The 115343-nt window shown below is 37.2% G+C and carries 121 protein-coding genes and 1 pseudogene (1 of these 122 running past the window's edge); 33 read left to right on the forward strand and 89 right to left on the reverse strand.

Annotated elements, in window-relative coordinates; all coding sequences use genetic code 11:
• Positions 1–1805: Ig-like domain-containing protein (locus tag QM857_RS00005; protein ID WP_414274630.1), on the reverse strand; the 1805-nt coding region annotated here is incomplete at its 3' end.
• Positions 1806–2329: 524 nt separating this feature from the next.
• Here QM857_RS00005 and QM857_RS00010 point away from each other — a divergent pair.
• The 12 genes from QM857_RS00010 (at position 2330) to QM857_RS00065 (ending at position 14720) form a co-directional block, all read left to right on the forward strand.
• Positions 2330–3022: a YjjG family noncanonical pyrimidine nucleotidase gene (locus tag QM857_RS00010; RefSeq protein WP_414274631.1), complete on the forward strand. Its 693-nt coding sequence runs from the start codon at positions 2330–2332 to the stop codon at positions 3020–3022.
• 64 nt (positions 3023–3086) lie between these two features.
• Positions 3087–3842 carry a DUF4336 domain-containing protein gene (locus QM857_RS00015; protein ID WP_414274632.1) on the forward strand — a complete coding sequence of 252 codons (756 nt, stop codon included), beginning with the start codon at positions 3087–3089 and terminating at the stop codon, positions 3840–3842.
• 11 nt (positions 3843–3853) lie between these two features.
• A complete protein-coding gene (locus tag QM857_RS00020; protein WP_414274633.1) occupies positions 3854–4507 on the forward strand; it encodes a uracil-DNA glycosylase in 654 nt (217 codons plus the stop codon).
• A gap of 9 nt (positions 4508–4516) precedes the next feature.
• Positions 4517–4981, forward strand: a complete 465-nt coding sequence (locus QM857_RS00025) for an NUDIX hydrolase (RefSeq protein ID WP_414274634.1) — start codon at positions 4517–4519, stop codon at positions 4979–4981.
• Between the two features lie 12 nt (positions 4982–4993).
• A complete protein-coding gene (locus QM857_RS00030; RefSeq protein WP_414274635.1) occupies positions 4994–6262 on the forward strand; it encodes a dihydroorotase in 1269 nt (422 codons plus the stop codon).
• Between the two features lie 42 nt (positions 6263–6304).
• Entirely contained in the window at positions 6305–7645 is a 1341-nt protein-coding gene (locus tag QM857_RS00035; protein WP_414274636.1) for an MATE family efflux transporter, read from the forward strand.
• Between the two features lie 182 nt (positions 7646–7827).
• Positions 7828–8796, forward strand: coding sequence for a thiamine pyrophosphate-dependent dehydrogenase E1 component subunit alpha (locus QM857_RS00040; RefSeq protein ID WP_414257507.1), 969 nt, complete (start codon positions 7828–7830; stop codon positions 8794–8796).
• 16 nt (positions 8797–8812) lie between these two features.
• Complete coding sequence (locus QM857_RS00045; protein ID WP_414259078.1) at positions 8813–9805, forward strand: alpha-ketoacid dehydrogenase subunit beta; 993 nt, start codon at positions 8813–8815, stop codon at positions 9803–9805.
• Between the two features lie 329 nt (positions 9806–10134).
• On the forward strand, positions 10135–11178 hold the full coding sequence (locus QM857_RS00050) for a dihydrolipoamide acetyltransferase (RefSeq protein ID WP_006148534.1): 1044 nt from the start codon (positions 10135–10137) through the stop codon (positions 11176–11178).
• A gap of 39 nt (positions 11179–11217) precedes the next feature.
• A complete protein-coding gene (gene lpdA / locus QM857_RS00055) occupies positions 11218–12921 on the forward strand; it encodes a dihydrolipoyl dehydrogenase (RefSeq protein ID WP_414274637.1) in 1704 nt (567 codons plus the stop codon).
• Positions 12922–12979: 58 nt separating this feature from the next.
• Positions 12980–13969, forward strand: a complete 990-nt coding sequence (locus QM857_RS00060; RefSeq protein ID WP_223140956.1) for a lipoate--protein ligase — start codon at positions 12980–12982, stop codon at positions 13967–13969.
• A 109-nt stretch (positions 13970–14078) separates the two neighbouring features.
• On the forward strand, positions 14079–14720 hold the full coding sequence (locus tag QM857_RS00065) for a hypothetical protein (RefSeq protein WP_414274638.1): 642 nt from the start codon (positions 14079–14081) through the stop codon (positions 14718–14720).
• Positions 14721–14805: 85 nt separating this feature from the next.
• On the opposite strand, the gene xerS is transcribed toward QM857_RS00065, so the two are convergent.
• Positions 14806–15876 carry a tyrosine recombinase XerS gene (xerS, locus tag QM857_RS00070; protein ID WP_414274639.1) on the reverse strand — a complete coding sequence of 357 codons (1071 nt, stop codon included), beginning with the start codon at positions 15874–15876 and terminating at the stop codon, positions 14806–14808.
• 644 nt (positions 15877–16520) lie between these two features.
• On the opposite strand from xerS, the gene QM857_RS00075 reads away from it, so the two are divergent.
• Entirely contained in the window at positions 16521–17534 is a 1014-nt protein-coding gene (locus tag QM857_RS00075) for a hypothetical protein (RefSeq protein WP_414274640.1), read from the forward strand.
• Between the two features lie 843 nt (positions 17535–18377).
• Here QM857_RS00075 and QM857_RS00080 read toward each other — a convergent pair.
• From QM857_RS00080 to QM857_RS00115, 8 genes are all read right to left on the reverse strand, one after another.
• Positions 18378–19121 (reverse strand): CPBP family intramembrane glutamic endopeptidase, encoded by a 744-nt coding sequence (locus QM857_RS00080; protein ID WP_414274641.1) that lies wholly within the window; start codon positions 19119–19121, stop codon positions 18378–18380.
• Between the two features lie 61 nt (positions 19122–19182).
• Positions 19183–20733 carry a chloride channel protein gene (locus QM857_RS00085; protein WP_414274642.1) on the reverse strand — a complete coding sequence of 517 codons (1551 nt, stop codon included), beginning with the start codon at positions 20731–20733 and terminating at the stop codon, positions 19183–19185.
• A 15-nt stretch (positions 20734–20748) separates the two neighbouring features.
• Positions 20749–21528 (reverse strand): ribonuclease HII, encoded by a 780-nt coding sequence (locus tag QM857_RS00090; RefSeq protein ID WP_414272307.1) that lies wholly within the window; start codon positions 21526–21528, stop codon positions 20749–20751.
• Positions 21515–22366, reverse strand: coding sequence for a ribosome biogenesis GTPase YlqF (ylqF, locus tag QM857_RS00095; RefSeq protein WP_414272308.1), 852 nt, complete (start codon positions 22364–22366; stop codon positions 21515–21517). The genes QM857_RS00090 and ylqF overlap by 14 nt, the downstream gene beginning before the upstream one ends.
• Positions 22367–22514: 148 nt before the next feature.
• Positions 22515–23489 carry a phosphate acetyltransferase gene (gene pta / locus QM857_RS00100; RefSeq protein WP_178895014.1) on the reverse strand — a complete coding sequence of 325 codons (975 nt, stop codon included), beginning with the start codon at positions 23487–23489 and terminating at the stop codon, positions 22515–22517.
• 15 nt (positions 23490–23504) lie between these two features.
• Positions 23505–24404 (reverse strand): RluA family pseudouridine synthase, encoded by a 900-nt coding sequence (locus tag QM857_RS00105; protein ID WP_414272309.1) that lies wholly within the window; start codon positions 24402–24404, stop codon positions 23505–23507.
• Entirely contained in the window at positions 24401–25219 is an 819-nt protein-coding gene (locus tag QM857_RS00110; protein WP_223333075.1) for an NAD kinase, read from the reverse strand. The genes QM857_RS00105 and QM857_RS00110 overlap by 4 nt, the downstream gene beginning before the upstream one ends.
• Positions 25203–25874 carry a GTP pyrophosphokinase gene (locus QM857_RS00115; RefSeq protein WP_414274643.1) on the reverse strand — a complete coding sequence of 224 codons (672 nt, stop codon included), beginning with the start codon at positions 25872–25874 and terminating at the stop codon, positions 25203–25205. Before QM857_RS00115 ends, QM857_RS00110 begins: the two co-directional genes overlap by 17 nt.
• Positions 25875–26007: 133 nt before the next feature.
• Here QM857_RS00115 and QM857_RS00120 point away from each other — a divergent pair, with 133 nt between their 5' ends.
• The 7 genes from QM857_RS00120 (at position 26008) to QM857_RS00150 (ending at position 30788) form a co-directional block, all read left to right on the forward strand.
• Positions 26008–26577, forward strand: coding sequence for a CYTH domain-containing protein (locus QM857_RS00120; RefSeq protein WP_414274644.1), 570 nt, complete (start codon positions 26008–26010; stop codon positions 26575–26577).
• Between the two features lie 123 nt (positions 26578–26700).
• A complete protein-coding gene (locus tag QM857_RS00125) occupies positions 26701–27651 on the forward strand; it encodes a ribose-phosphate diphosphokinase (RefSeq protein WP_016465844.1) in 951 nt (316 codons plus the stop codon).
• Between the two features lie 15 nt (positions 27652–27666).
• Positions 27667–28782 carry a cysteine desulfurase family protein gene (locus tag QM857_RS00130; RefSeq protein ID WP_414274645.1) on the forward strand — a complete coding sequence of 372 codons (1116 nt, stop codon included), beginning with the start codon at positions 27667–27669 and terminating at the stop codon, positions 28780–28782.
• Positions 28783–28786: 4 nt separating this feature from the next.
• Positions 28787–29134, forward strand: a complete 348-nt coding sequence (locus tag QM857_RS00135; protein WP_016465846.1) for a DUF1831 domain-containing protein — start codon at positions 28787–28789, stop codon at positions 29132–29134.
• A gap of 9 nt (positions 29135–29143) precedes the next feature.
• A complete protein-coding gene (locus QM857_RS00140; RefSeq protein WP_414259096.1) occupies positions 29144–29359 on the forward strand; it encodes a DUF4649 family protein in 216 nt (71 codons plus the stop codon).
• Positions 29360–29441: 82 nt separating this feature from the next.
• Entirely contained in the window at positions 29442–30083 is a 642-nt protein-coding gene (locus QM857_RS00145) for a redox-sensing transcriptional repressor Rex (RefSeq protein ID WP_178895019.1), read from the forward strand.
• A gap of 15 nt (positions 30084–30098) precedes the next feature.
• Positions 30099–30788 carry a gamma-glutamyl-gamma-aminobutyrate hydrolase family protein gene (locus QM857_RS00150; protein ID WP_178895020.1) on the forward strand — a complete coding sequence of 230 codons (690 nt, stop codon included), beginning with the start codon at positions 30099–30101 and terminating at the stop codon, positions 30786–30788.
• A 24-nt stretch (positions 30789–30812) separates the two neighbouring features.
• Here the strand turns inward: QM857_RS00150 and radC are convergent, their stop codons facing one another.
• On the reverse strand, positions 30813–31493 hold the full coding sequence (radC, locus tag QM857_RS00155) for a RadC family protein (protein WP_414259097.1): 681 nt from the start codon (positions 31491–31493) through the stop codon (positions 30813–30815).
• Between the two features lie 64 nt (positions 31494–31557).
• Complete coding sequence (locus QM857_RS00160; RefSeq protein WP_414274646.1) at positions 31558–32838, reverse strand: O-acetylhomoserine aminocarboxypropyltransferase/cysteine synthase family protein; 1281 nt, start codon at positions 32836–32838, stop codon at positions 31558–31560.
• 191 nt (positions 32839–33029) lie between these two features.
• Between QM857_RS00160 and QM857_RS00165 the strand changes: the two genes are divergently transcribed.
• Positions 33030–33725 (forward strand): VIT family protein, encoded by a 696-nt coding sequence (locus tag QM857_RS00165; protein ID WP_414274647.1) that lies wholly within the window; start codon positions 33030–33032, stop codon positions 33723–33725.
• Positions 33726–33768: 43 nt separating this feature from the next.
• Here QM857_RS00165 and QM857_RS00170 read toward each other — a convergent pair whose 3' ends face one another.
• The 5 genes from QM857_RS00170 to QM857_RS00190 all read right to left on the reverse strand — a co-directional run bounded on the left by QM857_RS00170 (position 33769) and on the right by QM857_RS00190 (position 39758).
• Positions 33769–35760, reverse strand: coding sequence for an ABC transporter permease (locus tag QM857_RS00170; RefSeq protein WP_235084125.1), 1992 nt, complete (start codon positions 35758–35760; stop codon positions 33769–33771).
• Between the two features lies 1 nt (position 35761).
• Positions 35762–36520: an ABC transporter ATP-binding protein gene (locus QM857_RS00175; protein ID WP_006152604.1), complete on the reverse strand. Its 759-nt coding sequence runs from the start codon at positions 36518–36520 to the stop codon at positions 35762–35764.
• A 340-nt stretch (positions 36521–36860) separates the two neighbouring features.
• The gene (locus QM857_RS00180) at positions 36861–37133 is read right to left on the reverse strand and encodes a PspC domain-containing protein (RefSeq protein WP_414274648.1); all 273 of its coding nucleotides are present in this window, start codon (positions 37131–37133) and stop codon (positions 36861–36863) included.
• A gap of 59 nt (positions 37134–37192) precedes the next feature.
• Entirely contained in the window at positions 37193–37642 is a 450-nt protein-coding gene (locus QM857_RS00185) for a SprT family protein (protein ID WP_414274649.1), read from the reverse strand.
• Entirely contained in the window at positions 37629–39758 is a 2130-nt protein-coding gene (locus QM857_RS00190; protein WP_414274650.1) for a Tex family protein, read from the reverse strand. Before QM857_RS00190 ends, QM857_RS00185 begins: the two co-directional genes overlap by 14 nt.
• A 155-nt stretch (positions 39759–39913) precedes the next feature.
• Between QM857_RS00190 and QM857_RS00195 the strand changes: the two genes are divergently transcribed.
• Genes QM857_RS00195 through QM857_RS00205 form a run of 3 tightly spaced genes read left to right on the forward strand, consistent with a single transcriptional unit; the run spans position 39914 to position 41763 of the window.
• Positions 39914–40045: an SPJ_0845 family protein gene (locus QM857_RS00195; RefSeq protein WP_000268695.1), complete on the forward strand. Its 132-nt coding sequence runs from the start codon at positions 39914–39916 to the stop codon at positions 40043–40045.
• Positions 40046–40951 (forward strand): permease, encoded by a 906-nt coding sequence (locus tag QM857_RS00200; protein WP_414274651.1) that lies wholly within the window; start codon positions 40046–40048, stop codon positions 40949–40951.
• Positions 40948–41763, forward strand: coding sequence for a TIGR03943 family putative permease subunit (locus tag QM857_RS00205; protein ID WP_414274652.1), 816 nt, complete (start codon positions 40948–40950; stop codon positions 41761–41763). Before QM857_RS00200 ends, QM857_RS00205 begins: the two co-directional genes overlap by 4 nt.
• Before the next feature lie 18 nt (positions 41764–41781).
• Here QM857_RS00205 and QM857_RS00210 read toward each other — a convergent pair whose 3' ends face one another.
• The 26 genes from QM857_RS00210 to QM857_RS00335 all read right to left on the reverse strand — a co-directional run bounded on the left by QM857_RS00210 (position 41782) and on the right by QM857_RS00335 (position 66522).
• Positions 41782–42393 carry a tetratricopeptide repeat protein gene (locus tag QM857_RS00210; RefSeq protein WP_214261932.1) on the reverse strand — a complete coding sequence of 204 codons (612 nt, stop codon included), beginning with the start codon at positions 42391–42393 and terminating at the stop codon, positions 41782–41784.
• Positions 42394–42410: 17 nt separating this feature from the next.
• Positions 42411–43463, reverse strand: coding sequence for a hypothetical protein (locus tag QM857_RS00215; protein ID WP_414274653.1), 1053 nt, complete (start codon positions 43461–43463; stop codon positions 42411–42413).
• Positions 43464–43471: 8 nt separating this feature from the next.
• On the reverse strand, positions 43472–44248 hold the full coding sequence (locus tag QM857_RS00220; protein WP_371499706.1) for a DNA polymerase beta superfamily protein: 777 nt from the start codon (positions 44246–44248) through the stop codon (positions 43472–43474).
• Positions 44249–44267: 19 nt separating this feature from the next.
• Positions 44268–47618 (reverse strand): DEAD/DEAH box helicase family protein, encoded by a 3351-nt coding sequence (locus QM857_RS00225; protein WP_414274654.1) that lies wholly within the window; start codon positions 47616–47618, stop codon positions 44268–44270.
• A 7-nt stretch (positions 47619–47625) separates the two neighbouring features.
• Positions 47626–48225 carry a restriction endonuclease subunit S gene (locus tag QM857_RS00230; RefSeq protein ID WP_414274655.1) on the reverse strand — a complete coding sequence of 200 codons (600 nt, stop codon included), beginning with the start codon at positions 48223–48225 and terminating at the stop codon, positions 47626–47628.
• 22 nt (positions 48226–48247) lie between these two features.
• Positions 48248–49213 carry a site-specific tyrosine recombinase/integron integrase gene (gene xerA / locus QM857_RS00235; protein ID WP_414274656.1) on the reverse strand — a complete coding sequence of 322 codons (966 nt, stop codon included), beginning with the start codon at positions 49211–49213 and terminating at the stop codon, positions 48248–48250.
• Between the two features lie 114 nt (positions 49214–49327).
• Entirely contained in the window at positions 49328–49741 is a 414-nt protein-coding gene (locus QM857_RS00240) for a type II toxin-antitoxin system death-on-curing family toxin (protein ID WP_371499370.1), read from the reverse strand.
• Positions 49738–49974, reverse strand: coding sequence for an AbrB family transcriptional regulator (locus QM857_RS00245; protein ID WP_371499368.1), 237 nt, complete (start codon positions 49972–49974; stop codon positions 49738–49740). Before QM857_RS00245 ends, QM857_RS00240 begins: the two co-directional genes overlap by 4 nt.
• 59 nt (positions 49975–50033) lie before the next feature.
• Positions 50034–51206, reverse strand: coding sequence for a restriction endonuclease subunit S (locus QM857_RS00250; protein WP_414274657.1), 1173 nt, complete (start codon positions 51204–51206; stop codon positions 50034–50036).
• Entirely contained in the window at positions 51203–51766 is a 564-nt protein-coding gene (locus QM857_RS00255; protein ID WP_414274658.1) for a restriction endonuclease subunit S, read from the reverse strand. The genes QM857_RS00250 and QM857_RS00255 overlap by 4 nt, the downstream gene beginning before the upstream one ends.
• 12 nt (positions 51767–51778) lie before the next feature.
• Positions 51779–53236, reverse strand: coding sequence for a type I restriction-modification system subunit M (locus QM857_RS00260; RefSeq protein ID WP_371499364.1), 1458 nt, complete (start codon positions 53234–53236; stop codon positions 51779–51781).
• A gap of 140 nt (positions 53237–53376) precedes the next feature.
• A complete protein-coding gene (gene aguB / locus QM857_RS00265; protein ID WP_414274659.1) occupies positions 53377–54252 on the reverse strand; it encodes an N-carbamoylputrescine amidase in 876 nt (291 codons plus the stop codon).
• A 9-nt stretch (positions 54253–54261) separates the two neighbouring features.
• Complete coding sequence (gene aguA, locus QM857_RS00270; protein ID WP_414274660.1) at positions 54262–55347, reverse strand: agmatine deiminase; 1086 nt, start codon at positions 55345–55347, stop codon at positions 54262–54264.
• A complete protein-coding gene (gene nspC / locus QM857_RS00275) occupies positions 55344–56471 on the reverse strand; it encodes a carboxynorspermidine decarboxylase (RefSeq protein WP_414274661.1) in 1128 nt (375 codons plus the stop codon). Before nspC ends, aguA begins: the two co-directional genes overlap by 4 nt.
• On the reverse strand, positions 56471–57730 hold the full coding sequence (locus tag QM857_RS00280) for a saccharopine dehydrogenase family protein (protein ID WP_414274662.1): 1260 nt from the start codon (positions 57728–57730) through the stop codon (positions 56471–56473). The genes nspC and QM857_RS00280 overlap by 1 nt, the downstream gene beginning before the upstream one ends.
• Positions 57727–58587, reverse strand: a complete 861-nt coding sequence (gene speE / locus QM857_RS00285) for a polyamine aminopropyltransferase (RefSeq protein WP_414274663.1) — start codon at positions 58585–58587, stop codon at positions 57727–57729. Before speE ends, QM857_RS00280 begins: the two co-directional genes overlap by 4 nt.
• Positions 58588–60042, reverse strand: a complete 1455-nt coding sequence (locus tag QM857_RS00290) for an aminotransferase class I/II-fold pyridoxal phosphate-dependent enzyme (RefSeq protein WP_414274664.1) — start codon at positions 60040–60042, stop codon at positions 58588–58590.
• 595 nt (positions 60043–60637) lie between these two features.
• Entirely contained in the window at positions 60638–61654 is a 1017-nt protein-coding gene (locus QM857_RS00295; protein WP_414274665.1) for a hypothetical protein, read from the reverse strand.
• A complete protein-coding gene (locus QM857_RS00300; RefSeq protein ID WP_414274666.1) occupies positions 61647–62114 on the reverse strand; it encodes a hypothetical protein in 468 nt (155 codons plus the stop codon). The genes QM857_RS00295 and QM857_RS00300 overlap by 8 nt, the downstream gene beginning before the upstream one ends.
• A 43-nt stretch (positions 62115–62157) precedes the next feature.
• Entirely contained in the window at positions 62158–62952 is a 795-nt protein-coding gene (locus QM857_RS00305) for a DUF4261 domain-containing protein (RefSeq protein ID WP_414274667.1), read from the reverse strand.
• A gap of 48 nt (positions 62953–63000) precedes the next feature.
• Entirely contained in the window at positions 63001–63498 is a 498-nt protein-coding gene (locus tag QM857_RS00310; RefSeq protein ID WP_414274668.1) for a hypothetical protein, read from the reverse strand.
• A 10-nt stretch (positions 63499–63508) separates the two neighbouring features.
• On the reverse strand, positions 63509–64063 hold the full coding sequence (locus QM857_RS00315; RefSeq protein WP_414274669.1) for a hypothetical protein: 555 nt from the start codon (positions 64061–64063) through the stop codon (positions 63509–63511).
• Between the two features lie 17 nt (positions 64064–64080).
• On the reverse strand, positions 64081–64563 hold the full coding sequence (locus QM857_RS00320; RefSeq protein ID WP_414274670.1) for a hypothetical protein: 483 nt from the start codon (positions 64561–64563) through the stop codon (positions 64081–64083).
• 18 nt (positions 64564–64581) lie between these two features.
• Complete coding sequence (locus tag QM857_RS00325; protein WP_414274671.1) at positions 64582–65433, reverse strand: CbrC family protein; 852 nt, start codon at positions 65431–65433, stop codon at positions 64582–64584.
• Positions 65434–65563: 130 nt separating this feature from the next.
• Entirely contained in the window at positions 65564–66022 is a 459-nt protein-coding gene (locus QM857_RS00330; protein WP_414274672.1) for a hypothetical protein, read from the reverse strand.
• Entirely contained in the window at positions 66016–66522 is a 507-nt protein-coding gene (locus QM857_RS00335; RefSeq protein ID WP_414274673.1) for a YfbM family protein, read from the reverse strand. The genes QM857_RS00330 and QM857_RS00335 overlap by 7 nt, the downstream gene beginning before the upstream one ends.
• A gap of 118 nt (positions 66523–66640) precedes the next feature.
• Between QM857_RS00335 and QM857_RS00340 the strand changes: the two genes are divergently transcribed.
• Positions 66641–67660, forward strand: coding sequence for a hypothetical protein (locus QM857_RS00340; RefSeq protein ID WP_414274674.1), 1020 nt, complete (start codon positions 66641–66643; stop codon positions 67658–67660).
• Positions 67661–67693: 33 nt separating this feature from the next.
• Here the strand turns inward: QM857_RS00340 and QM857_RS00345 are convergent, their stop codons facing one another.
• The 11 genes from QM857_RS00345 to QM857_RS00395 form a co-directional block, all read right to left on the reverse strand.
• Positions 67694–68500, reverse strand: a complete 807-nt coding sequence (locus QM857_RS00345) for a hypothetical protein (protein ID WP_414274675.1) — start codon at positions 68498–68500, stop codon at positions 67694–67696.
• A gap of 9 nt (positions 68501–68509) precedes the next feature.
• Positions 68510–68821 (reverse strand): hypothetical protein, encoded by a 312-nt coding sequence (locus tag QM857_RS00350; protein WP_414274676.1) that lies wholly within the window; start codon positions 68819–68821, stop codon positions 68510–68512.
• A gap of 4 nt (positions 68822–68825) precedes the next feature.
• Positions 68826–69008: a hypothetical protein gene (locus QM857_RS00355; protein ID WP_414274677.1), complete on the reverse strand. Its 183-nt coding sequence runs from the start codon at positions 69006–69008 to the stop codon at positions 68826–68828.
• 14 nt (positions 69009–69022) lie between these two features.
• Positions 69023–69907, reverse strand: coding sequence for a DUF4300 family protein (locus QM857_RS00360; protein ID WP_263393616.1), 885 nt, complete (start codon positions 69905–69907; stop codon positions 69023–69025).
• Positions 69908–70083: 176 nt separating this feature from the next.
• Positions 70084–70605, reverse strand: coding sequence for an RDD family protein (locus tag QM857_RS00365; RefSeq protein ID WP_414274678.1), 522 nt, complete (start codon positions 70603–70605; stop codon positions 70084–70086).
• A 41-nt stretch (positions 70606–70646) separates the two neighbouring features.
• On the reverse strand, positions 70647–71528 hold the full coding sequence (locus tag QM857_RS00370) for a diacylglycerol/lipid kinase family protein (RefSeq protein WP_414274679.1): 882 nt from the start codon (positions 71526–71528) through the stop codon (positions 70647–70649).
• A 45-nt stretch (positions 71529–71573) separates the two neighbouring features.
• Positions 71574–71960 (reverse strand): hypothetical protein, encoded by a 387-nt coding sequence (locus QM857_RS00375; protein WP_263393619.1) that lies wholly within the window; start codon positions 71958–71960, stop codon positions 71574–71576.
• A gap of 258 nt (positions 71961–72218) precedes the next feature.
• Positions 72219–72461, reverse strand: coding sequence for a phosphohydrolase (locus QM857_RS00380; protein ID WP_414257464.1), 243 nt, complete (start codon positions 72459–72461; stop codon positions 72219–72221).
• Positions 72462–72566: 105 nt separating this feature from the next.
• Positions 72567–73133, reverse strand: a complete 567-nt coding sequence (locus QM857_RS00385) for a hypothetical protein (RefSeq protein ID WP_414274680.1) — start codon at positions 73131–73133, stop codon at positions 72567–72569.
• Between the two features lie 100 nt (positions 73134–73233).
• Positions 73234–73488, reverse strand: a complete 255-nt coding sequence (locus QM857_RS00390; RefSeq protein WP_414274681.1) for a hypothetical protein — start codon at positions 73486–73488, stop codon at positions 73234–73236.
• Positions 73489–73614: 126 nt separating this feature from the next.
• Positions 73615–74115 carry a hypothetical protein gene (locus tag QM857_RS00395; protein WP_414274682.1) on the reverse strand — a complete coding sequence of 167 codons (501 nt, stop codon included), beginning with the start codon at positions 74113–74115 and terminating at the stop codon, positions 73615–73617.
• Positions 74116–74396: 281 nt separating this feature from the next.
• On the opposite strand from QM857_RS00395, the gene QM857_RS00400 reads away from it, so the two are divergent.
• From QM857_RS00400 to QM857_RS00410, 3 genes are read left to right on the forward strand one after another with little or no spacing between them, the layout of a single operon-like run.
• Positions 74397–75191 carry a MerR family transcriptional regulator gene (locus QM857_RS00400; RefSeq protein WP_414274683.1) on the forward strand — a complete coding sequence of 265 codons (795 nt, stop codon included), beginning with the start codon at positions 74397–74399 and terminating at the stop codon, positions 75189–75191.
• A gap of 2 nt (positions 75192–75193) precedes the next feature.
• Positions 75194–76009 (forward strand): ABC transporter ATP-binding protein, encoded by an 816-nt coding sequence (locus QM857_RS00405; RefSeq protein ID WP_414274684.1) that lies wholly within the window; start codon positions 75194–75196, stop codon positions 76007–76009.
• Positions 76006–76722 (forward strand): ABC transporter permease, encoded by a 717-nt coding sequence (locus QM857_RS00410; protein ID WP_414274685.1) that lies wholly within the window; start codon positions 76006–76008, stop codon positions 76720–76722. The genes QM857_RS00405 and QM857_RS00410 overlap by 4 nt, the downstream gene beginning before the upstream one ends.
• Before the next feature lie 227 nt (positions 76723–76949).
• Here the strand turns inward: QM857_RS00410 and QM857_RS00415 are convergent, their stop codons facing one another.
• The 10 genes from QM857_RS00415 to QM857_RS00460 form a co-directional block, all read right to left on the reverse strand.
• The gene (locus QM857_RS00415; RefSeq protein WP_414274686.1) at positions 76950–77774 is read right to left on the reverse strand and encodes an ADP-ribosylglycohydrolase family protein; all 825 of its coding nucleotides are present in this window, start codon (positions 77772–77774) and stop codon (positions 76950–76952) included.
• Between the two features lie 21 nt (positions 77775–77795).
• The gene (locus QM857_RS00420) at positions 77796–78581 is read right to left on the reverse strand and encodes an alpha/beta fold hydrolase (protein ID WP_414274687.1); all 786 of its coding nucleotides are present in this window, start codon (positions 78579–78581) and stop codon (positions 77796–77798) included.
• A gap of 232 nt (positions 78582–78813) precedes the next feature.
• Positions 78814–79305, reverse strand: coding sequence for a phosphoribosylanthranilate isomerase (locus tag QM857_RS00425; protein ID WP_414259141.1), 492 nt, complete (start codon positions 79303–79305; stop codon positions 78814–78816).
• An 88-nt stretch (positions 79306–79393) separates the two neighbouring features.
• Positions 79394–80146 (reverse strand): lysostaphin resistance A-like protein, encoded by a 753-nt coding sequence (locus QM857_RS00430; RefSeq protein WP_414274688.1) that lies wholly within the window; start codon positions 80144–80146, stop codon positions 79394–79396.
• A gap of 362 nt (positions 80147–80508) precedes the next feature.
• Positions 80509–80823, reverse strand: a complete 315-nt coding sequence (locus tag QM857_RS00435; protein WP_371585094.1) for a TfoX/Sxy family protein — start codon at positions 80821–80823, stop codon at positions 80509–80511.
• Between the two features lie 64 nt (positions 80824–80887).
• On the reverse strand, positions 80888–81316 hold the full coding sequence (locus QM857_RS00440; RefSeq protein ID WP_414274689.1) for a VOC family protein: 429 nt from the start codon (positions 81314–81316) through the stop codon (positions 80888–80890).
• Positions 81317–81342: 26 nt separating this feature from the next.
• Positions 81343–81960, reverse strand: coding sequence for a DNA alkylation repair protein (locus QM857_RS00445; protein ID WP_414274690.1), 618 nt, complete (start codon positions 81958–81960; stop codon positions 81343–81345).
• Positions 81961–81988: 28 nt separating this feature from the next.
• A complete protein-coding gene (locus QM857_RS00450; protein ID WP_414274691.1) occupies positions 81989–82759 on the reverse strand; it encodes a hypothetical protein in 771 nt (256 codons plus the stop codon).
• Between the two features lie 53 nt (positions 82760–82812).
• On the reverse strand, positions 82813–84096 hold the full coding sequence (locus tag QM857_RS00455; RefSeq protein ID WP_414274692.1) for a cellulose synthase: 1284 nt from the start codon (positions 84094–84096) through the stop codon (positions 82813–82815).
• Positions 84097–84171: 75 nt separating this feature from the next.
• Positions 84172–84516, reverse strand: coding sequence for a hypothetical protein (locus QM857_RS00460; RefSeq protein WP_414274693.1), 345 nt, complete (start codon positions 84514–84516; stop codon positions 84172–84174).
• Between the two features lie 184 nt (positions 84517–84700).
• Between QM857_RS00460 and QM857_RS00465 the strand changes: the two genes are divergently transcribed.
• Entirely contained in the window at positions 84701–85687 is a 987-nt protein-coding gene (locus tag QM857_RS00465) for an AbiH family protein (protein WP_414274694.1), read from the forward strand.
• 173 nt (positions 85688–85860) lie between these two features.
• On the opposite strand, the gene QM857_RS00470 is transcribed toward QM857_RS00465, so the two are convergent.
• From QM857_RS00470 to QM857_RS00530, 13 genes are all read right to left on the reverse strand, one after another.
• Positions 85861–86625 (reverse strand): ATP-grasp domain-containing protein, encoded by a 765-nt coding sequence (locus QM857_RS00470; RefSeq protein ID WP_414274695.1) that lies wholly within the window; start codon positions 86623–86625, stop codon positions 85861–85863.
• A gap of 62 nt (positions 86626–86687) precedes the next feature.
• On the reverse strand, positions 86688–86876 hold the full coding sequence (locus tag QM857_RS00475) for a hypothetical protein (RefSeq protein ID WP_000179769.1): 189 nt from the start codon (positions 86874–86876) through the stop codon (positions 86688–86690).
• A gap of 158 nt (positions 86877–87034) precedes the next feature.
• Positions 87035–87634: a hypothetical protein gene (locus tag QM857_RS00480; protein WP_414274696.1), complete on the reverse strand. Its 600-nt coding sequence runs from the start codon at positions 87632–87634 to the stop codon at positions 87035–87037.
• Positions 87635–88024: 390 nt separating this feature from the next.
• A complete protein-coding gene (gene rlmD / locus QM857_RS00485) occupies positions 88025–89383 on the reverse strand; it encodes a 23S rRNA (uracil(1939)-C(5))-methyltransferase RlmD (RefSeq protein ID WP_414274697.1) in 1359 nt (452 codons plus the stop codon).
• A 74-nt stretch (positions 89384–89457) separates the two neighbouring features.
• Positions 89458–90432: a DUF1002 domain-containing protein gene (locus QM857_RS00490; protein ID WP_414274698.1), complete on the reverse strand. Its 975-nt coding sequence runs from the start codon at positions 90430–90432 to the stop codon at positions 89458–89460.
• An 80-nt stretch (positions 90433–90512) separates the two neighbouring features.
• Positions 90513–91115, reverse strand: coding sequence for a lysozyme family protein (locus QM857_RS00495; RefSeq protein ID WP_414274699.1), 603 nt, complete (start codon positions 91113–91115; stop codon positions 90513–90515).
• Positions 91115–92089, reverse strand: a complete 975-nt coding sequence (locus QM857_RS00500) for a nucleoid-associated protein (protein WP_414274700.1) — start codon at positions 92087–92089, stop codon at positions 91115–91117. Before QM857_RS00500 ends, QM857_RS00495 begins: the two co-directional genes overlap by 1 nt.
• Before the next feature lie 6 nt (positions 92090–92095).
• Positions 92096–93352 (reverse strand): serine hydroxymethyltransferase, encoded by a 1257-nt coding sequence (gene glyA, locus QM857_RS00505; protein ID WP_414274701.1) that lies wholly within the window; start codon positions 93350–93352, stop codon positions 92096–92098.
• Entirely contained in the window at positions 93349–93795 is a 447-nt protein-coding gene (locus QM857_RS00510) for a GNAT family N-acetyltransferase (protein ID WP_414274702.1), read from the reverse strand. Before QM857_RS00510 ends, glyA begins: the two co-directional genes overlap by 4 nt.
• Position 93796: 1 nt before the next feature.
• Positions 93797–94399 carry an L-threonylcarbamoyladenylate synthase gene (locus QM857_RS00515; protein WP_414274703.1) on the reverse strand — a complete coding sequence of 201 codons (603 nt, stop codon included), beginning with the start codon at positions 94397–94399 and terminating at the stop codon, positions 93797–93799.
• Positions 94383–95219, reverse strand: coding sequence for a peptide chain release factor N(5)-glutamine methyltransferase (gene prmC / locus QM857_RS00520; RefSeq protein ID WP_414274704.1), 837 nt, complete (start codon positions 95217–95219; stop codon positions 94383–94385). Before prmC ends, QM857_RS00515 begins: the two co-directional genes overlap by 17 nt.
• Entirely contained in the window at positions 95219–96298 is a 1080-nt protein-coding gene (gene prfA, locus QM857_RS00525; protein WP_016465888.1) for a peptide chain release factor 1, read from the reverse strand. Before prfA ends, prmC begins: the two co-directional genes overlap by 1 nt.
• Entirely contained in the window at positions 96295–96885 is a 591-nt protein-coding gene (locus QM857_RS00530) for a thymidine kinase (protein WP_016465889.1), read from the reverse strand. The genes prfA and QM857_RS00530 overlap by 4 nt, the downstream gene beginning before the upstream one ends.
• A gap of 124 nt (positions 96886–97009) precedes the next feature.
• Between QM857_RS00530 and QM857_RS00535 the strand changes: the two genes are divergently transcribed.
• Positions 97010–97192, forward strand: coding sequence for a 4-oxalocrotonate tautomerase (locus QM857_RS00535; protein WP_049487149.1), 183 nt, complete (start codon positions 97010–97012; stop codon positions 97190–97192).
• Positions 97193–97306: 114 nt separating this feature from the next.
• Positions 97307–98680, forward strand: coding sequence for a tRNA uridine-5-carboxymethylaminomethyl(34) synthesis GTPase MnmE (gene mnmE / locus QM857_RS00540; protein WP_414274705.1), 1374 nt, complete (start codon positions 97307–97309; stop codon positions 98678–98680).
• Positions 98681–98965: 285 nt separating this feature from the next.
• Here mnmE and hemH read toward each other — a convergent pair whose 3' ends face one another.
• Complete coding sequence (gene hemH, locus QM857_RS00545; protein WP_414274706.1) at positions 98966–100060, reverse strand: ferrochelatase; 1095 nt, start codon at positions 100058–100060, stop codon at positions 98966–98968.
• Between the two features lie 154 nt (positions 100061–100214).
• On the opposite strand from hemH, the gene pepT reads away from it, so the two are divergent.
• On the forward strand, positions 100215–101438 hold the full coding sequence (pepT, locus tag QM857_RS00550) for a peptidase T (protein WP_414274707.1): 1224 nt from the start codon (positions 100215–100217) through the stop codon (positions 101436–101438).
• A 143-nt stretch (positions 101439–101581) separates the two neighbouring features.
• On the opposite strand, the pseudogene QM857_RS00555 reads toward pepT, so the two are convergent.
• The 10 genes and pseudogenes from QM857_RS00555 to QM857_RS00600 all read right to left on the reverse strand — a co-directional run.
• A pseudogene (locus QM857_RS00555) lies at positions 101582–104747 on the reverse strand (pneumococcal-type histidine triad protein); the annotation flags it as partial.
• A gap of 7 nt (positions 104748–104754) precedes the next feature.
• Positions 104755–105681, reverse strand: coding sequence for a metal ABC transporter solute-binding protein, Zn/Mn family (locus tag QM857_RS00560; protein ID WP_414274708.1), 927 nt, complete (start codon positions 105679–105681; stop codon positions 104755–104757).
• 191 nt (positions 105682–105872) lie between these two features.
• Positions 105873–106784, reverse strand: a complete 912-nt coding sequence (locus tag QM857_RS00565; RefSeq protein WP_414274709.1) for a bifunctional riboflavin kinase/FAD synthetase — start codon at positions 106782–106784, stop codon at positions 105873–105875.
• A gap of 55 nt (positions 106785–106839) precedes the next feature.
• A complete protein-coding gene (locus QM857_RS00570; RefSeq protein ID WP_414274710.1) occupies positions 106840–107775 on the reverse strand; it encodes a dihydroorotate dehydrogenase in 936 nt (311 codons plus the stop codon).
• A gap of 10 nt (positions 107776–107785) precedes the next feature.
• Positions 107786–108586, reverse strand: a complete 801-nt coding sequence (locus tag QM857_RS00575; RefSeq protein WP_049495207.1) for a dihydroorotate dehydrogenase electron transfer subunit — start codon at positions 108584–108586, stop codon at positions 107786–107788.
• Positions 108587–108834: 248 nt separating this feature from the next.
• Positions 108835–109524, reverse strand: coding sequence for a CTP--phosphocholine cytidylyltransferase (locus tag QM857_RS00580; RefSeq protein ID WP_049495205.1), 690 nt, complete (start codon positions 109522–109524; stop codon positions 108835–108837).
• A 12-nt stretch (positions 109525–109536) separates the two neighbouring features.
• Positions 109537–110415 carry a DMT family transporter gene (locus tag QM857_RS00585; RefSeq protein WP_414274711.1) on the reverse strand — a complete coding sequence of 293 codons (879 nt, stop codon included), beginning with the start codon at positions 110413–110415 and terminating at the stop codon, positions 109537–109539.
• Positions 110405–111280 carry a phosphotransferase gene (locus QM857_RS00590; RefSeq protein WP_414274712.1) on the reverse strand — a complete coding sequence of 292 codons (876 nt, stop codon included), beginning with the start codon at positions 111278–111280 and terminating at the stop codon, positions 110405–110407. Before QM857_RS00590 ends, QM857_RS00585 begins: the two co-directional genes overlap by 11 nt.
• Positions 111281–111286: 6 nt before the next feature.
• Positions 111287–112309, reverse strand: a complete 1023-nt coding sequence (locus tag QM857_RS00595) for a ribitol-5-phosphate dehydrogenase (protein WP_414274713.1) — start codon at positions 112307–112309, stop codon at positions 111287–111289.
• 4 nt (positions 112310–112313) lie between these two features.
• Positions 112314–113021, reverse strand: coding sequence for a 2-C-methyl-D-erythritol 4-phosphate cytidylyltransferase (locus QM857_RS00600; protein WP_036752755.1), 708 nt, complete (start codon positions 113019–113021; stop codon positions 112314–112316).
• 317 nt (positions 113022–113338) lie between these two features.
• On the opposite strand from QM857_RS00600, the gene QM857_RS00605 reads away from it, so the two are divergent.
• Complete coding sequence (locus tag QM857_RS00605) at positions 113339–113638, forward strand: YbaB/EbfC family nucleoid-associated protein (protein WP_414274714.1); 300 nt, start codon at positions 113339–113341, stop codon at positions 113636–113638.
• 40 nt (positions 113639–113678) lie between these two features.
• Here the strand turns inward: QM857_RS00605 and QM857_RS00610 are convergent, their stop codons facing one another.
• Positions 113679–115343 carry the 3' portion of a glycerophosphoryl diester phosphodiesterase membrane domain-containing protein gene (locus QM857_RS00610; RefSeq protein WP_414274715.1) on the reverse strand. Its footprint extends 99 nt past the window's final position, so the window shows 1665 of its 1764 coding nt (coding positions 100–1764); its start codon lies beyond the right edge, outside the window; the stop codon is at positions 113679–113681.

Genomic DNA, 115343 nt, shown 5'->3' on the forward strand with positions numbered 1-115343 from the left:
GTTGTAGTTGTTGTGCTTGAAGTAGTCTTAGGCTCTTCGGTTGTAGTTGTTGTGCTTGAAGTAGTCTTAGGCTCTTCAGTTGTAGTTGTTGTGCTTGAAGTAGTCTTAGGCTCTTCAGTTGTAGTTGTTGTGCTTGAAGTAGTCTTAGGCTCTTCGGTTGTAGTTGTTGTGCTTGAAGTAGTCTTAGGCTCTTCAGTTGTAGTTGTTGTGCTTGAAGTAGTCTTAGGCTCTTCAGTAGTTGTTGTAGTTGAAGTAGTTGTAGGCTCTTCAGTAGTTGTTGTAGTTGAAGTAGTTGTAGGCTCTTCAGTAGTTGTTGTAGTTGAAGTAGTTGAAGTAGTTGTAGGCTCTTCAGTTGTAGTAGTTGAAGTAGTTGTAGGCTCTTCAGTTGTAGTAGTTGAAGTAGTTGTAGGCTCTTCAGTTGTAGTTGTTGTAGTTGAAGTAGTTGTAGGCTCTTCAGTTGTTGTAGTAGTTGTAGTTGTAGTAGTAGTTGTAGTAGTAGTTGTTGTTGTTGTTGTTTCTTCTTTTGGATTTACGATTGTTTTAGTTGCTGAACGATCAGCTCCAAAATCGTCAACATTAACTTCTGTATCTGCTACTTTGATGACATAACCGGATGGTGCTTCTGTTTCTGTCAAGATATATTTATCTTTTAATAATGCATTAACAGTAATTTTACCATTTTCATCTGTTTCGTATTCACCGATCACTTGATTGTTGGCTTCACGTACTACTTTAAATTTAGCACCTTTAAGCGGTTGATTCTCATTATCAACTTTTTGGATATTGATTGAGTAAACATAACCAAGACCAGCACCACCAGCAATTTGAACTAAAGCAGCATTGGTTACTTCTTTAACAACAACACCTTTACCTTTTAATGTAGCGTCATTCTTCAATAATTCGCCATCAACGGGTTCATAATTTAAACGTACGTTATAAGAAATACGATATTGGTCTTCTTCTGTCATGTCCCCTAATTCGACAACAAAAGATTGTCCATCTTCACTAACTGTAATCTTGTGTTGGTCAGTTACATCAACACGGTCAGAGAATTGCCATTCTCCATCTACGAATGCAAATTTACCTTTGATAACTTTAATACTATCTTTTACATAGCTAGCATTTGTAAATTTCAAGTGGTCCTCAATCGTTACACCTTGAATATTCTCTTTTGTACGATTAACTGAAATAGTGTATTGGACCTCTCTTTTATCACCTTCATTAACCCAACTAGTCTTTGATAAAAGTTTTGGATCACCATCACCGATACCTTTAAATGTAACCTTACCAGCAGGTTTTGTTTCTTTGTTTATCGTAATTTCAACTGGGATTTCTCCTTGTTGAGGGTGTTTTTTGAAATCGACACGAGCATAGAAGAAGAAAGATCCTTCAGTATCTGAGTGTTTTTCAGCATAATCCGTATAAGTTAAAGTAATGGACTTGTTATCAGCACTTAGTTTTGCATTTGCAATCACCTCATTTGTATTGATATCCTTGATTTCAATATTATCAGAGTTAATGATTATAGCATCAGGCACCGTAATTATCGTTTGGTCTCCTGCCTTAACATCTTTTCCTAATTTAAAATCTGCATTAAGACGGAATGTAGCCCATTGCGCTAAATCCCAAGTTAGATCTCCACCTTCATTATTTGATACCTTAACATTTGTGATTGTATCTACAATTTTTCCAGATGCTGAAACTTCAGGGGTTTCAGCAAATGTCTTATTCAAACTAAATACAAAGACAGTTGTCAATAAGCAAATAATAAAAGAAAAGATTCCCAATTTCTTTTTGTTCTTCATTATTTTCCTTCCCTTTTGTAAGATTGGTATTCTTAAGATACAAAAAAATATTGCACTTTAAGTAATACTCCCTAAGTAAATTATTATATATAGGATGATTTTATAGACACCCTTATTGCTGTCCTCCTCCTAGTCTTTTACTAAAACTATCCTATAGGTGAATTATATCACATTATAATGTGTACATCAATAATATATATGTTGAATTTACTATAAATTAAAAAAATTACAAAAATTTAGAATTTATCTGTTTCTTAAGAATTAAAATAATATAAAAACGCTTACATTCTTTGTTTTATCAGATTTGAATTTTTAGTGTTTTATCTAAAAAAAACATTTGAACAATTAACAAAAATCTAAGAATTATCTATTTTTGAATACTAGAAATTTTATATTAAATTTTATTATTTATTATATTTTTAAATTAGTTATTGGAAAATCAATCGTGTTAGGATTTATTATTCTATTTGTTTGTGCTATACTTTGAAGTATATAAAGACTATCGAATACAGGACGATGAATAGATGACTTATAAATTTTTGCTTTTCGACCTCGACCATACCTTACTTGATTTTGATGCTGCTGAGGATGTTGCCTTATCGCAACTCCTAAATGAAGAAGGAGTAGAGGATATCCAAGCTTACAAAGATTATTATGTACCTATGAACAAAGCACTTTGGAAGGATTTGGAGCAGAAAAAAATCTCAAAGGTAGAGCTGGTTAATACTCGTTTTGAAAAATTGTTTGCTCACTTTGGCATTGAAAATGATGGTTCCTACTTAGCAGAGCGTTACCAGTTTTTCCTGTCTAAACAGGGACAGACTTTCCCAGGTGTGGAAGATTTATTAAAAAATTTGATACATCAGGGATATGAACTCTATGCTGCGACAAATGGAATTACCTTTATTCAGACAGGTCGTTTGGAACAATCTGGTATTTCACCATATTTCAAGGAAATTTTTATATCAGAACAGCTCCATACCCAAAAACCAGATGCAGCATTTTATGAGAAAATTGGAGCTCGAATTCCTAACTTTAATAAAAATCATGCCCTTATGATTGGTGATTCTTTGTCAGCTGATATTCAGGGTGGAAATAATGCTGGCATTGATACCATCTGGTACAATCCTCATCATCTGGAAAATAAGACGCTAGCAAAGCCGACTTATGAAGTTGATTCTTATCAGGCTCTGCTAGAAATCTTAGATAAACTGTAAAAAGTGGTTTAGATAGCCACTTTTTGCTATAATAGAGGCAGTAAAAACGAAGGAATAGTTAACGATGTTAAGGGCAGAACTTTCTCTTTATGAACCATTGTATACACTAAAGGAAGTTGATCAAAATATCTGGATAGTAGACGGTGATTTGATACAAATGGATATGAAGGTCTTCAAACTTCCTTTTCAGACACGTATGACGGTTGTTAAGTTAAATGACGGCAAACTCTGGATTCATTCTCCTATTGCGCCAAATGAGGAACTTTTTACCGAACTTGATGATTTAGGTAGTGTCGCTTACCTGATTTCACCAAATAAAATTCACTACTCCTATATTGCAGATTGGAAACAAAGATATCCTCATGCGCAAGCATTGTCTAGTCCAGGAGTAGAAGAGAGAGCGAAAAGTCAGAAAGTCAAGGTTGTATTTGATGCTCCCTTAACAGATAAGGCTCCTGACTTATGGTCTGATGAGATTGATCAACTCATTTTTAAGGGAAGTTCAGTCATTGAAGAGGTGGTGTTTTTTCATAAATCAACTAAAACACTAATTGTAACAGACCTCATAGAGAACTTTGAACCGGAAAAGATAGCTAGTCCAATCCGAAGAAGATTCTATCGTTTAGCTCGTGTAACATCCCCTGATGGTCAAACTCCTATCGATTATCGGATGACTTTTTTAGGAAGACAAAGGGAAGCAAGGGTTTCCTTTTCCCGTATGTTAAACTGGAAACCGGATAAAATCATACTTGCACATGGTTTATGCTTTTTTAAAAACGGTACGGATGAATTAAGACGTGCTTTTAGATGGATACTATAAAGGAGAGAAAGATGCAACACTCATCTTGGCATGCTTTGATTAAAGAGCAATTACCTGAGGGTTATTTGGGGAAAATCAATCACTTTATAGAGCAGGTTTATGCTCAAGGAACTGTATATCCTCCTAAAGAAAAGGTTTTTCAGGCACTTTTGACCACTCCTCTAGAAGAGGTAAAGGTGGTTATCCTTGGTCAAGATCCTTATCATGGACCAGGTCAGGCGCAGGGCTTGAGTTTTTCAGTTCCAGATTCTATTCCAGCACCTCCTTCTTTGCAAAATATTCTAAAAGAACTTGCTGATGATATTGGAGTTAAAGCATCCCATGATTTGACTTCTTGGGCGGAGCAAGGAGTTTTACTTCTCAATGCTTGCTTGACCGTTCCTGCTGGGAAGGCCAATGGTCATGCTGGTCAAATATGGGAACCTTTCACGGATGCAGTGATTAAGGTTGTCAATAATTTAGATAGACCAGTAGTTTTTGTTCTCTGGGGTGCTTATGCACGTAAGAAGAAGTCCTTGGTTACAAATCCTCATCATCTGATTATCGAATCTGCCCATCCAAGTCCTCTCTCCGTTTATAGAGGATTTTGGGGTTCTAAGCCTTTTTCTAAGGCCAATACATTCTTAAAAGAAAGTGGACAAGAGCCAATAGATTGGCTTAGATAAGGAGAAAATATGCCTCAGTTAGCTACGATTTGTTACATTGATAACGGAAAAGAACTGCTCATGCTTCATCGCAATAAAAAGCCAAATGACGTCCATGAAGGTAAATGGATTGGTGTTGGTGGAAAGATTGAGCGCGGAGAAACTCCACAAGAATGTGCAACTCGTGAGATTTTAGAAGAAACAGGATTAAAAGCAAAACCCGTTCTAAAGGGAGTTATCACCTTTCCAGAGTTTACACCAGACTTGGACTGGTACACCTACGTCTTCAAGGTGACAGAATTTGAAGGTGATTTGATTGATTGTAATGAAGGGACTTTAGAATGGGTTCCTTATGACGAGGTTTTAAGCAAACCAACCTGGGAAGGAGACCACACCTTCGTAGAGTGGCTTTTAGAAGATAAACCATTCTTTTCAGCCAAGTTTGTTTATGATGGTGATAAGTTATTGGATACCCAAGTGGATTTCTACGAATAAAGGAGAAAGCAGATGTTACTAATTAAAAATGGTCGTGTAATGGATCCTAAGTCTGGTTTGGATCGAGTGTGTGATGTTTTGGTTGAAGACGGTAAAATTGTTCAAATTGCTCCTGAAATCCAGGAAGAAGGCGCTCAAGTAATAGATGCTACTGGTCTTGTAGTTGCACCCGGTTTAGTGGATATCCATGTTCATTTCCGCGAACCTGGTCAAACTCATAAAGAAGACATTCATACAGGTGCACTGGCAGCAGCAGCTGGTGGTTTTACGACAGTTGTCATGATGGCTAATACCAATCCAACCATTTCAGATGTTGAGACTTTGCAGGAAGTTCTTCAGTCTACCGCTAAGGAAAAAATTAATGTTAAGTCTGTAGCAACGATTACCAAGAACTTTAATGGCCAAGACTTGACTGACTTTAAGGCGCTTTTAGAAGCAGGGGCAGTTGGTTTTTCTGATGATGGTATTCCTCTTGAAAGTAGTAAAGTAGTTAAAGAAGCTATGGAAGAGGCTAAAAAACTCAACACTTTTATCAGCTTGCACGAAGAAGATCCTGGTCTTAATGGTACGCTTGGTTTTAATGAAAATATTGCTAAAGAACACTTCCATATTTGCGGTGCTACAGGGGTTGCAGAGTATGCAATGATTGCACGTGATGTCATGATCGCCTATGCAACCAAGGCTCATGTTCATATTCAGCATTTATCTAAGGAAGAAAGTGTCAAGGTTGTGGAGTTTGCTCAAGGCTTAGGAGCCAACGTAACAGCAGAAGTAGCTCCACAGCATTTTTCGAAGACTGAAGCTCTTCTCTTGACTAAAGGAAGCAACGCAAAGATGAATCCACCTCTACGTCTGGAATCTGACCGTCGTGCAGTAATTGAAGGTTTAAAATCTGGAGTTATTTCTGTCATTGCTACAGACCACGCGCCTCACCATGCTGACGAGAAAAATGTTGAGGATATTACCAAAGCGCCATCAGGTATGACAGGTTTGGAAACTTCTTTGTCACTAGGTTTAACTTACTTAGTCGAAGCTGGTGAGCTGAGCTTGATGGAATTAGTAGAAAAAATGTCCTACAACCCAGCGAAACTTTATAACTTTGAAGCAGGTTATCTATCAGAAAACGGTCCGGCTGATATTACAATTTTTGATGATAAAGCGGATCGAATCGTAGACACGCATTTTGCTTCTAAAGCAGCGAATTCACCATTTATCGGCGAATCTTTGAAAGGGCTGGTCAAATACACCATCTGTAATGGACAGATTGTCTATAAGAACTAGGTGAAATCTGCTCTTTCGAATCATTAATTAGAGAGAGACGATATGTACCCAACCCATCATTTTAAAGACAAGTTCATTTTATTTCTTAAGATTTTCTTCCCTATTTTGGTTTATCAATTCGCAAATTATTCGGCTTCTTTTGTTGATACGACAATGACTGGCCAGTATAATACTATAGATTTGGCTGGGGTATCAATGGCGACAAGTCTATGGAATCCCTTTTTCACCTTTCTAACTGGTATTGTCTCAGCCTTGGTTCCTATAGTTGGACATCATTTGGGTCGAGGAAAGAAAAATGAAGTGGCTTCTGATTTTTATCAATTTCTTTATCTTTCGCTTGGCTTATCCATTTTTCTATTTGTTTTGGTTTTTCTGGTTGCTCCTCTAGTTCTTAATAATATGGGATTAGAAGCGGCGGTAGCAAATATAGCAGTTCGTTATCTATGGTTTTTAGCAATAGGGATTATTCCTCTCCTACTCTTTAGTGTTATTCGTTCGTTACTGGATGCGCTTGGGTTAACAAGGTTGTCCATGTATTTGATGCTTTTATTACTCCCTCTCAATAGTGGTTTTAACTATTTATTGATTTATGGTGCCTTTGGTTTTCCTGAGTTGGGGGGAGCTGGAGCGGGACTTGGGACCTCTATGGCTTATTGGGCCTTGTTGGGTATATCTATACTAGTCCTTCTTAAACAAGAAAAATTAAAAGAACTACATTTAGAAAACCGACTACCTTTAGACAGGAATAAAATAAAAGAAGCGATAAAACTGGGGTTACCTATTGGTGGAACTGTATTTGCAGAAGTTGCTATTTTTTCAGCTGTCGGCTTGATTATGGCGAAGTTTTCATCATTGATAATAGCTAGTCATCAGTCTGCCATGAACTTTTCATCCCTCATGTACGCTTTTCCTATGAGTATTTCAACAGCAATGGCTATTGTTGTTTCTTACGAAGTTGGTGCTAAACGTCTAGAGGATGCTAAGAAATACATAAAAATTGGACGACTATCAGCTATGGCATTCGCAATTTTAACACTTTCTTTTCTGTATGTTTTTAGAGAAAATGTTGCCAGTCTCTATGGTCATGATCCAGAGTTCGTTCAACTAACTGCTAGTTTTATGACCTATAGCTTATTTTTCCAGTTAGCTGATACATTTGCAGCACCATTACAAGGGATTTTAAGAGGCTACAAAGATACTGTCATACCTTTCTATCTCGGTCTTCTTGGATACTGGGGAGTTGCTATACCTCTTGGTGTTTTTCTAGATTATTCAACAAATCTCGACGCTTATTCATATTGGATAGGTCTTATCGTAAGTTTAGTTGTTAGTGGATTACTCTATCAGTGGCGTTTACAAGTTATTATGAAAAGATTCAAATAATTTGATGACAATATCCTTGAAAAATCACTTTGTGAAATAGTCATCTTACGTTAAGAAAAGTCTTGATTTCATTGACTTTTCTTTTTTTATATTGTGAAAAAATAGCAAGCATATTCTTTGACTCTCATTAACCTATAAGTTAGAATAGAACTATAAGAAATTAAACTTAGAAAGGCAAGATTATGTCAACTCTAGATAAAAATCTTCTGCTTGAAATGTTCCGAAAGATGGAAGAAATCCGTCGCATGGACTTGAAGATTGCTCAATTAGTAAAAAAAGGGAAAGTGCCAGGAATGACGCACTTTTCTGTTGGTGAGGAGGCTGCTAACGTTGGGGCTATGTTAGCTCTTAATGAAGATGACCTTATCACATCAAACCACCGTGGTCACGGTCAAGCCATTGCTAAAGGTATTGACCTCAATGGAATGATGGCTGAAATCCTTGGTAAATATACAGGGACTTGTAAAGGTAAAGGTGGATCAATGCACATCGCCGACCTAGATGCAGGTAACCTTGGTGCTAACGGTATTGTTGGTGGTGGTATGGGGATTGCAGTAGGGGCTGCCCTTACTCAACAAATGAAAAACACTGGCAAAATCGTTGTCTGCTTCTTTGGTGATGGAGCGACGAATGAAGGTGTATTCCACGAAGCTGTTAATATGGCTTCAATTTGGAATCTTCCAGTAATTTTCTACTGTATCAATAACGGTTATGGAATCTCTGCTGATATTAAGAAAATGACAAATGTCAAGCATATCCATGAGCGTAGTGCTGCTTACGGTATTCCTGGAATGTTTATCGAAGACGGTAACAATGTTATCGATGTCTACGAAGGATTTAAGAAAGCAGTTGACCATGTTCGTTCTGGTAAAGGTCCTGTCTTGATTGAAAGTGTAACTTACCGTTGGCTTGGTCACTCATCATCAGACCCTGGTAAATATCGTACACGTGAAGAAGTCGATGAGTGGAAAGAAAAAGATCCAATCGAAAACCTTCGCAAGTACCTTGTTGAAAATAATATTGCTAGTGCAGAAGAACTCGAAGAAATTCAGGCTCAAGTCAAGGAAGCAGTGGAAGCATCTGTTAAGTTTGCAGAAGAAAGTCCATTCCCTCCACTAGAATCAGCTTTTGAAGATATTTACGCAGACTAAGGAGAAGTAGAGAAATATGGAAACAAAATTAATGTCTTTCCGCGATACCATTATCCTTGCAATGTCTGAGGAAATGCGTCGTGACGAAAATGTACTCTTGATGGGTGAAGATGTCGGTGTCTTTGGTGGAGACTTTGGTACATCTGTAGGCATGCTTGAAGAATTTGGACCAGAACGTGTTCGAGACTGTCCGATTTCCGAAGCAGCTATTTCCGGAGCGGCTGCTGGTGCTGCTATGACTGGACTTCGTCCAATCGTCGACATGACTTTCATGGACTTTTCTGTTATTGCCATGGATAATATCGTCAACCAAGCAGCTAAAACTCGTTACATGTTTGGTGGTAAAGGTCAAGTACCAATTACAATCCGCTGTGCCGCTGGAAACGGAGTAGGTTCTGCAGCACAACACTCACAATCATTGGAATCATGGTTTACTCATATCCCAGGATTGAAGGTTGTAGCTCCAGGTACACCAGCTGATATGAAAGGACTTCTCAAGTCTTCTATCCGTGATAACAACCCTGTTATCATTCTTGAATACAAATCAGAATTTAACCAAAAAGGTGAAGTACCAGTAGATCCTGACTATACAATTCCGCTTGGTGTTGGTGAAATTAAACGCGAAGGAACTGATGTAACGGTAGTAACATACGGTAAAATGCTTCGTCGTGTCATGCAAGCAGCTGAAGAATTAGCTGAAGAAGGCATCTCAGTAGAAGTAGTAGACCCACGTACTTTGGTTCCACTTGACAAAGACATCATCATTAACTCAGTTAAGAAAACTGGAAAAGTAGTTCTTGTCAACGATGCCCACAAGACAAGTGGTTTTATCGGTGAAATTTCAGCTATTATCTCAGAATCAGAAGCATTCGATTATTTAGATGCACCTATTCGCCGTTGTGCAGGGGAGGATGTACCAATGCCTTATGCACAAAATCTTGAAAATGCAATGATTCCAACAGTTGAAAGCATCAAAGATTCAATCCGTAAAACTCACAACAAACAATAATACATAAAATAAATTATGTAAACAAATTAATCAGACGAGAAGCTTTGTATCTAATAGATGCAAAGTTCTCTACGTCCTTGATATCTTAGATTAGAGCACGGGCTAAAAGCTCGGAAAAAAGATAAATCTCCTTGACTTCATCGAAGTCTACGTTGATTTCCTATTTTTCGGTCGCTTTTAAACGCCCTTTGCATCATATAATTGAACTCGGGCTAAAGTCTGTGTGAAAAAGATAAACTTTCCTAGAAACTAAAGTTTCTTTGTCAAGTTTCCTATTTTCACTGAGACTTTTGACGCCCTTAGTATCTTATAATAGAATAGGAGAGGTCATGGCTGATGATAAGCTAAGAGCGACTCCTGCAGCTAGAAAATTAGCAGATGATTTAGGAATTAATCTCTACGATATTTCTGGCTCAGGCGCAAACGGTCGTGTCCACAAAGAAGACGTGGAAACATTTAAAGACACTAATGTGGTTCGCATTTCACCACTTGCAAAACGAATTGCCCTTGAACATAACATTGCATGGCAGGAAATCCAAGGAACTGGTCATCGTGGCAAGATTATGAAGAAGGATGTTTTAGCTTTCCTTCCGGAAAATATTGAAAACGATACGATTAAGTCACCTTCTCAGATTGAAAAAGTGGAAGAAGTTCCAGATAACGTAACTCCTTATGGGGAAATCGAACGTATTCCAATGACACCAATGCGTAAGGTTATTGCTCAACGTATGGTTGAGTCATACTTGACTGCACCAACCTTCACGCTTAACTATGATGTCGATATGTCTGAATTGCTTGCCCTTCGTAAGAAAGTCCTTGATCCAATCATGGAAGCAACTGGTAAGAAAATTACCGTTACAGACTTGCTTTCACTTGCGGTTGTTAAGACTCTTATGAAACACCCATACATCAATGCGTCATTAACTGAAGATGGTAAGACAATTATCACTCACAACTATGTCAACCTTGCGATGGCTGTAGGAATGGATAACGGTTTAATGACGCCAGTTGTTTATAATGCTGAAAAAATGAGCTTGTCTGAGTTGGTAGTTGCCTTCAAAGATGTTATCGGACGTACTTTGGATGGTAAACTAGCTCCTAGCGAATTGCAAAATTCAACCTTCACCATCAGTAACTTGGGAATGTTTGGTGTTCAATCATTCGGTCCAATCATTAACCAACCGAACTCAGCAATCCTTGGGGTTAGCTCAACAATTGAGAAACCTGTAGTAGTAAATGGTGAAATCGTGATTCGTCCAATTATGAGTCTTGGTTTAACAATTGACCACCGTGTCGTAGATGGTATGGCTGGTGCTAAGTTTATGAAAGACTTGAAAGCTTTAATTGAAAACCCAATCTCAATGTTGGTTTAGAGAATTTATTTTTAGAAATATAGATAAAGGAAGTAAGATATGGCCTTAGAAGTAATTATGCCAAAAGCCGGCGTGGATATGACAGAAGGACAAATCGTCCAATGGAATAAAAAAGTCGGAGAATTTGTAAAAGAAGGAGAAATCCTTTTGGAAATCATGACTGACAAAGTCAGCATGGAATTGGAAGCAGAAGAAGACGGTTACTTAATCGCTATCCTGAAAGGGGACGGCGAGACTGTTCCTGTTACTGAAGTTATCGGTTATCTTGGTGAAGAAGGGGAAAATATCCCAACAGCTGGAGCAACTGTACCAGAAGCTAGCCCAGCACCTGCAGCAAGTGCTTCGAACGAAGATGGTAAGAGCGATGATGCTTATGATATCGTTGTTATTGGTGGTGGGCCTGCTGGTTATGTTTCTGCCATTAAAGCAGCGCAATTAGGTGGTAAGGTTGCTCTTGTTGAGAAATCTGAACTTGGTGGAACTTGTTTGAACCGTGGATGTATCCCAACTAAGACTTACCTTCACAACGCCGAAATTATCGAAAATATCGGTCATGCAGCAAATCGTGGTATCGTAATTGAAAATCCTAATTTCACAGTTGATATGGACAAACTTTTAGAAACAAAATCTAAAGTTGTCAATACCCTTGTAGGTGGTGTTGCAGGACTTCTTCGTAGCTATGGAGTTGATGTTCATAAAGGTATCGGTACTATTACTAAAGATAAAAATGTCTTGGTAAATGGATCTGAATTGCTTGAAACTAAGAAGATCATCCTTGCTGGTGGTTCAAAAGTAAGCAAAATCAATGTTCCTGGAATGGAATCATCACTTGTTATGACTAGTGACGATATCCTTGAAATGAATGAAGTACCAGAAAGCCTTGTGATCATTGGTGGTGGAGTTGTCGGTATCGAACTCGGACAAGCCTTCATGACATTTGGTTCAAAAGTTACTGTTATCGAAATGATGGACCGCATTGTCCCTGCAATGGACGCAGAAGTATCTAAGAACCTCCGTTTGATTCTTGAGCGTAAAGGTATGACTATCTTGACAGGTACTAAACTGCAAGAAATCATTGAAGAAGATGGCAAACTCCGTATCAAGGTTGAAGGCAAAGACGATATCATCGCAAATAAAGCCCTTCTTTCAATCGGTCGTGTTCCAGATCTTGAAGGAATCGGAGAAGTTGAGTTTGAGTTAGACCGTGGTCGTATCAAGGTTAACGAGTACATGGAAACTTCTGTTCCTGGTATTTATGCACCAGGTGATATCAACGGTACTAAGATGTTGGCTCACGCTGCCTTCCGTATGGGTGAAGTAGCTGCTGAAAATGCCCTTAAAGGAAACCACGCTGTTGCCAAATTGAACTTGACTCCTGCAGCTATCTACACACTTCCAGAAGTAGCAGCAGTTGGTTTGACTGAAGAACAAGCTCGTGAGAAATATGATGTCCAAATCGGTAAATTCAACTTTGCTGCAAACGGACGTGCAATTGCGTCAGATGCTGCTCAAGGATTTGTTAAAGTCATTGCAGACAAGAAATATGGTGAAATCCTTGGTGTTCATATCATTGGTCCTGCTGCTGCAGAATTGATCAATGAAGCGTCAAGTATCATCGAAATGGAAATCACTGTTGAAGAAATGCTTAAGACAATCCACGGACACCCAACATACTCTGAAGTTATGTACGAAGCGTTTGCGGATGTTCTTGGAATGGCTATCCATTCACCTAAGAAAAAATAAAAATAGATAGACTAGACTGGAATTATTTTCCAGTTTCTATCGTATTAGAAGGTATCTTATGAAATACATTATCAATCATTCAAACGACACAGCCTTTAATATTGCTTTAGAGGAGTATGCTTTTAAGCATCTTCTTGATGAAGATCAAATCTTCCTTCTTTGGATCAACAAACCATCTATCATTGTAGGTCGTCACCAAAATACCATCGAAGAAATTAACCGTGACTATGTTCGTGAAAATGGAATTGAAGTAGTCCGTCGAATCAGTGGTGGTGGAGCTGTTTACCATGATTTGAACAACCTTAACTATACCATCATTTCAAAAGAAGATGAAAACAAGGCCTTTGACTTCAAGAGCTTCTCTACTCCAGTTATCAATACTTTGGCTGAACTTGGTGTTAAAGCTGAATTTACAGGCCGTAACGACTTAGAAATAGACGGTAAGAAATTCTGTGGAAATGCACAAGCCTATATCAATGGCCGTATCATGCACCATGGTTGTCTTCTCTTTGACGTGGATTTGTCAGTCCTAGCTAACGCACTTAAAGTGTCTAAAGATAAGTTTGAATCAAAAGGGGTTAAATCAGTCCGTGCTCGAGTAACTAATATTATCGATGAGTTGCCAGAAAAGATCACTGTTGAAGAATTCCGTGATTTACTCTTGGAATACATGAAAAAAGAATATCCTGAGATGACAGAATATATCTTCTCAGATGAAGAATTGGCAGAGATCAACCGTATCAAGGAAACCAAGTTCGGTACCTGGGATTGGAACTATGGGAAGTCCCCTGAATACAATGTCCGTCGTGGCACTAAATTCCCTAGCGGTAAGGTGGAAATCTTCGCGAATGTTATTGAATCAAAAATCCAAGACATCAAGATTTATGGAGATTTTTTCGGTATCGAAGATGTAGCAGCAGTAGAAGATGTCCTTCGTGGTGTCAAATACGAACGTGAAGATGTCCTCAAAGCCCTTCATACCATTAACTTAGGTCGTTACTTCGCAGGAATTACTGCAGAAGAAATTGCTGAAGCAGTTGTTGAATAAGATAAAAGATATCCATTTAACATGGATATCTTTTATCTTAGACTTGATATTCAAAAATAATGAGAGTAGAATAAAGAGGAAATCTGAACAAAAAAGGGGATCATATTCGATGATGAAAATTCCAGTGGAAAAACTTGGTCTATTTGAACAGTTAGATCGTATAGTAGTGGCTTTTTTTAGCAAGCAACAACCTTCAAGTCCATATGATTTGAATATCAGTATTACACAAGAACACCTTGACCAGAAAAAGCAAGAGCTAGAACCATTAGGCTATCAAGCTGTCCAACTACCATTAGGAATGGCTTTAGATAATGTCATCCAGCAACCTCATTATAAAAGCTTAATCATTGGTGGACTTGCTCCCGACGAAATTATAGTTAGCAAAGAAGAATTAATGCCTTTGAAAGATATTGTGGACAGTTTTTGTATTATGTACGCTGCAGCGAATAACAGACTGGAAAATAGTAAGGCTTATGAATTAATGAAAGATAAAACGGTTTATTTTATTGGTAAACTATTTACAGATTTCCCAAAAGACGGTGATGAAATTGCTTATTTAGGAATTGATCGAATAGCGAGCGATGGTACACCATATGAAGCTGTTAAATGCTTTCTAACGGAAGAGAGTGCAGAGAAATTCAATGATGAAAAAAGACCGGTCACCCCTGCAAACTTGGCCTATCTAAAATCATTTTGGGGAAAACCAGTTATTATTGAGCCACATCGTAATTATTGGATCGAATTTTTATAGAAAGAATTTAAGAGCGTAAGATTCGATAAAAAATACTACGCTCTTTTTCTAACACTAAAGTATTACATAATTTATATTATGTATTTTATAAACTATCCAAAGCATTTTTCTGTTCGTCATTAACGATATGCGTATACAAGTCGGTAACTTGTGTGCTAGCATGTCCTAGCTGGTGGCTGACCAAAACTTGTGATTTGGTTGCATCATAGAGACGGGTTGCAAGAGTGTGGCGCAGTTTGTGGGGGGTTACGCGGACTTTAAAGTCTTCTGAATACTTGGCAACCATTTTTTCTACGCTAGAAGCATCGATTCGGTTTGGAACACCTCGATACAAGGTTAAGAAGAGGGCTGTATCGGTCTTCTCTGTCTTATAACGTTTGTCTCGAATAGCGAGATATTGTTCTAAATAAGGTTTAGCAAAGGTAGCAACATTGACCGAGTCTCGTTTTCCACCTTTTCGAGTGACGTCAATCACCATCATTTTGAGATTGAGGTCTCGAAGATCCAGGTTTACTGCCTCAGAAAGTCGGACACCAGATGCAAGAAGAAGTGCGATAATGGCTAAATCTCGCTCCTTATTCTTGTTAAAGGACGATAAGGCTCGATTTGAGAGTGTTTGAGGGTATTCCTGGTCGATATAGTTAAGGAAACCTTCTGTTTCATCCCCTAAAAAGAGCTTTTGCTTGATATTTTCAGCTCGCGCAGCCAAGGTTTCTTTCTTTTTCTTGGTAGCAACCTTTTTCATGACATTGCGATAGAAATAAGGTTCACCTTGTTCATTTTCAACCTCCTCAGTCAAATACTTATAAAGACTAGAAAGTGCAGAAAGTGTACGGTTAATAGTTGTTTGAGATACACCATTTTTCGTCGTATTGGCATTGAGCAGAGGACGTTCACGTAAGTAAAGAATAAAAGATTCCATGTCTTTCTTGGTCATGTGCTCCAGAACGTCTAAGGGAATATCGGCCATGGTGTCAGCATCTGATATGCCAGATTCCAAGACCCAGGTGAAAAATCGATCGTATTCCTTTAAGTATTCGTACAAGGTCGTAAAACTGTATGGAACAGCCAGTTTCGATTGATAGTATTCTAGAACATACCAGGGCATGACTTGTTTGAGTTTATCGATACGTTCTAATAAGATCTCGCGTTTCATGTTTTTCTCCAAATCTTTCTATACTAGTAGTATAGCATAGCTATATATTTTTTTCAAGAAAATTATAGTTTTTCGGAAAGATGTTATAGAGGAGAGTTAGGAATGTTCAAATAACTTCTAAAGTAACCAAAAAATTTTTATAACCAAAAATTTTTTTAAGCCAATTATACTCAATTATGTACTTTATTTAAGTGAAAACTAAAAGTTTTTCAATTGTACATTCATACAAAAACACGACTCATGCATCATGGCCGTGTTATATTTGACTTAAACTAGTTAGCTAATCTCTTACTTAATTTAAATCAGACTTTTACTTTCTATTTTGGATTTCCCATAAGGTCTCCTAACTTCATATTGAATATAGGACTCCTGAATTACTTCGATAAAAAAGTTAACTACAGAAACAACGAAATTAAATTTGTTTTTTGCGTTAAAATGATGCGCACATTTAGAATAAAACAAGTATTAAACTTACTACAAGTTTAACATAGCGAAAAAGAGGTGTAAAGAATAAATACTCTAAAAAGCTTGTATACATTATTGATTCGTGCACAAGTATGTAAATATTGTAAAACAATTTCAAAATGTGGTAGACTAGATATGAATTTTGATGGACGATAATTAGGTCAGAGAAAAGGTTACAGATGGAAAAATTAGTTTTTATCGGAATGCTAGTCTTCTTGGCAATTGTGTTTATTGGAATATTGTTTTGGCTTCGTTTTAGAATGAAGAACACCTTTGAGAACGGTGTTCCAATGTACGATGCCCCAGCAAATAATCAGACTAGGACGAGTAAGCTAAGCGTAGGAGAGTATGCAGTGCACATAATTTTAATACTAATTAGCGCTGTAATTGCCTTTAAGGTCATGAGCATGTTCCGTCATGGGGCGGCGCCAATTGGTGCTGCTATTATCACGCCTTCTATAATGTCGCTTTTCAATGCACGAAGGAGAACCGGGAAATCTTGGATGGGTATCGTTGCAGTGCTTATGGTATTCGTGTTTTTGATGTTTGTATATATAATTATAGGTCTACCTGACAACGCACCTCCACTTAGAATTGACGGAACTGAAATTCATCTTACAGAGACTAAGATTTCGGATTTGATAGACAAGGGGTTTGACATTTATGTGTCAAATGGTAGACATGATTATCCTAATTATAACGAGCTTTTGACAACGGGGAGCTATACTAAATACCAAGGAACTGAGGTTAGTGTACCAAACGGCTTTAAGTCATATGACTCAGCAGTTACGCGATCTACCTATCTTCTTGTAAAGAAGAATGTAGTTCTCGGATGTATAGGTGTTTACGGAGATAAGAGAAAGAATACGGAGCTGGAGGACTGTGTAGTTACGCAGGTTTGCTTCGATTCTGAGTGCACAGCTGTTGCCAAAAAATATGGAATTTCATATAATATAGATGGTATAGATTTGCTAAAGAAGCTTGACGAAAACGAGTTCACGAAAGTATTTGGGAAAAAAATATGGCTGACTCCAAGCGAGCCAAGAGATGAATATTTGGCTCATTATGGCGTGCAGTGGGGCGCAGGTAACAATGAATTCTTTTGGAATCATTACTTTATGAATTTAGACCTTGATTCGAATAATGATATAGTTAATTTTAATTTTAGTTCTAATATTGCAGCAGAGCGATAGAAGAATTTGCAGGGATAATTAGGCAAAATGAAAAAGAAAAAAGTACTAAGTAAGACAAAGTATGCTATTTATCTTCTAGTGGTCCACCTTATATGCATACTTTTCACTATAAGCAAAATAGTGATACCTTCATGGGGGCACTGGTTAGAGACGACACGCTTTCTTTGGACAAGCTTTCCTACCTATGTATGCGTGTTAATAGCCATTTTCCCAATGGTATGCTTTTGGCCATATTTGATTAGTGCAGATTTTAAGCCGGGTACAGCAAAGACCTTGCTTGCGACTTTTGGTCTAATAGTAGGTAACGTGACTCTGATTTTGATATATACGACTGTTTTGCACAAGGTATTATAGGTATAAAAAAATCCCTTTATAGGGATTTTTTGATTGCTTCAAGTAGCTCGTCATATTCTTCAGTTGAGAATGGAGCAAATTGTACTGACTTATAATCTGAGATACTTTGAGATTAACTAGCACCACGAGTAAAAATCTATATCTTACTATCAATAAGACCTTAAATGAGTAGCAAAAAATATACAATTGAACCACTACTTCTTCTGCTGTTACTTGAGTAAAAAATGTGCAAATCAATTCCTTAAATCAGATGATGTTATGAACTAGAAAATATACAAAATAACACTTCAAAATAATGTACAAAATAAAAATAAAGTACACTCCTTAAAGAATGTACTTTATGCTTCTAATTCAGTTGTATCAATAGTTTAGCTCACGTTAAGTCAATTGTACATAAAATTTTAGTTTTGCTAGTAAAACCAAATCAAATTTGATTTGGTTTTGGATTTTTATATTTCATTTTATTAAAATGAAATTTTACTAATACAATCAGTTACGACTATACTCTTCTTTTTTATTCATTACCATATAGCACGAAACTAAGATGACGAAAATTTTTATCAAGTAAGTTTCGTATTGATTAGTATCTATGGTTAGTTGAGACAAGACATTAATAATTGAATGAGTCATTACACAAATCCAGAGATTGTTTGTTTTAATATAAAGTGCTGATAGTATGAAAGAATTTGTCAGTAATCCAATTAAAAACGGCGTCAATTGTAATATTGCCAGAGAACCATCTATGTAAAAGTACAACAGATGCCAAATAGCCCAACTAAAAAAGGTTAAAATTGTTGAGAGGAAATACGGCAATTTTTCTTGTAAAATTGGTTGAAAAACATATCGCCATCCAATCTCTTCTATTCCTCCAAATAAAATAAATTTGAAGAACATCAAAAAAGGGAGATACCAGCTAAATTCTAACATTTTCCCACCAAACAATATGAAAGAAAAATCAAATACAATTAGGAAGAAAGATAATAAATAGTGTTTATAACTAGTATGAATGTTAAAAAAATCTTTTAAAATCTTCTTAAAATGAATATGAAAATATCGATTAGCAACAATTATTCCCCAAAGAGCTGAAGAAATTCCACCTAGAATGATTCCTGAAATAGTTAATACATTAGACTGAACAGAGTAACGATTCAATAGAAAGAAAACTAGACAAACTGATACTAATTGGATAAATGTTCCTAGCAAATATACCAAAATTGCCTTATTATTTTTCATAGAGAAACCTTTCAAAATATATTATAACTTTTCGTAATAAAAATTATGTAAATCAACACTTCTATAAAAGCAAATCTTTCACTTTTCCAATTTCACTTTTTGGAATCACGAGATGAATCATATCACCTAGATACATCCTTGTAGATCCATTAACAGTCTTACTTTTACCGTTATGTACTTGGGTTGTGATAAGCACATTATGAGGTAAATTGAGTTCATGTACTTGTTTTCCAGCTATTTTGTCTGAAACAGGGATTTCTATCAGTGTAACTTCTCCATCATCAGTTGCTGATTCAGGTAACATTTTTTCTAGCATGGCTTCATATACGGGCGCTCCTTTGAGCAAATCCATAACAATATAAGCAACTAGGGTCACCATACCTAAAGGCATGAGATTACGGATATCACCAACCATTTCCGTCACAAGAATCATAGCTGTCAAAGGTGCTTTTGAGATAGCTCCAAAATAACCACTCATCCCAAGGATAACAAAGATAGGAAATTGCTGCTGGGTAACAAGGCCAAGATTGACACAAATAACACCGACCAGAGCACCAAGTAAAGATCCTAAAGCTAAAATTGGTAAGAAAATACCACCTGGCAGTCCACTTCCGTAACTGATCATGCTCCAGATAAAGCGAATGATAAAGTAAAGTAAGAGAATTTGAAAACTATAATCTTGTTCTGTTAAGGATAAGACAATCTGATTTCCCCCACCAAGTATTTGTGGTAGAAAGATTCCTACTGGAATAATCAGGAGAAAAGCAAAAATTGGATGATAAGCTTTATCAATGTGAACCTTTTGGCCAATCCAATCATAGACTTTTCCGACATTCAGAACGGCTTTTTCATAAAGGAAACCTGAGAGTCCAAGAAAAATCCCCATAACAAGATAAATCCAATATTGACTCAAACTCATGAGAGGGATGTCATCCGGCATATCCAAAACAGGTGTTAAGCCGAAGATGAGAAGAGAGACAAAGTTTGCTACCAGACTGGCTGCCAGGGTTGAAACCCAGAAAAATCTTGAAAAATGGTGATAAACTTCTTCTACTACAAATAATAACCCTGCAATCGGCGCATTAAAGGCAGCAGCAAGTCCAGCAGCAGCTCCACTCGCGATTAAAGAACGTTCTTCGACAGGGCTAGACTTGAGCCACTTAGCAATTCCTTTACCTCCAACAGCACCTAGTTGAATACTTGGACCTTCACGCCCGAGCATGAGTCCGCTCGCAATGGCCAAGATACCTAGAATGTATTTCTTCCATAGCACACTCCACCAATTGAGAGACATGAGACCTTTTAACTCCGCTTCAACTTGAGGAATACCAGAACCTTTAATATCTTTTTCTGAGCGTGTTAATTTGGCACTAAGCAAGCAAATTAGAATATAAAACAATAAAATGATCAATAGATTTCGAAGTAGATTTTCTTGGTCTAGATATAGTCCTTGAACGATATGAAAGCCTTTTTCAATCAAAAAACGAAATGATCCTACAATAAGGCCCACGACTAATCCAACAATAATACCTCGCCCTACTTGAGCTAAAATCGTACTGGACGCGAAGGCAAATTCTTTCTTGGAACTAAGTATTTCCGACTGTTCCTCCATAATTCTCTCCTTTAATTATCTTTTACTAGTTTCTGAAATGATCGTTTTAATCGGTTCAAAGCTTGTGCGATGAATCGGTGTAACACCATGCTTTTCTAAACCTTCTAAATGTTTAGCCGTTCCATAACCAGCGTTTTGAGAAAAATCATAACCTGGAAATTCCTGGTCATAGTTAGCCATAATCTTATCTCTGGTAACCTTAGCAATGATGGATGCTGCTGCAATGGATAGAGAATTCGCATCTCCTTTGATGATGGATGTCTGAGAAATCGGCAAATCCAACTTCATTGCATCAATCAAAAGGTGTTCTGGTTGAGGGTCAAGCTGAAAGATAGCTTCTTTCATGGCTAGTTTAGTTGCTTCATAGATATTGACCTGATCAATGACTTGATTGTCCATAATTCCAATACCAATTGCTAGTGCATTGTCCTTAACGGCCTGAAAAATCTCCTCGTGTTTTTTCTTAGGGATTTTTTTACTGTCATTTAAACCTTTAATCTTACAATTTTTAGGAAGAATGACTGCTGCAGCAACAACAGGACCAGCTAAAGGTCCACGTCCAACTTCATCAACACCTGCAATTAAACTAATACCTTGAGCGTAAAGCTCTTTTTCATATCGAAGCATAGCTTCTAAGCGAAGATTTTCATCGATTTCAGCTTGAATGGCTTTCTTACGCTTTTCAATTTCCTTTTGAACACCTGAACGAGAATCTTTTTCAAACTCCTTAAACAAGGGACTTTCAAGTTCTCTTATCTTCCCTAATTCTTCTTTTATTTCTTTAATCGTTGCCATCTAGATCTTCCAATGTATCTAAGGTATAGTTACCAAGTTTTCCATCACGAACTTCCTTGACGAAGAGATTGTAGAAGCGATCGTAATCATCACGGAAACCAAGGATACGTGTCATATCAATGATGATTTCAGGAGCTTCATCGTCCAGATTCATTTGTTTAAAACGTTCTTGAAGCTTTTCAGGGTAATGTGTTTTAAAGTAATTAAGACCAAAAATCGTCACTTCATCCATTGGAAGCAACTGATCTTTGATAGCTCCAGTTAATGCGAGTTTGAGTGCTACGGTTTCATCTTCAAATTTTGGCCATAGAATCCCTGGAGTATCCAAGATTTCCAAATCTTTATTTGTTTTGAGCCATTGTTGGCCTTTTGTCACACCAGGTTTATTACCAACTACAGCAATTTTCTTACCAGCCAAACGGTTCATCAGGGTTGATTTACCAGCGTTTGGAATCCCGATAATCATGGTACGCAAGGTCTCGATTTGAATCCCACGTTCCTTCTGACGAGCAATTTTATCTGCCATGAGTTTCTTAGCAGCGTCTGTTACGACTTTAACTGTAATTTGCTCTTTAGAATTGATTGCAAGTGTTTGAATTCCTTGGGATCCGAAGTACTGACGCCATTCTTTTGTCAATACTGGGTCTGCAAGATCTGCCTTGTTTAAAATCAGTAGTCTTGGCTTGTCTCCGATGATTTTAGTCAGCATCGGATTTTGACTAGACAAGGGCAAACGCGCATCTACTAAAACTGTTACAAAGTCAACAAATTTTAAATTTTCCTGGACCTGACGACGTGCCTTAGACATATGTCCAGGAAACCATTGAATAGTTGCCATTTTATTTCCTTTTCTTCATACAAACTTATTCTATAAAACAAAGATGATTACTGACTATTTTACCATATTTTGGCTATTTTTGCAGTTGAATGATATCTCAATAAAAGGGAAATCCCCCTTTACCAAGAGGAAAAGAGGGATAAAATTCTTATTGATGAACAGCTTGAGCTGCTGTGATTAGAGTTAGTTTATAAACATCGTCAGAGTTACATCCGCGAGAAAGGTCATTTACAGGTTTGTTAAGTCCTTGCAATACAGGTCCAACTGCAGCAAATCCGCCAAGACGCTCTGCCATCTTGTAACCAATGTTACCAGCTTCAATACCTGGGAAGATAAAGACATTAGCTTGTCCAGCTACATTACTTCCTGGTGCTTTAAGAGCTGCAGTTTCTGGAACGAAGGCAGCATCAAATTGCAATTCCCCATCAATTTCAAGGTCTGGACGAAGCTCATGAGCGATTTTTGTTGCTTCAACAACCTTATCAACACTTTCACCAAAACCTGAACCTTTAGTTGAATAGCTAAGCATAGCAATTTTAGGTTCGATACCAAACATCTTAGCTGTGATAGCTGAGTTAATCGCGATTTCAGCTAGAGCATCAGCATCTGGGTTGATGTTGATAGCACAGTCACCGAACAAGTAACGTTCAGTGCCACGAACCATAAGGAAGGCACCTGATGTACGGCTCACATTTGGACGAGTCTTGATGATTTGAAGTGCTGGACGAACTGTTGAAGCTGTAGAGTGAATAGCACCTGAAACCATACCATCAACCAAGCCCATATAGACTAACATAACACCGAAGTAGTTAACATCGTTGCTGAGCACTTCTCTCGCTTCTTCTTCAGTCATTTTTCCTTTACGACGTTCAACAAGTGAAGCAACCATATCTTCAAATTGTGGGTAATGTTCTGGATCGATGACTTCGTAACCTTCTGTAATTCCTTCGATTTCGAGATAGATTTTAATCTTGTCAGGGTTTCCTAGAAGAACTGGGATAACTTCTGTTTCTTTAACCAAACGCTTCGTTGCTTGTAGGATACGTGGTTCTTCACCTTCAGGTAGAACGATGCGAGCATTTTTACCAACTAGGTTGGCTTTCAAACTTTCAAAAACTTCCATGAGTTTTGACTCCTTTTAAGATAAATTATTATTTGATAACTGTGTAATAAGTATGTCGAAATCATCCGGCAGTGGGCACTCAAGCACTAACTGTTCTTCTAAGAAAGGATGATAAAACGATAAGTAATGGCAATGTAGAGCCTGGCGTTCTATGCCATGCTCTAAGCTTCCCCCATAAAGATCATCTCCGAGTAACGGAAAACCAATATGCGAGAAATGAACCCGAATCTGGTGGGTTCTCCCAGTATGGAGACGAATATCAACTAAGTGAATATTCCCGTAAGATGCCACGATTTGATAGGACGTATGGGCATATTTTCCACCCTTTGCTACTCGTCGAGTGATGATAGAATCTTCATCTCGGGCTATTGGAGCGATGATTTCTCCCTTTGGTTCCAGATGTCCATCTCCCTTGACTAGGGCGTAATAACGCTTTTCAATAGCCTTCTTTTGCAACTGTTTATCTAATCTGGCATGCGCATAGCCGTGTTTAGCAAAAAGCATCAATCCAGAGGTATCTCTATCAAGCCGAGTCACAATATGAACCTGCTGATTCTCATAGTTTTGTTTTACATAGTAGCCCTTAATAAAGTTGGCAATGGTATTAGAATGATTGACACTAGGGATTGAAGCGACTCCAAAGGGTTTGTTGATAATCAAGAAATGATCATCTTCAAATAGAATATCTAGAGGATAATCAATTGCTTCAAGTGTCTCGAATCCTTCCTCTGGCGGAATATCAATGACGACCTCATCTCCGATATCTAAGAGATAGGTTGCATTCTGCGGATGCCCGTTGACTCGAATATCACCACCTCGAAACTTAATCTTGGCAAGTAACCCTTTAGAAACTTCATGTTTTTTCAGAAAGGTTTTGATCTTGACATGTTCGTCAGCAATAAACTGAAACCTCATTCGTCCACCTCACCAATAAAGGCATCTTTAACACGATTCCAAAAACTGGTGTGGCTTGGTGTGGCTACAAAATGAATCTTGTGGTGATCAATCTGATACTCTATTTTCTCAATATTTCGGAAAGAATAGATACTATTATCGATTGAGATTGTGTGATAGTCATTTCGAGTCGGTATCAATTCAATCTTGTCTTTTTTAGGAACAATAATTGATGAACCGAGTGTTCGGTAGATTCGGTTGTTCAAACTGGCGATTTCAGCTAATTGAAGGGCTTCTATGGTAGGATGTAGTACTGCTCCACCAAGTGATTTATTATAAGCTGTACTTCCAGTCGGCGTTGAAACTGTTAGGCCGTCACCACGGAAACGTTCAAAGGGAACATGGTTAATAATGACATCAGCAACCATAGTTCGATCCGCTCGACGAATGCTAGCTTCGTTTAGTGCTCGGAAAGACTTAATTTCACCGTTTTCAAGAAAGATTTTAACACTTAGGAGTGGATAAGAAACTTGAGCTCCATTATCCAACTGTAAATTTGTAACCAATTGGTCCAACTCAAAATCACGATAATCCGTATAAAAACCTAAATGTCCCGTATGAACCCCAACAAAACGAACCTTATCCAGTTGGTTTTCATACTTATGAAAAGCAGATAACAACATGCCATCACCACCAATAGAGACGACGATATCTGGATTTTTATCGTTCAGAATAAAATTATTCTTTTTTAATCGTTCTTTTAACTCGAATAGAACTTTCTGACTCTGAGGCTTACGGTTGGCAATTAGGTCAATTCGTTTACCTGTATTCTTCATCGGTATCGTCACTGTTTCCTACCCCGTCATTTAACTTTCTGTGCAAAGGATCAAAGAGCGCTTGTGCTTCCTGGATATCAGCACGTATTTTACTCATTTCTTCGTCTAGCTGATGTGAAATTCTGGCTGTAATCTCAAGTCGTTCTTTGATTTCTTCTGGGAAATCTCCTTGATATTTATAATTGAGAGAATGCTCGATTGTAGCCCAAAAATTCATAGCCAAGGTACGAATTTGAATCTCAACGAGAATAGTTTTTGCACCGTAAATCGTATCAACCGTATACTCAATAATCACATGGTAAGAACGATAACCCGATGCCTTTCGATGAGTAATGTAATCACGTTCTTGAACAACTCTCATGTCCTGTCTTTTACGAAGGATAGAAACAACTTCATTTACGTCGTCTACAAATTGAACCATGACACGCAATCCTGCAATATCTTGCAAATCTTGTTCAAGCGTGTCATAGGTTATTCCACGACGTGCCATTTTTTCTTTGATGCTTTCAATCGGCTTTACGCGACCTGTGACAAACTCAATAGGAGAATGTTTATTTTGTTTTCGATATTGTTTTCGGATTCCTCGGAGTTTAATTTTCAATTCTCCGACAGCTTGAATGTAAGGATCTAAAAATTCTTCCCATTCTGTAATCATATAACTCTTACGTCCAATTCTCTATGCAGTTTAATTTATCTAGTTTTTGATTTTCTCCTGAAAATCATATACAATAAATACAATGCTTATTATACCATAAATCGCTTTCAAATATAAAGAAAAGGTTGTAAAAATGAAACATTTAGAAATTGAAATGAAAACACTTCTCAGTGAAGAAGAATATGACCGTTTGCTAGATCAGTTTTCAGAAGTCACTCCTATTACACAAAAAAATTACTACCTAGATACGCCTGATTTTTACCTTCGACAACATCAAATCGCTATGCGCATACGTACTTTTGAAAATAGTGCCGAATTAACCATTAAGATTCCTCAAAAAGTTGGAAATATGGAGTACAATCAAGCCCTCACTCTTGAGGAATCTAAAAATTGTCTTGACGAATGTAAACTTCCTCAGGGGATGATTCTAGAAGAACTAACTAGCCGTGGACTTTCAACTAGTTGCTGGGTGGTTTTAGGTTGCCTAATGACTGTTCGTTACGAAAAAGAGACGTCTATCGGACTGATGGCACTTGATCAAAGTAGCTACTTCGATGTTGTTGATTATGAACTAGAGTTGGAAGTCGAAAATGGAGACCAGGGAAGTCTTGATTTTCAGGAGTTTTTACAGGCAAATGATATCGAATATAAGAAAGCACCTTCAAAATTAGTTCGATTTATAGAAAATATGAAAAATAACTGAAATAATCAATTTTTTTTGATAAAATAGAAGAGATAAAAAATAATAGAATCTGTAATGGACTACAGTTGTTAATAAAATGTTTCCTTTTACTGATTCACATAGTTTATAGAGGACGGTTTATCAATGTCAGATACAAAGAATATGAAGCTTTTTTCACTTTCATCAAATCATGAAATTGCTCAAAAAATTGCGGATGCTGCAGGTGTTCCGCTTGGAAAATTATCATCACGTCAATTTTCAGATGGTGAAATCCAAGTTAACATCGAAGAAAGTGTTCGTGGCTATGATGTTTATATCATCCAGTCTACTTCTTATCCTGTTAGCAATCATTTGATGGAACTTTTAATCACTGTTGATGCCTGTGTTCGTGCTAGTGCAAATACAATCAATGTTGTCATGCCTTATTTTGGTTATGCTCGTCAAGACCGTATCGCTTCTTCTCGCGAACCTCTTACAGCTAAACTTGTTGCAAATATGTTGGTAAAAGCTGGGGTTAGTCGTGTATTGACACTGGACCTTCATGCTGTTCAGGTACAAGGTTTCTTTGATATCCCTGTAGACAACCTCTATACAATTCCGCTATTTGCAAAACATTACTGCGATAAAGGCTTGACTGGTTCAGATGTGGTTGTTGTCAGCCCTAAAAACTCAGGTGTAAAACGTGCTCGTAGCCTAGCTGAGTACCTTGATGCACCGATTGCTATCATCGACTATGCTCAAGATGATTCTGAACGTAGCCAAGGATACATTATCGGTGAGGTTGAAGGTAAGAAAGCAATCTTGATTGATGATATTCTAAATACAGGTCGTACTTTCTCTGAAGCTGCTAAAATCCTAGAACGCGATGGTGCAACTGAAATCTATGCAGTTTCAAGTCATGGACTTTTCGTTGACGGCGCTGCAGAATTGCTTGATGCAGCTAATATCAAAGAAATCTTGGTTACAGATTCTGTTGTAACAGAAAGTAAAAAACCTAAAAACGTACAATACATTACTGCAAGCGAATTAATTGGTGATGCCATGGTTCGTATTCATGAAAGAAAACCAGTTAGTCCACTATTTAAGTTTAAATAGAAATTAGGTGAGTTTTTGATATATTTAGATAATGCTGCTACGACTCCAATGTCACCTGCAGCTATCTCAGCGATGACTCAAGTCATGCAAGAAACATATGGGAACCCTTCTAGTATTCATAGTCATGGACGCCAAGCAGGTAAATTATTACGAGAAGCGCGTCAAGAGTTAGCGAGTTTACTAGGAACAAAGCCACAGCATGTTTTCTTCACCTCTGGTGGTACAGAAAGTAATAATACTGCAATTATCGGCTACTGCCTTCGCCACCAAGGGCGTGGGAAGCACATCATTACTACTGCTATTGAGCATCACGCAGTTCTTGAACCATTTGAATATTTGGTTGAAAATTTCGGGTTTGAAGTAACTGTTTTGAAGCCTGTAAATCAAGAAATCACAGCAGACCAAGTCAAAAATTCTCTTCGTGAAGATACCATTCTAGTTTCAACTATGTTTGCAAACAATGAAACAGGAACTCTATTACCGATTGCTGAAATTGGTGAGGTTTTAAAAAATCATCCAGCTTCTTATCATGTTGATGCAGTTCAGGCGATTGGTAAAGTAGAGATTGTTCCCGAAGAATTGGGAATTGATTTTCTTAGCGCTTCTGCACATAAATTCTATGGTCCCAAAGGCGTAGGTTTCCTATACGCTTCTTCTAAAGAATTTGATTCTTATCTACACGGTGGCGATCAAGAACAGAAAAAAAGAGCAGGAACAGAAAACCTTCCAGCAATTATCGGTATGGTTGCAGCACTTAAGGATGATCTTGAACATTTAGAAAGTAATTTTGAAAAAGTTCAAAAGTTACAAGAAACATTTCTAACTGAAATGGATGGATTAAACTACTATCTAAACCAAAGTAAAGAGCAACTTCCCTATGTCCTCAACATTGGTTTCCCAGGACAACGAAATGATCTGCTACTACTTCGCCTGGATCTAGAAGGCATTTCTATTTCAACAGGTTCAGCATGTACCGCTGGTATTGTTCAGGTTAGTCATGTTCTTCAGGCTTTTTATGGAGAAGACTCGCCTCGCTTACACGAGTCTGTTCGCGTCAGCATTTCACCTCAAAATACAGAACAAGAAATGATAACTCTTGCTAAAACTCTTAAAAATATCATCGGAGGATAACTCAATGGCATTCGAACAAACGATTAAACTAAAAAATTGTCGTTACGATTATACACTTAGCCCAACTGTAAAGAAATTTACGCTTAAAGATAATACGTTTTTTGAAACTAAAGTTGGTAACTATGAATTAACACGTCTTCTTGAAAAAGTTCCAAATAGTGGAGAAGGATTCCAACTTAAGATTATTATCAACAAAGACCTGACAGGTGCAAAAATCAACATCACTGATAAATTCGGTCTACGTTTAGTTGATATCTTCAAATCAGAAGAAACTCATATCCACCAAGAGAAATTCTACTTCTTGATGGATAGTCTTGTTGAGCGTGGCGTATTTACAAAAAGTGAAAGATAAAAGGTCGTTATGTTTCGATTAACTTACAAGGACTCCTATCAAGTAGAGCGTGTGCAAGAATATGAAGACTATGAAGCTCTTATGCTCTCTCTATCGGGTTGTGTAACCCTTCCTGATACTACTCTTATTACTTCATTAACACATGATGGGGTTGAAATCTATCAGGGGCTTCTAGGTAATCTCTACCGCTTTTTATGGACTTACCACGAAACTAAGATAAACTAAGATTTTTTCTTAGTTTTTTTTCGTTATTGTTGCAATTTTCACAAACTTTCTATAAAATAGTAAATAGAAAGGTTGTGATTTTGTGAAAGAAAAACAGTCTGCTATTCCTAAAGCAACAGCAAAGAGACTTTCTCTCTATTACCGTATTTTTAAAAGATTTAATGCCGAAAAAATTGAAAGAGCTAATTCCAAACAAATTGCAGAAGCGATTGGAATTGATTCTGCCACTGTTCGTCGTGACTTCTCTTACTTTGGCGAACTTGGACGTCGTGGATTTGGCTATGATGTCAAAAAGCTCATGAACTTTTTCGCTGATCTTTTAAATGATAATTCTATTACCAATGTTATGCTGGTAGGTATCGGAAATATGGGGCATGCCCTCCTACACTACCGCTTTCATGAGCGTAACAAGATGAAAATCATCATGGCTTTTGACCTAGATGATCATCCTGAGGTTGGTACCCAAACTCCTGATGGTGTTCCAATCTATGGAATCTCTCAAATAAAGGACAAAATTAAGGATAGTGATGTTAAAACTGCTATTCTTACTGTTCCTAGTATTAAATCTCAAGAAGTTGCAGAACTATTAGTCGACGCCGGTATCAAAGGTATTCTTAGTTTTTCTCCTGTTCACCTACATCTTCCTAAAGACGTAGTTGTTCAGTATGTCGATCTTACAAGCGAACTTCAAACCCTCCTCTATTTCATGCGTAAAGAGGATTAGAAAGTGTAAATATTTATGAATAAACCAGTTATTGGGATTACAGGAAATGAAACCCCGCATCCAGATGATGATCTTATGATGAGTTATGCTGCCAAAGGCTTTGTTGAAGGAGTTAAGGAAGCTGGAGGTATCCCCATTATCCTACCAATTGGTGATGAAGAAATGGCCGGTTACTACATTAGTTTAATTGATAAACTTATTCTAACTGGTGGACAAAACGTAGACCCTAAATACTATGGTGAGCCAAAAGTTATTGATAGTGACGATTACCACCTTCAACGTGATATTTTTGAGTTAGCACTCATTAAAGAAGCAATCAAGCAAAATAAGCCAATTTTTTCTGTCTGTCGTGGTACTCAACTTTTTAACGTAGCCATGGGCGGGTCTCTTTATCAAGATATTGAAGATCATTGGCAAGATACTTCCGCTGAATACACCACTCAGCGGCTTGTTACCGAACCAGATACTATTCTTCGAGAAATTTATGGAGAAATCTCTCATATAAATTCTTTCCACCATCAGAGCATCAAAGATTTAGCTCCTAATCTTCAGGTTGTAGCACATGATCCTAAAGATGGTATTATCGAGGCTGTAACAAGTACAGATGGTTTCCCTTATCTCGGTGTTCAATGGCATCCAGAATTTCTCTTTGAAAATCGCCCCAAAGATAAAACGCTTTTTGACTATGTTGTCAATGAATTGTAAAACCTGTATATGATGCAGGTTTTTTTATATCATATCCGTCTTCTCACGGTAACTAAAATAATCTGAATGCGAGACAATTAGATGGTCCAATAAGACCAATCCCATTATCTCGCAGGCTTCTTTAACAAGCTTGGTAACATGGTCGTCATTGGGGCTAGGAACTACTGCACCTGATGGATGATTGTGAACCAGAATCACAGATGTTGCCATGTGCTTTAGGGCATAGTGGAGAATTTCTCTCGGTTCAGCAATGCTTCTTGTGGCAGACCCTATAAAAATAGTCTGCTGGTGAATGATTTGATTTTGTGTATTCAGATAAAGCGCCACTAGGTGCTCTTGTTTTTTATCTCCAAGCTCAGCTTGCATCTTTTTAGCTAATTTACGACTGCTAAGAATGCTCTCCATTTCCACTGTTTCCCTTTTATGGATACGGCAGCCTAATTCGATAACAGCTTGTAATTCGATAGCCTTAACACGTCCGATACCCGATAGAGTCTGCAATTCCTGTAGGCTCATTCTTTTTAGGTCGGTTAAACATGTTAGCTGATTTAAGACCTTCTGTGCTATTTCAAAAACATTGGCCTGTTTCGTTCCTGTCCTTAGTAATATTGCCAGTAATTCTTGATTGCTGAGTGCTTCTACTCCCTCTCTTACTAATCTTTCTCTCGGTAAGAGCGAATCTTCTTGAAATGAAATACTATACATAAAAAATCCTCCTCACTTAATTATTCGTGAGAAGGATGCTTAATTTCATAAAAACTAGTTATTTTTAGATTTTTTCAAGAGCTAGTCGCAAATCTTCAATCAAATCATCGACATTTTCAAGACCAATTGAAAGACGGATTTGATTTTTAGTTACTCCTGCTGCTTCTAGATCAGAGTCAGACAATTGAGCATGAGTTGTAGTTGCAGGGTGAACGACCAATGATTTTGCATCTGCCACGTTGGCTAGGTTTGAGAAGATTTCTAAGCTGTCAATCACCTTACGTGCTTCTGCTTCTCCACCTTTAACATGGAAAGTAAAGATTGAACCAACTCCTTTTGGTAAATATTTCTCAGCTAATGCGTGGTAAGGACTATCAACTAATTTCGGATAGTTGACTTTTTCAACCTTTGGATGATTTACAAGGAAATCAACGATTTTTTCAGCATTTTGAACATGGCGTTCAACACGAAGAGAGAGAGTTTCAAGACCTTGTAAGAGCAAGAATGAGTTAAATGGTGATAGGGCAGCTCCCATATCGCGAAGCAATTGCACGCGAGCAGCAACGATAAAGGCTGCAGCACCAACATCACGTGTATAACTGATATTGTGGTAGCTTGGATCCTCTTCGACTAATTGAGGGAATTTCCCTGAAGCAGCCCAGTCAAATTTTCCGCTATCAACGATGACACCACCAATAGTTGTACCGTGACCACCGATAAACTTAGTTGCTGAATGAACTGCAATGTCTACACCATGAGAAAAGACATTGATAAGATATGGTGTTGCAAAAGTATTGTCTGCGACCAAAGGAATCTGATGCTTGTGAGCAATTTCAGCGATTTTTTCGATATCTGGAATATTGATAACTGGATTACCCAAGGTTTCAATCAAGACAAGTTTAGTATTGTCTTTAATCGCTGCTTCTACTTCTTCTAGATTATCAATATCAACAAAAGTTGTGGTGATTCCATAACGAGGAAGTGTTTCTTTCAAGAGGTTAAAGGTACCACCATAGATGGTTGATGCTGCAACGACGTGGTCTCCTGCGTGAGCTAGAGCTAAAATCGTGTAAGTAATAGCTGCCATCCCTGACGCAGTTGCAAGTGCACCTACACCACCTTCAAGGGCTGCGATACGCTCTTCAAAGGCTGATGTTGTTGGGTTTGTGATACGAGTATAGATATTACCAGCCTTTTGAAGAGCAAAGAGATCTGCACCCTCTTGTGTATCTTCAAATACAAAAGATGTTGTTTGGTAAATTGGAACAGCACGAGACTTGGTAGTCGCATCTACCACTTGTCCTGCATGCAATTGAAGAGTTTCAAATTTAAATTCACGAGTCATATTTAGACCTCCAAAGATTTCATTAGGTTCATTGTATCACCTAATTCGTTCAGTTACAAGTACAACTTTGTTATATCTTGGCATAAGAAATAGCTATGACTATTATTAGAATTGTAGAATTTTTTTCAGATAGTTTAAAATGTTTGTATTCACTTCTCCTATACTTTATAATGTTTACAAAGGAGAAAACTATGTCAGAAATTACTCATGAAATTGATGCAAACTTTGCTGGCCGTTTAAATATCTTGCGTGCTGGTGTACTGGGAGCTAATGATGGAATTATCTCTATTGCTGGAGTTGTTATCGGGGTAGCGAGTGCTACAACGAATATCTGGATTATCTTCCTATCAGGATTGGCCGCAATCCTTGCTGGCGCCTTTTCTATGGCTGGAGGAGAGTATGTATCCGTATCTACTCAAAAAGACACGGAGGAGGCCGCTGTAGCCCGTGAACAATTACTTTTGGATAAAGATATGGATGCTGCAAAAAAATCACTCTACGCAGCCTATCTTCAAAATGGTGAGTGTGGAACTTCAGCTCAACTATTAGTTAACAAAGCTTTTTTGAAAAATCCACTAAAAGCCTTAGTCGAGGAAAAATACGGTATCGAGTATGAAGAATTCACCAATCCATGGCATGCTGCAGCATCTAGCTTTATTGCCTTTGTTCTTGGAAGTCTTCCACCCATGCTTTCAATAACTATCTTCCCAAGCGACTATCGAATCCCTGCTACTGTTGTTATTGTAGCAATTTCCCTTTTAATTACTGGATATACGAGTGCAAAACTTGGAAAAGCCCCCACTAAAACAGCTATGATTCGGAACCTTTGTATCGGCCTTTTGACTATGGGTGTTACCTATCTATTTGGACAATTGTTTAGCATTTAAAACATAAAAATACCTCGAAAAAATCGAGGTATTTATTTTTTTATTATAGCTGGATAATCTTACGATAGCTTCTTGAAGTAATCATAAAGATAAGTACGTAGATGAGGGCAAAGATACCACAAATAGAAAGTGTTACACTTAACATCATAGCTGTATCTACTACCCCAATGACCTTAAGAATCAAACTTAACATATGATAGGCAAATGCTAGATGAAGGAAGGCGAAGATTACAGGAAGGAAGAAAACAGTCAAGACTTGCTTGTTAATGGTTTGCTTGATTTGTTTTTGGTCCAAGCCAACTTTTTGCAGGATGACAAAGCGTTCACGGTCTTCATAACCTTCTGAGATTTGTTTATAGTAGATAACGAGTACAGTTCCAATCATAAAGATGATAGAGAGGAAAATACCAATAAAGAGAACTCCTCCAAAGAGAGCATTCATTTGGGCAATTGCGTCACTTGCAGTGCCTCCACCATAAACCATACCGTCTTTATTTTTGAGATTATGACTAAAATTATTTGCAAACTCCTCAAAATCATCAGATAGCTTTAACTGTTCCTCTAGACTAGCTGTTACATCCATACCACCGTAGAGCTGTGTGTATATAGCTGAATCCTGGTACTGTTTTAAAAAGCTTTGAAGGTCAGCAACTACAAGATAGTTATAATCCGATACCAATAGTACATAGGGATTGGTAACATGATTGGCAATAAAATCCTGCTGGATTGCTTCCTTGATCGTATAGTTCTGATTGTTCAGACTAAATGCTTTCTGTCCTTTAAGTTGGTCATTTCGAGCCCAAAGCCCTACTTCATCTCCAGTGAGATTCAATTTCTGACCAGTCATCTTTTCGTAATCTTTTTGGTCGAAAACTAAGAAGACAGTCTTGGGCATAACATTATTTTGCCCTTTTTCAAAGATGCTTAATTTGGTCCCGTCTTGACTAGAAAGACCGAAACTCGCATAACTGAGAACATCTTTATTACTAATCGTTAAGCTCTTTTCACTTGCATACTGAGTCAAAAGTTTGTCTAAATCCTCAACTTCTACATTTTGCCCCTTGACATCAAAATCGTGAGGATATAGGAGTTTTTTCATATTTTCAGAACCGTTGTAGATGCTGGTTGCTGCTGACATGGTGATTAAAACCATGGTTGAAAGGATAGCAATGGTTGCTAATCCGACCGCATTTTTTTTCATACGGAAGATGAGGTTAGAAACAGAGATGAGGTTGTTGGGTTGGTAGTAATATCTCTTGTTTTTCTTGAGCAACTGTAAGAAGACTGTAATACCAGCATTGAATAAGAGATAGGTTCCTACAATAACTAACATGACCGCAATAAAGAAAGTAGCGACAGCTTTAAATGCATCTGTTACGCTTAGTGCTAAGTAGTAGCCACCACCTTGTGCAATGAGCCCTACTAAAGTTTGAAGAACCAGGAAACGCCCCTTCTTCTCACCTTTTGCTTTCTCACGAGAAAGTTGCAGAGCATCCATACGGATAATGCGGATAGCATTTAGGAAGACAATGAGTAAAAATACAAGCCCAAATACCAGAAGGATAGAAAAAACAACAGACCATTGGAAAGTAGCTACTAGCTCTACCTTCATCTTTGCAAGTTTAAGCAATAATGCAAAGATGAGATTGTCAAAGAGGGCACCAATCCCAATACCGGCAGTGACTGTTACTAGCCCAAATATCAAGAGTTCCTTGAAGGTCATACCAATCAAATGGCGTTTTTCTAAGCCCAACATGCCATATACACCCAGTTCTTTGGAACGGTTTTTCATGACAAAACTGTTGGCATAAAGCACGATAATGGCAGATGCAAGTGTCACTACGACAAGCCCTAGTTGTAGGGTAAATTGTATAGCAGATGCACCACGCAAATCCACAATTTTTGGATTAAAGGCTAGGGAGTAAAAGAGATAGCTAATCGTGACTGCCAAAATGACAGACAAAGCAAAAGGGTAATAGAGTTTGCGGTTTTTGATTAAGTTGGATATGGCCAACTTATTGGTTAATCGAAACATACTAGTTCACCTCACTTGCCATAACAGTCAAGGTGTCAGAGATTTCTTGGAACATCTGACGATCAGTTTTTTCACCACGGTAGATTTGATTGTAAAGAATGCCATCCTTAATGAAAAGGACACGTTTTGCACGACTAGCTGCTGCTGTTGAGTGGGTTACCATGAGAATGGTTTGCCCTTGCTCATTGATCTGATCAAAGATATCAAGAAGGGCTGCAGAAGATTTAGAGTCTAGGGCTCCTGTTGGCTCGTCAGCAAGGAGAATTTCTGGTTCTGTGATGATAGCCCGTGCAACTGCTACCCTTTGTTTTTGCCCTCCAGAGATTTCATAAGGGTACTTCTCCTGCAATTGATTGATGCCAAGATTTTCAGCCGTCACCACCAATTTTTTCATCATTTCTGTAATAGGCTTTCTAGACAATACCAAAGGGAGTAAGATATTGTCTTTAACAGAAAGCGTATCTAACAAATTAAAGTCTTGGAAGACAAAACCTAACTTTTCACGACGGAAACTTGATGCTTCAGAATTTTTAATGGTAGCTGTGTCTGTTCCGTTAAGGAAAACCTGGCCACGAGTTGGCTTGTCTAGCATGGCGAGAATATTTAGTAGCGTTGACTTCCCAGAACCAGATTCACCCATGATAGCAACGTAATCGCCTTTTTCTACAGTAAAGTGAATATCTTTCAAGGCTTCTACTTGGTTGCCTTGAAAGCGAGTTTTATAAATCTTTTGAACGTGTTTTACATCTAATAGCGTCATTTTAACATCTCCTTTTTAATATCCCATTAATTGAAACTGAGCCTGCATCATTTGAATGCCGAGCTCAACTCGCTCGATATCCTTTGGACTCGGCTTACTTGTATGTTTCTTTTGTAAAATATTTTTCATAGTTTTGCTCCTTTATCTTTATGATATAAGTGTACTCTAAAAAAGGAGACAGTTCCATAACATAACCTTACAAATGGAGCTTTAATCTTACATTTTTGTAAGATAGAGATATTTTTTTGAAATCAACTACTATTAGTTTACCACAAATTTTTAGGCAAAATCAAACCCTTGTAATTACAAGGGTTTAATTTTTTAATGGATAGTAAGGTGGTTACCAAAACCAACCTTCGTCATCATTGATAGGCTGGGCTTCCTTGATCTTGCGTGGGCCTGTTCCATACATTTCAGCTTCGATGTCTTCTTTTGTTGGTAGGATCGAAGCTAGGATAATGTAGATAATAATTCCGAGTCCAAAGTTTGCGATTGTAAAGATTACAAAAAGGAAACGAACTAGGGTTACATCAAGATTCCACTTATCAGATAGACCTGCAAGTACACCTGATACCATACGATTTCTTCTCATTTTATAAAATTTTGTATTCATGGTTTGTACCTCTTTCGATATTCTTGAAATAAGTATAACATGAACTAAAGATCCCTGCATCAGTCCTTGGGCTGATTTTTAAGAATAAGCTTCCCATGACAAAGACCACATCGATAACGTTTGGTGTCGATTCGTCGTTTTCTTTGATAGGGTTGGCCACAAGAGTAACATTTATAAACCAAAGCTGGTGTTTGAGAAGCAGTTGATAGAGGAGGAACAAAGCGGAGTCCATCCACTTCTTTTAACAGTTCCTTAAAAGCTAAATCCTTATGCTTATACCCTTCCCCCTCATAGTACAGATGATAATGACAGAGTTCGTGACGGACAATCTTCCGAAAAACATCCAAACCAAGTTCTTGATAGACTTTAGGATTAAAATCCAAATGCCCATCCTTAGGGAAAAATCGTCCACCTGTCGACCGCAGACGAGTATTCCATTGAGCCTGGTGTTTGAAAGGTTTTCCGAAGTCTTCTAAAGAAACTTGCCTAACATAATCAGTTAGATTCATCTGGTGCAAGGAGCGACAGATTTACTTTTTCACGTTGGACATCGATTTTCTTCACCCAAACAGTAACCAAATCACCGACTGAAACGACTTGATTCGGATGCTTGATAAATTTCTTGCTCATGTGTGAAATATGAATGAGTCCATCTTCATGGATACCGATATCAACAAAGGCACCGAAGTCAACGACATTGCGAACTACTCCCTCTAGTTTTTGCCCAACCTTTAAATCCTTGATATCCAAAACATCCTGACGAAGGACCGGAGCATCAAAAGAATCACGGTAATCACGACCTGGTTTGAGAAGATCTGCAATAATATCTTTCAGAGTTTCTTGACCAAGATCTAGCTCTTGAGCCATATCTTTGATAGAAACAGATTTGAGTTTTGCTTGCGCTTCTTCATTCAAGTCCTTAATATCCAAACGTTTGAAAAGTTCTTTAACCGCTGCATAGTTTTCTGGGTGAACACCTGTATTATCAAGGATATTGCTGCTTTCAGGAATGCGAAGGAAACCTGCTGCCTGTTCAAAAGCTTTTGCTCCCAGTCGAGGTACTTTTTTGATTTGAGCACGAGAAGTGATTTTGCCTTCTTCTTCACGATACTTAACGATGTTTTCTGAAATCGTTTTGTTAAGCCCTGCAACATGGGAAAGTAGAGCTGGACTGGCTGTGTTGACATTGACACCGACTTGGTTAACGACTGTATCTACGACAAAGTCCAGACTTTCAGACAATTTCTTTTGACTAACATCATGCTGGTATTGACCAACACCGATAGATTTGGGATCAATTTTAACCAATTCTGCAAGTGGGTCTTGCAAGCGACGAGCGATTGAGATGGCTGAACGTTTTTCAACGGTTAGGTCAGGAAACTCTTGACGGGCAAGTTCGCTGGCAGAGTATACAGAAGCTCCACTTTCGCTAACAATGACATAGCTGACTTCTGGAAAATCATTGAGAACTTCAGCAACAAAGGCTTCACTCTCACGGCTGGCAGTTCCATTTCCGATAGCGATGATTTCAACACCGTATTGGCCAATCAAATCTGCTAAATCACGTTTGGCTTCCTCAATCTGACGAGCTGAAGCTGGTTTGACTGGATAAATAACTTGTGTTGTCAACATCTTACCAGTCGCATCAACTACTGCAAGCTTAGCACCTGTACGAAAGGCTGGGTCAAAACCTAGAACCACGCGCCCTTTTAGAGGTGCTACAAGAAGGAGATTACGAAGGTTTTCTGAGAAGAGTTGGATAGCTCCTTCTTCTGCCTTTTCTGTCAATTCAGTGCGAATACGGCGCTCGATAGCTGGCAATACTTTTTTCTTAACAGATTGTTGAATCACTTCGTCTATATAAGCATTCTTAACCTTGAAACGAGCAGCAAAGAAGGCTTGAATACGATCAACTGCATGCTCAAATCCAATCTTCAAAATGCCTAGCTTCTCACCACGATTAAGGGCAAGCGTACGGTAACCCTGCATATTGGCAACTGTTTCTGAGAAATCGTAATAAATCTGAAAGACTTGCTTTTCATCCAAACTTTCGTCCTTGACTTGTGAAGTAATCTTAGAATGTCTAAGGACCTCTTGATAAGTCATTGAACGCAAGTTGACATCTTCAGAGAGAGCTTCAACCAAGATATCAACTGCACCCGCTAAAGCATCTTGTGGAGTCTCAAAACCTTCACAGACAAATGTTTCTGCTTCTTTTTCTAGGTCAGAAACATTCTGTAGGATTAAACGAGCAAGTGGGAAGAGTCCCGCCTCACGCGCAATGGTTGCCTTGGTCCGACGTTTTTCCTTATAGGGAAGATAAAGTTCTTCGACATCCGCTAATTTTTCGGCAGCAAGAATTGCTTCTTCCAATTCCTTGGTTAACTTGCCTTGCTCTTTGATTTTTGCTAAAACAGCTTCTTTACGATCGTTGAGAGCAGTTAGGCTTTTATCAAGGTCGATAATTGCCTTAATAGCCACTTCATCCAAGCTACCAGTCATATCCTTGCGGTAACGAGCGATAAAGGGAATCGTAGCCCCTTCAGCTGTCAAAGATAAGACTGTATCAATTTGCTTTAAGGTTACACCCAAATCTTGGGAAATTTTTTCATATTTTTTATCCATGAAACTATTATACCATAAGCAGGAAAGCTTGTTTTCATTAATTTGTTGCTTTATTTCAACTTTATAAAGATAAAAAGGAAGGTGATTATAAAATATAACTATTTCCCAGAAATAATAGTATAATAGAGGTAACACAAAGAATCGAGGTATGCCTTATGGCTGTTAAATTTACAAAAACTGATGACTTAGATAAGATGTTTGAAGAGTTCGCTAAACTACCTGATTTAAAGCAAGTGACATTTCCAGATGATAAAGAAAAGAAAGATAAGGCAGAAAAGAAAAAATAGATGGATCTCTTTCAAAACATGCCTTCAAGTGTTTTACAAGCTGGTGCCATTTTTCTATCAATTATCATTGAAGCTTTACCCTTTGTCTTAATGGGTAGCATCATCTCTGGTGCTATTGAAGTCTACGTCACTCCTGAGAAGGTTTATACATTTCTCCCTAAAAATCGTTTGGGGAGAATCTTTTTTGGTACCTTCATTGGTTTTCTCTTTCCCTCTTGTGAGTGTGGGATTGTCCCTATCATCAATCGTTTCTTGGAGAAGAAGGTTCCAAGCTATACAGCTGTTCCCTTTCTAGTAACGGCTCCTATCATCAATCCTATCGTTCTATTTGCGACTTATTCAGCTTTTGGTAATTCATTTAAAATGGTCTTACTACGAGCTTTGGGTTCGATTCTTGTCGCTACTATATTTGGTATTTTCCTTGGATTTTTCTGGGAAGAAACGATTCAAAAAGAAAATAGACTAGCTTGTCATGAACATGATTTTTCTCATTTAACAAAAGGTCAGAAACTTCTTCAAGTTTTTATCCAAGCTATTGATGAGTTCTTCGATATGGGGCGTTACTTGGTCTTTGGCTGTCTTTTTGCAAGCCTAGTTCAAGTCTATGTACCAACTCGTATTCTGACATCAATTAGTGCAACACCACTGCTTGCTATTATTCTATTGATGCTCTTATCCTTCCTACTATCGCTTTGTAGTGAGGCAGATGCCTTTATTGGATCTTCTCTTCTCTCCAATTTTGGCTTTTCTCCTGTTTTAGCCTTTCTGGTTATAGGTCCCATGCTTGATGTCAAAAATCTACTCATGATGAAGAATTATCTAAAAACTCGCTTTATTTGGCAGTTTATGACAATTGTGACTCTTGTTGTTCTTGTCTATTCTTATATAGTCGGGGTGATGCTATGATACGATTTTTTATCTTATTTGGCTATTTTATCTTAACCCTTTATCTGCAGCTATCAGGTAAACTAAATCAGTATCTAAACCTCCACTATTCTTATCTGGCTTATATTACTATGGTTTTGTCATTATTACTAGCCATCGTTCAAGCCTATATTTGCTTCAAGCGTTTGAAAGAACATAGTCACTTGCATAGTTTTTTAGCCAAGCTTGCTAGTTTTGTCCTCTTAAGTTTACCCTTGTTAGTTGGATTTACATTTCCAACTGTCACTCTGGATTCACAAACAGTATCGGCAAAAGGATATTATTTCCCTTTGTCGGAAGGAACTGACAAGGCAATCCAAGCAAGTGAAGGAACAAGCAGTCAGTATCTTAAGCCGGATACCAGTCGCTTTTATTCACAAACAGCTCATGAAAATATTATTCGGAAGAGTGCTGATAAATACTTAGCTAAATCAAGTATTGTTATCAAGGATGAGAATTACCTGGAGGTCATGGAAGCTATCTATGATTATCCAAATGAATTTGAAGGTAAGGAGATTGAGTTTACTGGTTTTGTCTACAATGATCCCAATTACGCCAATAGTCAATTTGTCTTTCGTTTTGGTATCATGCACTGTATTGCTGATTCGGGTGTTTTTGGTCTCTTGACTACAGGAAATAGCAATCAGTATGAAAATAACACCTGGGTCAGAGTCAAAGGTAAGATTAGGAATCACTATCACAAAGAACTAAACCAAGTCCTCCCAACTCTCGAAGTCCAGTCTTTCATCAAAGTAGACAAACCCGAAAATACTTATGTTTACAAAGAATTTTAAAAAGTAGCCTGAGGGGGGCTACTTTTTCTTGTTTAGTAAGGTTTTAACTTCTTGTGCTCCGATCTGATCGCCAGCTTTTTCAAAAAGTTCGATAGCTTGTAAAAAATTCTCTTGCGATTTTTCTGAATTTTCAGCAGAATAAATCTCACCTAAACCTCTATAGGAACAGGCTTGAGCTATCAGATCATCTGTTTGTAATGCTTGCTTTAAGGACCGTTCCATATAAATGATTGCTTTTGCTATTTCCCCTAGTTTTAATCGTAAATAACCTTGCTCATAATTATTGACAGAAAATTTGAGTGCATCCTCTGGAAAAGATTTTTCAATGATTTCTCGCTCTTTATCGATATAGTTAAGAGCTGTTTGATAGTCATTCATTTCACGATAAACCATGGCTAACTGGTGATATCCTATATGTTCATTTTCTTTATCTTGACTTGATATTGCTATTTCAAGATAGTTTTGATAAATTGTCAAAGCTTCTTTGTAATCTTTTTCAAAGAGCTTAATATATCCCATTAAATTGAGAAGGCTGTAATCCTTGCAAGTTTCTAACGAGAAAGTTTCTGAGACTAATTTCTTGGCCTCTTCAATCTTCCCCTCAAACAATAATTCCCAGGCTTGATTCATGCTTATTCTCCTCTAGCTTATGTTGTATAGAAATCAATCGACAAATCACTATCAGACTCGTATTTTTTCCATGCTAGGCTAAAGCCATAATAGTCTTCAAATTCTGGATGCCAGTCACAATAAAGTGGGATACGGCTAAATTTTCTTGCAACTACTTCATCTTCAAATTCTGGGGACTCTCCTGCAGTAATTCCAAATTGAAGGCCATTCAGTTCCCATGTATTTCCCCAAACATTTTCGTCTGATAGAACGTCAATCCAGCGAGAGCCGTCAATATCAAAATCTGCACATAATTCAAGTTCTAACAATTTTCTGTAGTTTACCTTGGCAGGCTTTATATAAAAGGCTCCATCAACCTGATACTTTTTATCTTGTACTTGAATTTGTGTGATTTTCATCGGAATTGGAACTCTATTTAACTCCAACCAAAAATAGCCTAGAGGAGTTTTGATTGCATGGTAAATTTGTTTAGACTCTATTTTTACTTTTTTCGAGCAAGCATTTAGAACTCTTCCATGCTCAAGTATATTTTTACAAACTATTTTTGAAGTCTCAGAATTAAAAATAGAATACCTACGGATGACCCTTTTTAACTTTTCAACGGGATAAGTGATATCTCTTGAGTAAGCATGATATTTCTGGACTACCAGAGCTATTTTTTCAATATTTTCCTTTCCAGTTGGTACAATCACACCATGCCCAATATGAATACTTGGATCATCACAGATATAAGTATATCCATTTCCACCTTCTTGAAACTCAACGACAACGAGATTCAACTCCTGATCAGGATCGAAAAGTGGTTCAACTTTTTCACTGGTCTGGCGCTCATAAAAAGTGAAACAACCTGGATTATCCTCTTCGTCAAAGACCATAAAACTACCACAATTTGGGCACTTCCACATATAAAAGGAAGCCTCCGAAATGTCTTTATAGGAAATTCTATCATGTTCGTCAGTATTGTTAAAAATATCCTCAAGCAACTCATCCGAATAAACCGAATAAGCATTTGGATCAGGCGCTTGGTGGTCGTTCATTGCTTGACCACATCTACATGTCCATTTTCCCATATCTAACCTCAGTCGCGACTTAATTCTTCAAGGAAAAATTGATTAAGAGCTTCCCAGTCTTTCTTCTCCTCGGTAACACTTTGGATGTAATCGTCTAGTTCTTTGATATTTTTGGTGATGTAGTCCTGGATGGGCTTAATGGGCTCAATTTCCATACCTTCAGGCCCATTTATCTTGATATCAAGCAAACTAGATACATGCTCTTTCATTTCATCAGGAAGCAATTCTTTCACTAAATCATCAAATAAAATCGGTGGAACAGAATGATATTTTTCTATCCAACGACAGGCTAAAATTGGACGCAGAGCATAGAAGTACTTTTTAGGTTTGACCTTGTCTCCAGAAAGATACTTATTCATTTGAGTTCTAGCAGTATTCAAGTAATGGTGGAGCATCTTTTTATCGGAAAAATACTGACTAACAAGCGGACGGATACGGTCAATAAAGCCTTCGTCTTGCTGGTAAACGATTGGCGACTGTAACCACTCAAAGAGGGTTGGGTTTGACTTATAAAGCAACTTTAAAGACTTGTCCAAATCCCAGCCACTCACATCCCAGGTATCGTCAATTGGTAGTTCGATAACATCGCGATGATCGTTCAAACTAAGATAAAAATCTTGCTTATGCTTGTAAATGAAACGCACATCAAAATCACTATCCGGAGACTCAAAGCCCCAAGCGCGACTACCAGACTCAATTGCCCACAATACGGTAACATCATAATCACGTTCAATTTCCGCTAGTTTTTCAGGTACCATAATATTCATTGCTTCTTGTGTTTGCATCATGCTTCTCTTTCTATATTCAAGCTACTTCTTCGGCACGATTATTGATTAAGTCAATTGTTTGGACAATATTCCTCAATATTGGTATTTGATGTTGAAATAGTACTTGTACGGAACCATAAGATTTAAACGGTTCTTGTGTCAGCATCGACTTATCCATATACCCATTTTCAACGACATAATCGACAATCAATTTCACAAAAGAAATTTGCTTAGCATTAAGGCTTTCATCTGACAAGAACTTAGAAAACACTTGATTAGCGGCCTCTCTATTCAAACCAATAATCTCTCGCACCAATCTAGGAATAGCCTTATTTTCATAGTGCTGCTGATAGTCAGTTTTACTTCCTAATTTTTCCCATAATAAAGTTTCTAATGCTAATAAATCTTGTGCAGTCAACTTCTTGTTATAGTACAATTTAGAAATTGCTTCTTCATCCAAATGAGCTTTCAAATAATGCTCAACTTTTTCGTTATAGGATCGAAGATCATTTACCTGCAAATAAGGAGTGCTTTCATATACAGTAGAAAGAATTCGATCTTCAAAATTGACATAATATACCTTTCGGTTCGTTTTATCTAAGAATTGCAATAAATCTCTTAGAGATAGGCGTATTTTTTCAAGTTCAGACAAGCTTACTTCCTCCCAAAATTCAGGTTCTTGTACTTTCCTGATAATTTCTGCCTGTGCAAAGACCTGAGGGATATTGCCAACAGAAGCAAGAGCCTGAGCAGTTTTCATGACTTGAGATATATGGATCCTTGATGGCTTAGAGGTTAGTTGTCCGACTTGAATTTCTAACATCCATAAATCAAATCGTCTCGCCATTTCATTTTCTTTATCATCATCAAACATGAGAGGGGAGATATGACTATGAAGTTGCTCGCATGAAATCGTTGTAAGATTTTGCCAATTTTCTAATTTCTTATAGGTATAAACCGTATCTAAGACCATACGTACCCTAAAGTCTAACTCATTCAAGTCTTCTACTTGTCTATGAAGGTCTGAGACAAGTTGCTGACGATACTCTCTTGCAAATGGATCATCTTGATAGTGATGGTCCTGTAGTTCACGAATCAAGTCCACCTTGATATTAAACAAACGCTGTGTCAATGGAACAATATGTCTTCCACTACCTTCTCTCGGATCTGCTTTGAAATATTCAAAGTTGTCACCATAATCAAATACCAAGAAATTTTCTTTATCTTGATCAGGTCCAAACAAATCTTTACAGAGACGGGTTCCACGACCAATCATTTGCCAAAATTTTGTTTTTGAGCGTACTTTCTTGAAAAAGACTAAATTGACAACCTCCGGGACATCAATACCTGTATCAAGCATATCAACTGAAATTGCAATTTGAGGATATTTCTCCTTAATTTTAAAATCATCAATCAAGGTTTGATAATGTTTAATACTGTAATCAATCACCTGAGCATAGTCGCTCCCCTTTTCAGGATAACGTTTATTAAAAATCTCTCTAATATATTCTGCATGATGATGATTCTTGGCAAAGATAATCGTTTTTCCAATCTCATCCCCTGAAGCTATCTGAATTCCTCTCGTCATTAATTCATCTAGAACAATCTCAACTGTAGCTTTATTAAAAATAAAGGAATTAAAAGCTCCAGCATCAATGTCTTTTTCTAGACTATCATCTTCAAATTGGCTATCAAAATATTCTTTATCTTCCTGGGATAGATCATCATAATGAAGGCCGTCTGTAGGTAATTCTAATCTGGTTTCAATTGAATGATAGGATACCAAGTAGCCGTCCTCAACAGCCTTCTCAAGATCATAAGCATAGGTAGGAACACCATTTTCTAAGTTGAAAAATCCATAAGTGTTTTTATCGAGATCCTGACGAGGTGTGGCCGTTAGGCCTAAGATTCTAGCATCAAAATAATCAAAAATGGCCTTGTACTTTTGATAAATAGAGCGGTGAGACTCATCAATAATAATAAGATCAAAGTGGCCAACAGTGAAAGGACGTTGAATGACTTCTTCCTGATCACTAATTGCTCCGATCATGGTCGGATAAGTAGAAAATACCATTCGACTTGATCTTGCCCCGGCTTTATCCTCTAAAAAGTTACAAACTGTAAGATCTGGAAGTAATTTCCTAAATGAATCATAGGCTTGCTTTACGAGAGATGTTCGGTCAGCTAGAAAGAGAACATTTTTGACCCAATTGTGACGTGATAGGATATCAACCAGAGAGACCGCTGTTCGAGTTTTCCCAGAACCAGTTGCCATGACCAAAAGAGCTTGTCTACGATTGTTGGAAAAAGCCTCACAAACACTTGCAATCGCATGTTTCTGGTAATAACGACCAGAAATATCGTCTCTGATTTTACTAGAAATATCCTCCAGTGGTTTTTGCAAATGCCGTCTGTCCATCAATAATTGCAATTCTTCTTGAGAATAGAATCCTGCAACCTGGCGACGATTTACACCATCAAGAATGTAGTGCTTGAGGCCATTTGTAATAAAACAAATCGGTTGATAACCTATTTGTTCCTCTAGCGCTTCAGCATATTCCTTGACTTGTACCTCACCAACTTCTGGATTCACTGCAGCCTTTTTAGCTTCAATAATTGCTAAAATCTTTCCATTTTTACCATAAAGAACGTAATCACAATAACCTGTTCCCGATCCGTGTTTCAGTCCATTAATAGCGACTTCTACCCGACAATTTTCTTCAAATGTCCAACCTGCTAGACGTAAATCAATGTCAATAAAGAGTTTTCTTGTCTCAGCCTCAGATAACTGATCGATGTGGAAAGGAACCTCTTGTCGTTGTGCAGCAGTTTCACGTTTTTCTGTATAATTCTCTTGAACTTCCAAGGACTGTACAGCCATTTGTTCATGAAAGTCAGGCATAACAGGTAAACTGTCTTGCAGTTCCACCATGGCTTGTGGTGTTTCTCTTTTCTTGACATTCTCTGAAAGTGGCAATAATTTCTCGTCAAAAAAACGTTCCACAAATTCATTGCTATAGCAGTAATCAATAAAGTTTACGAACTGGTACAAATGATGTAAGGCTAAAATCGCTTCGCGTTCCTTGATCTCCCCACCATGAGCAGCATGATTGCCCCAACGTATCAAGAGAACCATCTGACTATGAAGCTCTGGATCTACGATTTCTCTAAAGTCATCATCCCACACCAATGAAGACAAGGTAGCACGATAGGGGGCTTCCAAATAGGAATCATGACTATAAATCCAATGAACAGCTTGCTCCAAGGCACGACGAGCCATGAATGCTGTCGCTACAGTAGATGTCCCAATCATATTTTCAGCTTCTATACAGGGTTTTGAAAAAGATTCATACTCCTTGTTATTTAAAAGAAAATCAAAATTTCCCATTTTTCTCTCACTTTGAATATATAGATACGTATATTATACTAGATTTTAAGCTATTTCTCCACAGTTTTATAGCCATCTGACAAGCAAATTGTGATTTGTCAACCTGTGCCACAAAGTCTGCGAACTCGTTTTGAAGAGCTAGAGGAGGTATATTTAGCTTAAAATTATAAATGAAATCCTTGGTAATTCTTCTCTGGCCTCCACTTCCTGTCATCTTTCTCTCACCTTCAAGTCTAAATTTCGAAAGCATTGTTACATGGTATAACCAGACTGTATTTACTGTATTCTTGGGTCTAAGAACATGAAATTCAGTTGAACCAAATCCCACACCGTTCAATAGTCCAAATACTGGAGCACCTTTCCCATTTTCAAAGCAAGGCGTAATTTTTGCGACAATTACATCATTATCCTTAAAAAAAGTAAATCCCTTACGAACATCATCGATATTTCGATTTATAGATAAATCAATTTTCCCATTTTCACTAACGTTTGACATTGGCAAAAACGAAACATTGCCATTAAAATTTAGCAGTTCTTTCTTATTAGGATTTAACTCAATATGATCTTCTAATTTAGACTGTGGATTATCAAAAATATCCCCAAACATCTCGTTAAATCGGGATTTGCACTTAAGAAATGAATTTCTGATGGGAATGTTTGACATTACTTTGGTTGACCATAGCATAGGCTAAAGTTGTATCAATTTTACTATGTCCAAGAAGCTTTTGAACTTGTTCGATAGGCATTCCTTTATCAATTGCCTTTGTCGCTAGTGTTCTTCTAAATTTATGAGGGTGAACCTTTTGAATTCCAAGTTTTTGACCTAATTTTCGTAATCGAATCTCAACACCAGCTATTCCGAGTCTTTGGGCTTTTCCGAGCAAGCTAACAAAAAGAGCTGGATGATTATCCTCTCTACTATTGATACAGTTCTTTAAATGGATTTTCGTACGAGCATCAAAATATACAGGTCTTTCCTTTTTACCTTTCCCAAATACTACACATTCACGATTCTCAAAGTCAATATCTGAGCGATTCAGCTGCACAAGTTCTCCCACGCGCATTCCTGTTGAAGCTAGTAGATCGATCATTGCCAAATCTCTTAGGTTCTCACAATTATCTCGCATGATTTCAAGATGTTCATCCGTATAAGTTTCCTTTACAGTTTGTTCTGTCTTTATTTTTTTAATCCGTCGAATCGGATTTTTTATAATGTACTCCTCTTGCTCTAACCATGCAAAAAATGAAGATAGGATGCGTCGGATATTGTCCAAGTTTGCTTTACTACAATCTTTTTCTGACTGATACTGTGCTAGATAACTTCTCAGATCATCTGTTGTCAGTTGTGTTACAGACTGCTTAATACCTGTAAATAAATTTTCAATGGTCCTTTGATAATAACGAATGGTTTTTGCACTACACCCCTCCACCTGTTTAGCAGTAATGAACAAGGCTAACAAGGAATTATTCGTATACTTCTGTTGATTTACACCATTCACTAAATGGCGCTCTAAACTCTCCCGTAATGCTAGTAATTGTGCATTGTTTAAAAGGGGTAGCATTTCTTGAATGATGATTGTCACTTTTGTTTCCATTTTTTCTCACTTTCATTATTTCAATAAAAAGAGACAATATTAGTTTTCTGAATTACAGAATTCTAATACTGTCTGTTTATCTATTTTTTACTTATAGGATTTAAATATCCAAGCTTAAATTTGGCTATTAGCTCTAAATGAATGTTCAGAGATCCATTTGGTGTAGCTAGATAACCTTTCATCTGTTAAGGATTCTACTGCGATAGTTACACACATATCGACCGCTTCTTCAACTGTTACAGAAAAACGATAACCATTTAACTGTAGAAATTTCACCAAAACGAAGAAAGCAGTTCTTTTATTAGCATTGGCAAAAACATGCTTCTTGATCAATTGGACAAATAGTATCGTTGCCTTATCAAAGATTGTTGGATAAAGAGGTTTGCCAAAAACAAATTGTTCTGGTAAATTGACAATCATATTTAAGGCAGAAGGACTAACCGTCTGAATTTTTTCATTTGGCGAATAACGTTGAATTGCTAAAGCATTGATTTTCTCGATTTGCCTTTCTGTTAGATAGACTGTCATTTTTCCACCAAAGCTTTAAAAACATCATCGTATTCGTCAAAGATTTTGTCCAAATCTAAGTCAAAGGCATCATCAGATGCATAAGAAATCTGATGCCCAGACTCTTCGGGAATAAAGATAATTTCACCACTTGGTAACAATTTTGCTTCGTATTTAACACCACTTGGAATATTGAATTCACTTGGAATGGTGATGGTGATTGAATTTCCTTGTTTTCTTGTTTTTACTACCATCTGATTTCCTCCTTTGAAGTATTATAACAAATAATTACCGTAATTACAATGATAGAATATCAGCCAAAATACTCTTGCATGAGAGATTTTTTCAAGGTTTCCAGTTCTTCTAGTGATTTTTGAATTGCCAATTGTGATTTGTCTACCTGAGCCACAAAGTCTGCGAACTCGTTTTGAAGGGAAAGAGGGGGGAAAATCAGTTCAAAATTTTTAATCAGTTGACCGTTTAAATTAGGTTGATTTCCTCCTCGTCCAAGTTCTCGTAATTCGCTATACCTCAGCATTAATTGATGCCAAATAAAAACTGGATTGTCTATTTTATTTGGAAATATAGCACCACATGCTTGGTTGCTAGTAGATTCAACTTTGAGGATTGCACTTCTTCCTCTTGTTTGTCCTTGACCATACATAGCAATTAATATTGTATTAACTGGAAAAAGTTTAAGAGATGTATTTTCTAAAGCAAATTCTGTGATTTTTTCCTCAGTTTCCGTAATTTCTTTATTTATTACCTCAGTTGTTTTTACCCAATTAATCGTTCCGCTATCCCAATATAATTTATTATCTCTTGATGGTGTACTTCCACTAGAAAGTTCAAATTTTTCACCTATTTTATATTTGGGGAATAATGTAGTATAAAAATCCCCAAACATCTCGTTAAATCGGGATTTTACAAGGTTAGAAAGTTCACTAAGTTGCTTATTTCTATTTATTATTTGATACTCTAACATATCCAATATATCTACAATTGTATTTTGATTTTCTATAGTTTCAATATTAACTTTAGTTTTATTTAAATAGTCAGCTAACTTTAAATTAATAATGCCAGTTGTTTGATTTTGAAATTTTAACACCTTTTTTGTGTCATAGAAATATTTCATTAAATAAAATATATATTTAGAATTATATCCTGGTTTAACTCTTAAAATACTAGTAAAGTTATTTGTGAAATAATCTTGATCTGTAACATCGAAATATACAACACGTCCAACCGGTTGATTTGGACTACCTCCAGATTTTTCAATTATAATATCACCGGTTCTTAGAATTTTATCACTGTATTTAATTTTATCAATATCACGACATACAATATTATCTAGATTTAGTCTTCCAGAATTTAGAAAATTTGAGGTTCTAATTACTGCTGTTGACTCTCCTTTGCCACTATCCTCATTACCCCATTCACCATTTATAGATTTTTCAAATATATTTTGTAAAAAATGGATTGTCATGCAACCACCTCCTCGAAATATCGGGATTTGACGAGAAATTGATATTCTTTTATTACTTTTTTTCTAAGATAAATAAGATTATCAATCTTCTTGAGATTTTGAGTTTGTGTACATTGTACATCATAGGATGGTAGAATGATCTCAATATTCGAAATTATACTTTTAGAAATTTCCTTGAATGTTGCTCCACGTCCTATATTATTCAAAAAATTCTTCCTTGATTTAAAAAAATAATACAAATACTCATTATTTATCTCATTTGAGCAGATAAAATTTTTAAAACCTTGATTACAATACATTTCACATCCAGCAATAGCAACTTTCCCAATCGGAGCACGAGACGATAATAAAACTGTACCTATAGGAAATGATTTTAAGCCAGTTTTTTCAATTCCTAACTTACTAATTTTACGTTGTGTGTCAACTATGATAAAATCATCATCAGAAATTTCTGCTGGAGTAATCCATTTGTATTCTCCATTCCAATAATCTGGATTAGTACTTTTTGGAGTTGAACCTGTAACTATCTCACAAACTTCCCCCAACTTCACTTTTTTCATACGTTCATCTCCCTACTTTAGTAATTCTTCTAACTCTGCTAAGCCAGCTTGAATTTCTTTTTCTAGATCATTGATTTTCTTTAAGATGACTTCAGTTGGTTCATACTCAACTTTTTCATACTCGATTTCTTTGTATTTATTGATGGACAAATCAAAATCATTTTCCTTAATCTCATCAACTGGAACAAAGAAGGACAGGTCTGTTCTCTTGCGCTCTGCTTCTTTCTCTAATTGATGGAATCGTTGGATAATATCTGGAATATCATTTTCGTTGATAGGCTGGCGTTTATCATCTAAGCTCAAACCGTCTGCTTTCATATCGTAAAACCAAACCTTATCCGTCCCACCATTTCCAGTCTTAGTGAAGATAAGGATAGCGGTTGAAACTCCAGCATAAGGCTTAAAAACACCACTCGGCATCGAAATAACTGCATCTAGTTTATGATGCTCAACGATTTCCTGACGAATCCCTTTATGAGCTTTAGAGGAACCAAATAGGACACCGTCCGGTACAATAACAGCTGCACGTCCACCTGGCTTCAAAGTGCGTAAGAAAAGGGCAAGGAAAAGCAACTCTGTCTTTTTAGTCTTAATCGTAGCCAACAAATCTCCAGAGGTTGAATCATAATCAAGAGATCCTTTGAAAGGTGGATTGGCTAAAACTAGAGTATATTTATCAGCTTCTTCGTTATCTTGAGAAAGCGAGTCTAGGTAGCTAATTTGTGGATTTTCAACCCCATGGAGCATCATGTTCATAGCCCCAAGTCTCAACATTGTCGTGTCCGTATCATTCCCATGAAACATGGTATTGTGGAAATGCTTTACACTGTCAATATTTGTCTGCCACTCTTCTTTTCTACGGTCTAAATAGCGACTAGCTGAAACCAAAAATCCTGCAGACCCCATGGCAGGATCTGAAATAATATCCTTAATTGTTGGTTGCATGAGTTCAACCATCATATCAATGATATGACGAGGCGTACGAAATTGTCCATTTGCCCCTGCCTGAGATAATTTTGATAATAGATACTCATAAATGTCTCCGATATCTTTTATATCCATAGGTAACTCATCCAGAGCAGCTATAGCCTTTTGTAAGGTAGCTGGTTTATTGATTTGAAAGATGGCTTCACGCATATAACGTGAAAAGGCTGTATCATCTGTATCACCTTTTAAATTTTTGATAAATGGAAATATTTCTTGTGACATTAGTCGATAAACTTCTTGCGCATCTCCCAAATTCTTAAAGGTTGACCAGCGATATTCAGGTTTATCCTTTGGGAAAATTCCCTCATAGGGAATACCTAGAAATTCAGCATCATTTTCTCGTCCAAGTTCTACCCTATCCAAGTCTTTCATAAATAAAAGATAAGTCAACTGCTCAATGTTGGTCAAAGGATTCGCATTCCCCTCTGTCCATAACATTTCCCAAAGCTGATCAATCTTGTTCTTTAATTCGCCTGTAATCATATTTTACCTCTCAAAATGTTTCAATTTTAAAAATCCGACATACAAAATTTTAAAACTTCTTATACCCCATTTTATCAGAATCCTAGGACATTATCAAAAATTACTATAGTATCTACAGAAAAAAGCCTATATAGGCTTTTTCATCTCACAATATCTTTATACATGTCTGGTCTTCTGTCTCTAAACAAGCCCCAATTTAGGCGCTCATTTGCTCCCTTGTCAAGGTCATAAATCGTTAACAGGATGGCTTCGCCTTGTCTATCTGCTTGAGTCAAGATAGCTCCTGTTTCGTCCGTCATAAAGGATGAACCGTAGAAATTCAGTCTTGAACTTTGACCGCCATTTTCTTCACAAGGAGTGACTTCTTCTAAACCATAACGATTGGCTGCGATAACTGGCACAATATTTGCTGCAGCGTGTCCCTGCATGGTGCGTTGCCAATGACCACAACTATCTGTATCCAAAATTGGCTCTGAACCAATAGCTGTTGGATAAAAAAGCAATTCTGCGCCATTTAGTGCAAGACAACGGGCTGTTTCAGGAAACCACTGATCCCAACAAATGCCAATACCAATCTTGGCGTAGCGAGTGTCCCAGACCTTGAAACCAGTATTTCCAGGTGTGAAATAGAATTTCTCTTGGTAATAATGGTCATCAGGAATGTGAGTCTTCCGATAAACGCCAAGCACTTCTCCATCAGCATCAATGACAGCAATGGAATTGTATAAGACATTACCATCTTTTTCATAGAAACTGATTGGTAAAACCACTTTTAGTTCCTTGGCAATCACTTTAAAATGCTGAATGGCTGTATTTTCTGTCACCGACTGGGCATACTGGTAGTAGTCATATTGACGTTCCTGACAGAAATAGGGACGTTCAAACAACTCAGGCAAGAGAATAATTTGTGCACCTTGGTCTGCTGCTTGTCTAACCAAACGTTCAGCTGTTTGGATATTCGTTTCCACATCCTTAGCGCATTGCATCTGAATAGCTGCAACCGTTACATTTCTCATCTTTTTCTCCTATTCTGGAATTTGTTGGGTAATACAGTGGATATTTCCACCACCTAAAAGAATATCTCTTGCTGGGATTCCTACGACTTCTCGGTCTGGGAAACACTTGCTCAGGACATCTAAGGCCACTTGATCGTTTACATCCTGAAATTGTGGCACCAAGACAGATTTATTGGCAATATAGAAGTTCACATAGGATGCTGCTAAACGCTCACCAGCATAGCGCTCCTCTTCAACTTCTTCATATGAATAGCCCGGCAAATCCTCCTCTGTAACTACTTGATGAAGCACTGGGATTGGGAGCTTATGGATGGTGAAACTCCGACTCTTTGCATCTGTTTCCGTCTCTAAAAGAGCTAGATCAGCTGCAGACATGGCATACTGGGGATCGTCCTGATCGTCCGTCCAAGCTAAAACAACTTCTGCTGGGCCTACAAAGGCTGCTACATTGTCGACGTGCTCATTGGTCTCGTCTTGATAAATACCGTAAGGCAACCAGATAACTTTTTCAGCTCCGAGGCTCTCTAGTAAGGTCTTTTCAATCTCTTCTTTAGTCATGTGAGGATTACGTCCAGGACTGAGAAGACAACTTTCAGTCACAAGTATAGTCCCTTGACCGTCACTATGTATGGCACCACCTTCTAGTACAAATGGTTTGGCATCGTAAACAGGTATCTCTAAGAGCTCTGCAAAACGACTGGCGACTTGGTCATCTGCTTCATAGTCTTGATAAAGTCCATCCACAGCACCACCCCAGGCATTGAAAGACCAGTCTACCGCTAACTTTTCCCTTTTATCATTGAGGAGAATGGTCGGACCTGTATCACGAGCCCAAGCATCATTTGTTGGAATATCTAAATAAACAACCTTGTCTCCAAGATAGGATTGTGCTTCAGCCAAATAGTCCTGCTCTACCAAAAGATAGACTATTTCCCCTTGGGCAATAGTTTTGATAATCTGACTAAAAGCCTTTTTAGCTCCCTTGCCTTGAAAAGGCCAGGAACCTGGTCGTGTTGGCCATATCATAATAGTTCCATGATGGGGTTCATACTCTGCAGGCATACGATAACCTAATTTTTTTGGACTGTCCATCATGATAATCTCTCCTTAAAGTCTTGGTAGCCGAAGGATTTGACTAGACTGCATTCACCCTCTTTATCCATGAGATAGAGACTTGGCAAGCCAATCCCGTTAAAGGTATTATTCTTAACAAAGGAGTAGATTGCCATGTCCTCAAAGTAAAGTCGATCGCCGATTTCAATCGGATTTTCAAAGCTATAGTCACCAATGATATCACCTGTTAGGCAAGTATTTGAAGAGAGTCTATAAGTATAAGGTTTTTCTTGCGCTTCAAAACCATCTCTCAATGGAGGACGATAGGGCATCTCAAGGACATCTGGCATATGACAACTTGCTGAAGCATCTAACACCAATGTCTCAATCCCATTTTCAACGATGTCTAAAACTTCCGTAGCCATATAACCCGCATTAAGCGCAATGGCTTCTCCGGGTTCGATATAGACGTCAAGGTTATAAGTTTCTCGAATTCGCTTAATCTCAGAAATCAGTAAGTCCACATCGTAGTCTTCTCTTGTGATGTGGTGTCCGCCGCCCATATTGAGCCATTTGACCTCATGCAAATAAGGCCCAAACTGCTCTTCTACTGCTTTCAAGGTTGTCGCTAAATCATCTGCCCCTTGCTCACAAAGAGTATGAAAATGAAGCCCATCCACCAAGTCCAGCAAATCACTTGGTATCTTATCTGAAGTCACTCCAAAACGGGATCCAGGAGCACAAGGGTCATAGAGCGCGTGATCTCCTTGTGTTGAACATTGAGGATTAAGACGCAAACCTACACTGATCTCAGCCTCTCGACAAGTTTGACCATATTTTCGTAATTGTCTCTCTGAGTTAAAGACGATATGATCAGATAGTTGAAGTAACTCTTCCATGTCTGATTCCTTGAATGCAGGCGCAAAAACATGGACATCCCCAGGGAACTCTTCTCTAGCTAGCTTAGCTTCATAGAGTCCACTAGCCGTCGTACCTGACAGATACTGGCTAATCAAAGGATATGTTTTATAGAGGGAATAGGCTTTCTGAGCTAGCAAAACCTTACAGTCTGCTTTTTCTTGAACCTCTTTTAGAATGCGACAATTCTCTTCTAATTTTCCTAAGTCAATGATGTAAGAAGGTGTTGGTACTTGTTCTAACTTCATTAGTCCACCATTTGTGGATTTTCAACCACAACCCATGGTAAACCGTATTTATTCAAAGCTTCCATGAATGGATCTGGATCCAACTCTTCAAGGTTATAAACTCCAGGCTGTTTCCATGTACCATCCATCACTAATTTTGTCCCAATCATTGCAGGAACACCTGTTGTGTATGAAATTGCTTGTGAACCAACTTCTGCGTAGCACTCCTGATGGTCGCAAACATTGTAGATGTAGATAGTCTTTTCAACACCATCTTTAACACCTGTAAAGATACATCCGATATTGGTTTTACCAACTGTGCGTGGACCAAGGCTTGCAGGATCTGGAAGTAAGGCTTTCAAGAATTGGATAGGAACGATTTCTTGTCCGTTAAAGTTAATAGCATCTGTACGAAGAAGCCCAACGTTTTCCAAGCATTTCATATGCGTTAGGTAAGATTGACCAAAAGTCATAAAGAAACGAATACGTTTGACTCCTGGAATGTTTTTAGCCAATGATTCAATTTCTTCATGGTGTAGGAGATACATGTCTTTTTGACCAACTTGAGGGAAATCATACTCACGTTTGATAGACATAGCTTCAACTTCTACCCATTTTCCATCTTCCCAGTAAGAACCTGGCGCAGAAACCTCTCGGAGATTGATTTCTGGGTTAAAGTTTGTCGCAAATGGATAACCGTGGTCACCACCATTACAGTCTAAAATATCGATATAGTGGATTTCGTCAAAATAGTGTTTAAGGGCGTATGCTGAAAATACACTGGTCACACCTGGGTCAAATCCAGAACCAAGAAGAGCTGTCAAGCCAGCTTCTTTGAATTTTTCTTGGTAAGCCCATTGCCATGAGTAATCAAAGTAAGCCGTAAATCCAAGCTCTTTGCAGCGTTTCTCATAAATCGCACGCCATTCAGGGTCTTCTGTATCCTCAGCCTCATAATTGGCTGTGTCGATATAGTGGACTCCCGTCGCCAAACAAGCGTCCATAATGGTCAAATCTTGGTATGGTAAAGCTACGTTCAAAACGGCTTCTGGCTTGTAGCTTTCAATTAAGGCAATGACTTCTTCTACATTATCAGCATCAAGAGCAGCTGTCTCAATCTTAGTACTTGTCTTGCCCTCTAATTTAGCTTTCAAGTCATCACATTTTGACTTGGTACGGCTAGCAATCATAATCTCTTTAAAAGTTTCGCTATCTTGGCAAATCTTTGAAATAGCAACTTGGGCAACGCCCCCACATCCAATAACTAATAAACGACTCATTTTTTTCCTTCCTCTTCTTCTAAAATGTCTTCTACATACTTAGGCAACATAAAGGCACCAATATGCAAGTTTGCAGTGTAGTATTCTGTGAAAAGCTGGCGTTTTTTCCAGCCTTCCTTGTCAAAATCTTTGACAGGGTGATATTTTTTCGATGCAAATCCAAACAACCAATAGCCAGCAGGACTGGTAGGGATATGGGCTTGATAAACTCGGCTGATTGGAAAAGCTTGATTGACCTTGCGATGCATGCTTCGGCAAGCAGACTCATCTTCGTCAAAAAATGGACTACCATGCTGGTAAATCATGATCCCGTCTTCTTTCAAGGCTCGATAACTATTGCCGTAAAATTCCTTAGTAAATAGCCCTTCTGTATGTCCAAATGGATCGGTCGCATCATTGATGATAATGTCGTAATCATTTTCGCAGTTTCGTAAAAAGCGAAGTCCATTTTGGTAGTAAATGGTAACGCGAGGATCATCAAGTCCTGCAGCAAAGTCTGGAAAATACTCACGACAAACCTCAACTAGCATCTCATCTGGTTCTACAATATCGATTTGTTCCAATTCTGGATAGAGAGTCAAAACTTGGGCAACACCACCGTCACCACCCCCAATAACCAAGACTTTCTTTGGATTGGGATGGACAGCCATAGGAACGTGAACCGTCATTTCGTTGTAGACAAAGTCATCTGCATCTGAGAACAAGACATGCCCATTTAAAATCAATATCTTCCCAAAAGCAGGCGTGTCTAAAACTTCGATATCCTGCCATTCACTTTTACCAGCGTAGAGTTGTTTGGCTGTTCTCATTGTTAACTTGACATCTGGAGTATGAACTTCAGAAAACCATAAATCCATCTAGTTCTCCTTTCTCTCAATAACATTGATGTGATTGACCTCTGGATCTTCCGTTCCTTGGAGGGAACAACCACGTTCTTTGGCGAATTTTATATAATCGACAATTTCTCGTGTAATCCGTTCACCTGGCGCTAGGATTGGAATTCCTGGAGGATAGCACATGACAAATTCCCCACAGACTTGCCCAACGGATTCGTCCAAGGTTAAACTTCTTCTCTCTGCATAGAAGGCTTCCTGAGGAGATAGAACCAACTCGGGCTGGATATATTCTCCAGCAATCAAGTCCTTCCCATCTCGTGAGTATAGTCTCTTGATATCAGCCAAAGCACCAACCAAGCGCTCGATATCTTGAATCCGGTCCCCAATCGAAATATAAGCCAAGATATTCCCAATGTCACCGAACTCAATCTGAATATCATATTCGTCTCGTAGGAGATCATAAACTTCAATACCTGTTAAGCCAATACCCTGAGTGTAGACTGACAACTTAGTCACGTCAAAATCGCAAACAGACACACCGTCTATTAACTCTTTTGAGTAGGCATAGTAGCCACCGATGGCATTGATTTCACGACGAGCGTACTCAGATAGCTCAATGACCTTTTCAAATGATTCTTTACCACGAAGGGCTAAGTTTCTACGAGAAACATCCAGACTAGCCATTAGCAGGTAAGATGCTGATGTTGACTGTGTCAGGTTAATAATCTGACGTACATACTCAGGATTCATCTGATCGCCAACTAAAAGAAGCGAACTTTGTGTCAAGCTGCCACCAGACTTATGCATGGATACAGCTGACATATCTGCTCCTGCATCCATAGCAGATAGGGGAAGTTTATCTGTAAAATGTAGATGGGCCCCGTGCGCTTCATCTACTAAGACTTTCATTCCTGCAGCGTGAGCCATCTCTGTTAGCCCCCTAAGGTCTGAACAAATTCCATAGTAGGTTGGATTGTTTATCAGGATAGCCTTAGCATCTGGATGGTCCTTTATTGCTTGTGCTACACGCTCATTTTCAAGCCCCAAAGCAATACCGATTTTTGGATCCACACTCATTTCGATATAGATGGGAATAGCGCCACACAAAACGAGCGCATTGATGGCTGACTTATGAACATTTCGAGGAAGAATGATTTTATCACCTGCTTTACAGGTAGAAAGAATCATGGTCTGCACGGATGAAGTTGTCCCACCAATCATCAAAAAGGCATGAGCAGCACCAAAAGCTTCTGCCGCTAGCTCTTCCGCTTCTCTAATAATCGAAATAGGATGTCCTAGATTGTCCAAGGGCTTCATAGAATTGACATCGATCCCAACGCATTTTTCCCCTAAAAGTTCCACTAATTCCGGATTCCCGCGGCCACGTTTATGACCTGGTACATCGAAAGGTACAATTCTTTTTTTTCGTAACTTGACCAGTCCCTCATAAATAGGAGCTTGGTTTTGATTTAACATTATAGAGACATACTCCTTTATCATAGTTATTTTCACCTTATGTAAGGCTCTAAAGGATACTTATGAAAAAAGAGCAGGTTGGCACCTGCTCTACAATCTACTGACGTGTTTATGTTTGTTTCTTTTGAGTATGTCTGTTCCTGATGTTTCCTAACTCTCTAGTAGCAAATATTACGTACTTTATTGATCGTTTCACAAGATGACGTGTGCTTTCACCACACTAACAAATGTATACGAATTAGAACTAATGTCCTAACATCAACTTATAAAAGTAGGCTTTTAACCCTATCAATAATGCGGCTTTTCAACCACGCTTCGGCATTCAACCCTGCCTGTCCGTAGGCATTTTTTACTCGGGTTTATATTTGCTAGAAAACATCATCTCATTTTCTAAGCTTCATTACTATATCATGTTTTCAGATACTTGTAAAGTATTTTTAGAAACTTTTTTAAATAAATTCATTTTTTCGTTCGTGAAATTAATTTAACTCGAAAATAGAAACCGTTTTAAATTAAGTTTTAAAAAACTAAAAAGGAACTAAAATAGTTAGTCCCTTAATTATCTATAAGTACAGTCAACTATTCAAAATCCTATCTACTCATCTCGTGCTATTTGGACTGCTAATTCAAAATCAATCATCAAATAATTTTCGTCTAGGCGGATGAGACTATAATATTCATTCCAAAATAGAGAGTCACTATTGCTGGCCCACTTTAATCCATACCACAATTGAGTGACATTACTTGTATGTGATGGGGGGATTGACCATAGATGCTTTTTAAAAGTTTCTTGAACAAGAGGAGCATCCAGTCGCTTAGTCAAGTCAAGTTCATCTAATTTCAAAGTGATAGAATGTTTTTTCGCCGCCTCAATACTTTCCTTGTTAAATCGAACCTGAATAATCTTAGAATCTTCTAAAGCCACATTCTGGTCCTCAGCACCGTAAAAGGAAATACTGCCCAGTACTATGCCATCTTTTGCAAGAAGATAGGGAGCGTAAGGGACTGCATTGCTATCAAGTCTGAAGCCTTTTTCGATGGTAACTGTTTTATTGCCTGGATACTTTTGGAAACTTCCCTCTGTCAAGAGCTCTTCGTAGTCGCTAGTACCATCCCCCTGTCTTACATAGATATCAAATCCAGCTTCCATCAGATCACTTGCTTTGGTTTCTGCCAAAGTGATTTTACTTTCATTGATTTGCAAAATCGGTGCTTGAGGTGGCAAACCAATCGTGAGATTAAACATGACCCCTACTAGAAAGACCATCAAGGTTATAAGGAGGGCAAGTAAAGATTTTCCAGTCCTTTTTCTTGCATTGAAAAGAGCCATTAGAGTAGGTAGGAGGATCATTTTGGCTAAAATAGAATTCCCCACACCACCTCTATTTAAGGTCTGAAAAGCAAACATCCCCGCAATTGCAATCAGGGACAGGTAGACCAAAATCTCGCCTAGACCCAGTTTTTCTGTTCGAGTTTGTTGATTTACAGGGGTTTCGTACAATGACTGCCCATTCTCTTTCCTCTTTTTTAGAAAGAGATAAAACCCCAGACCAAGTAGCAGATTAAAGATTGCAAAAACTATTAAAGTACCTATTATCGCCGTTCTAGCCATGGCTCTCTACTCCTTTATGCTCTCTCTCAAATCTTATCTTTCTCATTAATGCCCAATTCCCAATCAATAAGACCAGCAGGAAGAAGGGACCACCTTCTATGACCACAATGGGCAAAGCCAGTAAAGCAATCATCAAAAAACTAGCTTTCTTTTGACGCCAACTACCGCCCCATTCTCCGTTTATCAGTACTCCCAAATAGTCGATGTAGTCAGTAAACCAAGTCAATAAGGGATTTTGAAAATCATTGAGCCTTAGGTAAATGAACAAAGCAGAATTTAGCAAAACATAAAGAATTCCTAAGACTAGAATAATCTTTTGACTAGTTCGAGTAGCCTCTAGAACGATTTTTTCTCTCTTCTCCGGTTTTATTTCCTTGAGACTTGGATTCTTACAAGAGAGTTTTTCAAATCTATAGACCAGAAAACGGTAGAGATAATACTTTTTTATATCAGGATTCATAAAAACCTCATTCTAGTAATGACACTCATTTATAAATCATGGTTTAAACATCTAATTTCAAGGAATTTCCTTCCAAATAGACGGCTTTTGACTCAGTGATTTTAATTTTTTGATCTTCTGAAAAGCCAATGGTTTCACCGTCCTTTAAGGTGACATCACTGCCTAAAACATACTGAAGAATAGACAGGAGGAAATAATATAAGTCATCGCTATCCATGACAGAATCAATGATTTCAATCTCAGTTTTTCCAAACTCTTTCAAACCATAAGTGTAAATGCTGGTCTTATCTTTCTGATTGATAATCCCCATATAGATCCAGAGTTGAAGGGGAAGCATTTCTTCTTTCAAAAGGTCAGCCAGGTCTAGATAAAGATCTTTGGGCAAGAGCAAGGTGGTAGAACCCTGATAAATACCAATAGCTGATTGACTAGTTTTTAGAATAGAGGCATTGACTTTAGTTAATAAGGAATAAGTTTCTACTGGCGAAAGATTGTCAGACAGGATAGAAACAATGGCGTGTTGTGTGTGCTCCTGTGTTTCCTTCTCAACATCCTGCCAGAGGTAAGAATAGGCATACAATTCTTCAAATTCTTGACTTGGGATAGGAAGATCCATCAATGCCAAAGCAACGAGAGCACCATCAATCACAAAGGTTGCACTCGAATCATCCCCAGAAACTTCAGAAATTTCAAGTCCCCAGTGAGATTTCAATTCCTGAACAACCTGGTCTAAAGAATAGGCTTGCTGGCCTTTGAAGAGGGGCATGGACAAGATAAGTTGTTTTTTCTTCTCTGACTTTTCTTTCTTACTAGTAAATAGATTTTTTAAAAAATTCATAGGACTTCTCCTTTTTCTCATATCAGTTGGGAAGCAAAGCTATCTTACTCAAAGTGAGTCAAGATACCAAGTTTCCTCGTACTCAAAACCGTAAAATTTCTCATCAAGTAGCCAATTTCCATCCACCAATTTAAGAACAAACTGATGCTTCATTTCTAATGCTTCTTGAAAATGGGTGATGATTCTTGCTTCTTCAGCTTTTGTCATAATAAAATCTACAGAAAAATCATTCTTTTGAACATAGTTATACTCACTTGGGAAGCCATAAGAATTTCGAACTCCTCCTTCCAAGTATTTTTGAGTCACTCGTCCAGTTAAAAGTTGCATTTGCCTCTGAAAATAGTCATCCATAAGTTCATTCCACTTGGGATGAACTTGATTTACTGGGATGCCAAGGCCTTCTTTTCCCTTATCCAGTTCTCTATTACGCTCAAAAATTTCTTCTTCTAACAAGGTTAAACTTTTGAGTAAATTAAGCAAGGGTGGGATGATTATTTCCGCCATAGCTCGATAGTTTTCAGGGGTATTTTTATAGTTCACTCTCATAATTACTCTCTTAACACTCCTGGATTAATTGCTTTACTTCTATGTCTGAAAGTTGTCCATCCATGTAGAGTTTCCTAAGTAAATCTTTATCTACGGTAATTTCATAATAGTCAGTCACAAACTCATGAAATCTCTCAAAGCTATCAAAAAGGTAAGAGAGCAACCATTCTCCGCCATCCTGATCTTGGTAAGTGTGTTGATGCGCGTGACCATCATACCAGATAAAGAAGGTTGTTTCATCTTTTTGGTCTTCCGAATAAAGTGAGACATACTTTTCATCTAGTCCTTTATAAAAACCATCAATGACGTCTTGATTCCACTCGTCAGCAGCAAACTGGTTTAAACCACTTTCATGATCAAAACCTTTTATGAGGATCATTTTATCAGTCAGAATCACATCTAAAGAATCACCCGATCCATTGTCAATAAGGTAGCGGAGTCCATAGTCTTCCTCAGTCTTAATCACGAGTCTGAGCCAATCCTCACTCGGATCTGTCAGATATTCGTCAATGACTAGCAAGGCATCTAAGCGAGTTTTTATCTTGTCCCAATCAATCTTTCTCATCTCTAAAAACCTCCGTCTTATCCTTGCGATTTATCAAGATCACAAGCCCTATAACGAGCTGTTAGATAGCCTGAAAGGCTAATCTGAGGGATATTCCACTCATTGGGTAAATAAATCGAACAATCTACCTGATCACCTAGAGGGGAACTTGCTGAAAAGACATATCTTCCCAAATCTTCATTATTAGGATTTCTTTCAACTAGACTCAATCTGCTAGCATTGAACCAGTCTTTAAACAGTAACCAGATTTGCTCGGCAGCTTCGTTTAATAAGGATACTTTCAAGTTGTAGCTGATTCCGACCCTACATCTTTTTTTGAATCCTGACTCATCAGCCCTACAAACTTTTATCGATCCCTTATCATACTGCCAGTTATCACTATCTAATAGGGGAAATTGAACAGATAGATTGTCTTTAAATCCCTGCATAGTATCAAATAAATCTTTGGAGGCAGCTTCGAATAATTCTAGTTCTTCCATAGTCTTCTCTTTAATTTTCATAGCTAATCACATTTCGATTTAATCTGCATCAACCCAGATCTGGTATTTTTGACAATGGAGACATCTGAAAAGGTAACCACAGATAGGCCCATCTTTGACCAAGTAGTCTTCTACCTCCTGATATTCTTCACGCGCTTCATAGTCTGCCAAGACTTGCACAGCGATTCCCATATCCTTCAATTCTCGAGTTCCAACTGTACCCAGGTAAGCACAATAATCTTGGCAACAAGAAAGCCAATATTCTCCCTGCCAACTAGAGTAACCTGGGGTCTGACAAAAAAGTAGCTGATTTTTTTCTGGATCCAATTCCCCCTGCCACTCGGCATCTTGGATAAATTCCGCATCGAATTTTTTGGCTGCTTGACCGTTTGCAATGCAAGTTGGGCAGAGATGTTCTATCTCTTCAATACTATAGGGTCTAAGAGCATAATAAACATTGCTTTCTTTCCCACAAGATGGACAAACCTTGGCTTCTCCTTCAACAAATGAACCTGTTGCTAAGGGATCTGGATGATAGAGAAAATAAGGTAAGTCTTTTAACAGGTTCTTCCTCTGCTTCTTCTCTTCTTTTCTTAGAGGACGAGGAAGGGCAAAACGATCGCCATGACTCTGACTCATTTCTTGTAAACGGCTCAGTTTCTTTATCTGTTTTCGATCAGGTTTGTCTAAGATTTCAGTAAATAAGCTATAGGCACTAGTGTAGAGACCCAATTGTTCATAGAGGTCAACTAAGACTTTCTTAGCTTCTAAATCTTCAGACTTAGCTAATTCATCAGCCAAATCATAGAGGGCTGCGACACTTGAAGGCTTTCCATCTTGGTCCAGGTATTGCTTTTTTAATGTAATGTATTTTTCTAGAAATGGATTCATAGGATTACCTTTCTAACGGAATATAAAAACCTTAACAAATAGTAACTAGGACAATACCATTTAAATCTAATATTGCTTTATATAAATCTTTCATTTCATCACCTGATTTTAACCTCTCATTGTCAGACAGTTAGTAAATTTCATACACAAGCTCTCTATCAGCTTGAAAATGTTTGTCGAATTTCACTAAAAGATAAAGGGATCCAGCTGGAGAAATACCGGCATCATAACCTAGAGCAAATTCGCCATAAGAACCACTTTTATCCAAGATTAACTCCCTTAATTCCAGTTCTGTAACTGTTTTATCAGGCCAATTATCATGGATAACCTTTTGAGCTTTTTTATCAAGGTGTTCTAAGTTTCTATATAAACTAGTCATCAAATCATCTGATAATAAGAGTAAATCCTGTTCACAGTAACCTGTAAAATAAATATTTATGTCTTTATTAAGATATCGCCCTAGAAAATAGATCCCCGAATCATGTTTTCCCAGCTTATTCCCTTCCATAATGCCAATAAATCTTCTTTGTTCATTTATTACCTCAAGCAGTTTTATTCTTTTAGGAATGTTTAATAAACTTTCTAACAAATAGTAACTAAGACATTTCCATTAAGCTCCAAAATCTTTTTGTAAAAGTCTTTCATTTTGACAAAGCAGGTTAAAATATCATCCTTGATTTCTTCCTCTTCCTCAAGATAATCCCAAATATCAGGATACAAGTCAGCTTTCTTGCATGCTTCCATACTAAAGTTTTTCAAAGCCTTGTCCATATCAAATTCTTCTAAAGCTTGACTGATAGCCGCAATTCTCGATTTTTCAGTATAGGCGATATATTCAGATACATCCTCTAGAGGAGTCACCCCTAAAACAGCTTCTCTCAAGGGATTGTCATCCAAAAATTCTGAACTACTAAATCCTGTCATTACAAAAACTAAGACATCCCACATTTTGTCAATATCTATTAAGATATCATGACTATCAGTGGAATCCTCAGAAAAATCTAATAAGTCATCTTCTTGATTGGAAAGACCTTTTATTTGTTCTAATTCATTGTCTGGTAAATATTGATAATTGGCAATCATTCCCATGATTTTACTCCTTTGAATCAGTTAGTATCATACGGATGTTTTTAGCTCTATTTCTATAGAAAATGCTATAATGGAGCTAAGAAATTGTTTTATTGAATGTTAAATAGGGGGAACAGTCATGTTCACTAGTATTGTTTTGGGTTTTTATGCTCTTTTCTTTCTATCCTTATCCTTTAGCATCTATCTCTATATTAGACTTGTAGTTGCGGTTAAAAAAGGCAAAGACATTCCCAAATGGATTTATAAACTTGGCCAAGCTGTTCAAGGAAGAATTCACGTTGACTATGAAGAAATCACTGATGCTAATGCCCTTAAAGAGATTCATTGGTTCTTGCTGATCTATTTAATCGTAAATCTACTCGTATTGGCTGGTTTCTACTATCATGGTAATAGCTTTCCTCAAGCCATTTATGAATGTTTGAAAAAACAATTTTTTATCGTACTTGTTAGTATGGTTTTAAAAAGTATTGGTAAATTTATTGTACTGGCAATAAGCAAAAACTTTCATAACAGTCATGTCTATGCATCAACCAACGCTTTTGTCGGGACAGCTTTTTTAACGAGTTATGTTTTTATGTTTTGCATCATGATGAGTGGCCTTCCGGCTCAACCTGTTCCAGTAACCATTCAAGATACTACTGTCATTATCGGTGAGAGCAAGGCTTCCGAGCTTTTGGACCAAGGCTTTAGCTTCGAAGATAAAAAGCCAGAGAGTTCTATCACCAATCCCAAAAACGACCACTTCTACTACGGTCAGCTTCTCGAAGTCAAGCGGGATAATCAGTCCTTTGGCTTTATGAGCCTTACTCCCACAGGTAAAGATACTGATCAACTTAAAAACTGCGTCATCACCTATTACAGAACACCTAAGAATAGCAAACAACTAGAAGAAATTTCCATCAATCATGTCAAACTAGCAAATCTCAAGCTCCAAGATTTTCAAACACGAAAATTAATCAATATCTTTGAAGTCAATCCTGCTGATTATAACGTCTCTGATAAGGATAACAACTTTATCCTAACCATTCAAACAGCAGATTACGACCTCTGGAAAAGATACCGTATTGAATCCAAATTCAATTCAGATGGTTCGATTGATAGCTATGGAGTCAGAGCCCAACACAGCATTTGGGAATGACTCACCCTTTATTTTCCTCTTATCAGATAGACATTAGACTGAAAAAATATCATCTACAAGTTTATAGGTTTCGATGAACCGAAGGCCAGAAGAGCCTTTATCTCTAGTGATTTCTTCATAAATGTCTTCTAAATTTTGGGCAGGTGCCATCATCCAAAGACTAAAAGGTCTAAGCTTCACCTGTCCAATTTTTTCAATATTTTCTAATAATTGCCCTAAATCTTTGTGATTGAACCAGCAATCTGTAACGAGAGCAAACTTTGTATTGTCCATCTTACAGGAGATTTGACTGGTCAAAAAATCATCTATGGAGGGCTTTTTTGTTTGTAAGAGGCGTGTGCAAGCTAGATGGTACTCAAGTTTTCTAGGACTCTGCTCAATCATAGATACAAATACAAGACCATACTCATCTTCAAACTTAACAGCAAGGATATCTCCTTCTTCAAAGTAAGGTTTGCGTTTAGCCTTTGCTTTAGGAACCTTTAGAGGTCTAGGATTTTCAGTTTGCAATTGAACTGCAAGTTTTTCCAAGACCTTTTGCCTTTGCTTCAATGCCTTTGAGTCTATTTCCAACCAAAATGGATCTGGACCTTTTTTAATAATCTCTAAGGTTTTATCTCTGATATCGTCAGTCAGGTGACCAATCTTCCACAGTGAGTAGGCAAATGCAGTCCAATAAATTTCTGTAAAAAAGTCTGTTTGACAGTCATCTTTCTCCGTATCAAGGATTTCCTTGATAATATTCGTTACATGTTCACCGTCTCTATAGCGACCAACTACTTCATTGTAAATGTCATAAGCTTGATCACTGTCAATGATTTTAACGCCATCAATAGCCATTCTCAACTCCTATTTAATCTTATGCTTGTTCATTTTCTCTTGGAAAATAGTTGTCAGAATTTGGCGTAATTCTTGAGCTTCTTTTTCTGGAAGTTGCCCTTCTTGTTCAGCAACAGCGTACAATTCCGGATACTCAAGAGAGATTCTCTTAATAGTCCGCGTAATAGCATGTTTTCTAACAAAAAATGGAATCCGTTTAATCATATCTTGAGGGATTAGAGCGATAATCTTATCGGCCGTTTCCTTATCGCTCAGTTTAGAGAAAGTTAACCCCTTTTTTATCATTTCTTGTTCTTGTTTCGTAAAATCTTGTAATTCCATATGTCTACTCCTCATCTTCAGTAACTTCCCAAACTTCGGCTTGGTAAGGTTCTCCATCACTATCGTATTTATTGATATACCCAATAAATCGTTCATTTCTTCTTGGTCTCTGCTGGTTTCCTTTGATAACCCAAACAGCCCATACTCCAATTAGGAATAAAATTATCAAACCTAATATTGTATCCATATTGTTCACTTCCTTTAAGATTGGACCCACTTATCATTATCCATAATAAAGGGTTTCGCTAGACCTTCACCTGTATAGTTTTCGTATTTTGTATCTAGATATTTGTAACAATCTTCCTTGGTCGCAAATTTAATAGCTTGATAAGGTTCCTCAAAGGTTAACTTTTCGACAAAGAGATAGCCATCCTCACTTGGTACAAGTATGCCGACATGGCCAATAAAGAGGGATTGCCCATCCAAGTCATCATGGACGACTACGGACAGCATTCTTGCATTTTCATTAAACTTGAATTGAGAAAGGAATTTTTCCATCTTTGCAGCATGAACCTTAACATCTGTCGTTGCTTCGGTCTTGACTCTTGAGAATAAAATATCAAAAGCATCCTTGTCTTCTGCATCAAAGACCTTACCTTTGTCAATAGCATCATTATCGACAAACAAGAGGGAATCATCTTTCTCTAACTTAGGGATTTCGATAGAATTTTTCAATAAACAGTAACTGTTAATGCGACAGTTGGTCCCAACAAAATCACCTTTCTTCGGTGCCCAAAGATTGCTTATCTTTTCAACATCATAGTCTGTTTTGGTAAATGTAGAAAAATCCCCAGTGAGCCCAACTGAACCTACAGTAGCGTTATAATCATTTACTAGGTTGAAAAATGCATCGACACTGTCTTTATCCAAATGCGCAACCAAGGCTTTTCGAACTTCTTCTTCGCTTTCCTTGCTATTGAGATTGCTATAGGTTCCTTTGTAGATTTCTTTATTTGAGCTAACCAACTTAGTAGTTGAACTATTCTGTTTTTCCGTAGATTGGTTTTGGTTTGTAACACAGGCAGCTAAAGTAAAGATAGCTAAAACACAGCAGCTCATTAATCTGATTTTTTTAGATACTTTCATAAAATGTTTCCTTTTTAACTAAGATTTTTCAGGTCGATAAGCTTCTCTTATATTATAGTTCAAATTTATTTTTAGTCCAAGCATTTTGCTAAGTAAAGTAGATTTTAAATCATAAAAAAGGAAGCTGGCTCACAGCACGCTCCCTAATAAGTTAAGTATCTATGAAATATTTTATTTTAGTCACCTTTTAGCTGTACTTGTGTATGAGCTATAAGGTCACCTAGATGTCGCTTATCTTTCCTGAAAACCATCATTGCAAGTAGGGCAACTGCGAGGAGAGTAGCTAAAAACGAGAGAATAATAGATAAAGAATCAAACTCACTATAGAAACCATGTATCGTGCCCATATGACCTATTTGCCAAGGAAAAAATTTAATGGTGTTTCTAAGCAAGCTAGCTTGCACTGTTTTTTTCTTGTAAACCAATTGAAGTCCTGCTTTCGCCTTCCCGAAACTCCCATTTTTTGTATAATCAAAGAATGTAAAAAGTAGAATGATTGGCAAAACAGAGGTAAATAATACAAGACACTGCGACTGAATTTCTGTAAACTCTGGGATACCATTAAAAAAAATAATGTAAAAAAGCATACAACCTAAAAACAGAAGTGCTAAATAAGCTAGAATGAAAAGATAATCAAATAGTAATTCAATCATTCTTTTTTTTAACGAAATAGAATTAATTGCTAAAATCTTCGTCATCATCGCCTCCTTTATTATCCACTATTCTTGTCAAAAGTTTATTATTCTTTCGGTTGAGAATAGACTTCGATATGCTGCCCTAGTACCTTGATTTCTACTGGAAGGTCATCAGATTTGTCGCCGTCAACATCCGTTTCTAATGCAGCATCTGAAGAAATTTTTATATGCCGAGCTTTGATATACTCGATATTCTCATTCACGACAACATCACCTTTTAATAAATCAGGGATAACTGATAATTTAGTCAGGATTGAGGCATCTTTTAGAATCAAAATGTTGGCATAGCCATCCTTATTTTCATCAAAGATTTTTTTGTCAGCGAAATAATTGGTAAGGAGAATCAAGACATGACTGGCTGGGCCAATGTAATTTCCATTTTCTGTTTCAACTCTAATGTTAAATGCTTGATCTGTAACCACTGACTTCATGGTATTAATCGCATAGGCAAGCATGCCAAACTTCGTTTTATCCTCTATCCCAACGTTATGGATGGCTTCTGGTAGCGAACCAATACTAAAGATATAACCAAAATAATTTCCATTTGATTTTCCGATATCAATCTTATTCGTAGAATTAAAATCGAGTTCGTCAATGGCACCATCAATATCTTGATTGATTTCTAATAGTTTCGTAATGAGATTTCCAGTTCCTCCTGGAATAATCGCGAGTTTAGGAATATAGTCTTTTTCCGCGATACCAGAGATTACTTCATTGACAGTCCCATCTCCACCAAAAACAAGAACAGCATCATATCGCTCACGAGAAGCTTCTTCTGCAAAGTTTGTGGCGTCTTGCGCTTTCTCCGTAATTTTAATTTCCACATCTTCAAAATATTCTCTAGCTTTATTCTCCAGTTTGACTTTATAATCCAAGGCTTTTTCGCCTCCAGAGGTTGGATTGATGATTACCATAATTTTTTTCATTTATAATTCTCCTGTCATTAGATTTTCTTACTTTAACTTACCATCTCAAGTTTCTTCCAGATAAATCTTGACCGCTTGGTATTCCTGGTCTTTAGCATAGGCAAATACTTCTGATTTTCTAATGTAGTCAAAAATATTTTCCTCTAAATCTTCATCCCAAATCGATTCATGAAATATTTCATTCTCTTGACATGCTTCATAGAAAATATCGAGGTGAACTTGATAAAACTCTTCATCTTCATTTGGGACTTGCCTTACTAAGGATAGTTGAAACATTGGCTTATCAGATATAGCTGTAAATGTCCCTGTTTCAAATAAAATCATCTCATCATCAATAGGCTCACGACACAAGTCTTCAAATATTGCTACCATTTCCTCTAAGGGCATCTTATCGGTGATTCTTTCTCTTAAAAATTCAAGTGATTGCTTCATATTGCTCCTCTTTCTAGATGGTTTTCGTTCCTAGAATAATCCTATTAAAAAATTGAATCCCTACACCTTTTATTATACTACATAAACAGAAAAAAAGACCGAACCAGACGGTTTTCACCTTGGTTTCAGTCTAGTTTTTTTATAACGAAAAAGTCTCTATGAAGACTCTATTTCAAATATAAACCCTTAACTTAAAATTGATTCATTAGGTCTAAGCTTAATTAAAAGTAGGCATTTTCAATTTGCAACTCACATCCTCTAGAAATTCTCATGAGCGACTTCTTCAAGATAGTCATCAAGATGATGGTAAATTCGCATATCTTCTTCTGAACCGTCTTGCAAAACTGCGAATACCTTCACTTTATCATCATTGACAAATACGAAATTATGTTCACCAAAATAAGCCTGATAACCCTTGTCAACTAAGGTCCAAAGTTCATCTTTTTTTAAACCAAAAATATCTTTTTTTACAAGATAGGTTTTCCCGATTTCCATTTTCATGATAGATATTTCTCCTTAAGAAGCTAGATAGTGCTAGATGTTTCTCTTTACTGCTCAATCTGTCTACTAAAGCAGTGGCATACACTCACAAAGAACTTTGGTTGACTATTGAATATCTTTCATCGCTTCTTTCACATATCCTTCGACATCTTCAACCTCTACAAACAGCGGGTCTAAGTGACATAGGAAGTGCCAATCTTCGGTGCCGCGTTTTCTGTAGAGAATCGCTTCGCCGTCTTCACTTCCGAAAAAGCTTCTGTCGACTTCGTACCCTTTGCTTTCTAAGAAAGCTTTTGCCTTGCGGAAGTTTGCTTCTCTTGAATTGATATAAGCTTTGACTTCATCGTTATTCACGACATAGGCATCGACTTTTGTAGCTCCTTCAATCACTTTATCGTTTGGTTCGGATAGATTCGAAATTTCTTTCCAAATAATCTCGACATTTTCTTCAGGTTCAAATGAGAATCCAGATAAAGGGACAATATTCCCATTGAAGACAATTTCCATATAATCGGGCAAGTGTTTAGGGTTAAAATACTCAACTTCAAACTCATCTTCTGTTTCTAAAGTATATCCAGGGATTTGAGCTACAAAGGCTTTCCCCTCCTCTAAAGAATCAAACACGACTAAATCTTTAGAAAAATCATTTTGGTACAATTCCAATATAACCATCTATCATCCTCAAATCTTAACTGTTTCTATTAAATCTCATCATTTTTACGTTATTACTCATTCTCAGGTGGTACTACTGTTGAAAAATAAAAGTAAGACATTAAATTTTGTCAATCTCCTTCTTAAACTTTAATTCAAGTATTTTATTATAACCTTCATAAAAACGATCTCTTGTTACCACTTCACCTGGATATTTCTCTTCTAGAAGTTCATAAATTTCAATTGGTCTAATCCCTTCTTCCGCCAAATCTTGAAGGAATGGACTGCATAGCCTCATCTCACCTTTACTCGATTGTTTTAATAAAACTCCGTATATAGGAATCTTAGTTAATAGATTATAGGTACTCTTTTTCATAATATTTATCTCCCACATAAATTTGGATTAATTAGCAAGCCTACTTGACAAAATGATCCTGCTCATAGCTTGACTTAATATTAGAAAAGAGGCCAGTAACAAACTTAAGCCCAGCCTCTTAGATAATCATTTTTCTTTGTAGCAAATAATGTATGCTTTGATGAAATCACTACCCACGACAATGGTTAACGGAACACTCAAAACAACTTCATCAGTTTTGCCATTCTCATACTCTTGTCTTTCTTCAGGAGAGTATAGGTACATAGCTATTGAATAGGTGTTCCCAGCCTCCAAGTCAAGATCCATACTGATATTTTCTGATTTGATATTGATTGTTTGATTCAGTCGAGTCTCAGTCGTTTTATAAACGCCCTCAATTGTATATCTCCCTGGAACTAAAGCAACTACCTTTTCTAGGTTTTCTCCAGTTATTGGATTAAAGTCAGCAAGATTCTGTCCATTAATTTTAGTTTTTGAACAGTATAAATGAACAATAGCTTTATCACTATTATCACTAACAAAGCTATCAGCTTTTTTCTTTCTATTGCCATTTACAATCATAAAAACAACAAATAGCAAGAGCCAAAGGACAACAAATCCTACGATAATATACATTGTATTCATCATCTATCTCCTATATTTTCTTTACTTTTTAACTACATTTTAGCACTAATCATAGAACAAAGCAAAAATATATACAGAAAATATGTATGTGTTTTAAAACTTATCATTCATAAACTTTTTTTCACTTCAAAATACGTGTTTTCAAAAGTATTTTCTGTTTTATTAGACTTTTTCATAACTCTATGAGCTCAATAGAAAAACCGTTCATCGATAAAATTATTTTATAAAGCGCTTGCTCGTGACCTTACGTTATGATGTATAATATATATAAGGAGGTGAGATAGATGGCAAAATTCAGAGCAATTCCAGAAGGGTTTATAACAGTTGGGGAAGTCGCAAAGAAAATGGGAGTTACAGTCCGTACTCTACAATACTACGATAAAGAAGAATTGCTTTCCCCATCAGCAGAAAGCGAGGGAGGACGTAGACTTTATACCGATAAAGATTTAGTCATACTTCATCAAATTATATCCTTGAAATCACTTGGATTTTCTCTTAAGGATATAAAGGGGCGTTTAAACTCTTTGAAAACACCAGATGAAGTTGCAAACGCTCTTACGGAGCAAGCAGATGATATTCGCCAAAAAATAGAACAGCTCAAGGATTCTTTATTAGAAATAGAACAGTTAAAAGTTGAAGTTTTACAAATACAGACGGTAAACTTTAAAAAGTATGCAGATATTATTGTCAATCTACAGATGAAGAATGATTCTTATTCTCTAATTAAACGTTTTGATGATGATACGCTAGACCGCATACGCAGTCGATTTGACAAGAAAAGCGGATCAGACTTTATGGACAGATTTAATCGCCTAAGCGATGAGATTGTGGAGCTCCAAAAAGAAAACGTCCCAGCTGAAAGCGAACAAAGCCAACAGGTTATGAAAGAATACTGGGGCTTGATTATGGAGTTTACAAATGGTGATATGACCATGCTTCCGAAGTTGATGGAAGTCGGTAATATTGATACCGCCACTAACGCTTGGGAAGAAAAACAAAAGATCGTTAATAATTATTTAGAGCCAGCTTTGCAAGTTTATTTTTCAAGACTTGGAACTAATCCTTTTGAGGAGGTGTAGCCATGAAATACGCAATAGAGGTTCGTGAACTAATTAAAAATTACGGCTGTCATGGAATCCTAAAAGGTCTTAATATTCAAATCGTAAAAGGAGAAATTTTCGCTTTACTCGGTGTGAATGGAGCTGGGAAAACAACAACACTTGAATGTATCGAAGAACTGAGAAAATATGATGGAGGCACTATTGTTGTAAACGGCAAAATGGGAATTCAACTGCAGTCTTCTTCTTTGCCAGCCCATATCAAACCTATGGAGGCGATAAAGCTCTTTGCAAAATGGAATCATACAAAAATTGATGATGATATGCTTAAAGCTCTGGAAATAAAAGAAATTGAGAAGTTACAATACCTGCAATTATCCACGGGACAAAAAAGAAGACTACATCTCGCTCTTGCACTTATCGGCAATCCCAATATTATTTTCCTCGATGAACCGACAGCGGGACTTGATGTTGAAGCAAGACTATCTCTCCACGAACACATACGGAATCTCAAATCACAAGGGAAAACAATCATTTTGGCAAGTCATGATATGGCTGAAGTTGAGACCTTATGTGACCGCATTGCTATTTTGAACAGTGGAAAGATTGTCTTTTGTGGCACTCCTTCAGAACTGACAGACAAGGTTGGAAGAAGATACTATATCTATTTAAAGACTCAAGAAGGAGTGAAGTCTTTTGAAACGACTAATATTGAGGATACCTTAATTTCATTATTGAATGAATGCAAGCAGAAAAAAATCCAAATATTGGATATTAAAGTTGATCGTGGCACCTTGGAACAGCATTTCATCAAAATTGCAAGGAGGGAATCAGAATGAACTGTTTTCTATATAGTTTAGTATTACAGTGGAAATTAGATATACGAAGCAAATCTCTCTTGGTTACTTTCTATATTGTACCGCTTATTTTCTTTCTAATCATGGGTGGTATTTTTACTTCTGTTATTCCTGAAATGGGAAGCACGCTCATACAATCTATGATAGTCATGAGTGTCTCAATGGGGGCCTTTCTTGGCTTGCCACCTTCATTGGTTGAAATTTATGGAAGCGACATTAAAAAGATTTATAATGCTAATGGTGTCCCTATTTATTTAGGATTAGTGACCATACTTCTCTCAGCCTTTGTCCATTTGATGATGACCTGTATTGTGATCCTTCTACTTGCCCCTATTTTATTTAAAGCAAGTCTACCGACTCAACTTCCGATTTTCTTACTTTCACTCACCATCTATATTATTGTATCATTGAGTATTGGATGTATACTGGGACTTACTTTAAAAAACCAGGCAAAGCTGACCATGTTAGCTCAACTTGTATTTTTGCCTTCAATTATGCTTTCGGGGATTATGTTTCCAATTAGTTTGCTACCTGATTTTCTTCAAGTAATAGGCCTTGTTTTTCCGGCTTATTGGGGATACAGATTGATGCTAGAGAATGGTTTTAGTATTGAAAACCTGTGGTATATGCTTTTTATATTTTGTATAGCAGTAATGATAGGTATCTTACTACTGAATAAGCAAAAATCTGAATAAATAGCTTAATAAAGCAAAATGGATCAATTTCCGCATTAATTTAAAAGAAAAAAGCGACGAGATTATTTGTTATCTCGTCGCTTTGCTGTTTTTCAGGGGTCAAGCTCATGACTTGGTTAAGTTTGTTTCTGCCTTTTCTTCTCAAAAGGTGATAACTCTTTACCCTAGTATTTGCTCAACTTCCTTAATCTTATTTTTAGAGTTTAATACTGACTAGTTAGTATCCGTTATGATATTGAAACTTCTTTCTCCCACCGTCTGAGCAAGTCTTTTAAAGGCTCATCTAGATAGGTATAGGCCTTGTCCTTTATCCAATCAGGGATTCCATAAGCTGCTTCGGCTATACTTCCTGTGATTGCAGCAAGAGTGTCGCTGTCTCCGCCAAGTGAAATCGCATTTCGAATCGCATCTTCAAAATCTGTACTTTCTAGAAAGGCAATGATCGCCTGAGGAACGGTATCCTGACACGTTTCATTGAAACGATACGTAGGGCGAATTTCATCCAGCGTCTTAGAAAGGTCATATCCATACTCTTTCTCGATATGTTCCTTGATGCGTCTTTTAACCTCCGCAGGGTTATCACTACCATCACCACCAAAGAAATAACGGCACATAAAGATAGCATCTGCCGTGGCCATAGCTCCTTTAACTCCTTCTGGATGGTTATGCGTCACCTCTGAAGAAAGTTGTGCCAAACGTTTTCCCTCGGACGGCAACTTGTCTGTTGTGGCCTCCATCACCCAAGCACACGGAGAAACACGCATCGCAGAACCATTTCCAAAACTATTGTAAGGCTCACAGTTGTCAGTCTTAAGCCACCGGTCAAATCGAGCACCGTAATCCGCGTTTGGATACATTCTGCCGTACTTTTTCATGGCATCAATGAAGTCATCCTTCTGACCGCCATTCATAATTGCTTCTGCCACAGCACAGGTCATCACCGTATCATCTGTGAAAAAACAATCCTCACGAAATAATGGGAAATTCTTGGTTTTAATATTGTTCCATTCATAAACTGAACCAACAATATCTCCAACTATTGCTCCTAGCATAAGATTCCTCCTTACAGCATATCAGATTTCCAATGGATCGCTCTTTAAAAATGACTCCACCAAATCAACCCACTCTTGAGGCAGGTAAGCTGATAAATAGCCGTGGTTATAGCCCTTTGCTTCATACAGGATCGTATTTGGATGTAGCTGCTGAAATAATTTCGCTGATGCTTTCACACAGTTCAATTCTTTTTCACCGTAGATATACAGAACCTGGGCCTTACTAGTAGAAATCGTGTCCTTCAGCTTGTAACTCCCCATATAGGTTTTGTAAATGGTCACCAATGTTTTGTTAGGCATCCTTAGAAAATCCTCCAAATAATGAGCTTTTATCTCCTCTGGATAAGCCAGTTTAGGATAGAGTTTGTTCATCATGCTTAATTGAAGTCTGCAAGAGAATTTATTGAACATCAGTTTACCAAATAGAGTTACTAGAAAAATACTGATTTTAGCCAACCTTGGTTGAGGAATACAGAGGCTTCCGTCTATGATGACTTTCTCAGCTATCTCATTGTCTAAAGACAAAAGCTCCATGGTAATTTGACCACCAAGTGAAACGCCACCAATCGCAAACACCTTCCCACCACAGTTTGCTTTGACATAGTCTAAGATCTCCAAAGCAGAATCTTCAGTAGAAATATAATCGAGTTGATATTCTTCGCCGTGGCCATTCAAAGTGGGTAGAATAACACGGTAGTCTTTTGATAAGATCCGTGCTTGGCGAAGATAGTTCCACCAAGAACTACCACCACCATGTATCAGTAAGATAGAAGGCAAATTCTTATCACCAAATTCATGGAATTTCATATATAAACTCCTTACTGTGAGTCTTTCAATAGATACGTCCTTGTTTAATCTGTTTAAAGAAGCAGTGATCTAAATACATCAATCGTTACTTTCGATAATAGTTAAGCTAATCAAAAATTTAAAATATTTTTTCCTTACTAATTCTATTACTCGCCAATATAGTATAAATTAAATAACAAATAAAAATAAAAAAGCAACCAGTCTTACGACTTACTACTGTTTATATGATAATTTACAAATGTCTCTCCAGCCACTCGATTTTTTTAAAATCCTTATTATTATTGTGATCATTTCGATAGGAGTCTTGAGAAGAAGCTTTGTAAATACTTAGATACTGCTCCATACTTGGAAGACGAAAAGTGATGCCTTCAATGTGAATAAGCTCTATATCCGATTCCGAAACTCCTGCAAAATCAGGTAAGGAATCGATACTTCCAAATTCAACACTCACTCTATCCTTTTGGAATTCATGCTCATGAATATCTATTAAGACGTAGCCTAAGTCTTTCATCACTTTCATTATCTTGTCCCAGTCATAAATTCTGAGATGATCAGGTACTTCCCAACCTCTAGGGTCACCAGGCACATGAATGTCAATGTCAGACGGCTCCCAATTTTCTTTCGTTCTAAACTCAAATCCCAAAGAGCCCATCAGTGTCGGTGTAATTCCGACTCGATTTAAATGGAAACAAATGGTTTTAAATTCTTCAAATAAGAGACTCATATTTACTCTAAACCTTTCATATAGATTTTCGTTATTTCTACTATATAACCTTGAACAAAATCATCTTCATTTTCTAGAGTGTATCCATTTATTTTGGATACAAATTCTTTTTCTTACTAATTCTATTACTTGCTAATATTGTATAAATTAAATAAGCTATAAAAATGATAATAAAAATAAGATTAATCTTCAGCACAAAATAGAGATTTAACAAATTTGCGAACGCATGAAATAATATGCAGTAACCGACAGATTTCGTTTGACGGTAAAGAAGTCCTAAAACAAAACTTAAAAATAACGTATATATAAAAAATAAAATAAAAGGAAATCCTTGATGACTTTCTCCAACAATAAACCATAAAGGCAGGTGCCAAATCCCCCAAATTGATCCTACAATCAAACTAGATTGCCAATATGTATATTTTTTATCAAGTAAGGGTTGTAGTATGCCTCTCCATCCTAATTCTTCGTGACCACCACCAAAAAAGATTAATTGAATAAAGAATAGTGGCATCAGGTAAATTGATACTCCGTTTAATTCTAAGGAAGATACAGAAAATAGTATCAAAATTGCTAACAAATGAATAATGAAATAAATACTACTATTTTCTTTCTTACTAAATACAAAATGTTTAAATTTTATATTATTCCTTTTCAAATAAAAGCCACTTGCAATAGCTGGTCCAAGTGCACCTACTATATGTAATGTTCTCCCTATAATCGTTTCTAATCCCAAAATATGAGATTGCGTAATTATGGCAAGAAGCCCCCATGTTATATAAGTAATTCCAAATGTAATATAAAGATAATTTTTTAAATTCCTTTTATCAATTTCTGTCATTTCATCTCCATATCTTGATTATTTTAAATGTAATATTTGTTACTGCTTATTAGTTGGTCTTGATTATAACTACCTATATTCTATCATAAAAACACAAAAAAAGCCTTACATTCAAGGCTTTTCAGTATCCCTTTCGTTACAAGGTTTTTACACTTTTACCAGCAAACTTAGACAGTCAACGTGTGGTGCTAGTAAACTTCTATATTATAGAACGAAAAGGGATAGAGTTAATGTTTAAACTTAAACTTTAGAATGAAAATATTTTTTCTTTTCTTCCCCTACAGTATCCGTACAAATTTTATAGGCTTCATCTCATAAAAACTTGTACCTTGCTAAATTCAACAAACTGAAACTTGTTTGTCTCATTTAGCTTTCTTGGGTTTCTTTTCTGGCAGTTCCGCATACATACCTTTCAGTAGTTCAGTAATCAAATCCATATCCTCAAATCTGTCGAATGCATACATCAATGTCTTTGAACCCTCATACGGATAACGCAATTCTGAGTCTGCAAGAAGTTTGTCCGATGTCTGCGTCCTCTTTAAAAATAGTTCATTATCGCAAATGTCACCTATCAGCTTTCCGTTAAAATATATAAGGTAGCCACCCATCATGGATCTTATGACAATATCACCTGCTGCAGAAAAAATCTCACGAACAAATTCATTAAATTCATTCACTATGATTACCTCCTTCAAAATCAAATATTCCTTACTTTATGGCAAACTCTTTCCCTATTTATCCTCAAAATTTCAGCAATCCATTTTCATCAAATTGAAAATTCGGTCCCCATGAAACTTCCCAATAGTATCCATCTAAATCCGAAAAATATGCGTGATATCCACCCCAAAAAACTTCCTGTGGCTCTTTTATAATTTTTCCACCTGCTTTTCTTACTAATGCAATTACAGTCTCTACATCTTCTTTATGTTCAACATTGTAGGCTAATGTAATTCCTGAAAATCCATTCCCTTTTGGTGGATTATTTTCATCAATATCTTTTGCTAATTGTTCCAAAGGAAATAGTTCAAACTTTGTTCCCGGAGTATCAAAAAAGCATACTGACGGATTATTTTCTCTGCAATCAGTCTTATATCCTAAACCATCTCTATAAAACTTTATTGACCTTTCAATATCTTTCACACCTAAACAAATACAAGTAATCTTGTTCATCGTTACCTCCTATAAATTCTTATTTGTCATACAATCAATTTACTTGCCAACTTGTAAACTTGTTTTATCTCTTTACTTTCTAATTTCCAGCTATCAAGCTCAATTTTAATCAACTCTGGAAATTTTTTGCTAATATCCCTCAAAGCATTGCCAACTGATTTTCTAACATATTCACTAGAATCTTCTTTTAATGTTGCGATTCGTTTAATAGCTTCATCTGGATTATCCTTGAAATATGGTCTACTCGTCCATATTCTTAATCCCTCTGTTACAGCTCTCCTTGTATTAGGATTGGTATTTTTTAACCATTCATCAATCACTGGAAGCGCTTTTTCATATCCTATTTTTTTGCAAAATTCATCAAATGCTTTCGCCAATACTTCCTGAACTCTCCAATTATCATCTTTTGAAACTTTATCTCGCATAAATGCTAAAATATCATCTTGTTCTGATAAGTATCCAAAAAGAAATACACTGTACATTCTAACTTGATATACATTGGATTTAAAGGCTAGAAATGCTAATTCTTTAGTATAGGCATTATCGTTTAATAGATGGTCAGCAAGAGCTCTTTTCTCTTCTTCTTTAAATCCATTTTCAATTAAAGAAAATTCTTTTTCTAAATTTAAAATATATTCTTTCATGCTACTTGCCCCCGTGACTGAATTTTAATTATTTTTCTATTTTTGGTTCAAGTTTATTTAAAGAATGTTTTATCTCATGAACTAATCTTTTCTTTGAAAATAAATCCATTCTACCACCTGAAAGCATTCCACCAAAGAAAACAGGAATTTTCCTATCTCCGAAAACTGTAAATGTCTTTATATCACCATCACACAACCATTGAGAAACTTGTGAATTATTTATGTATACAAATTTTATATTTTTGTTAGCTTCTATAAGAGACTCAATGTGAAGTTCCAACATTTTTTTGCAGTATTCAGGATAAGATTTTGATTTTATTAGTGGAAGTTTTTTAGAACTTGTTTGATGATAGTAGAACATATCTCCAATATAGATTGTTACTTTACTATTTTGATTATTTAAATACTCTTCATGTATCATATCTAAAAAATCTTTGTCCTCAGAATGTTCTATTTCTTTACTCAAAATATCCCATGATTTATTACACCAATGCCATTTAGCTTTATTATCAAAAATATCATTCATTAAATCATAAATAGGTTTATAGTATTTATTATAAACATAATTACTTTTAATGCTGTTTTTCAAACTATACAGATATGTCCTGTTATTTTTCTCATTTTTTGCATCGTCATCATTTCCTGCAGGATTTAGACCAATAACCAAAACACAATCTTTTTCAGATGTTGAGTTATCAAATTCAAAGCCTCTAACTCCAAGTCTTGGATCCTGCTCAGATATAGCTAAAGCTTCTTTTGTTCTCTTTATAAACTCATTAATTGTTGAACTATTTGTCATAATTATAACTCCATTATTTACAGCTTTCAATAATAAACATTTGAAAAATAAAGTTACCAATAGTACCTTTTCTCACTTAGATATTGTTCTTTTTGTTCTCTAGAATTTTCATGATTTCTGATTCCTAATAATTCGTCTGTTGAAGAAACTATTGGGTCGATCCAGTCAGCTTTGGATCTAATCCAATCAATTTCCTCTTTACTAAGTTTCCCTGCTATCTCCAGTTTATCAGCCATCAGTCTTAAATCATTTGCTGTTTTAAAATCTTCTAGCATATTAAGAAGAGACATTGTCCGCTTCTTCTCTTCTTCGATTTTATTTTGTAATTTTCTTTTTCTCTCTTGTTCTTCTTCGTATAGTCTTTCTCTCTCTTCACGTTCAAGTCGTAAATTCTTAACTTTATAGTACTCTTGGTAAATTAAAACAATTATTTCTGGTATTGATTGTTCAAGTGTGAATTCTTTAGTATCTTTAATGTATTTACCATCTATTATCTTAAATCGAAATTTTCCATTTGGAATATAGTCATACTTCTTTATTCTTGGTTTAAAAGCATACCCCTTAAACTTTACGCTATCATTGTACTCTGCTAGTTCTTTAGCTTCTTCTTTTGTTAATTCATGACTTACTTTGTCTGTTGATTCTATAACTTCAAAACGAACAATGTCCTTTTCAATTTGAATATCCCAATTTGAAGTTACATTATCACCGATTTTTTCAATAACAGTAACTAGTGTATCCAAAAAGCGATATAAACGAGGAAGAGAATTTTGTGAAATATTTTTTACAAATTTAGGTTCTTTTAAATCATTATATCTGTGCCTAGAATCAAAGTAAGGATAGGAAGCAGCTTTTTCCCTCTTATTCCACTCTGCAATTTTATCCCTTAGATTAGCTACAGATTTATGTAATCTCTTATTTGGAGACTGGTTTAGATTTGAAACTGTTTCAATAATACGCTCTATTTTATCGTCCTCTAAAAATGATAATGAACTTCTTATACTAGTTGTATCAAGTTTAACAGTATCTTCTTTTTTATTTTCCGTACTATCTTCTTTATGTTTAACAGCTTTAATTCTACTGTTCTTTAAACTTTTTCTATCAATATGAACCTCATTTATGTCATTTTGTGGTAATGGAACGATAAGTTCACTTAAGTCTTGTCCAGTATTCTTACGATACCAATAACTACCCTTTGGAATTGGGATTTCAAATTCTTTACATTTCTTGAGTAAGTCAGAATAACTTAAATCATATTTTAATGAAACTTGTTTCGCACTTATCTCCCAGATTTCTTCATAGAGTTCTTCTCTAGAAAAGGTCTTTATCATCTTCATTTGAAACACCTTTACCCTTATACTTTACATCACTGTTTTTATATTTACCAAGCGAAAACGCAAATTCAAAAACTTCTAATTCTTCGCTTCTGCATTTTCGCTTAATATAAAAAGTAAATCTTGTTTTAAACCGTTAAATTCCTCTATAATTTTATCTAAACTGGCTTCAATATTTTCAACACGAATCTCTGATAGTTTACCGTGATTGTATGAAATCATTCTTTCGGCGATAATATGATAGGACCAACTCTCAGTGAAACGTCTATCTCTTTCTTCGTTATGAATAGCAAAACCAATTGGAAGAAGATTATTTCTAAGACCTATCGCAACTGCCTGTGAACTTATACCTAAATAATCACCTGCTATTTTTAATGTGATTTTATTTAATTTCCTAATATCTTCGTCAGTATATTTCGCCATGTTAGTACTCCTTTGTTATAATTGCAAATGCAATATTATCTAATTTAAAATATCTTTATGGACTGCTTCTAGTTGTTTTCTCTACCAATCAAATTAATAAGTTCCACATCTTAAAATATGTAATATAGGTCTACTACTATTTATCTCAATAAGTTGGTATAATATATTTCAGGAGGTAGAAAGCTTGAATACACTTTTTATTATTGGAAATGGGTTTGATATGGCCCATGAATTAAAAACGGGATACAATGATTTTAGAAAGTTCATAATAGACACTTGTAAAGAATTTGGTAGTAAATTTGACTTTAATAATGCTATTAATATAATTGAACTTGAAGGATTTAAAAATTTAACTATCCCTGAAGTCGATGAAGACAGCAAAAAATCATTTAAAGATGGCGGATATTATGGATATAACTATCATGAAGGTAATCTAGAAGCTTATGAATTCTTTTTCACTCTAACCGAATATGCAAATCATGATAAAAATGTAGATAATATTACATGGAATGAATTTGAAAAAAACCTTTCTAAGATACCATTCAAACAAATTCTAAAGGATAAAAACATCTGTTTAACAAAATTAAATGATTTAGTTTGGGTATATAAATTATGTCAAAATGCTGCCTTCTTTGATTGGATAAACTCAAAAATACATAATCCTGAAAAAATCAAAGTGAGAAGCAAACTTATTGATTCGTATTCAAATGCTGCTTTTTATTTGGTCTTTAATTACACTACTGTTTTAGAAAGAAAATATAACATTGAAAAAAATAGAATTTGTAATATACATGGTCAAGTTACTAACTCTGATCAAAATGGTATAGAAAACAATTTAGTTGTAGGTTTCAAAAGTGAAGTGCCTTTAATATTACAAGCCATTCTTCATAATTCCTTACTAATTAAACCAGTTAGAAAACTTTTGAAAAAAAATATAGATTTTTTTAATAGCCTATCCACTTTGGAAGAAGTCTATGATTTCGGTCTAAATATTGTACCATCGGACATACCTGATATTCCGTATTTGAAAGAGATTATTAAACATACTGATTCAAATACAAAATTTTATGTCAACGACTATTATCTTACTGAGCAAAATAAGAACGACATACAGAACAACCTAAAAGATTGGGGATATAATGGTGTAGTTCAATTTATTAATATGATGTAAAATTTAAGACTCTAAAGTCAAAAAATATCGATTGTTTCAATACATCCTGCTTTCCAAATCAACTTTCAAATATATAGCGTTTTCATTGTTTTCTTAGCCTATTATATCATTATTCAAAACAAAAAACTGCAACTTACTCGTTGCAGTTACACACAGATTTAATTCTGTTCCTTTTAGAAATTTATATTTTCATTTTCAGGCATAGTAAAAACATCGTTTTCTTCAAAATAAGGTTTTACCATTTCTTTCCATCTAGCTTTATGAAAATTGATTGAGTTTAAAGGAGATAGGCCATAATTTCCCAATGCATAACCATCATTTACTTCAACAACAAGTGTCCTTCCATCACTAGTAACACCGATATCTAGTCCATAAGCTATTGGCGCATCTTTCCAACATGATATGGCTTTATCAATTACACTAGAATCAAATTGTGCATGATAATCACCTGTATAGGGTCGAACATCTAATACACGACCATCTAACACAAAACAACGCCATTCAGCTATGAATTCTACAACTTCACTAATCCATATAGGATAGTCAAAAGGTAGACCAATACCGATTAAATCACGGGTTCCGTTAACAACTCTTCCAGTAAAGACTTTTGAACCAGCTTTAGGCTTAATAAATTTCCCCCAATTATCAGGTATATTTACAATCTCTCCTAAAACACCTGCATAAATCTTTCGACCATAAAACTCTTTAAGCTCAATAGGATAGTCGTAAACCGGAACGTTTAACCCCATCATTTTTAGTAATGCTCTGGTCTCCGTTATATAATCTACAACTGTATCATCGCTTGATAACTGTTTTATTTCAGAAAAAGATTGATATAAAACAACTTCTTCTCCTTGTAAGTAAGCTCCTACTTGAGCATTGTATTTATTAATTGAAACCTCACTTGGTAATTTACTTTGTCTAATATAAACAACCATTTTATCACTCCTATATCACTAGTGTTGCACCTATTTGTAAAAAAATAATAGCATTTTTGCTGTTATTTTTTTGAGTAAATAGCTCCCATAATATCATCGAAATAATCAACGGTATTTAGGAGTAATTCAATAACCTGGGACTTTGTTAGTCGCATTCCTCTTCTATCTCTAGCATCTTCTACTAAATTTTCAAGTTTCTCTAGATTTTTATCATCCAAGCTAATCATTATTCTATTTTTATCGGTTGCCATTTTCTTCACCTCAAGTTAATTCTATCACAGGTGTAACACTTGTGTCAACTGTTTTTATAATATATTATTGAAAAAATGGGAACTTTTTATATTAGGTAACAAAATATCCCAACGGTATTAGAGAATTGAAATTTTTTCTTTCTAATCTACAGTTATACCTATTCTGTTCGAGTTTCAGCTAAATATATTCCCCATTCAGCTAATTCTTCAGGCAAGTCATAAACAGTTTTTCCATTGCTTTCATAGATTTCAGAGATTCCTGGTGAGGTCTTAGAAAAAGTTTTCCAAGCTGTCACTAGTTCTTCTACAAATTGAATATTATGAGGTTCAAAAAAGTCATTAAATTTCGATAGTTCTTTACTATAAATTGTCACAACATTATAGCTATCAAGCATAATCTCATCATGACTTTTATGCCCACCAAATCCAAACTTACTTAGTCCATCATTAACAAGCAAATCACCGTATCTAATCAACAGTGCTAGGCATTCCTCTCTTGAACAACCATCAATATAATAAACATCCTTATGGGATTCCTTGATAATATTCTTTGCTATCACTTTTTCTCTATCAATACTGACAGGCAATTCCAAAATAAAAAACAAGGGCTCGTCATGAATCGCAATAAAATGTTGAAAAACCTCTAATATTTTTTCTGCGTGTACATTCGCCGTCAAATGATGTTCAGTTAACTTTGTAAATGATTCAAACAGGTTTTCTACCAAGCTAACTCGGTGACCTTTTACTAAATTCAACATTATGTGTCCTCCAGAGAATTTAAACAATATCCACATTTATAATTTCATTATACCATTAAACCCATAAAAAGACTGCAACTTCCCAGTCACAGTCTCTTATAAATCTACCTCAGTTCCTTCAAGGAAAGTTACTACAATTTGTCCAGCTTCTGAAATAAATTGATAGCATGTCAGACTATAGTATCTAGAAAACCAACTTAAACTATAACTCTGATAATTTCCCTCTATCCAAGTAAAGAAGCTACCTTCACTCTTTTCATTCTCCCTTTCGTTCAAAGATTTCTAATCTTTTACAAGCAGTGATACTGCCTCAACATGATGCGTCTTTGGGAGTTCAAAGCTCCAGTGGAGCTTTGAAGCATCTCGCCTTGAAATGTAAAAGCGAGATGTTTAGCTGCGTTTCTCTAACAAACTTACACACTCGACATGATGCGTCTGCGGAAAAAGATCAACCGGCTGCACTTTCTTCAGTTCATAACCCAACTCTTGGTAGAGTTTGATATCACGCGCCATGGTAGCGACATTACAGGAGATATAGGCGATGCGGTCAGCTCCTGTTTGGGCGCTTGCTTTGATAAAGCTTTCGGTTAAACCCTTGCGTGGTGGATCGACTAGGATAACCGTTGGGTGGATACCTTCCTTGAGCCAATTCTTCATAGCATTTTCAGCGGTATCACAGACATAGTGGGCATTGGTGATATTGTTTAAAGCAGCATTCTTCTGGCTATTCTCCACCGCCTCGGGGATAACCTCTACTCCATAGACTTCCTTGACATGCTTGGCAACTGACAAACCAATGGTTCCAATTCCTGAGTAGGCATCGATTACCACATCATCTTCTCTTAAGTCTGCAAAGTCAATGGCTGTCTGATAAAGCTTCTCTGCCATTTCTGTATTGACCTGGTAAAAGGCTGGTCCAGAAATTTGGAAGCTATTCCCCAACATTTGATCCGTAATGTAATCTTGACCAAAAAGTATACGCCATTCTTTTCCAAAAATGGCATTGGTATTCTGGTCATTAATATTTTGCATGACAGACACAATCTCTGGGAACTGCTTAATGACTTGTTCAATCAACTGTTCAACTCGGAAAATTTTAGGACGAGCGGTCACCAAAATAACCATGATTTGACCTGAATGATGTCCGCGACGAACCACAAGATTGCGAATCAAGCCAGACTGTTCCTTTTCATCATAAGGCTTCAAGTCATAGCGACCAAGCAAATCACGTAAAGCCACAATAACTTGGTCTATCACTGGATCTTGGATATAAAAATCTTCAAGAGGCATCAGATCATGAGAATTCTTACGGAAGAAACCAGTCTCTAGGACACCATTAACGCGACGAACAGGAACCTGAGCCTTGTTACGATACTTGACAGGATTTTCCATGCCAAGAGTATCTGCAACCTCTACATCCGTGATTCCAGCAATTTTATAAAGACTGTCTTTTACTTGCTTGGTTTTGAACTTGAGTTGCTCTGGATAAGCTAAGTGACCCAAGTCAGCAATCCCTGAACGCAAATAAGCCAAATCTAAATCTTGATTACGATGTGGAGATTGTGTAAGATACTCCTCAACCTTACCAAAACCAATCTTTTTATTAACTTTAAGGACACGCATAAGGATTTTTTCTGTTGGTAAAGCATTCTCAACAAAAAAGACCAAGCCATCTACCTTGGCAACTCCTGCTCCCTCATGGGTCAAATCGACAATCTCTACTTCTACAATATCATTTTTCTTTAACATAAGTTTCACTTTCTATGAGCCGATAAAAAAAGACGGCAACAATCCTGTTACCATCTATTATACCATGAATTGACCTAAGCACCAAAACTCTTGAAGAAATCAAGGATCGCTTGCCAAATAGAGCTAAGGATATTCCCACCGTCTTGAATAGCTTTATTGGCGTCAAAGTTAAGGTCGATATTACTGAAACTGTCACCAGCTTGTGCAACGATACTTTGTTTCAAATCTTTTAGAGTCTTTGTAAAGTCTTCGTTATTAAGAATATCGCTCTTTGATAGATTGAAGGCAAAGTTGATGATGACATTGACCTGGTTGCCTGTAACCACTTGATCAAGTTTGTAGTTCTTCAAAGTATCTTCGACAATTTTACGAACATCATCCTCAGTAAGCTCGCCTTTAGACTCTTTAGCCTTAGCAACTGCAGCCTTGATATCGGCAAGAGCTACGTTCAGCTTATTAGCATCGAAGCCTGATTTGTCCTTGTTTTCATCATTAATATCAGACAAGGCCTTAAGCTCTTCCTGAGCCAAGTCTTTATTTTCTTGAGGTAATTTTACACCATTTGACTCAAGGGAATAGTAAATACCTGCTAAGGCACTTTCTCCAGTAACTGGGATTGGAGCTGCAACGGTGATACGTGCGTGCTCGACACCCAAGGTAACTGCTGCATTACGGTACATGTCTTGCGTCACTTTGGTGATATTTTCAGGTGTCTCAATCTTGACTTCAAGTGGAGATTTTTCACCTAGTTTTTGAATTTTTGCTGATGAATAAAGCTGAAGACTAGAATCGTTGGCCACATTCATAATTTTTGAGTAGACATCGGGTGTCATGGTCTTCAAGTCTTTAGTATCTTTAGAGGCATCATAGCCAAGTTTTTTAAGTGTTTGATTTTTTTGATCTTCTGTTAGTGAAGAACCCAAGACATACTCAGGTTGAACATAGGTTTCATCAATGACTTTTTGAACATCAGTTGCTGCATGAACGTTTTGCAATGTTGCAACTGCTAAAAGTACTGCAGCGCTAGTCAGAAAGAATTTCTTTCGCATGAGACGTTCCTCCTTTTCACTCTAGCATATTAAAATATCCTTAAAGAAAACTTATAAAAGCACCTAGAATTTCTAGAAGCTTAAAATAGATTAAAAATTTTCATAATATAGAGATTTAGCTGAACCTGTCTAGAATAATAATAGTTTCCCCCATCGACATAGAGTTCTCCACCCTGAAAGATAGAAATGGGATTGATGTAGCTATAGGTTTTCCCACTTGTATTTCCTAATGTTGGTGCAACTGTATCTCTTGAGTATTGCTTGGCTAGTGCAATCGTATTTTTCTTGCCATTTTGGGCGATAAAATCAATATAAGCAGGCCCAAAGTTATAAGCTTGAATGGCTGTCCAGACATCCACTCCTTTTTCTTGAGCTAGGTAGAGATTTTCTGTCAAGGTTTGAACCCCTTGACGAATACTACTTGCATTATCGTTTATGGTATCAGTAGAACCGGTAGCAGACTCGCTAGACTGCATCACGTCTCCTTCTTTACCCTTAGTTTCTGTATAGATCATGGCGAGCACAAGCTCTTCATTTGCTGGAGTATCTCTTTCATTCAAGATTTCACGTACCATGGGTTGGTAGGTCATGACTTGTTTGACATCCTGATGAATGAGATAGGCTTTGTATCCAGCGAAAAGGAAGACTGCTAGTACCAGCACTCTTCGTATAAGTTTAAACATTATTTATTTTGAATATCCTCGATGTTTTTGATTAAGATAGAATAAGTTCCATTATCATTTTGGATGAACTCAACGGATTCCGCATCTTGATAGACATTGTTTGGAACAATAAGTTCAATCCCGTTTGATAAGGAAAGTTTCTGATTTTCAAATCTCTTTAACTGACGACTAGCATCAATCTCATCAAACTGAACTGGCTCAGGTACTGCTTCTTTGACTCTGTCAATAAAGCTTAGACGGGCAGTAAGATTGTTGTCAAAGAGATCATTAGCTAATTTTTCTGGAGAGAGTTCATTATTTTCTTCGATATTATTGAAGATTGCTGATTTAACCTTGGATTGAAATTGAAAATCATCCGTGTTAAAGGTTTCGGCAATTTTCTGAGCAGTTTTTTCAAGTTCCTTGATTGATTTCTTAGGTGAAATCTTTGGTTGCGCTTGAATAAGATTCTCAGAAAAATAGTTTAAAAAGGCTCCATTGTACTTGATCCGTTTTTCAATCAGGTGATACTTGCGGTTTTGAAGATTAACCACAAGGGCTTCATCAGCTCCAGTACCAAAACCTGGTAGATTATTCTGAGTCAGTTTGATTGGATTATCAACTTCACCACCTAGGTGTGTTAAGGTTTCTCGCAATGCAATTCGAAGGAAGGCAAAGTGTCCCACTCCTTCTTTTGAAAACTGTACAAAGACTAAATCGTTTGTCTTTTGATTTTCAGATACAGAGAATTCCTCTTTCCAAAGATTGGCAATCGTCACAGATGTTTTCATTAAATCTTCTGTAATGTTGTTGAAAAATGGGTTATCCTCTTCAAAAATACCAGTTTTAGCATCATCAGAATACACACGCTCCACTTTTTTACGCAAGTATTCCTCTATTTTTGGAGTGATATTGAGAAACTTATCCGCTAGGAACAACTCTGTGTCATCAGGACTGAACTGATGGATAATGGCTTTCTTAATATAAATATCCATAAAATATTAGTCCTCGTATAATGGGAAGGCATCCGTCAAGGTTCTGACTGCACTTCTCACTTCTTCTAAGACAGCTTCGTTTTCTGCATTCTTAAGGGCTTTAATAATAAGTTCAGTAACTTGACGACTTTCTTTTTCACCAAAGCCACGAGCAGTAATTGCTGCCGCTCCAATACGAATACCACTAGTCTTAAATGGTGACAAGGTTTCATAAGGGATAGAGTTCTTATTTAGGGTAATATTAACTTCATCCAGCAAGTTTTGAGCTACTTTTCCACTTTCTACAACCTTAGTAACATCCACTAGGAAGAGGTGGTTTTCAGTGCCACCAGAGATAATACGGAAATCAGGATCTTTCAGGAATACTTCAGCCATAGCCTTACTGTTCTTGATGACCTTAGCAGCATATTCTTTGAAGGCTGGATCCAAGACTTCTTTGAAGGCAACAGCTTTAGCAGCAACAACATGCTCTAAAGGACCACCTTGGATACCCGGGAAAATAGCAGAATTAATCTTCTTAGCTAAGTCTTCATCATTGGTCAAAATCAAACCACCGCGTGGCCCACGAAGGGTTTTGTGGGTCGTTGTAGTTGTGATATGTGCGTATGGCACCGGGCTTGGGTGAAGACCAGCAGCAACCAAGCCGGCAATATGAGCCATATCTACCATGAGTTTAGCACCAACAGCATCAGCAATTTCACGGAATTTTGAAAAATCAATAATTTGAGAATAGGCTGAAGCCCCTGCTACGATTAGTTTGGGTTTCACTTCTTGAGCTTGTTTCAAGATGGCGTCAAAGTCTAAAAGTTCGGTCTCAGGATCAACACTATAAGAAACAAAGTTGTAGGTTTGACCAGAGAAGCTTACAGGAGCTCCGTGAGTCAAGTGCCCACCTGCTGCCAAATCCATCCCCATGACCGTATCACCTGGCTCAATCAAAGCCAGGTATGCTGCACAGTTGGCTTGACTTCCTGAGTGGGGTTGTACATTAGCAAACTTTGCTCCAAAAATCTCCTTCGCACGTTCGATAGCTAGAGTTTCGATAATATCTACTACATCAGTTCCACCGTAATAACGACGTCCTGGATAACCTTCGGCGTATTTATTAGTCAAGATAGACCCTTGAGCAGCCATAACAGCCTTAGAGACTACGTTCTCTGAAGCGATTAATTCAATATTATTTTGTTGGCGTTCCTCTTCTTTGGCAATGGCATTCCAAAGATCCGCGTCATAGGCTTTAAAATCATCTTTGTCAAAAATCATAGGTCTTCTCCTTTTATTAATTTAATGAATCGTTTCTGCATTTTATCGCATGTATAACCAACTCTTTCATAAAATGCATGCGCACCTGTACGATGGTCTGCAGAATTTAAGCGAATAAAGTTATAGCCACGTTTTTCTGCTTCCTGTTCTAATCCTTCAAGCAATGTTTTACCGATTCCTTTACCTTGTGTTTGAGCTAAAACAGCTAAAGCCAGGATATTAAAACCTGGTTTTGAATAAAGGGATTCATAAACCTCAGCATGAACATAACCAAGTAAGTCATGGCTAATTGAATCCTCAAAACCAAGTAGGAAGTGATGGGAGTCTTGTGTCAACTTAGCTAGTTGACCAGCCGTTTCCTCTGGACTAAAAGCATAACCTAGCGCTTCTTTGTTAATGACACAAATTGTTTCGACATCTGTCGCTTTTAATTCACGTAGCATATCATACCTCCTCAAAAGGAATTTCAGGTATCTTGGCAAGGATATCTTCTCGAGTTATCGAACCTTGGCGTAGGATTCTTGCCTTACAAGCAGTCAAATCTAAAATAGTCGAATCTTGACCTGTTAAAAAAGCATCATCTTCTATTCCCAGAACCTCTTGTCCTAAGTCTTTTAAAATTTCTTTAAAACTAACACCACTTGTATGTCCTGAAATGTTAGCAGACGGGCCGATTAAGGGACCAAACTCACGAATCAATTCTAGAGTGACGGGATGACTGGGCATGCGAAATCCAACAGTCGTCAAGTCTGAATTGACCCAATAAGGGACCTTGTCATTAGCTTCTAGGATAATGGTTAAAGGCCCTGGCAAAAAACTTTTAACAAGTTGTTGTAAACAAGGTGGCTGATTCTTGGAAAAGTTCAAGATATCGTCTAAACTAGCAACATTGAGATTGAGAGCCTTATCTCTAGGGCGACGTTTGAGCCGATAAACATGGTCAACAGCCTTCTCATCCAAAGCTTTCGCAAAAAGGCCATAAACTGTCTCAGTTGGCAAAACTACTGCTCCACCCTTTTCCAACTCTTGCTTAATTTTCTCCATCATCAATGACAACCATCCTATCTTGGCCAAATTGGTCTTTGAGCGTTCGAACTCGTTTCTCAGGAAGATTTTCCATAAAGAGAGCGGGTACACTTTGACCTTGTTTGTAGCCAATTTCAAGATAAATCTTACCACCGTCATTTAGATAGTCCTTTGATTCTTCTGCGATTCTGCGATAGATCGCTAGACCTTCCTCGTCTGCAAAAAGGGCTAAATGTGGCTCTGAATGCAGAACATTCAAACCAACTTCTTCCTCATCTGCTCGAGAAATGTATGGTGGATTGGATACAATTATATCATATTTTGAAGAAATTTCGGAGAAACAGTCAGATTTGATAAATGTGATTTCTAAATCTAAACTCTTTGCATTCTCAGATGCTAGATCTAATGCATCTTGTGAAATATCAGCAGCTGTGACTGACCAATCTGCTCTATTTTTAGCTAAAGAAAGGGCAATTGCACCACTTCCTGTACCAATATCCAAGACCTTGAGATTTCCATTAGGATTTTCAGCTAGGATAAGCTCCACCAACTCTTCTGTTTCAGGTCGAGGAATCAAAACCCGCTCATCTACTTTTAACTGCATCCCAAAGAATTCAGCATGACCTATAATGTACTGGGCAGGTATATGATTTGCCAGTTTCGTGTAAATTTCTTTTACTAAGTGTTTATCTTCCTCTGTTACCTCTTGCTGGAGAGCAAAGACGAATTCTGTAAAAGAGAGATTTTTTAGGCTACGATAGACAAAAGAGAGGCTTTCTGCTTCCTCTCCTTGTGCTATTAACTTTTCCTCAAAATCTTTAAATAGTTGAGCTAATTTCATTACTTGTTTAATTCTTCTAATTTTTGTGTTTGGTCATAAAGAACCAAAGCATCTACAACTTCATCTAATTTACCAGCTAGAATTGTGTCAAGTTTTTGCAAAGTCAAGCCGATACGGTGGTCCGTGACACGGTTTTGTGGGAAGTTGTAAGTACGAATACGCTCTGAACGGTCACCAGTACCGATAGTAGATTTACGTTCAGCATCTTGCTCATCTTGGGCAATCTGAGCAAAGTGGTCTGCCACACGCGCACGGATGATTTTCATAGCCTTCTCACGGTTTTTCTGCTGGGTACGTTCTTCCTGCATCTCAACCTTGATATTAGTTGGCAAGTGAACGATACGAACGGCAGTCGCAACCTTGTTGACGTTCTGTCCACCAGCACCAGAGGCATGGTAGATATCGACACGAAGGTCTTTTGGATCAATATCATATTCAACTTCTTCGATTTCAGGCATAACGAGAACTGTCGCTGTTGAGGTATGCACACGACCTTGACTTTCTGTCACAGGAACACGTTGCACACGGTGGGCACCTGACTCATATTTAAGTTTAGAGTAGACAGACTGACCTGAAACCATGGCAACCACTTCTTTAAAACCACCAACGCCGTTCATAGAAGCTTCCATGACTTCAAAACGCCAACCTTGAGCTTCGGCATACTTTTGGTACATAGTTAGAAGATCTCCAGCGAAGAGAGCTGCTTCATCTCCACCAGCTGCACCACGGATTTCTAGGATAATGTTTTTATCATCGTTTGGATCTTTAGGAAGAAGCAAGATTTTCAGTTTTTCTTCGTACTCTTCTTTTTCTGCCTTAGCATCCTTGAGTTCTTGCTTGGCCATTTCTTCCAAATCAGCATCTCCTCCTGATTCCTTTATCATCTCTTCAGCATCAACGATGTTTTGGAGGACTTGTTTGTACTCACGGTAAGCTGTGACGGTGTCACGAGTGGAAGCTTCTTCTTTTGAGAGCTCCATGAAACGCTTGGTGTCTGAAACGACATCAGGGTCACTGAGCAATTCTCCTAATTCTTCATAACGGTCTTCTACTGCTTGTAGTTGATCATAGATATTCATTCTGTGTTATTCTCCTTATTGATTTCAGGGGCAAAATAATGCTTACGGCAAACTGAGATATAGGTTTCATTTCCACCAATCTGGATTTGTTCACCATCATAAACAGGCAGTCCGTCCTGCGTACGCAAAACCATAGTCGCTTTTTTCTTGCAATACTGACAAATGGTCTTAATCTCATCAATCTTATCTGCTAAAAGCAAGAGGTGTTTGGAACCTTCAAACAGCTCATTGCGAAAGTCATTCTTCAAACCAAATGCCATAACAGGTATATCTAACTCATCGACAACACGAGCTAAATCGTAAACATGATGACGTTTTAGAAATTGAGCTTCATCAACAAGCACACAGTAAGGCTTTTCAGGCAAATCCCGGATAAACCCAAAGATATCTGTTGTTTCGTCAATGGCAATTGCTGGTCTTTTCATTCCAATGCGACTAGAGACATAACCGACACCGTCACGTGTATCCAGAGCTGAAGTCATAATCACAACTCCTTTTCCTTGCTCCTCGTAGTTATAGGCAACCTTGAGAATCTCGATGGTTTTTCCAGAGTTCATGGTCCCATAACGATAATACAACTGTGCCATGCTTCTATTTCACGTCCATTTCTAAATTTTTTGCTACATTCTAGTATACCATATTTTCTCAAAGCTTTAAATGGCAAAATGTGGTAAAATAGAAGAAATCAAATAACTAGTGGAGGACGTAATTATGCCATTTGTACGCATTGATTTATTTGAAGGACGCACTCTAGAGCAAAAGAAAGCCCTAGCCAAGGAAGTTACGGAAGCTGTTGTTCGTAACACAGGAGCACCTCAGTCAGCTGTTCACGTTATTATTAACGATATGCCTGAAGGAACTTATTTCCCACAAGGTGAAATGCGCAATAAATAAAGCTTAAGCATTCTGCTTAGGCTTTTCTTTATAAGTGGCATTCGTTGAATAAAACGCTATATTTTGTTACAATTTTAAATGATATTTGTATATAAATTGTAAAAAGGAAATGAAATGATTACACGTGAATTTGATACCATTGCCGCAATCTCGACTCCGCTTGGAGAAGGGGCTATTGGGATTGTTCGTTTAAGCGGAACGGATAGCTTTGCTATCGCCCAGAAAATTTTTAAAGGTAAGGATTTGAGCAAGGTTGCTAGTCACACTCTAAACTACGGACACATCGTTGATCCTCAGACTGGAAAGGTTATGGACGAGGTCATGGTTGGTGCTATGAAATCTCCAAAGACCTTCACTCGTGAGGATATTATTGAAATTAATACCCACGGTGGAATAGCCGTAACTAATGAAATCCTACAACTGGTTATCCGTGAAGGGGCTCGGTTGGCAGAGCCTGGTGAGTTTACTAAACGTGCCTTCCTTAACGGTCGTGTGGACTTGACTCAGGCTGAGGCCGTTATGGATATCATCCGTGCCAAGACGGACAAGGCTATGAATATTGCGGTCAAACAACTAGATGGTTCCCTTTCTGAGCTCATTAACAATACTCGCCAGGAGATTCTTAATACACTAGCTCAAGTTGAAGTTAATATCGACTATCCTGAGTACGACGATGTGGAAGAGGCTACTACTGCTGTTGTCCGTGAAAAGACTTTAGAATTTGAACGATTATTGACCAATCTTCTAAAAACAGCACGTCGTGGGAAGATTCTCCGCGAAGGAATTTCAACAGCCATCATCGGACGCCCCAACGTTGGGAAATCAAGTCTACTCAACAACCTTCTACGAGAAGATAAGGCCATTGTAACTGATATCGCTGGGACAACTCGAGATGTCATCGAAGAATACGTCAACATTAACGGGGTTCCTCTAAAATTGATTGATACTGCAGGTATTCGTGAGACGGATGATATTGTTGAGCAAATCGGTGTTGAACGCTCGAAAAAAGCTCTTAAGGAAGCTGACTTGGTACTACTAGTACTGAACGCTAGTGAACCTCTTACTGCCCAGGACCGACAACTTCTCGAAATTAGTCAAGATACCAACCGTATTATTCTTCTCAACAAGACTGATTTACCAGAAGCGATTGAAACTGCTGAGCTTCCAGATGATGTCATCCGCATTTCAGTCCTCAAAAATCAAAACATCGACAAGATTGAAGAGCGCATCAACAACCTCTTCTTTGAAAATGCTGGCTTGGTCGAACAAGATGCTACCTATCTATCCAACGCCCGTCATATTTCTCTGATTGAGAAAGCTGTTGAAAGCTTACAAGCTGTAAACGAAGGCATTGAATTGGGTATGCCTGTTGATCTACTTCAAGTTGATTTGACACGCACTTGGGAAATTCTTGGGGAAATCACCGGAGATGCAGCGCCTGATGAGCTTATTACTCAATTGTTTAGCCAATTTTGTTTAGGTAAATAAGAAAAACTAGTTTAAAAAATGCTAGTCACCTAAAAAGAGGTTGGGACAAAAAGTTCCCGACCTCACTTTTTATTATCAATCATAATTTGACGCGGTAGCTGATTGAACTTTTTGTTCGTTTTTTAGACTCCAAAAAACTCCTAATCATCCTCGCGGGGCTGGGACTACGAAATCAAGACTTTGTCTATCGATTTCTATCCCACCGCCTTTTCTTTCACCTTCTAAGTTATATCCTGCCTTAGCGGATATTTGAAACAAAACTTACCAGTTCTTTTCTATTTTTACTTAGTCTTTGGGTAATTTGCCAGCTTTTTCAAGCATTTTTTTGATTAAATAAGGCATCTTGACATTTTCACGACCTTTTTTCTCAATTAATTTTTTAACAAATTCTGGCATTTGTAAATCTTGAGATTCAGCCAAAATGTTTTTAGTATCGTCTGAAGGAACTAACTCATCAAAGGTCTCTTCATCTGGGAGGAATTCTCTAAATTCTTTATGTTCGTTAGCTCGAATAATATTGACCAAGGCATCAATCAAACGAGAATCTGTATTTGGCATTGGTGGACGATGGTAGTTCACACCCAATTCCTGACACAAATCATGACATTCCACATCGTTGTCAAACAAAACTTCAATGTGCTCACTGATAAAACTAATAGGCACAAAAATATAATGCTCTGGATGTTCTTCCTGTTCTCTAAGATATTCCAAGACATCTGGCTTAATCCAAGGAATACCAATATCACTTTCGCTCTGCCAAGTGTTGGTATATTGGTCTGGTTTCAAGCCTAATTTCTCAGCAATTAACTTGCTATTTTCGAAAATCTGGTCAATATAGGGATCGCCAAAATCCAAGGCAAAAATGGGCACACTGTGGGCAGAAAAGATGACTTTAAAGCTATCCTGTTTCACCTTTTCTTTTAAAATCTTAGCAATTTCATCTGTCCAATAGTTTAATAGGGCTTCTTCTTGATACCAGTCCTTAATAACTAAAAACTGAATTTGTTTGCTTTCCAAAAACTTTTCATAACCCATGACAGAGTAAAAGGAATAGTGTGGCTCCAAAATCAAGCAAATACACTTTTCAATTCCATCTGCTTCCATTTGCCGAATCACGTCTGGAATAAAGGGAGTTGAAAATTTATTGGCAAAATAGACACTATATTCATTTCCCAATCTAGCTTCTACTAAGGAAACTTCTTCACGGGTAATTTTTTGAAGTGGAGTTCCTCCAATTCGAACATAATTATCATAAAGTGTTTGAATCTCGTGATCTTGAGGTCGAACTCCACGACGAATGTTAGTAAAAAAGTCGGCTACTCCTTCAAAGGTAATCTCTTCTGGGGAACCAAATGTCATCATTAAAATCGCTTTTTTCATCTCTGCATCCTTGTGATATTTTTATCTTTTTTATTGTATCACTAAAACAGCCATAAGTAAACGCTAACATAAGAATGTTACCTCCCTTCTGACTTTTGTTTTTCTCTTCTTTCTATGATACAATGGTTTTAAAAGAAGGAAAAAAGGAGTTACGATGAAATATCCAACATTGTTGGAGCGTTTTTTGACTTATGTCAAAGTCAATACTCGTTCTGACGAACATTCAACCACTACACCAAGTACCCAAAGTCAAGTAGACTTCGCAACTAATGTCCTCATCCCTGAGATGAAACGTGTTGGTTTGCAAAATGTTTACTACCTACCAAACGGTTTTGCTATTGGAACCTTACCAGCCAACGACCCAAGTTTGACTCGTAAGATCGGTTTTATCTCTCACATGGATACAGCTGATTTTAATGCTGAAGGTGTCAATCCACAAGTTATTGAAAACTACGACGGTGGTGTTATCGAGCTTGGCAATTCTGGTTTCAAGCTTGATCCAGCAGATTTTAAGAGCTTAGAGAAATATCCAGGACAAACCTTGATTACTACTGATGGAACTACTTTGCTCGGGGCTGATGACAAATCTGGTATCGCTGAAATCATGACCGCTATCGAATACTTGACTGCTCATCCTGAGATTAAACACTGTGAAATCCGTGTTGGCTTTGGTCCTGATGAAGAAATCGGTGTTGGTGCTAATAAATTTGATGCAGAAGACTTCAATGTTGACTTTGCTTATACAGTTGACGGTGGACCTCTAGGTGAATTGCAGTATGAAACCTTCTCTGCTGCAGGAGCTGAACTTCACTTCCAAGGCCGTAATGTTCACCCAGGAACAGCTAAAGGACAAATGGTCAACGCTCTCCAGTTAGCCATCGACTTCCACAATCAACTCCCAGCTGGTGACCGACCTGAGTTGACTGAGGGTTACCAAGGTTTCTACCATCTCATGGATGTAACCGGAACTGTCGAGGAAGCGCGTGCTAGCTACATCATTCGCGATTTTGAAAAAGAAACCTTTGAAGCGCGTAAGGTTGCCATGCAAGCTATTGCTGATAAGATGAACCAAGAACTTGGTAGTGATCGTGTAACCTTGACTTTGACAGACCAATACTACAACATGAAAGAAGTTATCGAAAAGGATATGACTCCAATCACTATTGCTAAAGCAGTGATGGAAAATCTTGATATTACTCCTATTATCGAGCCTATCCGTGGAGGAACAGACGGTTCTAAAATTTCTTTTATGGGAATTCCAACTCCAAATATCTTCGCTGGTGGTGAAAATATGCATGGACGTTTTGAATATGTCAGCCTTCAAACTATGGAGCGTGCAGTTGATACAATCATTGGCATTGTATCTTACAAAGACTAAAAAAGAAGTAGCAAAGCTACTTCTTTTTTAGTTGACTACTTTCTCACTTGTTTCTGGAGAACTAGTCGTTGGATTGCTTGATTCAGTCTGTTTGTCGCTTGCTTGATTACTTGTTATTTCAGAACTTGCTTCATCCGGCTTAGCTTTGGATTGAAGTTCTTGGTTTAATGAGACAATTTCTTGCGCAAGAGCTAGAAGAGCTTGCTTGTCTTTGCTTGCAGCTGATAATTTATCAAACAAAGCATCCACTTTTTCAAAGTCCGCATCAGAACCATTATTCATTTCCAAATAAGTATGTAGGGCAAGGACTCCATTATATAATTTTTGATAGAGAAGCAAAACCTCTGGGTCTTGATTAGCATTCTCACGTTCAGTCTGAATGGTTTGTGAAATACGTTTTATAAGATCTTGGACTTGTGTGTTTAGTTCATCAAGGTCTGCATCGTCTTTATCTAGAGCAGCTTTCAGGTTTTTCACCTCGTCAGCGAGTGAAGCTTTTACGCCTTCTTCTTTGACTTGAGCAACTAATTCTTCAGCTTTCGTTAAGAGTCCTTCTACTTGAGCTTTTCGAACATGATTGCTTTGTTCCTCAGGCTTAATATCATCATACAAACCTTTCAAAAACTCATAGACTGCTGTTTTAGCACTATGGCCATCCACTTTTTCTGTATCTAAAATCGTTTCAGAAGGCTTACTTGTAACAGGTTCATTCTTCAGAGCTTCTTCAACTTCCAGTTTTGTTTGATAGATTTCTGGGAATAGTTTGTTCAAGTCAGTCGCCTTAAGGAAGGATTGTGATTGATAAAGTGTCCAAGTTAAGTTAGCAATTTTATTTCTAAGAGTGTCATTTAAGTGATTATCAGATAAATGTTGATAGAAATACTTAATGTACTCGACTGTTGTAACTCCAGTACGGTCATTAAAATCTTGCAAAGCTTGTAGCTTAGCTTCAACTGCATCTAAACCTGCTTCATCTTGGGCTAGTTTATTTTCTTGAAGCTGAGTCAATAAATCCTTCTTAGGAAGTCCGTAAGCATCTGTGTCTAAGGTATTAATCTTATCTACTAAAGCTTGATATTTCTTGTCTAAAGGACTGATTTCTGTTGGTTTGACACTTGAGTCAATGTGAATATACTGTTTGTCAAAGAGATCTAAAGCAGCCAGATAGCCAGCTGTAGAATTGGTTGAAAGCTTCTTCATATTTTCAGAGAATTGACCTAAGGCAAGCTCAATTTGTCTTTGTAAAATAGGTTTATCCTTGTAAACTTCACGACTTTCTGCTAGAAGTTGTTCAACCTTGTTTTGAACAGTCGTTTCATCAAATGCACCTGGTTGGTAGTTAGATTGCAAGGCAGGTATTTTGTTTTTTAGAGCCACTTCATAGCCCTTGGTTTGAACTTTAATATAGTGGTTGTGGTCGCCATGAGGGATAACAAAGCTACCATTTTCAACCTGCAAGCTATAAGGAGAGACTCCATCACGTAGAGCAGTTGTATAGAGTTCGTTTAGGAAATCAAGCTCTGCATCACCTGTTTGAAGCGGAATACGAACGTGTTCCTTACGAACGGCGTAAGGGTGAATGTGAGTTGGGTCATAAGCCTGGTCTGGATTTCCGAATACAAAGAATCCATTTGAAATTCGGATCGCTTCAAGCGGAACACCATAGGTTTTAGAGATATAAGCCATCTTTTCTTCATCGCTAGCATCTCGAGAGAAACTTTCTACAGTCTTGGCAAGAGGTTTTACAGGCTCTGCCTGATGGTGTCCATGTAAATGTTCCAGCGCCGCCTTAATCTGCTCTTTCGACAAATCTTTCTTAAAGAAATAGTGGGCATGGTCTCCATGTGAAACCACAAAACCTTGCTCATCCTCACTAATCACTCGCTCAGCTGCAAAGCCATGATCATGTTCATCTTCATGATGCTCGTGTTTCACTTCATTCTCTTTAGGAGTGTTATGATTATCTTTTGGAACTTCTGTTTGGCTATGCCCATGTAAATGTTCTTGAGCTGCCTTTATCTGCTCTGCTGACAAATCTTTTTTAAAGAAATAATGTGCATGATCTCCATGTGAAACTACAAATCCTTTATCATCTTCACTGATCACTCGATCAACTGCAAAGCCGTGATCATGGTCTTCACCATGATGGTGGTCATGCTCATCTTCATCATGGTCCTCATGACTTGGACTTGGTGTCACTGGTGACTTAGCTTTCAAATGATCTTGTGCTGCCTTGATTTGCTCAGGTGTCAAATCTTTCTTAAAGAAGTAATGATTGTGATCACCATGACTCATGACAAAACCTTCTGAATCTTCACTTATAATTCTATTTGCATCAAAACCATGATCGTGTTCCTCTTCTTCATGGTGAACATGTGGTAACGGATTATTTGGTGTAGAATTAGAAGGACTTTCTAAGTTTGGAGTGTTAGATTGTGCTTGATGATTGTTAAGAGATGATTTAGGGATATAGTGATAGTGGTCCCCATGTCGTACGATATAAGCATCGCCAGTATCTCTGACAATATCATTAGGGTTAAAGACATAACCATCATCTGCTGCAGAAACACCATTATTCGGTGTCAGTGACAAGGGTTGACTGAGAGCTGAACTATTGCCAGATAAATAAGCCTTTGCGGCAGCTAATTCACCCGCTGACAGATCACTCTTAGGAATGTAATGATAATGACCTCCGTGAGGAACGATAAATGCATCACCTGTATCCTCTATGATATCCGCAGGATTAAAGACATACCCATCGTCGGTTGTGTATCGACCTTGTGCTCTAGCAGCAAGAACTTCTGTGCTTACACTACTTTGATCTGAAGTATGTTCTTGTTTTTGGCGCTCAATTTGCTCTTTGCTACGAATATTATCTGCATGACTAGCATCTTTCAAGTAGACATAGTACTTCCCATCCACCTTGATAATGTAGCCACCCTTAATCTCATTGATAATATCTTCATCTTTCAACTGATAGTTTGGATCTTTCATGACTAACTCTTCGCTAAAGATGGCATCATATGGTACCTTACCATTGTAAAAATGAAAATGGTCGCCGTGTGAAGTCACATATCCTTGGTCTGTAATCTTAGTAACAATCTGCTCAGCTTCTATTCCTTCCTTCTTGCTAACTTGGTCCGGTGTCAGAGATTCATTTTTCTTAGCTTCAGATTCTTTTCCATCAACATATGATACACGATTGCTTTCTTTTTTCTCAGGTGCTTGATGTTGATTTAAAGCATAGACACATACACTTAAGGTAAGGACCACTGCAGATCCTGCTAAATATTTTTTATTAATCTTCATAATCTCCTCATTTCAATTCTTGTGCTAAGATAGCCATATTTTCTTCAAGATTCTCCAAGTAAGACTTGTCATTTTGTGGATCAGCCTCTAAAGGATTTAAAGTTTTAAGACTCACACCTGTTGATTTTACAAGTGTGTCAGCAACTTTAGAAGAAACATTGCTTTCAGTAAAAATAGTTTTGACTTTATAAGTCTTTACAAATTCTTGAATTTCAGTCAATTGTCTTGGACTTGGTTCTTGGTCAGGTGAAATACCAGCAATCCCTAGTTGATTTAGACCAAACCGTTTGGACAAATAAGAAAAAGCCGTATGTTGCGTTACAAATGTCTTCTGACTTGATTTTTCAAAGATTGGTTGATACTTCTTAGTAAGTTCATGAGCTTTATCACTAAAACTTTGTGCGTTTTTCTGATAAATAGCCTTATTAGCACTATCTAGTTCCGATAGCTTGTCAGCAATAATCTGTGCTTCTTCAGCAACCTTTTCAGGATCAAGCCATGTATGAGGATCATACAAGGTCTTCTCGTCAATCCCTTTCCCGGCATCCATATCTTCTAAGCCGGGAACTCGCTCCAAAGTCATTCCATCTGAAGCTTCTATGACTCTTACTTTGGAATTCTGTAGGCTAGGATCTAGACTTCCTGCCCACGACTCCAAGGTATGTGAATGATAAATAAAGACATCAGCATCATAAATAGCTGCAATATCATTTGCAGAAGGCTCGTAGGAATGAATACCGGAACTCGACTGAATCATCCGAACATCGTTTAAATCACCAGAAACCTCTTTAACCATGGCGTAGACTGGATAAAAACTGGTCACTATTTTCATTCCCTTGTCTTCCTTGCTTTCTTGATTGTCCTTTTGTCCACAAGCTCCTAAAACGAGAGCAAAGAAGGCCAGCATAAGCCAAAGGATACTTCTTTTTTTCATCACAACTCCTTAACTAGTGTTTAACCATTTAATTAACTAGTAAACATTCTACTCCTTAAAATTTAAGATGTCAAGCTAAAACTTTGCTTTTTCCCAAAATTTTACCGATTGTAAAAATATCTCTAAGACTCTTAATCGACTACTTTTGAAAAACAAAAAGCTCGAACAATCATCCGAACTTTTTGATTCTTTTATTTTCTTGCAGCTTGTTCATCTTCTTCGAGTTGTTTGACCAGTTGTTCAATGCCGTCAAATTTCACCATATCTCGGATACGATCTAACCAATAGACGGTCACAGTCTCTCCATAAATATCCTCATCAAAATCAAAGATATTGACTTCAAAGCGCTCTTCTTCTCCATCGAAGGTAACATTCTTACCGACACTGGCCATCCCTCGATAGAGTTTTCTCTTGATTTCGATATCAACAGTATAGACACCATCTGCTGGCATATAAGTACGGTCTAAGAGGACAAGATTAGCAGTAGGATATCCAATTGTACGGCCACGAGCATTGCCATGTACAACAATTCCTCTTGTTGGAAGGGAGCTTCCTAGTAATCGCCCTGCTTCTTTCACATCCCCTTCTAGGATGGCTTGACGAATACGAGTAGAGCTAATCTTTCCTTTTTCATCTTCTACAGGTGGAACCACGACCACATCTCCATCAAAAATTTCTTTTAAATCCTCTGCAGATTTTCGATCTGAACCTAAACTATAGTCAAATCCAACTACAATGGTATCAGCTTTAACTTCCTTGACAAAGGTATCTACGAACTCTTGCGCCGTCATATTAGCAATACGACTTGAGAAATCCATAAGATAGAGATTTTCAACTCCAGCTCGTTTAAATTTGCGTTCACGCTCTTCTGCATTTAGGATATGAAGCAAATTTTCTGGCGAATAGGCTTTTAAGGTTAATTTTGGTGATTCATGAAAGGTAATTAGAGCAACGCTTAATCTCTTCTTAGCAGCAATTTCACCAGCAATGCTAAATAATTTTTGATGACCAAGGTGAATCCCATCAAAATATCCTAATACAAGGACTGTTGGGCCTGGAGTTGCAATGTCTTTTTCAGTTTTAATAGGTATTGTTACAATCATAGTCATATTATACCAAAAAGAAGAATGCATTCAAAACATTACGAATTTAAAAAGATTACAGGCTACTCTTCACTTCTTTTCTCAGTTGTTGCAAACTTTCGATATGATACTTGTCCATAACTTTTGGTAGGTTATCAATGATATCAGGGCAGGCATATGGATTGGTAAAGTTTGCTGTACCGACTCCAATTGCTGACGCACCAGCTAAGTACATTTCTATAGCAGCTTCAGCTGAATCAACTCCTCCCATACCAATGATTGGTAGATTGGTAGATTGGGCTACTTGACGGATCAATTTGAGAGCTACTGGAAAGACTGCTGGTCCAGACATACCCCCTGTCCCATTTGCAATGATTGGCTTTCTAGTTTTGAGGTCAAAACGCATACCAACAAGGGTATTAATCATGGTGAGTCCACTAGCTCCAGCATCCTCTGCTGCCTTAGCAATAGTTACAATGTCAGTCACACTTGGTGTTAATTTAACGTAAACGGGTACATCAGAAGCCTCAACAGCTGCCTTTACCACATCATAAGCCAACTCAGGGTCCTGTCCAATTAAAAGTCCATGATTGCCATGATCGACGTTAGGACATGAGATATTGAGCTCGATGGCTTTTACATTAGTTGCGTTAGAAATTCCATGAGAAACGGCTGCATACTCTTGTTTTGAAAATCCAGCAACATTGGCGATAATAGGGAGATTTGGATATTCTCTTTCAAGCCAAGGTAACTTCTCAGACAGAACGACATCTAAACCAGGATTTTGTAGACCAATAGCATTAAGCATACCTGCAGGAGTTTCTGCCACTCTTGGAGTAGGATTACCAAAACGCGGCTCAAGAGTAGTTGCTTTAATCATGATAGATCCTAAAAGGTCCAAATCATAGTATTTGGCATACTCTTGACCAAAACCAAAACAACCTGAAGCAGGAATGATAGGGTTCTTTAACTCTAAACCAGGTAGAGAAACTTGTAATCGATTTTTAGTCATGACACTCTCCTTATAAAACTACTGTTCCTGTTTTAAATACAGGTCCATCCTCACAGACACGTTGACTAACTGTTTCACTATCTGGCACTTTTAAGACGCAAGCATAACAAGCTCCCATACCACAAGCCATACGCGATTCTAAAGATAGATAGGCTCTTGGATGGTCGTAAAAGGTTTGATTGATGTATTTCATCATACCAGGTGCTCCACATGAGTAGATGGCATCAAATTCAGTGTCAAATTCATTAATCACAACTGAGACATTTCCCTTGATGCCATAGGAGCCATCATCGGTCGTCACAAAGACTTTGCTGTATTGGGATAATTCGTCTTCTAAAATGACAGCATCTTTAGTAGCAAATCCTAGAACAGTTGTAATTTCCACACCACTCTTATGTAGTTGTTTAGCTACTTCGAGTAAGGGTGGTACTCCGATTCCACCACCGACTAGGAGAACATGACTCTGCTTGTCTAAATCAGATAAATCAAAACCATTTCCTTGAGGGCCCATAACATCTAAGCTATCACCAGTTTTTAAGGTTGAAAAGATAGCTGTACCAGAACCTTCGATACGATAAATCAGATGGCATTGTTTCTTAGATTTATCTATGGATGAGATTGAAATTGGACGACGCAAGAGGTGGGCATCATCAGGTACACGTAAATGAAGAAATTGTCCAGCTTTCATAGCTTCAACCATTTCTCCTTCAAGTACTAGCTCAAAGATTGCTGGTGCGATTTCCTCTTGAACAATCACTTTCATATTTTCCAAGCGAATAGCACCCATTCGTTTTCTACAATTTGGATTCATAACTTTTCCTCCTTAAATTTTAAGGGGATCAGATAAAGAAAAACCTTGCTATTGCAAGGTTTCAGTTAAGATATTTACACAAAAGTAGCAAATAAGCACCTGCTTACTTGTTTCCATTGTAGCTTCTTTTCTCTGACACCTTGTGAGTCTCTCTGGACTTCCCTTAAAGGTTAAATTTTCACTAGTATACTGTATCAAACATGAAAAGTCAAGTAAAAATAGGTAAGGTATCAGTTCATATAAGTTGCTTATTTTTGTGAAGAAAGAATTTTTTCTAGTTTTTGATAATCTTTAACACTGTCAATTTCGTAGATAGAATTTTCTTCTAACTCCTCTACGTAAACATCTAGTTCTTTGATATTATCTTTAACCATGTTGTCCCAGTAAAGGTCTACAAACTCGCCGCTTGCATAAGCCTCATTGATAAATCCAACAATTTTTTCAGCTGTTGGAGCATCCCAGAACGACACTCCACTCAAGATACGTCCGTTTTTGCTATCGACAATGATGTCTTGAACTTTGTAGTCATCACCATAAACTAGGAACCACTCATTATCACAGTCTTCACGGTAAACACTAAAGTAAGTTGAACGCTCGATATCATTGCGGAACATATTCTTGAAAAGATAATTATCAGCATCAATAACGTAGCTGTTTGCCAACTCTTCTTTTACCAAGTAAAGAGAGTAAAAGTTATTGTAATCCGCATACTTATCGTTGAAAACTAAACGCACACCGTATTTCTCTTTGAGATAGTCGAACTGTTCTTTCAAATAACCTACGACGATGATAATGTCATCAATTCCTCGTTCTTTTAAATATTCAATTTGATATTCAACCAAAGGTTTTTGATTGACTTTAACCAAGGCTTTGGGAGTATTTTCTGTCATAGGACGTAAACGAGTTCCCAATCCCGCTGCTAAGATGATCGCTTTCACGCGTTTTCTCCTTTATTCTTTAATGATAATATAAACACCAGCCATTACAACAAATGAAGTTATAATGGTCAAGACAGTCAGAGGTATCCCCAAGAACATCGCTGCAAACAGGACAGTCCAAACTACATAACTGACATTTAAACCAGTTGCTTTTGCTGGTTGCAATCGATTGATAGCCATATAGTAGGCAAGATAAGAAATCATATTAAATGCTGCAAAGACAATTAATAGACCAAACAATTGGCCATTTGCCACTTCTGCAAATGAGTGATGCGAGAAAAGCACAATAACAAGATAAGACAAGAAGGATGTAACTTGACGAATCAAGAGAGCTTCAATTTCGCTGAGGTCACTTTCCATAGCAAAGGAGCTCAGAACACTTTCACTTCCCCAAGCAAAAGCACAAATCAAAGCACATAGAATACCTATGTAGAAAGAATTAACCTGCTCTGCTTTATAGGTCTGAGCAATAATCCCAGCAATGATTAGAAAGATACCAAAAATTGTATTTTTGGAAATCTTGTGCTTCAAAAAGAAGAAGGCTAGCAAGACTGAGACTGCCGGATAAATAGCTGAGACTGACGAAGCTAATGAACTTCCAATATACTTAACCGCATAGAGATTGGCCTGCATACCAATCGGACCGGCTAGTAAAGCTCCGATGATAACACTGACATTTCGAATGTTCAAGAAGATTGAAAAACGAACTTTGCCTTCCTTAACTAGAAGATATCCTAACAAGATAAAAATACTTAGGAAATCGTGTGCTGCTGCTACTACAAAGGGCGATAAATCCGTGAATATTGAAAAGATATAAGCACTAATAGTTAATCCTAATCCCCAGAACACACCTGATAGTAGCCCAAAAGAAACTCCATTTTTAGTTTTCATTTAAATCTCCTTCAGACTCTAATTCTTTTACTGCTCTATTGTAACGAGAGATTCCGTAATCTCCGAAATCTGCACCATTTTCTTCTTTGTAAATAGTCCAAAGACTCCAAATGATATCTTGCAAGATTTTGTAAATACGAATTTTCTCCCTTGAAACTGGAGTCTTGTCACTCTCGTAATGACTTAAAAAGTCTTCTTCTTCTGCACTTGTAAATTCAGATTCTAGGAAGAGGGCTGCCAAATCCCACATAGGATCATTCATAGAAGAATATTCCCAATCAATTAGATAAAGATGTCCGTCTGGACCTTCAATAAAGTTTTCTGGAACCAAATCAATATGACATGATTTCTTATCAATTCCAATTTGTTCAAGCTCTTCTTTCAGAGAAAATACAGCCTTTCTGACAGCTTCATAATTAGGATAAGAAATCTCCCCTTGAATCAATGATTCATATTTTTTAATTTCCTCAAAAGGAGCAAACTCTCCTTTCAATTCTTTACCAGAAGCATGAATCGTTTGTAAAATTGGAGCTATCTTTTCAAATTTAGTTTTAATGGTATTAAAATTAAGTGTCTCAGCATTTTCGATGTACTGATTAACCTTGATACCTGCTTCGATATCAAAAAGATAATTTTCTACATCTAATTTTAAATCTTTCAACAACTCAAGATTGTACTTCTCGTTCTGACGGTCGATTAATTTATCAGTACCTTTACCGAAAAACTTAACGATGTACTGGTTTGAGGTTGTCTTAACCAAATAGTTTTGATTGGTCATCCCCCCCAATTGTTCAACGATCTGAATTTCTTCGTCAGCTGACAATAAGGAAGCAATCTTTGCTTTAACGATTTCCTTCACAATCATCCTCCATTATAATTCCCACTTAAAGACTGTCTTAAATGCGGTATTTAAGTCAGTTGCAAAAACTCGGTGAATATCTTTAATTTCTCTGACTGGTTCTTCTAGATAAATGATATTCTTCAAACGATTGGCAAATTTTTTAATTTCCATCATTTGGATAGCATTTTCAAAGTCAATTCTTCCTGAACGTGAAGAGCCGACTAGTAACAAGCCTTTTTCCAATGAATCCCGAGTGTTGATGTTGACCTTATACTCACTAACACCCATCATCAAAATGGTCCCTTGTGGTTTGATGTAACGAATCAAGTCATTAATAGCAGGCCCGCATCCATCACCACCACAGCATTCGAAACCATGGTCAAAACTTAAATCTTCTGGAATACTATCAGTAATGTAAAGCTCTTTTGCAAATGAGAAGAGTTCTAATTTCTCCCAATGACGTCCGATAACAATAATCTCAGCTTCAGGCAGAGTATAGTTAATAATATTAGCCATGACAAAAGCTAAACTTCCATCACCAATGACAGCAATTCGTTGACGTCTGCTGTGAGATACCGTCATGAAACGATTCATAGCATGCATGCCAACACTGACAAACTCTGTAATGGCAGCAACTGTATCTTCGATATCTTCGTATGATACCACACGATCCTTAGGCAGAGATACAAATTCTCGCATAAATCCATCATGGCCACTCGATAGGAAATACGTTCCAGTCATGTAGTTTTCGTAGAATTCCTCATCGCTTTGCATAGGTGGTTGATTTGGAATCATGACAACCTTCTGACCAACTTTGTAGGTACCTGTTGGGTCAGAAATAACAGTCCCACAAGACTCATGAATCATAGCCATTGGAAGTTTCTTTGATAAGATTTTTGGATCACGTTTTCCTTGATAGTAGCGCTGATCCGCATGACAAACAGCCATATAGTTTGGTCGGATGAGAATATGATTCTCTTGATCAATTTCTTCTTCCTGATATTTAATATTAATAAACTTTGGTTTTGTCAGTTGATAAATTTGATTAATCATGTCTCTAGTCTTTCTCAATCATGCTTTTAGCAATCTTCAAGTCTGTCACTGTTGTGATTTTAAGATTTGAGTATTCACCCTTAGCCAAGGCTACATCTTTACCCTTAATGACAAAGATCTTACATGCATCTGTTAAAATTTCTTTTTCTTCTGCTGATAGAGAACCATACAAGTCAATAAAGTCTTTACAACGGAAGGTTTGTGGAGTTTGTCCTTGGTATAGATGAGCACGATTTGGAATATCTGTAATGAACTGACCATTTGTACTTTCAACGATAGTATCCACCGCTTCGACCACAGTATCAACCGCATCATGTTTTTGAGCAAGAGCGATATTGTCTTGAATCATGCGAAGTGTGATAAAGGGACGAACTGAGTCATGCGTCACTACGATATCATCTTCTGTTAGTGGACGATAGGCATCAATTGCTTCAATAATCTTTTCAATACTAGAATTACGGTCCGCCCCACCTTTTGTGATGATGATACGGTCCTTGTGAAGTGGAAGGAATTTTTCAACTAGATCTTCTGCATGTGTAACCCAGTCACCATGAACTCCAACAACAATTTTTTCAATACTTGGTTCTAGGACAAATTTTTCAATTGTATGGATTAGAATTGGGCGGTCTCCCAACTCAAGAAATTGTTTAGGTAAATTACTGATACCCATGCGCGTGCCGGTTCCACCTGCTAAAATTCCAGCGTAAATCATATTGATTCTCCTTTGGTTTGTTTCAAAAACTCATTCTTTTCTATTATATCATAATCTAGCACTATCTTAAAATAAATACTAGGTCCCTCTAGCTAGAAACTAGTATCAAAATCACATTTTTGGCAAAATTGAGTTCTAATCTGTCATTTCTAGCTCTCGGTTAATATAGAGTTCTTCAGAATAATATAGAAAGCTTAAAGAAACCTTAAACCATTGGTTGATATATATATAGCAATCCTGAAATTTTAATTAGACTTTTCCAATTAAAATTGTTAAAATAAAATGGAAAATAAAAGAAAAGGAAGCTAACTACCGCCATGATGAATATGCAAAACATGATGCGTCAAGCTCAAAAACTTCAAAAACAAATGGAGCAAAGTCAGGCTGAACTTGCTGCAACAGAATTTGTTGGAACTTCTGCTCAAAATCTGGTAACTGTAACATTAACTGGTGATAAAAAAGTCGTTAAGATCGATTTTGATCCAGCAGTCGTAGATCCAGAAGATATTGAGACACTATCTGATATGACTGTCCAAGCACTCAATGCTGCTCTCGAACAAATTGACGAAACTACTAAGAAGAAACTTGGTGCATTCGCAGGTAAATTACCTTTTTAATATCGTACAAAAAGAGGCTGGTTAACAGCCTCTTTTTTGATTAGAATGCAAAGAATTCAGTTGCCTTTTTTAAAAGCAAGTCTGTATACTCAGGATCTTCCTGAGCTGTTTCTAGTTCATCTTTAATCATTTCCAAGTTATCCGTTATCATGCCGTTGACACCTAAGCGGAAAGACTTATCAAATGACTCAGAACTATTGATTGTCCATACATAGAGTTTCTGCTCTGTATTCCAAAGCTTGGTTACAAAATATTCATCCAGCGTAGAATACTCCATGGTATAACCCGTTGCATTCGTTCTAGGGAAAACAGAATTGTAAGGAAGGATAAAGTAGATAGGTATTTCCTTATCGTACTGAGTTACTTTCTCAACAACGTGGTAATCCAAGGATTGCATTTGATGACCATAAACCTTAATTTTTGCAGCATACTTTTCGAGAAAATGATCCATCATTTTCGGACTATCTTTGTGGCTAGTCTTAATTTCAATAAGAAGTTTCTGATGCAATTCATTTGCGCGATTCAGGTAATCATCAAAACTCGAAATCTTCGTCTCATAACCATTCTCGTGTATATCGATCTGTTGTAACTCTTCCAGAGTCAAATCCTGTGGCGTCTTATTCAAGCCTGCTAATCCTCTAAGATTGGCATCATGCATCATGACAAATTGACCATCCTTAGTTTCCTGGATATCCATCTCGATTAAATCTGGTTTTAATTGAGCAGTTTTTTCCAAGGATTGGATTGTATTTTGTACACCATTGCCATTTGATACGCCACGGTGTGAAATCACAAGAGGTGGATTGACTACAGGAGCTTCTAGATAATTATATCCTTCAATTGCAAAGAAAGTACTTGCACAGACCATCACACCCCATCTCATGATATGGTCCTTCTCCCGTCTTGGCATAATGTCAAGTTCTTCTCCTGTTAGAAAAGAAGAGAATTTAACAAGGAAATAGGTTAATGCCATATAGTGAAAATTCTTGATGAGAACAAAGTTGATAATAGCAAGAACTAGGGATTCTTTCTGTGTTATGCTATCCACTATAAACTGAATTGATAATATAGGGATGAGAGGTAGGTAAAAGAATAGGTTTGTCTTTACAATAATTAAGAATAAATGCCAGGCATAAAACCAAAAGTTATTCTTGGTTTTTTCAAGACTATAAAGAACGGAGTCCTTAACTGACATCTTTTCGTAAAAGACTTTTGGTAATGCGAACATCAACCGAACTGAAACATAGAAGAATAAAAGTGATAAGCTAATAATAGCTACCCACCACATCCAATATTTATCTTCCATGTAAGTTTGAATAAACTCTGGAATTACGATTTTATTGAAATAATAAATCTTAAATATCTTTCTGATAAAAGGAAATAGCATTGCTACAAAAAGAAAGATAAATAATGCTTTAGAAATAGTCAACTTCTTCATAAAAGCAAGGCTTTCACGAAATACTTTTCGACTATATTCTATAAGAGTCCTTTTTTCGTGATAAAGGAGATGACGGGCTCCAATAAAGAGAATACTAAGTTGAAAATAGGCTACCAGTAGATTGATGGCTATTAAAATAACAAAGCCAAGACTGACAATGGGAGCATTTTTTATGATTGAAAAAATATTGTTATAAGAAATAAACAAATATCCAGTCTGACTTAGTAAGAATCCAGCTATGACTGAGTTTAATGGCAACCAAATATA

Origin of the sequence: Streptococcus infantis (assembly GCF_047463315.1) — a bacterium.
Lineage (GTDB): Bacteria > Bacillota > Bacilli > Lactobacillales > Streptococcaceae > Streptococcus > Streptococcus infantis_AB.

What these genes read in the sequence shown, in the direction of transcription:
- QM857_RS00010 (WP_414274631.1), top strand. Translation starts at nt 2,330, where the DNA reads ATGACTTATAAATTTTTGCTTTTCGACCTCGACCATACCTTACTTGAT.
- QM857_RS00015 (WP_414274632.1), top strand. Translation starts at nt 3,087, where the DNA reads ATGTTAAGGGCAGAACTTTCTCTTTATGAACCATTGTATACACTAAAG.
- QM857_RS00020 (WP_414274633.1), top strand. Translation starts at nt 3,854, where the DNA reads ATGCAACACTCATCTTGGCATGCTTTGATTAAAGAGCAATTACCTGAG.
- QM857_RS00025 (WP_414274634.1), top strand. Translation starts at nt 4,517, where the DNA reads ATGCCTCAGTTAGCTACGATTTGTTACATTGATAACGGAAAAGAACTG.
- QM857_RS00030 (WP_414274635.1), top strand. Translation starts at nt 4,994, where the DNA reads ATGTTACTAATTAAAAATGGTCGTGTAATGGATCCTAAGTCTGGTTTG.
- QM857_RS00035 (WP_414274636.1), top strand. Translation starts at nt 6,305, where the DNA reads ATGTACCCAACCCATCATTTTAAAGACAAGTTCATTTTATTTCTTAAG.
- QM857_RS00040 (WP_414257507.1), top strand. Translation starts at nt 7,828, where the DNA reads ATGTCAACTCTAGATAAAAATCTTCTGCTTGAAATGTTCCGAAAGATG.
- QM857_RS00045 (WP_414259078.1), top strand. Translation starts at nt 8,813, where the DNA reads ATGGAAACAAAATTAATGTCTTTCCGCGATACCATTATCCTTGCAATG.
- QM857_RS00050 (WP_006148534.1), top strand. Translation starts at nt 10,135, where the DNA reads ATGGCTGATGATAAGCTAAGAGCGACTCCTGCAGCTAGAAAATTAGCA.
- lpdA (WP_414274637.1), top strand. Translation starts at nt 11,218, where the DNA reads ATGGCCTTAGAAGTAATTATGCCAAAAGCCGGCGTGGATATGACAGAA.
- QM857_RS00060 (WP_223140956.1), top strand. Translation starts at nt 12,980, where the DNA reads ATGAAATACATTATCAATCATTCAAACGACACAGCCTTTAATATTGCT.
- QM857_RS00065 (WP_414274638.1), top strand. Translation starts at nt 14,079, where the DNA reads ATGATGAAAATTCCAGTGGAAAAACTTGGTCTATTTGAACAGTTAGAT.
- xerS (WP_414274639.1), bottom strand. Translation starts at nt 15,876, where the DNA reads ATGAAACGCGAGATCTTATTAGAACGTATCGATAAACTCAAACAAGTC.
- QM857_RS00075 (WP_414274640.1), top strand. Translation starts at nt 16,521, where the DNA reads ATGGAAAAATTAGTTTTTATCGGAATGCTAGTCTTCTTGGCAATTGTG.
- QM857_RS00080 (WP_414274641.1), bottom strand. Translation starts at nt 19,121, where the DNA reads ATGAAAAATAATAAGGCAATTTTGGTATATTTGCTAGGAACATTTATC.
- QM857_RS00085 (WP_414274642.1), bottom strand. Translation starts at nt 20,733, where the DNA reads ATGGAGGAACAGTCGGAAATACTTAGTTCCAAGAAAGAATTTGCCTTC.
- QM857_RS00090 (WP_414272307.1), bottom strand. Translation starts at nt 21,528, where the DNA reads ATGGCAACGATTAAAGAAATAAAAGAAGAATTAGGGAAGATAAGAGAA.
- ylqF (WP_414272308.1), bottom strand. Translation starts at nt 22,366, where the DNA reads ATGGCAACTATTCAATGGTTTCCTGGACATATGTCTAAGGCACGTCGT.
- pta (WP_178895014.1), bottom strand. Translation starts at nt 23,489, where the DNA reads ATGGAAGTTTTTGAAAGTTTGAAAGCCAACCTAGTTGGTAAAAATGCT.
- QM857_RS00105 (WP_414272309.1), bottom strand. Translation starts at nt 24,404, where the DNA reads ATGAGGTTTCAGTTTATTGCTGACGAACATGTCAAGATCAAAACCTTT.
- QM857_RS00110 (WP_223333075.1), bottom strand. Translation starts at nt 25,219, where the DNA reads ATGAAGAATACAGGTAAACGAATTGACCTAATTGCCAACCGTAAGCCT.
- QM857_RS00115 (WP_414274643.1), bottom strand. Translation starts at nt 25,874, where the DNA reads ATGATTACAGAATGGGAAGAATTTTTAGATCCTTACATTCAAGCTGTC.
- QM857_RS00120 (WP_414274644.1), top strand. Translation starts at nt 26,008, where the DNA reads ATGAAACATTTAGAAATTGAAATGAAAACACTTCTCAGTGAAGAAGAA.
- QM857_RS00125 (WP_016465844.1), top strand. Translation starts at nt 26,701, where the DNA reads ATGTCAGATACAAAGAATATGAAGCTTTTTTCACTTTCATCAAATCAT.
- QM857_RS00135 (WP_016465846.1), top strand. Translation starts at nt 28,787, where the DNA reads ATGGCATTCGAACAAACGATTAAACTAAAAAATTGTCGTTACGATTAT.
- QM857_RS00140 (WP_414259096.1), top strand. Translation starts at nt 29,144, where the DNA reads ATGTTTCGATTAACTTACAAGGACTCCTATCAAGTAGAGCGTGTGCAA.
- QM857_RS00150 (WP_178895020.1), top strand. Translation starts at nt 30,099, where the DNA reads ATGAATAAACCAGTTATTGGGATTACAGGAAATGAAACCCCGCATCCA.
- radC (WP_414259097.1), bottom strand. Translation starts at nt 31,493, where the DNA reads ATGTATAGTATTTCATTTCAAGAAGATTCGCTCTTACCGAGAGAAAGA.
- QM857_RS00160 (WP_414274646.1), bottom strand. Translation starts at nt 32,838, where the DNA reads ATGACTCGTGAATTTAAATTTGAAACTCTTCAATTGCATGCAGGACAA.
- QM857_RS00165 (WP_414274647.1), top strand. Translation starts at nt 33,030, where the DNA reads ATGTCAGAAATTACTCATGAAATTGATGCAAACTTTGCTGGCCGTTTA.
- QM857_RS00170 (WP_235084125.1), bottom strand. Translation starts at nt 35,760, where the DNA reads ATGTTTCGATTAACCAATAAGTTGGCCATATCCAACTTAATCAAAAAC.
- QM857_RS00175 (WP_006152604.1), bottom strand. Translation starts at nt 36,520, where the DNA reads ATGACGCTATTAGATGTAAAACACGTTCAAAAGATTTATAAAACTCGC.
- QM857_RS00180 (WP_414274648.1), bottom strand. Translation starts at nt 37,133, where the DNA reads ATGAATACAAAATTTTATAAAATGAGAAGAAATCGTATGGTATCAGGT.
- QM857_RS00185 (WP_414274649.1), bottom strand. Translation starts at nt 37,642, where the DNA reads ATGAATCTAACTGATTATGTTAGGCAAGTTTCTTTAGAAGACTTCGGA.
- QM857_RS00190 (WP_414274650.1), bottom strand. Translation starts at nt 39,758, where the DNA reads ATGGATAAAAAATATGAAAAAATTTCCCAAGATTTGGGTGTAACCTTA.
- QM857_RS00195 (WP_000268695.1), top strand. Translation starts at nt 39,914, where the DNA reads ATGGCTGTTAAATTTACAAAAACTGATGACTTAGATAAGATGTTTGAA.
- QM857_RS00200 (WP_414274651.1), top strand. Translation starts at nt 40,046, where the DNA reads ATGGATCTCTTTCAAAACATGCCTTCAAGTGTTTTACAAGCTGGTGCC.
- QM857_RS00205 (WP_414274652.1), top strand. Translation starts at nt 40,948, where the DNA reads ATGATACGATTTTTTATCTTATTTGGCTATTTTATCTTAACCCTTTAT.
- QM857_RS00210 (WP_214261932.1), bottom strand. Translation starts at nt 42,393, where the DNA reads ATGAATCAAGCCTGGGAATTATTGTTTGAGGGGAAGATTGAAGAGGCC.
- QM857_RS00215 (WP_414274653.1), bottom strand. Translation starts at nt 43,463, where the DNA reads ATGGGAAAATGGACATGTAGATGTGGTCAAGCAATGAACGACCACCAA.
- QM857_RS00220 (WP_371499706.1), bottom strand. Translation starts at nt 44,248, where the DNA reads ATGCAAACACAAGAAGCAATGAATATTATGGTACCTGAAAAACTAGCG.
- QM857_RS00225 (WP_414274654.1), bottom strand. Translation starts at nt 47,618, where the DNA reads ATGGGAAATTTTGATTTTCTTTTAAATAACAAGGAGTATGAATCTTTT.
- QM857_RS00230 (WP_414274655.1), bottom strand. Translation starts at nt 48,225, where the DNA reads ATGTTTGGGGATATTTTTGATAATCCACAGTCTAAATTAGAAGATCAT.
- xerA (WP_414274656.1), bottom strand. Translation starts at nt 49,213, where the DNA reads ATGGAAACAAAAGTGACAATCATCATTCAAGAAATGCTACCCCTTTTA.
- QM857_RS00240 (WP_371499370.1), bottom strand. Translation starts at nt 49,741, where the DNA reads ATGACAGTCTATCTAACAGAAAGGCAAATCGAGAAAATCAATGCTTTA.
- QM857_RS00245 (WP_371499368.1), bottom strand. Translation starts at nt 49,974, where the DNA reads ATGGTAGTAAAAACAAGAAAACAAGGAAATTCAATCACCATCACCATT.
- QM857_RS00250 (WP_414274657.1), bottom strand. Translation starts at nt 51,206, where the DNA reads ATGACAATCCATTTTTTACAAAATATATTTGAAAAATCTATAAATGGT.
- QM857_RS00255 (WP_414274658.1), bottom strand. Translation starts at nt 51,766, where the DNA reads ATGAAAAAAGTGAAGTTGGGGGAAGTTTGTGAGATAGTTACAGGTTCA.
- QM857_RS00260 (WP_371499364.1), bottom strand. Translation starts at nt 53,236, where the DNA reads ATGATTACAGGCGAATTAAAGAACAAGATTGATCAGCTTTGGGAAATG.
- aguB (WP_414274659.1), bottom strand. Translation starts at nt 54,252, where the DNA reads ATGAGAAATGTAACGGTTGCAGCTATTCAGATGCAATGCGCTAAGGAT.
- aguA (WP_414274660.1), bottom strand. Translation starts at nt 55,347, where the DNA reads ATGATGGACAGTCCAAAAAAATTAGGTTATCGTATGCCTGCAGAGTAT.
- nspC (WP_414274661.1), bottom strand. Translation starts at nt 56,471, where the DNA reads ATGAAGTTAGAACAAGTACCAACACCTTCTTACATCATTGACTTAGGA.
- QM857_RS00280 (WP_414274662.1), bottom strand. Translation starts at nt 57,730, where the DNA reads ATGAGTCGTTTATTAGTTATTGGATGTGGGGGCGTTGCCCAAGTTGCT.
- speE (WP_414274663.1), bottom strand. Translation starts at nt 58,587, where the DNA reads ATGGATTTATGGTTTTCTGAAGTTCATACTCCAGATGTCAAGTTAACA.
- QM857_RS00290 (WP_414274664.1), bottom strand. Translation starts at nt 60,042, where the DNA reads ATGTTAAATCAAAACCAAGCTCCTATTTATGAGGGACTGGTCAAGTTA.
- QM857_RS00295 (WP_414274665.1), bottom strand. Translation starts at nt 61,654, where the DNA reads ATGGCTAGAACGGCGATAATAGGTACTTTAATAGTTTTTGCAATCTTT.
- QM857_RS00300 (WP_414274666.1), bottom strand. Translation starts at nt 62,114, where the DNA reads ATGAATCCTGATATAAAAAAGTATTATCTCTACCGTTTTCTGGTCTAT.
- QM857_RS00305 (WP_414274667.1), bottom strand. Translation starts at nt 62,952, where the DNA reads ATGAATTTTTTAAAAAATCTATTTACTAGTAAGAAAGAAAAGTCAGAG.
- QM857_RS00310 (WP_414274668.1), bottom strand. Translation starts at nt 63,498, where the DNA reads ATGAGAGTGAACTATAAAAATACCCCTGAAAACTATCGAGCTATGGCG.
- QM857_RS00315 (WP_414274669.1), bottom strand. Translation starts at nt 64,063, where the DNA reads ATGAGAAAGATTGATTGGGACAAGATAAAAACTCGCTTAGATGCCTTG.
- QM857_RS00320 (WP_414274670.1), bottom strand. Translation starts at nt 64,563, where the DNA reads ATGAAAATTAAAGAGAAGACTATGGAAGAACTAGAATTATTCGAAGCT.
- QM857_RS00325 (WP_414274671.1), bottom strand. Translation starts at nt 65,433, where the DNA reads ATGAATCCATTTCTAGAAAAATACATTACATTAAAAAAGCAATACCTG.
- QM857_RS00335 (WP_414274673.1), bottom strand. Translation starts at nt 66,522, where the DNA reads ATGGGAATGATTGCCAATTATCAATATTTACCAGACAATGAATTAGAA.
- QM857_RS00340 (WP_414274674.1), top strand. Translation starts at nt 66,641, where the DNA reads ATGTTCACTAGTATTGTTTTGGGTTTTTATGCTCTTTTCTTTCTATCC.
- QM857_RS00345 (WP_414274675.1), bottom strand. Translation starts at nt 68,500, where the DNA reads ATGGCTATTGATGGCGTTAAAATCATTGACAGTGATCAAGCTTATGAC.
- QM857_RS00350 (WP_414274676.1), bottom strand. Translation starts at nt 68,821, where the DNA reads ATGGAATTACAAGATTTTACGAAACAAGAACAAGAAATGATAAAAAAG.
- QM857_RS00355 (WP_414274677.1), bottom strand. Translation starts at nt 69,008, where the DNA reads ATGGATACAATATTAGGTTTGATAATTTTATTCCTAATTGGAGTATGG.
- QM857_RS00360 (WP_263393616.1), bottom strand. Translation starts at nt 69,907, where the DNA reads ATGAAAGTATCTAAAAAAATCAGATTAATGAGCTGCTGTGTTTTAGCT.
- QM857_RS00365 (WP_414274678.1), bottom strand. Translation starts at nt 70,605, where the DNA reads ATGACGAAGATTTTAGCAATTAATTCTATTTCGTTAAAAAAAAGAATG.
- QM857_RS00370 (WP_414274679.1), bottom strand. Translation starts at nt 71,528, where the DNA reads ATGAAAAAAATTATGGTAATCATCAATCCAACCTCTGGAGGCGAAAAA.
- QM857_RS00375 (WP_263393619.1), bottom strand. Translation starts at nt 71,960, where the DNA reads ATGAAGCAATCACTTGAATTTTTAAGAGAAAGAATCACCGATAAGATG.
- QM857_RS00380 (WP_414257464.1), bottom strand. Translation starts at nt 72,461, where the DNA reads ATGAAAATGGAAATCGGGAAAACCTATCTTGTAAAAAAAGATATTTTT.
- QM857_RS00385 (WP_414274680.1), bottom strand. Translation starts at nt 73,133, where the DNA reads ATGGTTATATTGGAATTGTACCAAAATGATTTTTCTAAAGATTTAGTC.
- QM857_RS00390 (WP_414274681.1), bottom strand. Translation starts at nt 73,488, where the DNA reads ATGAAAAAGAGTACCTATAATCTATTAACTAAGATTCCTATATACGGA.
- QM857_RS00395 (WP_414274682.1), bottom strand. Translation starts at nt 74,115, where the DNA reads ATGATGAATACAATGTATATTATCGTAGGATTTGTTGTCCTTTGGCTC.
- QM857_RS00400 (WP_414274683.1), top strand. Translation starts at nt 74,397, where the DNA reads ATGGCAAAATTCAGAGCAATTCCAGAAGGGTTTATAACAGTTGGGGAA.
- QM857_RS00405 (WP_414274684.1), top strand. Translation starts at nt 75,194, where the DNA reads ATGAAATACGCAATAGAGGTTCGTGAACTAATTAAAAATTACGGCTGT.
- QM857_RS00410 (WP_414274685.1), top strand. Translation starts at nt 76,006, where the DNA reads ATGAACTGTTTTCTATATAGTTTAGTATTACAGTGGAAATTAGATATA.
- QM857_RS00415 (WP_414274686.1), bottom strand. Translation starts at nt 77,774, where the DNA reads ATGCTAGGAGCAATAGTTGGAGATATTGTTGGTTCAGTTTATGAATGG.
- QM857_RS00420 (WP_414274687.1), bottom strand. Translation starts at nt 78,581, where the DNA reads ATGAAATTCCATGAATTTGGTGATAAGAATTTGCCTTCTATCTTACTG.
- QM857_RS00425 (WP_414259141.1), bottom strand. Translation starts at nt 79,305, where the DNA reads ATGAGTCTCTTATTTGAAGAATTTAAAACCATTTGTTTCCATTTAAAT.
- QM857_RS00430 (WP_414274688.1), bottom strand. Translation starts at nt 80,146, where the DNA reads ATGACAGAAATTGATAAAAGGAATTTAAAAAATTATCTTTATATTACA.
- QM857_RS00440 (WP_414274689.1), bottom strand. Translation starts at nt 81,316, where the DNA reads ATGAACAAGATTACTTGTATTTGTTTAGGTGTGAAAGATATTGAAAGG.
- QM857_RS00445 (WP_414274690.1), bottom strand. Translation starts at nt 81,960, where the DNA reads ATGAAAGAATATATTTTAAATTTAGAAAAAGAATTTTCTTTAATTGAA.
- QM857_RS00450 (WP_414274691.1), bottom strand. Translation starts at nt 82,759, where the DNA reads ATGACAAATAGTTCAACAATTAATGAGTTTATAAAGAGAACAAAAGAA.
- QM857_RS00455 (WP_414274692.1), bottom strand. Translation starts at nt 84,096, where the DNA reads ATGAAGATGATAAAGACCTTTTCTAGAGAAGAACTCTATGAAGAAATC.
- QM857_RS00460 (WP_414274693.1), bottom strand. Translation starts at nt 84,516, where the DNA reads ATGGCGAAATATACTGACGAAGATATTAGGAAATTAAATAAAATCACA.
- QM857_RS00470 (WP_414274695.1), bottom strand. Translation starts at nt 86,625, where the DNA reads ATGGTTGTTTATATTAGACAAAGTAAATTACCAAGTGAGGTTTCAATT.
- QM857_RS00475 (WP_000179769.1), bottom strand. Translation starts at nt 86,876, where the DNA reads ATGGCAACCGATAAAAATAGAATAATGATTAGCTTGGATGATAAAAAT.
- QM857_RS00480 (WP_414274696.1), bottom strand. Translation starts at nt 87,634, where the DNA reads ATGTTGAATTTAGTAAAAGGTCACCGAGTTAGCTTGGTAGAAAACCTG.
- rlmD (WP_414274697.1), bottom strand. Translation starts at nt 89,383, where the DNA reads ATGTTAAAGAAAAATGATATTGTAGAAGTAGAGATTGTCGATTTGACC.
- QM857_RS00490 (WP_414274698.1), bottom strand. Translation starts at nt 90,432, where the DNA reads ATGCGAAAGAAATTCTTTCTGACTAGCGCTGCAGTACTTTTAGCAGTT.
- QM857_RS00495 (WP_414274699.1), bottom strand. Translation starts at nt 91,115, where the DNA reads ATGTTTAAACTTATACGAAGAGTGCTGGTACTAGCAGTCTTCCTTTTC.
- QM857_RS00500 (WP_414274700.1), bottom strand. Translation starts at nt 92,089, where the DNA reads ATGGATATTTATATTAAGAAAGCCATTATCCATCAGTTCAGTCCTGAT.
- glyA (WP_414274701.1), bottom strand. Translation starts at nt 93,352, where the DNA reads ATGATTTTTGACAAAGATGATTTTAAAGCCTATGACGCGGATCTTTGG.
- QM857_RS00510 (WP_414274702.1), bottom strand. Translation starts at nt 93,795, where the DNA reads ATGCTACGTGAATTAAAAGCGACAGATGTCGAAACAATTTGTGTCATT.
- QM857_RS00515 (WP_414274703.1), bottom strand. Translation starts at nt 94,399, where the DNA reads ATGATGGAGAAAATTAAGCAAGAGTTGGAAAAGGGTGGAGCAGTAGTT.
- prmC (WP_414274704.1), bottom strand. Translation starts at nt 95,219, where the DNA reads ATGAAATTAGCTCAACTATTTAAAGATTTTGAGGAAAAGTTAATAGCA.
- prfA (WP_016465888.1), bottom strand. Translation starts at nt 96,298, where the DNA reads ATGAATATCTATGATCAACTACAAGCAGTAGAAGACCGTTATGAAGAA.
- QM857_RS00530 (WP_016465889.1), bottom strand. Translation starts at nt 96,885, where the DNA reads ATGGCACAGTTGTATTATCGTTATGGGACCATGAACTCTGGAAAAACC.
- QM857_RS00535 (WP_049487149.1), top strand. Translation starts at nt 97,010, where the DNA reads ATGCCATTTGTACGCATTGATTTATTTGAAGGACGCACTCTAGAGCAA.
- mnmE (WP_414274705.1), top strand. Translation starts at nt 97,307, where the DNA reads ATGATTACACGTGAATTTGATACCATTGCCGCAATCTCGACTCCGCTT.
- hemH (WP_414274706.1), bottom strand. Translation starts at nt 100,060, where the DNA reads ATGAAAAAAGCGATTTTAATGATGACATTTGGTTCCCCAGAAGAGATT.
- pepT (WP_414274707.1), top strand. Translation starts at nt 100,215, where the DNA reads ATGAAATATCCAACATTGTTGGAGCGTTTTTTGACTTATGTCAAAGTC.
- QM857_RS00560 (WP_414274708.1), bottom strand. Translation starts at nt 105,681, where the DNA reads ATGAAAAAAAGAAGTATCCTTTGGCTTATGCTGGCCTTCTTTGCTCTC.
- QM857_RS00565 (WP_414274709.1), bottom strand. Translation starts at nt 106,784, where the DNA reads ATGATTGTAACAATACCTATTAAAACTGAAAAAGACATTGCAACTCCA.
- QM857_RS00570 (WP_414274710.1), bottom strand. Translation starts at nt 107,775, where the DNA reads ATGACTAAAAATCGATTACAAGTTTCTCTACCTGGTTTAGAGTTAAAG.
- QM857_RS00575 (WP_049495207.1), bottom strand. Translation starts at nt 108,586, where the DNA reads ATGAATCCAAATTGTAGAAAACGAATGGGTGCTATTCGCTTGGAAAAT.
- QM857_RS00585 (WP_414274711.1), bottom strand. Translation starts at nt 110,415, where the DNA reads ATGAAAACTAAAAATGGAGTTTCTTTTGGGCTACTATCAGGTGTGTTC.
- QM857_RS00590 (WP_414274712.1), bottom strand. Translation starts at nt 111,280, where the DNA reads ATGATTGTGAAGGAAATCGTTAAAGCAAAGATTGCTTCCTTATTGTCA.
- QM857_RS00595 (WP_414274713.1), bottom strand. Translation starts at nt 112,309, where the DNA reads ATGATTAATCAAATTTATCAACTGACAAAACCAAAGTTTATTAATATT.
- QM857_RS00600 (WP_036752755.1), bottom strand. Translation starts at nt 113,021, where the DNA reads ATGATTTACGCTGGAATTTTAGCAGGTGGAACCGGCACGCGCATGGGT.
- QM857_RS00605 (WP_414274714.1), top strand. Translation starts at nt 113,339, where the DNA reads ATGATGAATATGCAAAACATGATGCGTCAAGCTCAAAAACTTCAAAAA.